The organism is Pontibacter sp. JAM-7 (assembly GCF_048548695.2).
GTDB lineage: Bacteria > Pseudomonadota > Gammaproteobacteria > Pseudomonadales > Balneatricaceae > Neptuniibacter.
The window spans coordinates 1-112650 of the sequence record NZ_JBLYIF020000006.1; the positions used below are offsets into that span (position 1 = coordinate 1).

Below are 112650 nucleotides of genomic sequence, written 5' to 3' on the forward strand. Positions count from 1 at the left end.
CTCTGGCTCTGGCTCTGGCTCTGGCTCTGGCTCTGGCTCTGGCTCTGGCTCTGGCTCTGGCTCTGGCTCTGGCTCTGAGGTTGGAGTGGATCGTTGCTGTTGTAATGTATCAGGCGAGCCAGACTGTTTCGGTAGCTCCCCTAGAATGTCTTCTTCAATCAGCAGGCTCAGGACGTCCTCTTGAGTGACAGAATTATCGTTGTCATTAAAGGCGGTTAGCTGGTGTTGATAGGCAGAAAAAGTGATATAGCAGACACCACAACGTACCATGCCTTCAGCCATCAGCAGCTGGGCAGGGGTAACGTCAAACCGGCTATGGCAACTGGGGCAGAGTGTTGTAACCCCGTGGGGTGAATGAATGTCTGACATGGTAAAGCTAAACCTTAAACAGTCTTACGCCGGCCCGTGATGCGAATCCAGCCCTCTTTTGTAGCGGTGGGCTCAAGCTCAAACCAGGGTGCATAGGCTGCTCGAAGCTCGTTGTCCTGGTGTGCCAGTAGGCCGGACAGGCACAGCAGCCCTTCGGGTTTTACCTGCTCAGCAAGCGTTGCTGCCAGACTGACTAAGGGGCCGGCTAGTATGTTGGCGACCAATGCATCCGCTTGTAATGGTGGCGCATCGTCAGGCAGGAATACCTGAAAACGGGAAGCATCTACTTGGTTGCGCTGCACATTGTCGCGACTGGCCTGCAGTGCCTGAGGGTCAATATCGATGCCAGTTGCCTGCTGCGCGCCTAACAGTAATGCGGCTATACCCAAAATGCCGGAACCGCACCCAAAATCAATTACCGCCTTGCCATCTAATGGCTGGCTGTCCAGCCATTCCAGACAGAGTGCTGTGGTAGGGTGGGTGCCGGTGCCAAATGCCAGTCCGGGATCAAGCATAAGGTTCACTGCATCAGGATCGGGCACATCGCACCAACTGGGGCAGATCCATAGTCGTTGACCAAATTGCATTGGGTGATATTCATCCATCCATGCGCGCACCCAGTCTTTATCTTCCAGAATTTCGGCTTTCACTTTGGCGGCAGGTTGGTTGGGGAGCAGTTGTTGTTGTGCTTTATTGATGTAATCCAGCGTCATTTCTAGATTATGTTCAGCGCTAAACAGCCCCGTGATGGTGGTGGATTGCCATAGCGGTGTTGTGCCCAGTTCTGGTTCAAAAATTGGCTGATCGCCACTGTCTTGAAGTGTTACCGCAGCGCAGCCGGCACTGAGCAGGAGGTCTTCGAATATTTCTGCTTGGTCGGGGTGAATTTCAATTTTAATCTGTAACCAGGACATAGGCTTCCACTACAACAAAAACAAGATAGATATCACAGCTTGGATTACAGCATGTTAAGGCGGCTGAATCTATGCTGATTGAGCAGTATAGGGTTTTGTAACCTGTGTTTGTTGAGTCAGGAAAGCGCAGGTATAACAAACCACAAAAAAGCCGATCAAATGACCGGCTTTTTTGTGAGAGGCAGGCTGGCGTTATAAGCCCAGTTTTTTCTCAAGGTAGTGAATGTTGACACCGCCTTGCTGGAAGCGGCTGTCTTTCACTATCTGCTGTTGCAGGGCAATGTTGGAACGGATGCCATCAATGACCATCTCTTCCAGCGCATTACGCATGCGGGTCAGGGCTGTCTCGCGATCTTCGGCATGAGTAATCAGCTTGGCAATTAGCGAGTCGTAGTGCGGAGGTACGGTGTAGCCGCTATAGATATGCGAGTCCACCCGGATACCGTTACCACCTGGCGCATGGAAATGTTTGATTGTGCCTGGGCTAGGCAGGAAGGTTTTGGAGTCTTCTGCGTTAATCCGGCATTCGAATGCATGTCCCTGTACCTTGATATCTTCCTGTTTGAAAGATAACGGCATGCCGGAGGCAATGCGCAGCTGTTCTTTCACGATATCAACACCGGTAATCATCTCGGTGACAGGGTGCTCTACCTGAACCCGGGTGTTCATTTCGATGAAATAGAAGCCACCGTCTTCGTACAGGAACTCAAAAGTACCTGCACCGCGATAACCAATTTCGATGCAGGCATCGACACAGGCTTTCAATACCTTGGCGCGTGCATCCGGATCCAGCATTGGCGCAGGCGCTTCCTCAACCACTTTCTGGTGACGGCGTTGCATGGAGCAATCACGATCATACAGATGGATGGCATTGCCCTGGCCGTCGGCCAGTACCTGAACTTCTACGTGGCGTGGGTTCTCCAGGTATTTTTCCATGTACACGGTGTCGTCGCCAAATGCTGCGGCGGCTTCAGATTTAGTGACATGGATGGAGTTTAACAGCGAGGCTTCTGAGTGCACTACGCGCATACCACGTCCGCCGCCACCGGCAGCAGCTTTGATGATCACCGGGTAACCGATACGGGCAGCAGTCTTGTAGATGATGTCGTTATCATCAGGCAGTGCGCCATCAGATCCTGGTACCGTAGGAACCCCAGCGGCTTTCATCGCCTCAATGGCCGAAACCTTGTCGCCCATCAGGCGGATAGTGTCAGCTTTAGGACCGATAAATACGAAGCCTGAGCGTTCGACCTGTTCGGCGAAGTCAGCGTTCTCTGCTAGAAAACCGTAACCTGGGTGAATACCCACGGCATCGGTTACTTCCGCGGCGCTAATAATGGATGGAATGTTAAGGTAACTTTTAGGTGAAGGCGCAGGGCCGATGCAAACAGCTTCATCGGCCAGGCGTACATGCATCAGATCGCGGTCTGCCTGAGAATGGATGGCAACAGTTTTAATGCCAAGTTCTTTGCAGGCACGCAGGATGCGCAGCGCAATTTCACCTCGGTTAGCAATGACGACTTTATCAAGCATGGGCAGATAATCCTTGCTATAGCTGGGTGAACTTGCTTAAACGATAGTAACCAGAGGCTGGTCGAACTCTACCGGCTGACCGTCTTCTGCCAGAATGGCTTCAATAACACCGGACTTATCAGCTTCGATCTGATTCATCATCTTCATGGCTTCGATTATGCAGATAACATCACCCGCTTTAATGCTCTGGCCAACTTCAACAAATGATGGTGAGCTAGGAGATGGTGAGCCGTAAAAAGTCCCTACCATGGGTGATTTGACAACGTGTCCCGAAACTTCCGGTGCCGCTGGTGCGGCTTCTGCAGCAGGGGCAGCAGCAGGGGCAGCAGCAGGTACTGCCGCTACGGGTGCTGGTGCTGCAGGGGCTGCGATAACGGATGAACCGCGGCTGATGCGAACCGACTCTTCACCTTCTTTGATTTCGATTTCATTGATATTGGACTCTTCCAAGAGTTCGATCAGTTTTTTAACTTTACGGATATCCATGGATAACAATCTCTCAAAACAGATAGATAAGCTTATTTCAGTCGGCTGATGGCCGCCTGAAGTGCAAATGTGTAACCCTCTGCGCCAAATCCGCAGATCACGCCGATGGCAACATCCGACAGATAAGAATGCTGTCTGAAGTCTTCACGGGCGTGGACATTGGATAAGTGCACTTCGATAAATGGGATATTCACACCCAGTAATGCGTCGCGCAGTGCGATGCTGGTGTGGGTGAGTGCAGCAGGGTTGATAATAATGAACGCCACACCTTCTTCCTGAGCTGCGTGGATCCGTTCCAGCAGGGCTGCCTCGGCATTACTTTGCAAATGCAGCAAATCATGGCCAGATGCTTTAGCCTGAACCGACAGGGCATCACAAATATCGGCCAGTGTCTCGCGGCCGTATATGTCCGGCTCACGCTTACCCAGCAAATTCAGATTTGGCCCGTTCAATAGCAGGATCTTTGCCATGTTTTCTCTCAAAAAATCGGCGTTTTGATTCAACAGTGGCCATAGTTTGCCGCAACTTGGTGTGACTTGTCTATAAGTTAGCAGTTTTTTGCAGTTTAGCCTCAATTTTAACGAAAATAGACTCCATATCAGGAATCTAGCGGATTAAAAAGTGAGCTTTTGGGGCAAAAAAGCGGTAGCCGATGGAAAATGACGCAAAGTGCTACTTGTGACGGAATTTAGCGTCAAAATGATTGACGTTCTCAGCATAATTAGGGATATTGCGATGCAATAAGTCTGATTTTATGTTTCATAATAAATAACGAGGTGCGTCATGGTGAAGCGGGTAGTGTTCAACCAGAAAGGCGGTGTCGGTAAGTCCAGTATCGCAGTGAATCTGGCAGCTATCAGCGCCTCCCGTGGTATCAAAACGTTGGTGGTCGATCTGGACCCTCAATGCAACTCCAGCCACTACCTGTTGGGCGAAGATTATCTGGATGTGAAACCGGATATTCGGGATTACTTCGAGTCTGTGTTGAGCTTTCAAATAAAGCCCTTGGGGCCGGAAAGTTATATTCACCCAACACCGTTTGAAAATCTTTCAGTCATGCCGTCCAGTCCCAACCTGGGTGACTTGCAGTCAAAGCTAGAAGCTAAACACAAAATTTATAAGCTGCGGGATACGCTTGAGTCACTATCAGCGGAGTATCCGGCTATTTATATTGATACCCCGCCGGCCTTTAATTTCTATACGCTCTCAGCTTTGGTGTCGGCTGATCGCTGCTTGATCCCGTTTGATTGTGATGAGTTCGCCAGGCAGGCACTCTACAGTCTACTGGCCAATGTTCATGAAACACGCGAAGATCATAATGATCAGTTGCAGGTAGAGGGGATTGTGGTGAATCAGTTCCAGCCTAGAGCGAGTTTGCCGCAACGGATTGTGGAAGAATTGTTAGCGGATGAACTGCCGGTATTGAATACGCGTATTTCAGCATCGGTGAAAATGCGTGAATCGCATGATGTTACCTGCCCGTTAATTCATCTAGCGCCTAAGCACAAACTGACTGAGCAGTTTGTTGAGCTGTTCCAGGAATTGTCCTGAGGGCGTTGGTCAGCGTTCGGCAGATTCATTCTGCAGCTCCGCCAGGGCGTCTTCGGGCTTGCGTAAGCTCATTACCCAAAGAATCACCAGCGGAACGCTGATTGCTAAAATAATCACTTCAGCCATGTGGCATCCAAGTTGTTACAGGAGTTTTGATTTTAGGTTGAAAACCCCGTTTGGGAAAACAATTTTTTTACCTCTTTATTAAAAACTTCTTTATTTTTTTTCATGCTGAAGTGTACTGCTAGGCAAGCTGGTCTGATTGTTGCTTTTTGAGTAATAAACAACCAATGCTCAGTGCAGGAACTCATGATGCCTTTCTCCGTTCAGTTGTTATCAAATCAAGAACAGGTTGTGCCTTCAGGTCAGGGTTTGGCTGCTGGTAATGATGAATTTCTCCAGCATTTGAAGCTGTTCGCTGCTGACGTTAATCTGCAAAATACGCATAAAATCAATCATTCAGAACAGGTTTTGCTCGCAGCGCAGGCGAATAAGCAGGCGTTGATCAGAGATTTTTTGGATTATTTAATGCGGCATGGCCTGACAGAAACTGCTGAGCACAACACCAGCGATGAGGACTACCTTGTCCAACCCTTTAGGGTTAAGGGTAGCAGTGGTGCAGAGACGAAAATGGATGCTTTATTAGACCAGGCAGCGGTGTTGCGGCAATTGTTTGCCGTTATTGCTGAGCAGCGTGCTGCTGCCAAGGCCGGTCTTGAGGCGCATTGGGAAGAACAGCGAGCGGCTGAGCCGGATCGGTTGGCTCAGCCGCAGCTGGATGATTGGGAGCTGTGGTTACGGCAGCAGCTGCTTATTTTGCCGCAGTAGATGTTGTCGGACGTAAGCTACCGATTTTGATCTGGCCATTGTGTTCGCCAACATACATTTTGGCGGTATTGGTTTTTCCTGTCTTGTCCATATACACGATATAGAGCTGGCCGGTTGGCTTCAGATTCAGTTCGTACTGTTTGCCGTTTTCCTGAAAGGTCGGGTGAGGCAGGTTTTTGCGCACCGGATCAATATAGATGCGACGAATCTGCTGGCCTTTAAAGTTGGAGCGTACTTCGGTTTCCACTTCCTTGCGAACGCTGGTTTCAACGCCATCCCAATGGAACAGGTTATACAACCCGGGGGCATCACGACTGGCAAATGAATTCAAATAGTAAGAGATGAATTCAAAATTGGTTCCAGCAGCATGTGCCTGAAGGCTGAGTACTGTGCCGAGAATGAGAGCGGTAAGTGTAGGTAACTTCATTGTTATTAAACCTGATTTTAATGACTCAGAGACAGCTGATGGCAGTATATATGATTTTATTTTGCCTGACTGCCCTTGCTCTTTGTTCGGTTAAGTTGCTGTCAGTCGTCTTGAAAATAGCTAATACAAACTGGCTTTAATTGTTTCAACGTTGATGTGATTGAGGATGGGGCTTGGTCTGAGTTGCGTGTTGCTTAGATGGTCTGCAAAGGAGGGGGGGGCACAAAAAACCCCGCCAGGGCGGGGTTTGATATGATGAAGTGATGGGCAGCTTACTTATTGGCTGCTTCGTAAGCTTTGGCGCCTGCCATGATTGCAGCTTTGGCCGCTTCAGCGTTATCCCAGCCTTCTACTTTAACCCACTTGCCTTCTTCCAGACCTTTATAGTTCTCAAAGAAATGCTTGATGCGCGCAAGCAACAATGGTGGCAGGTCATCAACGTCCTGCACGTCTTTATAAGCTTTGCTCAGTTTGTCGTGTGGAACAGCAACCAACTTGGCATCTTCGCCGGCTTCATCGGTCATGTTCAGCACGCCAACTGGACGGCAGCGGATAACAGAGCCAGGTACAACGGGGTATGGCGTTACTACCAAAACGTCAACGGCATCGCCATCGTCGGCCAGTGTGTTGTTGATATAACCGTAGTTAGCCGGATAAAACATAGGCGCTGCCATAAAGCGATCTACAAAGATGGCATCTTCCTCTTTCTCGATCTCGTATTTTACCGGATCGCTGTCGGCTGGAATTTCGATGATCACGTAGATGTCATTCGGCAGGTCTTTACCTGCAGGTACTTGTGCGAAGCCCATGATTGCCTTCCTGTTCGAGTTTAAAGGTTATATCTGCTAAATGCCGATTATAGACAGGCTATAACCGGCAGTTGAATACTACTTAGAGGTGAAGCCGTGATCAGCTATTAAGTCGTGCGGCTACACCCGTTGGATCTGTATGGTACTGCAGCAGGGCATTGACTTCTTCGGAAGAGCCTAGTGCTACGGAGACGCGTTGGTGAATTTCCTTGGGTTCCAGATCAAGGATGTTGATGTAACAGGTGCTGGCAATGCCGCCGGCCTGCTCAATCAGCATGCTCATGGGGTTGCCTTCGTACATCAGGCGTAGCTTGCCGGGTTTTTCCGGATCACGCTGGTCCCAGGGGTAAGTGAAGATACCACCACGGGTGAGTACCCGGTGTACTTCCGCGACCATCGAAGCGATCCAGCGCATGTTGTAGTTTTTGCCGCGTGGGCCGTCGGCACCATTAAGTAGATCGGCAACGTAGTCGCGCATACTGTCTTCCCAAAAACGATGGTTAGACATGTTGACGGCGAACTCTTTGGTTTGCGTCGGCACCTGCACATTTTCCCGGGTCAGGATAAAGTCACCGGTATGCGCCAATGTGAAGAAGTTAACGCCTTGTCCGGTGGTCAGTGCCAGTACCGAGGACTGGCCATAGAGGACGTAGCCGGCAGCAACCTGCTTGCGACCTTTTTGCAAGTAGGCTTGTTCATCTGCGCCATTGCTGCCTGCAGGAAGTTCGAGAATGGAGAAAATCGTACCGACCGAAACATTGATATCAATATTGGATGAGCCGTCCAGCGGGTCAAAGATCACCAGGTATTTGCCGTTAGGGTTTCCGGCGACCGGATGATCTTCCTCTTCAGAGGCGAGCCCTGCAACCAATGGGTTATCCAGCAGGAATTTTTTTAGCAGGTCGTTGGCGATAACGTCCATTTTTTTCTGGGTTTCGCCCTGCACATTGGTGTTCTCGGTGGAGCCGAGAACACCGGCCAGTTCACCTTCGCGTAGCTGAATAGCAACCTCTTTGCAGGCGAGCATCAGGGTGTCGATAAGATCGACGAGGTTGTCTTCGGTTTCATGGTGGTTCAGGTACTGGTTGAGGAGTAACATGCGGTGTTTCCGGCTCCGGCTACGGGGGTTTCTATTTGGCTGCGAATTCTACGGGATTCGCCCCGTGATTGCATCGTTTTCAGGGCTAAAAGTGGCGATTTATCCGTATCTTCAGGGAAAGCTGGTATTATGCCTGCGATCCTAATATGTCTACTGCAAAGCGGGCTGTTGGAAAATGAATCGGGGTAAGGAGTTTTGGTTTTGCATATCCATATTTTAGGCATCTGCGGCACTTTTATGGGGTCGCTGGCAATTCTGGCCAAAGCCTTAGGACATCGCGTAACCGGATCAGATCAGAATGTTTATCCGCCCATGAGTACTCAGCTGGAGAGTCAGGGCATTGAGCTGATTCAGGGCTATGATCCGTCTCAACTGGATCCTGCCCCAGACCTGGTTGTGGTGGGTAATGCTATGTCCAGAGGGAATCCCGCTGTGGAATATGTCCTGGATAAAGGGTTACCTTATATTTCAGGGCCGCAGTGGTTGTCAGATCACCTGTTGCAAGATCGTTGGGTGTTGGCGGTGGCCGGCACGCATGGCAAAACCACTACCGCGACGATGTTGGCGTGGATTCTGGAATATGCCGGTATGTCCCCAGGCTTTCTGATTGGTGGCGTGCCGCAGAATTTTTCTGTATCTGCCCGTTTGGGCGAGACTCCTTTCTTTGTCATTGAGGCGGATGAGTACGATACGGCATTCTTTGATAAACGCTCCAAGTTTGTTCATTACCACCCGCGCACATTGGTCCTGAATAATCTGGAATATGATCACGCGGATATCTTTCCTGATCTGGCGGCTATTCAGCGTCAGTTTCACCACTTGATGCGTATTCTGCCTGCGTCTGGTCAGGTGATCGTGCCTACCGGGCAGCCTGCGCTGGAGCAGGTGTTGCAGATGGGTTGCTGGAGCGAACAGGTAACTGTAGATACGCAAGGGCAGACCGCTGACTGGCAGTCAGTTTTGTTGCAAGCAGATGGTAGTCATTTCAGTGTGTATTATCGTGGTGAGTTGCAGGGTGCGGTGAGTTGGCAATGTACCGGTCAACACAATGTCAACAATGCCCTTGCTGCCCTTGCTGCTGCCCATCATGTTGGTGTTACACCTGAGCATGGCATTGCTGCCTTGTCAGCCTTTGCCGGTGTGAAACGGCGCATGGAGTTGCTCGGTGAGATTCGCGGCGTGCAGGTATATGACGACTTTGCTCATCATCCGACCGCAATTGCAACCACTCTGCAAGGGATTCGTCAGCGGGTGGCAGGGGAACAAGTCATTGCTGTGATTGAACCCCGCTCCAATACCATGCGTCTTGGCAGTCATCAGGCGGAACTGGCGGCCTGTGTCGCTGATGCAGATGAAGTGTGTTGGTACCAGCCAGAGGGGTTGGACTGGTCGCTGGAACAGGTGGTCTCGGCCAGCCGGGCCCCGTCACGTTTATTCTCCTCGACCCAGTCCATTATTGAGTATGTTCAGGCAGCTGCCGCAGATCCATGCCATATTGTGATTATGAGCAACGGCGGTTTTGAAGGCATCCACCTGCGGTTGCTGGAAGCGTTGAAACAGGGGTAAGCATGTCACAACAGACAATTACTTTAGCGATTACCGGTGCATCGGGTGCGCAGTATGGCCTGCGTTTACTGGAATGCTTGCTGATGCTGAACTGTCGGGTATATCTGATGATCTCACGGGCAGCTCAGGTGGTGATCAATACCGAGACAGACCTGAAGTTGCCGGGTACACCCGCTGAGCAGGAGCGTTTTTTTTATAACCGCTTTGCCGCTAAAGAGGGGCAATTGCGAGTATTTGGTAGGGAGCAATGGATGGCTCCGGTGGCTTCTGGTTCGGGCGCGCCCAGCAGCATGGTGGTTTGTCCCTGCAGTACAGGTTCGCTCTCAGCCATCGCCTGCGGTGCCAGTAATAATTTGATTGAGCGGGCAGCTGATGTGGCACTTAAGGAGCGTCGGCAGCTGATTCTGGTGCCCCGGGAAGCGCCATATTCAGAAATCCATCTGGAGCATATGCTGAAACTGACCCGAATGGGTGCCGTTGTGATACCCGCCAGTCCCGGTTTTTATCACCGACCACAAACGGTGGCAGATATAATCGACTTTGTAGTAGCACGCATTCTGAATCAACTGCAGTTGCCGCAAGACCTGATGCCGGCATGGGGTGCGGACCTGTCCTAAGCTTTACCTCCCGCGGATGAGGCAGATGAAATTACTCACTGTGGGCGTTAGAATCGCCGCAACTTCGTTTTAAAGAGCTCTCTCAATGGCAAAAATACTTGCACTGGATACCTCCACTGATGCCTGTTCAGTTGCTCTCAGCCTGGATGGTGAAGTTATACACGATTTCCGCATCATCCCGCGCCAGCATACCCAGCAGTTGTTACCCATGGTGGAGTCACTGCTGGCTCAGGCCGAACTGAGTGTGAAACAACTTGATGCTATCGCATTTGGGCGCGGTCCCGGTTCCTTTGCTGGCATCCGGATTGCCACAGGTGTGACCCAAGGGCTGGCTTACGCCGCGAATCTGCCGGTGATTCCGATATCCACCTTACGTGCGCTGGCGCTTAGTGCCTGGCAGCAGGAGCAGGTGCTGCACGTGGTGGCTGCTTTAGATGCACGCATGGATGAGATTTATGTCGCGGCGTATCAGATAGAGCAGGGCTTGCCAGTGGAACTGTTGCCGGAACAGGTCTGTGCCCCCGGTGACTTGGTGTTGCCAGAGATGCAGGCCCCTTTAGCTGTGGGTAGCGGTTGGGCCTATCTGGGTTCTATGTCGGCTCAGGTGCAGGCACTGGTGACCTGTTCTGCCAAGACTTATTACCCTGATGCGGCTGCCATATTGACGTTGGCGCAAGCGGACTGGGCGCAGGGCAATACGGTGACAGCGGAAAATGCTTTGCCGGTTTACCTGCGGGATCAAGTGGCCTGGAAAAAAGTGGATCAACAATAAATGGATTTTTTGCATCTGGTGATTCTGGCTCTGTTGCAGGGCCTCACTGAATTCTTGCCTATCAGTAGCTCAGCGCACCTTATTTTACCCTCCCAGTTATTGGGCTGGGCCGATCAAGGTTTGGCATTTGATGTGGGGGTGCATGTCGGCACTCTGCTGGCGGTCATGGTCTATTTTCGTACCGACCTGGTGCAGTTGCTGGTGGCATGGTGTCGGGGGTTAACTGGTCAGTCCAGTGCTGAGTCTCGCTTGGCATGGTGGATCATTATCGCCACCTTGCCAGCGGTGCTGGCGGGAGTAACGTTTAATCACCTGATTGAAACTGAGCTCAGGTCAATACTGGTGATTGCTGCCACCACGCTTATCTTTGGTGCGCTGCTGGGAGTGGCTGATTGGTGTCGTACCGAGCGTCGGGCAATGGAGCAGCTTACCCTGAAAGATGCTTGCATTATTGGTCTGGCGCAGGCCGTGGCTCTGATTCCCGGGACCTCACGCAGTGGTATCACAATTACCGCGGGGCTGTTGTTGGGGCTAAAACGCCAGGCAGCGGCACGGTTTTCCTTCTTGTTATCGGTGCCGGTGATTTTGGGCGCCGGGCTGTTGAAAACCCTCGATCTTGTCCAGGCACCAGAGCCGCAGTGGAGTGCCGTGTTAATGGGTACGGTGATTGCCGGGCTTAGTGCTTATGCTTGTATTCACCTGTTTCTCAGTTGGTTGGACCGCATCGGTATGCAGCCGTTTGTGATTTACCGGATGGTACTCGGCATGGTGTTGCTGGTGGTCTGGATGGGCATGGCAGCATGATGTCAGAGCGTCTGGCGATCAGAGCTGATGCTGTGTGTGCTGAGCAGGCCAGACAGTTGGCGGATCAGCTGAGTTTGCCTCTAGTCAATGACACGTCAGAATTTGACCTCCTGCTTGAAGTGTTACCGCAAGGGCTGCAGTTACAACCATTGGGCAAAAAAGTCCCAGGGCCGACACGGGTGGATTTTGTATCTGGCAGTGTTGCCCATCGCCGCCAGTTTGGTGGCGGTAAAGGTCAGATGATTGCCAAAGCTGTTGGTATTAAAGGCGGGGTACGGCCTGAAGTGCTGGATGCTACCGCAGGGCTGGGCAAGGATGCATTCGTGTTGGCGACACTTGGTTGTGAGGTCACGTTACTGGAGCGTGCGCCAGTTGTGCATGCGTTGTTGGCTGATGGCTTGTGGCGGGCGAATCAGGCGGATGATATGGCGTTACGAGAGATCACTGCACGTATGCAACTTGTTTCCGCTGACAGCTTGAGCTGGATGCAGGCAGAAGCCAAATGTGGCAAGCGGTTTGCCGTAGTTTATCTGGACCCGATGTTTCCCCATAACGATAAAACCGCGCTGGTTAAAAAAGAGATGCGGACGTTTCGTCCTGTGGTGGGGGATGACCTGGATGCCGATGGATTGTTGGCTGCAGCGTTGCAGATCGCCTCTCATCGCGTGGTGGTTAAAAGGCCTCGCAAGGCACCGTTCCTGGCGCAGCAGACTCCTTCATTTCAGCTGGAGGGTAAATCCAGCCGATATGATATCTATACCCTTAAAAAACTCTAATCGCGCAACCCCACACGGCTCTCCAGAGACTGCATCAGATGCGCGGGTAATAACTGGCTCATATGTTTCGGCAGGTCGCGCGGCAAGGTGCCCAGTCTTATTCCCGGTGGCTGCTCTTCTAGCAAATCAAATCGGAGCAGCAAGTTGATCAGGTGCTCTAGCGCTCGTCTGTCAGCATAAGGGGCTACCGGGTGGCCGGTATTGCGTTGCAGCTGCAATCCCAGTGTCTGGCAGCTTTCTAACAGTGTTTCCCGGTCGATATAGGTTGCAGCGGATACTGATTTCAATACCAGAAGGTATCTGAGGACAACGCCTTCGGCTAATCGCTGCAGTAAAGCCACTAAAGGATGAGCAGTGCACCGCCAATGTTGATGTTTGGCGGCAGCCAGTAGCCCCTGGTCTAGCAGGTGTTGTCGTTGTTTATGCAGCAGGGTGGTCAATTGTTGTTCCGTCCAGGGCAAGTAGTACTCAGCTTTTAGGAGTGGATAGGTAAGGCGCATCAGGCGATTGATGCACAGTGCATGGGGCCGTTCTAGGCGCTGGCATAACAGCAGGTAAAGGGCTGGTAATAACAGGCAGTGTTCTACTGTATTGCGCAGGTACCAGAGTTCTGTGGATTGTTTGTGGTCAATAGTTACGTGCTGTTGGTTGACGCTCAGCTGGCCTCGGGCGTCAGCATTCCGAATTGCTTCGGTGGCATTGAAGAGTGGATGCGGGCTTCCGTTGTCGGGTAAGTGTTGCACCAGTTGGTTAAGTGCAGAGAAGCGGGCGATAACTTGCTGCTTTGTCTGTTGCGGTTGGTCCAGCAATACCAGCGCCAGCAGGGAACCCTCATTGAATTGGGTTAGCTGATTGATGCGGGTGAGCACTTCAGTAGCTAATAGTCCTGCTTTGTGACGGGTAAGCTGTTTGGATTCGGGCGGGGATACTCTTATTGGTGGCGCAAATGCCACCTGAATATTGCCCAGATTACGTTTTAGCAATTTTGCCGATTTTAGGACACCGCGCAGGGTTTCAGGCTGTTTTTTCTCGCCCTGTAATTGTGAAATATATGCAGGTACTTCGGGTATCTGTTCATAGCCAAACCAGACAGGGATCAGCGCCATGCGTTGGTGGGGTCTGCGCAGCTGGTTGCTCAGTAACATACTTAACAGGCCCAGCCTGGCTGGTAGCAGGTGGCCCGTTCGGCTGCGGCCGCCTTCGATAAAAAACTCAAACGGCAGTTGGGATTCGGTTAGCTCATTCAGGTATCCCTGAAACAGGCTGCTGTAGAGGTCATCGCCCTGAAACTGGCGGCGCATAAAAACGGCGCCTGCTTGCTGTAACAGATGACCAATAACGGGAATGTTCAGGTTGTCGCCCGCCGCCACAAACGGCAGTTTGAAACCATTTTTGTGCAGTACCCAGTTAAGTAACAAGTAATCCAGGTGGCTGCGATGGCAGGGTATATAGATCCGCTGTACGTCCTGAGGCAGAGCTAGCAGATGTTCCATGCCAGTAATATCAATCTGTTTCGCTAGCCGCTGCCAGACCCAGTTGAGCAGCGGAGTGAAACAACGCACCGTGCTGGAGTTGGGTCTGGCTGCAATGCCCAGCAATGTAGCCTCGGCTTGTTGTTCCATTTGTTTGGGTGAGCATTGCTGAAGCTTTGCCCGCTGCAATAATTGGATGCGCACAGGCTCAAGTTTCAGTACGGCATGAATGATCCCGGCGTTCGTATTGCTATCGGGGAGAGGGTGATATTTGTTTAGGTTGGCAAAGTGGTCTTGTAAATTTTGGTAACCCCTTTCCAGGTTTGGCGAAACTGTTGTTTGAGTTATTTCTGCTGAAAGCTGAAAAATGACAGGCTGACCCAGTTGAAAACGGTTAATATGACCGGGCTCGGTGTAAATAGGTTTGACGGGTATTAGACGGACGGCAGTGTTTTTCTGCTGTCGGTGATGCGTTAATAGTTGCTCCAGGCTCGATAAACCTGTTTCTGGCGCTAAAATTTTCAGCGCGAGAATTTGTATCGCTGACTCAGGAAATTGCCGCTGCATGCTGCTAAGCAACATGCGTTGTAGGTGAGGTGCAGCATCATCCAGTAACAGGTAGGTGGCAGTAGAGGACGCAGCAGGCTGTTGTAGCAGGGCGGCAGGACGAATAGCAGGCGCCGGTTTGCCGAAGGATATCGCGTTAAGCAGCCTCTGCCGGATACTCATTAGTAGTGTGGTGGCGGTGTGGTGTCATTGACAACGCTGTTTCCGTCCTGAACCAGCGTGCGCAGTTGCTGATTCATAAGTTGTACCATTCGGGTCAGTTTTTCCAGATCCAGCTCTTGTTGGGCGATGACCTGATTTAGCTTGTCCAATGTGTCTTCCTGAAATGCGATTCGGGTTTCCAGTTCGGTAATGCGGTCCGATGTATTCATGTTTTACCTGCAGCAAAGGTTATGCTTGTGCGGTCGCACAAGGTATCTATATTGCTAAGCATAGAACAAAAGACATGGAAATTAAATTCACTGATAACGGATAAGCTATTGAAAAGGAATATGAAATTCGTTATAAATTTTTGTCCGGCTCAGATTGACCAGAGTCGGCTCATAAATGGTATCTGTTTTTGTTAATTAAAATAATGATGAGGGGTGGTCTGTTGATTCGAGGTTTAATTGCAAGTGTGATTGCAACCGCGTTGTTGCCTTTACTTTTAGCGCAATTCGCTGGCGTAGATATTCAGTGGTCTAATATTCCGGCCTTGCTGTTGATCTTTATTATAACCCTCGGGGCAACCGTAATTGCCAGTCTGGGTAACGCTACAGTGAGTGGTGGCGAAGGTGCTTCTGGAGCAGAGGAGTGCAGCGATGATGAAGATGATGGCCGGGAACAGGGAACGGTTAAGTGGTTCAATGTTTCCAAGGGCTTTGGCTTTATCACGCGCGGTAATGGCGATGATGTATTTGTGCATTTTCGTAATATTCGCGGGCGTGGGCATCGTTCCCTGGCTGAAGGTCAGCGGGTGCGGTTCAATGTGCGGGAAAGTGATAAAGGTCTGCAGGCGGAAGATGTTTCCGTGCTGAGAGGCTAATTAAAATACGCTACTAAAAACACACTGGTTGCCTATAGCAGAAGGCGGCAGTGTGTTTTTTTTGTCTTAAATCTTCCGTCCCATAGGGTTATTCAACCCGGTCACCTGGCAGAATCAGATCATATATGTGGGTTTTAGGATATAACACCACGCAACGGCAGGGCCTGACTTAGCCTCTACGCTGACCTGTTGCCGCAGGTATTCGCCTCCTTCTTATGCTTTAGCTTGTCAAAATCGCGCGTTGCTACCGGGTGCAGGGCTCCCTGAATATATGCTCCAAGTTTAGGGGTTGCCGCAGGATAGGGTCGTGCTTGAGGTTATGCCTTTGCTAATTACTGAGTTTGGCGGTTGGCAGGTGCGGTGAATTGTCGGTCATACCGCTGCTGTATTAGTGCGTGTCGCATCAGCGTGCCATCGGTGAACAGGTACTTATCTGTTTTTTGGGCTGATGAGTTTGCGGTGCAATATGAAGCTTCTTTTATAGTCGTGGTATGGGGTTTTCTTTAAATAATAAGCTTTTAGACGATAAAAAGCGTAATCAGGCTCTGATAGGTTACAAATAAGTAACTAAATTGTTGCACTGCAGTTAAGGTTTTCTTATGATCGCGGCAGATGATGGTGCGATCGTTGATTTTTGTGCTCTAAATAGGTGCATTGGCGGTCGTGCGACATTTCATAGTTTGTGATAGTTAAAAATTTAAATATATTAAGTATATGATTTTTAACATGTTCTATCTTGTGGCACGGCATGTGCTTTAAGTAGGGCAATCATCACAATTAACATATCCTAGGGGGGAATAAATGATGATGAAACCAATGACTAAAGCACTGATTGCTGCTGGCCTGATGTCTGCGTCTGTTGTTGCTCAGGCAGGTTTGTCTGCAAATGTTGGCGCTATGAGCGATTACTGGTTCCGTGGTGTGGATCAGACTGAAGGTGCCAGCGTTATGGGTGGTGTTGACTACGCAGCGGACAACGGTATCTACGTTGGCCTGTGGGCAGCTAGCCTGGACGCGCCAGACACTTCCGATGATGGCGAACAGGTTGAGTACGACATCTATGGTGGCTACGGCAACGAAATCGGTGGTTTCTCTTACAGCGTAGGTTACACCGGCTACTTCTACACTGAAGGCGATGTTGATTTCCACGAATTGAACCTGAACTTCGGTTACAGCTTCTTGAGCCTGGAAGTTACGTACGGTACTGAAGATGGCCCATCTGGCTATGACGAAGCGGATTACAGCTTTGTTGCTCTGACCGGTGAGTACGAAGGTGCATACCTGACTTACGGTGACTTCGGTAAAGATTACGAAGGCGATTACGTTGAGCTGGGTTACGGCTTTACTTACGAAGGTCTGGATATGGGCGTAGCTTATATCAATGCTGACGAAGATCTGGGCGACGGTTCTACTGTAACCTTCTCCATCAGCAAAACTTTCGAGTTTTAAGATCGACAACCCCGGTTGACATACTAGACCTTAACCCGCCAGCTTAGCCGGCGGGTTTTTTTAGGTCTGGTAGTTGAGCCATTAAAAATGCCGCGCAGGTTACCCTGGGCGGCATTTTTTTCGTCTGCTTGATTAGACTAGCGCGTCCAGCTTTTGCTTCAGGATGCCCTGAACCTGTCCTGGGTTGGCTTTGCCTTGGGATAGTTTCATGACCTGTCCCATAAAGAACCCGATCATCTTGCCGCGCTTATCAGGTTCGGCAGTAATGTACTGCTCTACCTGTTGACTGCACTGGGCAATGACCTGGTCGACAATCTGCTCGATGGCGCCGCTATCAGTGACCTGTTTAAGGCCTTTGGCTTCGATGATTTCATCAGCCGTGCCGCCTTCTGACCACATGAATTCAAATACTTGTTTGGCAATTTTGCCGGACAGGGTGTTGTCCTTTACTCGTAGTAGTAACCCGCCGAGCTGCTCAGCAGAAACCGGACTGGTGTTGATCTCCAGGTCATGCTGATTAAGGTGCCTGGCCAACTCGCCCATAACCCAGTTGGCGGCCAGTTTGCCGTCATCGCAAACTTTGGCTGCTGCAGCGAAATAAGCGGCTTGGGAAGGTGAAGAGGACAGTACGTCAGCATCGTAATCTGACAGGCTGTACTGCTCGATAAACAGTGCTTTCCACTGGTCAGGCAGCATGGGGAGGGAGTCACGAACTGCATCGATAAAGCTTTCATCGATTACGACGGGTAGCAGGTCCGGGCAGGGGAAGTAACGGTAGTCGTTGGCTTCTTCTTTGCTGCGCATGGAGCGGGCTACCTTGGTGTCGCCATTGTAGAGACGGGTCTCTTGAATAACCTTGCCGCCACTTTCAATCAGGTCGATTTGGCGCTCTACTTCCAGCTCAATGGCTTCCTCCATAAAACGGAAAGAGTTGAGGTTTTTGGTTTCCGTGCGGGTGCCCAGTGTTTCGCTACCGGCGGGCCGCACAGAAACGTTAACGTCAAAGCGCATTGAGCCTTCTGCCATATTGCCATCGCAAATGCCAATGGAGGTGACCACTGAGTGAAGCTTGCGAGCAAAGGCGACGGCTTCTTCGGCGGTACGCATGTCAGGTTCGGTAACGATTTCGATCAGCGGTGTCCCCGCGCGATTCAGGTCGATGCCGCTCATGCCGTGGAAATCTTCATGCAGCGACTTGCCCGCGTCTTCTTCTAGATGCGCGTGATGAATGCGAACCTGGCGCGAGCTGCCGTCGTCCAGTGTGATCTCTACATGGCCGGTGCCTACAATAGGTTCTGCCAATTGGGTGGTCTGGTAGCCCTTGGGCAGGTCTGGGTAGAAGTAGTTTTTGCGCTCAAAAACGGAGCGTTTGCCTATTTCAGCATCTACAGCCAGGCCAAATGCTACGGCCTTGCGCACGGCTTCAATATTCAGTACCGGCAGGGTGCCTGGCAGGGCCAGGTCAACAGCGCATGCCTGGGTGTTGGGTTCTGCGCCAAACGCAGTGCTGGCACCGGAAAAAATTTTAGTTGTGGTGGAGAGCTGAACGTGGATCTCCAGGCCAATCACAGTTTCCCATTGCATGATCTTATTCCTCGCCCGTGCCTTCAGGTGACTGTTGATGCCAGTCTGTGGCGAGCTGGAACTGGTGCGCCACATTCAGTAATTTTTGTTCGGCGAAGTAATCGCCGATAATCTGCAGCCCAATCGGCATGCCGTTGGCTGTGCCGCAGGGAATGGACATGCCGGGCAGGCCTGCCAGGTTTAGCGAGATAGTGAAGATGTCTTCCATATACATAGCAACTGGATCGGACGTTTTTTCACCCAGTTTAAATGCCGGGTGCGGGGTGGTCGGTCCCATGATGACATCGACTTCGTTCAGTGCGCTGACAAAGTCATTCTGAATCAGGCGGCGCACCTGCAGGGCTTTGTTGTAATAAGCGTCGTAATAGCCTGCAGACAGGGCATAGGTGCCAATCATGATGCGGCGCTGTACCTCAGTGCCAAAACCTTCACCCCGGCTGCGTTTGTACAGGTCTTCCAAATCAACTGGGCTGTCGCAGCGGTAGCCGTAGCGGACGCCGTCAAAGCGGGATAGGTTGGAGGAAGCCTCCGCTGGCGCAATGATGTAGTAGGCGGGCACTGACAGGCTGGTGTTGGGCAGGCTGATTTCATGCAGTGTTGCCCCCAGCTTTTCAAACTCTTTCAGCGCGTTCTGAGTCTGCTGTGCCAATTCAGGGTTAAGCTGGTCGGTGAAGAACTCTTTGGGTAAGCCGATTTTCAGGCCCTGTAATGGGTTATTCAGTTCAGCGCAGTAGTCCGGCACTGCACGGTCCACCGAAGTGGAGTCGCGTGGGTCGAGTCCGGCCATGACGTTCATCATCATGGCAGCGTCTTCGGCACTTCGGGTCATCGGGCCGGCCTGGTCCAGAGAAGAGGCAAACGCAATCATGCCGTAGCGGGAGACGCGGCCATAGGTTGGTTTTAGTCCGGTAATGCCGCACAGTGCGGCGGGCTGGCGAATGGAGCCGCCGGTATCCGTGCCGGTGGCGGCGGGGGTCAAGCGGCCTGCTACGGCTGCAGCTGAGCCGCCAGATGAACCGCCGGGGACGTAATCGGTATTCCAGGGGTTGCGGGCCGGACCGTAATAACTGGTTTCATTGGATGAGCCCATGGCGAACTCATCCATATTCGTTTTACCCAAGGTCACGGCGCCAGCGTGGTTGAATCGCTCGACCACAGTGGCGTTGTAGGGTGAAATGAAGCTGTCTAGCATTTTGGAGGCGCAGCTGGTGCGGACACCCTGGGTGCAGAGAATATCTTTATGAGCAATCGGCAGGCCGGTGAAGGCACCGGCAGTACCTGTGGCAATCGCTTGGTCAGCGACTTTAGCTTGGTTAAGCGCCTGATCTTCACATACAGAGATAAAACTGTTGTATCGACTGTCCTGCTGCTGGATGCGCTGTAAGAAAGCCTGGGTCAGCTCGACGCTGCTGTATTCACCCTGATGCAGGCCTTTGGCCAGTTCGGCCAGTGTTTTGTCAAACATGGTAATTCCTCAAATCCTGAACCGGATGGCTTATTCGATAACGCGTGGGACCAAAAACAGGCCCGCTTCTACGGCAGGTGCAATTGATTGCAGCTGCTCACGCTGGTTGGGTTCAGTTACGGTGTCTTCCCGCAGGCGCTGAACAGCATCAAGCGGGTGGGCCATAGGCTCGATGCCGGTGGTGTCGACGGCTTGTAACTGGTCAACCAACTGCAGAATATTGGTCAGATTCTGGGTGTATTCAGGGATATCCTGCTCGGCAATCTGCAGGCGTGCCAGATGGGCAATTTTTTCCACATCGGAACGATCAAGGGACATAATTTTCTCTCGCGGCCGTGGTAATGTCAGGCGTCAGGAAACGCGATTTGGACAAGAGCCGTACCATACCATACTGGCGAGTAAGGCAGAAGGCTGCAAAGGCTGAGATTTCGCTGTCTGGCACTGTATTGTCGCTTGCCGAAACCCGCTGCCGTTGATAGAGTTACGGGATTTCAGGATCCAGTGGCAACAAGGCCAGCAGAATTCTAGGACTCCCAATTATAATGCTCAAAAAAATCCGTGGTCTTTTTTCTAGTGATTTGTCCATTGACTTGGGCACCGCTAACACGCTGATCTATGTCCGTGATAAGGATATCGTGCTAAACGAACCCTCTGTGGTCGCAATTCGCCAGACAGGTAACCAAAAGTCGGTTGCTGCGGTCGGCACAGATGCGAAACGGATGTTGGGACGTACGCCGGGATCGATTACGGCTATCCGTCCTATGAAGGACGGGGTGATCGCCGACTTTCATGTGACCGAAAAGATGCTGCAATATTTTATCAGCAAGGTGCATGATACAAACTTCCTGACCCCCAGCCCTCGGGTGTTGGTGTGTGTGCCTTGCAAATCGACACAGGTCGAGCGTCGTGCGATCAAAGAGTCCGCCATGGGTGCTGGTGCCCGTGAGGTTTACCTGATCGATGAGCCAATGGCTGCTGCGATTGGTGCAGGGCTGCCTGTGGATGAAGCCAGTGGTTCCATGGTGGTAGACATTGGTGGTGGCACCACCGAGATCGCAGTGATCTCCCTGAATGGCATTGTTTATGCGGATTCTGTGCGCCTAGGCGGCGATCGGTTTGATGAATACATCGTGACTTACGTGCGCCGTAATTACGGCAGCTTGATCGGCGATTCAACCGCAGAGCGCATTAAACAGGAAATTGGTACCGCTTATCCGTCGCCTGAGGTACGTGAAATCGATGTACGTGGTCGTAATCTGGCTGAGGGTATTCCACGCAGTTTTACCCTGAACAGTAATGAAATTCTGGAAGCATTGCAGGAACCGTTGTCTGCGATTGTTCAGGCAGTCAAAAGTGCGTTAGAACAATGCCCGCCTGAGTTGGCGTCGGATATCGCCGAACGCGGTATTGTGCTGACAGGTGGTGGTGCGTTACTGCGTAATATTGATCGTTTGATCAGCGAGGAAACCGGCTTGCCGGTGATTGTTGCTGAAGACCCGCTTACTTGTGTAGCGCGTGGTGGTGGTCGTGCACTTGAAATGCTCGATAAACATGGTTTTGAACTGGTTAGCTATGATTGAGCACCTCAGCCGTGCTCAGTTTTTGCTAACTACGCCCGGTCAGCTGCCTTGCCTTCGGCAGGGGGGGTGACCGGTGAAACTTCTTTTCCGGGGCCGGTCGCAAAGCCGGCGCTTCCTCGTCCTCTTCCTGCTGGCGATTATTTTAATCACTGTTAATTTACTCTCGTCTCGAGTGCAGGAAGGTCGCGCATTTATCTCTCTGTTATTGACCCCGCTGCAATGGTTTGTCGATGTGCCCAGCCGTGTTGCGGGAGAGGTGTCAGATCTGGTGGTGGATCGGCGGTTGCTGATCAAGGAAAACGCAATGCTGAAGACTGAGAATCTGCAGCTTGCCCACCAGGTGCAACAGATTGACAGCCTTACGGAAGAAAACAGCCAGCTACGCCGGTTGCTTGAAGGGCGCAAGCGAGTTCGCCATGAAGTGGAGCTGGTTGAGTTAATCGGTGTGAATCCTGATCCTTTTCAGCACCAGGTCATTATTAACCGAGGTACTGAAAATAAGGTCTTTATTGGGCAGCCAGTACTGGATGCTGGTGGTGTGATGGGGCAGGTGACCGAGATGTCACATTACACGAGCCGTGTACTGCTGATCACTGATGCCCGCCATGCTTTGCCGGTGGAGGTTAACCGGAATGGCTTTCGTTCAATTGCGCTGGGTAAGGGGCAAGTGGATGAGCTGGAGCTGGAGCACGTACCGGATACGGCAGATATCCGTGTTGGAGATTTAATCGTTACTTCTGGTCTTGCCGGACGTTTCCCGCGTGGATACCCAGTGGCGCGGGTATCTGACGTGGTGCGTGATCCGGGGCAGCCATTTGCCCGAGTACGCATTAAACCGACGGCCCTGTTGGATAAGAGTCGCCATCTATTGCTGGTGAAAATGCCTCGGCAGTTGCGGCAAATCAATGCCGAGGTGGCAGAGGTAACACCGTGATTAACCAGCAGGCCGCAGCGTCGCCGGGCAGCGGCGGGCTAATTATTCTGGCAACGTTTCTCGTTGGGCTGATGCTCAGCCAGATCCCCCTGCCGCATTTCATCGAGTGGGGCCGCCCGGAATGGGTGGCTCTGATTCTGATTTATTGGGTGATGGCACTGCCGCATCGAATTGGCATGGGTTCGGCGTTTTTGCTCGGCTTGATGCTGGATGTGATCAAAGGCAGTGTACTGGGCCTGAATGCGCTCTCTTTAACCATAATTGCGTTCGTCACGCTGGTACTGCATCAACGGTTGCGTATGTATCCCAGAGTACAGCAATCGATGATGGTTATGGTGCTGATAGGTATCAATCAGCTGATCTTTCATTGGATGCAGGCTTTTACCGGTTATACCGGTGACAGCTTGTATTTTCTGCTTCCCTGTTTAGCCAGTGGCATTATCTGGCCGTGGCTGTTTGTTGTGCTGCGGGGAGTACGGCGCTTTTTCAGGATTCGTTAGTGGCTGAATCAACTTGTTCTACCCGCACTGATCTTATACTCGCATCGGCATCGCCCCGGCGCCGTGAGCTGTTGACACAGATTGGTGTCAAGTTTGCGGTTGCCCCGGTAGACCTTGATGAAACGCCTTTAGCGAATGAAACGGCGCATGATTATGTTGCCCGACTGGCGTTGGCAAAAGCTCAAGCCTGTTATGCCGCATTGGAGCATAAACAGCCGGTGTTAGGGGCGGATACCACAGTGCATTTTCAGGGACAGATTCTTGGTAAACCCGATTCCGAAGAGGATACGGTAACCACGTTGATGCAGTTATCCAGACAGACCCATCAAGTACTGACTGCAGTTGCACTGGTTGATGGAGAACAAAGTCACACTTGTGTGGTCACAACCGAAGTAGAGTTTGAGCCTCTGACGCCTGAGATGTGTCGAGCTTATTGGTTGACTGGCGAACCTTATGACAAAGCCGGTAGTTATGCGATTCAGGGACTGGGCGCGGTGTTTGTCAGACAGATCCGTGGCAGTTATTCTGCAGTAGTAGGTTTGCCGTTGGCGGAGACCGCGGTACTGCTTCGTAAAGCAGATATTCAAATCTGGCAGCAGACAGCATAGGAAAGCAGATGGGAGAGGAGATTCTGATTAACTTCACCCCGATGGAAACACGGGTGGCGTTGATCGAAAATGGCATGCCTCAGGAAGTCTATGTCGAGCGGGTAAACCGACGAGGCATTGTTGGCAACATTTATCAGGGAAAGGTTGTGCGCGTGCTCCCTGGGATGCAGGCCGCGTTTGTTGATATCGGTCTGGAGCGTGCAGCTTTTATTCATGTTGAAGACGTGTTGCCGTCAGGGGCTAGCCATGAAGAAAAAAGCACTGCCTCTATTGCTCATGAACTGAGAGAAGGGCAGTCGCTGCTGGTGCAGGTCACAAAAGACCCTATTGGCACCAAAGGGGCGCGGCTGACGACTCATCTGTCCCTGCCATCCCGTTATCTGGTGTGCATGCCGGGTACCAGTCATATCGGTATCTCTCAGCGTATTGAAGACCCGGATGAGCGCGAACGCTTGAGGGGCCTGATGCAGCAGATTGTTGAACAGGGTTCGGTTGAAAGTGCCGATATGGGTTATATCCTGCGTACGGTAACGGAAGGAGCCAGTGAAACCGAGTTAGAATCTGATATACAGTTTCTGTATCGGTTGTGGGGTTCGATTCAGAAAAAGATCAGCAATGCCACAGCGCCCAGTGTGATATATGAAGATCTGCCCCTGCATATGCGGGCACTGCGTGATATGGCCCATGGTGGTTTAGAACGGATTCGTATCGATTCCCGTGAAACCTTTGTTAAGGCCGAGGAATTTGCCAATGCACTGGTACCTGAAATCACGGATGTACTGGAGTATTACCCAGGTGAGCGCCCTATCTTTGACCTGTTTAATGTCGAAGAGGAGATGCAGAAGGCACTGGGACGTAAGGTGGATCTTAAATCAGGCGGCTATGTGATCTTCGATCAGACGGAGGCGATGACCACCGTTGATGTCAATACCGGTGCTTTTGTCGGTCACCGTAACCTGGAAGAAACCATTTTCAAAACTAACCTGGAAGCGGCGACCGCTATAGGGCGTCAGTTACGGTTAAGGAATTTGGGCGGCATCATCATCATCGATTTCATTGATATGGAAGATGAAGATCATCGTCGTCAGGTGCTACGTACGCTGGAACGGATGCTGGAAAAAGATCATGCCAAGTGCAAGGTAACCGGAGTATCGGAACTTGGTTTGGTCGAAATGACTCGCAAACGCACCAGAGAAAGTCTTGAGCAGGTATTGTGTGACACCTGTAATGAATGCCAAGGGCGTGGCTCGATCAAAACACCGGAAACGGTTTGTTATGAGATTTTCCGTGAAATTTTACGCCAGCATCGCGCTTACGATACCGAAACCTATTTAGTTTTGGCGGCTCAAGGGGTGGTGGATTATTTGCTGGATGATGCATCCAGCCATGTCGCCGAGCTGGAAAGCTTTATTGGTAAAACCATCCGCTTTCAGGCTGAACCGATGTACAGCATTGAAAGTTTTGATGTTGTCTTAAGGTAACCCGCTTCGTGCTGGGATCTATGCGAAGCGTATTATGGGCAGCTTACTGGTTGCTGGTGACCTTAATGGCACTGGCGGCCATGCTGGTGTTGTTGTTGCGCCTTTGTTGGCCTCAGCTGAGCAACCATCAGGAAGAGCTGCTCAGCTGGTTGGGTGCCCGCTTGCAGGCACAGGTGCTAGTGGAAAATCTGCAGGCAGATTGGCAGCAGGGTTTTCCTGTCTTGCATTTACAGGGGCTCAGCTTGCAGGATATTGCTGGTTCACCCGGTGTGCAATTATCGCTGGATCAGGCGTATCTGGCACTGGATCTCGGGGCGAGTGTACGTCAGCTGCGGCCGGTATTTAATCGGTTAGAGCTGGATGGCTTGCATCTGAGCCTGACTCAGGCAGCATCGACAGGCCGGGATAAAATCGTATCTCCTGACCACGTATCAGATTCTGAACTGCCCGCGCGTCTTCTCTCTTTGGTATTGTCGCAGCAAGCGATCAGTCTGCATAACACCCGGTTGCAGTACATTACCCATGCTGGCGAGATGCTTGAGCTCTCACCGTTGCAGCTCAGCCTGCGACACGATGGGCGGTTGCACCAGTTGCAGTTGCAGGCACGTTTAACCAGTAAAGAGGAGCCGACAAACCTCAACTTCTTTGCTGAGGTGTTGGGGAATCCGAAAAAAGCGCCGATCCGGCTGTATTTAGAACTGGATCATCTGAACCAGGCGATCCTGAACCCCTGGTTGTCACTCGCCGGGGTTCAAGTGACCTCGTTGCAGGCCTCTCAAAAACTGTGGGGGCAAGTCAGCGACGGTCAACTTGAGTACTTTATCGGCAGCACTTCTCTGAACCAGCTGCAGTTTGCGCAATACCAGTTAAACCAACTGCAACTAAAAACCGCCTTGGTTAAGCAAGGCTCTGGTTATCAGTTTCAGGTAACAGAGGCTTCCGTGGGGGGAGAGCAGACGCTTGAATTGCCGCTGATCGGCTTGAACCTGGTACGGCAATCGGGGCAGATATTACCCACTCAACTGTTGCTGGATGCCATGCCTTTGGCCGAGCTGCAAACCTGGTTGAGCAGTCATCAGCTGTTGCCGCAGCAGATCGAAGAGATATTTGCCACCATGGCGCCCCGTGGTGATATTCGTAACCTTGTGGTTCAGTGGCATAACCCGGCCGTATGGCAGGAGTTTCAGCTAGAAGCTGATCTTGATCAGGTCAGTATAGATGCATGGCATGATGTCCCTGCACTGGGGGGGGTGTCAGGGCTTATACGTTTGTCCCCAACGGGGGGGGCGATACACCTTAATAGTCAGGATTTTAGCCTCTATTTTCCTCATCTTTACCGTGCGCCCTGGCATTACCAACAAGCAAATGGTGTGATTAATTGGCACTTTCGTGACCAGGATGTGATTGTTGGTTCGCAACTGTTGCACTTGTCTGACAGCCAAGTGACGGCTGCTGGGCGGTTTAGTATTAGTTTGCCTTACAGCAAGGATCAGCAGACCAGCCTGACGTTGATGATAGGCATGGAAAATAGTCAGGGGACGCAGGCGCAACACTATATCCCTCCTGATGTGGTGGGTGACAATTTATACAGTTGGTTAGTCAAAGCACTGCAGGGTGGTCAGGTTAAGCGTGCAGGTCTGGTATTGAATGGTGATACGCGCCGTCGCCTGGACGACTTTCAGTCGCCCAGCGTGCAGATGTTCTTCGATACGCAGGCAGTGGATTTTGCCTACCAGGAAGGCTGGCCGCCGGTGCAAAATACCAATGCGTTTGTCTACTACCGGGAAGGTAATCTGCAAATAGAAGCTGAGGGTGGGCAAATTTATGATACCCAGCTTGAATATGTGAATGCCTACCTGCGAAACAGTCACCCCGAGCTGCTGCTCACCGGTGCTTTATCCGGGTCATTGAAGGATCTTGAGCGCTTGTTGGCAGAAACGCCTTTGCGGCAAACGGTGGGCGAAGGTCTGGCCGGCTGGCAGATGGATGGCGATAGTCAGACCTTGCTACAGCTGGCGATTCCTGTAACCCAGTCCGGAAAGTTGGCGGTCCAGGTCAACAGTGATGTGGTAAAGGGGCGTTTTAACTCTCCCGCACTTGGCTTGAACCTGAGTAACTTAGCCGGCCGCATTAATTTTGATAGCCGTAGTGGTTTGAATAGCCCATCGATTACCGGCCAATTGTTCGGCCAGTCGGTGAAGGGCGATATCAAAACGGCCAGAGGTGGATCGACCCGTATCAACCTGGATGGATCGGCGCCTGTGGCGCAGGTGCGTAAATGGTTGGACCTGGACCTATTAAAGATTGCTGACGGTTCACTCAATTACCAGGCACAACTGGAGCTATGCCCTGATCAGACCTGCCGTCAGTTTAGCCTGCGAAGTGACCTTAAAGGGGTTTCCATTCAGGCACCTGATGGCCTCGGCAAAGCAGCGTCTACAGTGGTGCCATTTGATCTACTGGCCGATGTTGGCGGTGATAGTGATGTACCACGTATGTTGCGCTTTAATTTGGGAGATAGCTTAAGTGGTGTAGCGCAAACCCAGTTTGGCACCATTCGTAAAGCGCGTTTCACCTTAGGTGATGCCTCACCAAAATTGCCTGATTTTGACGGTATATGGGTAGATGGTCACCTGCCCTCAGTCGACTTTTCGCAACTTAAACAGTTCTTACAAAGCAGCGGTCTACTGGCCGCGTCGGGTGAACAGCCTAAAGGGGCGGTGTTGCAGGAGGTCAATGTCAGTACCGGCCTGTTTACCCTTGGCGGCCTGGAGTTGCAAGATTTGACAGCGACAGTGGTACCGGATAACCAGGGTTGGTTAATACAGGGAGAATCTGTGCGGCTCAAAGGGCAGTTGTTATTGCCTACGGAGACTGATCAGCCAATGACGCTGAAGTTGGCGCATCTGTATTTGCAAACCAGTAAACCATCTGCAGAGCAGTCCCCTTCTGCACCAGAAGCTGGGCCTAAGCCTGAAGATATTCCACAGATGAATGTTGAAATTGCGGACCTTAGGGTCAACCAGAAATCCTTGGGTAGTTGGTCGATGCTGCTGCGCCCGGAACAGAACCAGCTGAATGTGGAACAGATTCGGGCAGACATGCACGGTACGAAAATTCAGGGTGAGTTGGACTGGCAGGATAATGGACGAGCACTCACTGAACTGTCGTTGAATATTAAAACGGACAACTTTGGCCAGGCACTAGCTACCTGGGGTTATGCCAAGGCGGTAGAGACTGAAAAGTTGAACGGTTTTGCGCAACTTAGCTGGCCGGGTGCACCTTGGGATTTTGAGTTGGCGGGTTTGGCTGGGCAGGTTGATTTTAAAGCACGCAATGGGCGGTTGTTGGACGTCGGTAACAGTGGCAACCTGTTGCGGGTGTTTGGCATTCTTAATCTGCAGTCTCTGAGTCGTCGTTTGCGGTTGGATTTCACCGATCTGTTTAAAAGTGGGGTTGCTTTTGACCTGATGGATGCCAGTTATGAGATTCATCAAGGTGTGGCTAAAACGCGCTCACCGTTTCTTTTAACCGGACCCTCCGCCAATATGGCATTAACCGGCAGTTTAGATTTGGTCAACGAAACGGTAGATAAAGATATCGAAGTGGCGTTGCCGGTGACCGGTAATATTCCACTGGTCAGTGTCCTGTTGGGCGCGCCTCAGGTGGCGGGGGCGGTGTTCTTGCTGGATAAACTGCTGGGTGACCCGTTGGAGAAATTCACCACCGTCAAATATCACATTGCAGGTAGCTGGAGTAACCCAGAGGCGCAGTTTGGCCCTTTGCCGGATAACAGCAAATCTCAATCAACGCCAGGTATCGTTTTGCCTGAGTCCGGAGAATGACTGATGCGTGTCGCAGCGTTGCAGATGGTCTCTACTGCTGATCTTGAGAAGAACTTGCAGCAGGCGGCTGGGTTGGTGCAACAGGCTGCTGAGCAGGGAGCTACGTTGCTGCTGCTGCCGGAAAATTTTGCCCTGTTAGAGTCTGCTGGCTTGCTGGAATTGGCACACACAGACAGCCGACAACAACAGATTCACGCCACGCTAGCAGACTGGTCGCGTTGTTATGGCATTACTGTGGTGGCGGGTAGCCTGCCGGTGGCAAGACGTCCGGATGGCAGTTTTGTGCAGAACAGGGTTAGGGCGCGCTGTCTGGTGTTTGATCCTCAGGGTAATCTACAGGCCAGTTATGACAAGATTCATCTGTTTGATGTTGATGTTGCCGATGCACAGGGTAGCTACCGAGAATCTGATCTGATTGAACCGGGTGAAACGTTGCAAGTGGTTAAGCTTGACAGGTTTTCTCTCGGATTGAGTATCTGTTACGACCTGCGTTTTCCTGAGCTGTATCAGCGCTTACGTGAACAGGGTGCGGACCTGCTAATGATGCCGGCTGCGTTTACTTATGCCACGGGAGAGGCGCACTGGGAGTGCCTGATTCGTGCACGAGCCATTGAAACCCAGAGTTATATGCTGGCGGCCAATCAGGGTGGTTGCCATAGTAAAACCCGCCGTACCTGGGGTCATTCTATGATTGTTGATCCTTGGGGACGGATTTTGGCAGAGCAAATCGAGGACGGGCCAGGAGTTGTTGTTGCCGATCTTGATCCTGCCTTGGTACGGCAATGCCGGACGCAAATGCCGTTGCTGGATCATCGCAATCAAGCAGGTTGCTGAAATGTCTGCGACCTTAGGCGGGGTAATATCTACACATTAAAATGATACCTTCAGTGTGAAGGTTACCTCATTATCGTCATGAGTCTCTAACTCAGTTCGAACATCCCCTTGGCGATATTTTGTTTCCAGTTTTATGCCATCTTTTTGCAGGTAAATAATTGAATCGCGGCCCAGCTGGGTGCGGGTATAGCTTTTTAGCGACTGCTCCAGACGTTTACGACCACGTAGACTTTTTTGCATGGCATCTAACGGTTCGGTATCTGCTGTTGAGCCAGGGTCGCTGTAGAGTGAAGGCAGGTTATATGGGTTATCTTGCGCGAAAAGGGGCGCTGTAAGCAGGCTCATTAAAGCCAGCAATAATAATTTGTATAGCCAGCCAGCTAGACTGGATTGAAAGCGGTAATTGCTGCATATGTCCATATCCATAGACCTCCGGCGCTTGTATGTACTGCTTTACAGAGGTGTTTATTTGCCGGTGTATATTCAAAGCCTAGAACAGGATCGGGTTGGTGTAAGTGAAAAAAAATCTCGCTGCTGTGTAATTCACGATAGTTATTTCACTCTGGGTGTTAAATCCAGCCCAGCAGCTGCCACCACAGGTAATCAAGCGGCAGCAGAATCAACAGTGTCAGTGCTGCCAGAATCAGACAGAGCCGGGCGGCATGTTTCATTGGCAAGCCGGCCAGTGGCATTGCCATCATGATGGGTATCGACTGGTAGGTGAATACAACTGTCGAGAAGCCGAAAACCTGAGTCATAAGCACTGCCTCAAGGCTGAATCCGGTCATTGTGCTGATTTGCTCAGCCAGAGGTGTCAGTGTGGCAGGTACCCCCGCCAGTGTGGCCATGACACCGATGGCGGTTGCGCCGATGGAGAGGGAAACGAAATTTATCAGGTCACTACCCGGACTCAGAGGTAACCAGTTAAGCACTTTCTCGCCCGCTATCTGGCTGATACCGCTGTGATTAATTAAGCCGGCAATACCGAGTAAGCCAGCCACCACGAGAATGGAGCTGATATTCACTTTCTCGTTAAAGCTTTTGGCAGATACCATGCCGATACCGGGCAGCAATAACAAGGTGGCAGCGGCGAGACCGATCCAGGCCGCAGAGATATGATGTAGTGAATCGGTCATCCAGAACGCCAGCGTGGTCAGCATAATGACCATCAAGCGTATTTCACAGCGACTGAAGTGGCCGTTACCCGCTGGTTGATTGTTGCGTTTCGGAGTATCGGGGTAAAGGCGGACAATGATGCCAATCAATAACAGAGCCTTCAGAAAACCCAGCACCGGGAAGTGCAGTAACAGGTATTCAGCAAATTGTGGTGTCCAGCCATGAATGGTTTCGGCTGAACCGATCATGATCATATTGGGAATATTGGCAGGTAATATGGCAAAGGTCGGTAGGTGGCAACCAAACGCGGCGGCTAACAGAACGCCGGTTTGGCCGTTATTGCCTTTTTCAAACCCGCAGCTCTGGGCAATGAGCAGTGCCAGAGGTACGAACAGCATCACACGTCCTACGGAAGAGGGCATCACCAATCCCAATAGCACACCCATAAAAACAATACCGCTGATCAGGCTCAGATAGCTGCGGCTGAGGCGGGGTACGAAACGGTTAGAGATACGCTGGGCCAGCCCGGTTTCAGTGATGGCGATACCGAGCACCATGCCGGAAAAAATCAGCCAGCAGGCGGTTGACGTCAGGCCTGAAAACACGACAGCGGCGGGGGCGACGGCTATTAACATAGCTAAAACCAGAACCACGAGTGCACTGACAAACTCAGGCAGCGCACCGGTGGCAAACAGCACCATGCCGCCCATGATTAAAAGAGCGGCACGCAGTTGTACCTCGGTTAATATCTCAACCGCAGGGCTGAGCAGCAGGCTGACCGAGAGCAAGGGTATGAGGACCAGTGCCGTAATCTGTGAAGGTGCAAGGTGAAGTCGCATAGCCAAACCCCCAAGTGTGTATGGACTAATTTTGACAAACATTGCTATTGTTTAAAGTCGATAAAGTGACAATTTGTATCGAATAGAAGACATATGATTGATCAGGTACTGACGCCTCGTAAACGTTTTCGCTCCCGGTTGGGTATGCGGATTGATCCGGCGATGCCTATTCTGGGACTGCGTGATGTGATTTTGACTGACTTTGAATTCGATTTTCATAGTCATCCTCGTGGTCAGCTTGCTTACGCCGCTTCCGGGGTGATTAAGGTGTTTACTGATTCGGGTAGTTGGGTGGTACCACCGTCACAGGCGGTGTGGATACCTGGAGGTATTAGGCATTCGGTAAATCCTGAAGTGACGTCTGAAATTCGCCACTTATTTATTGATCCGAGTTGCCTGGCGCGGTTTCCCAAGGAGTGCAGTGTAGTTGAGGTATCCCCGTTACTGCGTGAGCTGATCAGCCGGGTGTCTGATTTTGGTGAGCAGTATGATGCAGAGAGTCCTGCCAGCCGAATTTGTGCCGTGATTTTGGATGAATTACAGGCTCTTAAACCTTCACTGCTGCACCTGCCCGCTGCCACTGACCGCCGCGTGCGAAGAATTATGCAGGGTATGATTGCTCAGCCCAGTGCTGAAAATGGGCTGACATTTTGGGCAGCTAAGGTGGGCGCCAGCGAACGTACGTTAAGTCGGCTGTTCATCAAAGAAACAGGTATGACATTTCAGCAATGGCGTAAGCAATTATTGTTGCACGAGGCAATTAATCGATTGGGAAAAGGTGAACCCGTGACACATGTGGCGTTAGAGTTGGGTTATCGTAGCTCGAGTGCTTTTGTTGCGATGTTTCGTAAAGCGCTTGGCATATCCCCGGGGCAGTATTTTCGCATACAGTCCCAAGGCTAACTCTTAAACAAATCGCTTTGCCGTTGTGGGCATAGGTCGGGTGCAGTAGTGACATAGGCAGGTTGATGGGTGTTTGACGGGTTATCGACCTGCATGGTTTGCGCGTTGTCGCAGTGATTTTTCCTTGTCCCGGCTGTTTTGCGGCAAAAGTATTCCGAGATTGATATGTTATGTGTTCGATTACTGGCAGTATAATCTTTTACACGCAGCTGATTTTTCCAACCTGGAATGTTGTCAATGAAAACAGATCATCTTGAGATGGAAGATGACAGCGAAGTTTATAAAACCTTGCTGGAGTCAACCAAGGCGATACCCTGGAAAATTGAATGGGAAACGCTAACGTTTAGTTATATTGGACCGCAAATTGAGTCATTGCTGGGTTGGGAACGTAATAGCTGGAAGAGTATTGATGACTGGATTGAGCGGATGCACCCGGATGATCGAGAGGCGGTTGTAAATTTTTGTATTGCCCAGTCTCGTGATGGCCAGGATCATGAGGCGGATTACCGTGCTCTGACTCAGGACGGCAGCTATGTCTGGTTGCGGGACGTGGTGCATGTCGTGCGCGACGAGCAGGGTGATACCATCGCTCTGATTGGGTTTATGTTCGATATCACCGAGCGAAAATCAACAGAGCAGCGGTTATTACAGTTGCAGCAGGAGTTGGAAGACCTGTCGTATAGCGATGCTCTGACCGGTATCGCAAACCGGCGTATGTTTAACTCCATTCTTGATATGGAGTGGGGCCATGCCTTGCGCTGCAGGCAGCCACTGTCACTGATCATGTTGGATATTGATTGTTTTAAGCAGTACAACGATCACTATGGGCACCTCAAAGGTGATGAATGTCTGAAACAGGTGGCTGAAATCCTGAAGTCGGTTGTCCGTCGCAGTAATGACTTTATTGCTCGGTTTGGTGGTGAGGAGTTTGCCCTTATCTTGCGCGATACAGATGCTGAAACCGCGGGTGCCATGGCTGAACGCTGCCGTGAACAGGTTCTGTTACAACATATCCCTCATGCCGCCTCTGACATTAGTGAGGTACTGACGATCAGTCTTGGTGTCAGTTCCACAGTGCCAAGCCCCGGTGATGATATGACAGGCTTTATCGAAACCGTTGATAAGCTGCTGTATCAGGCCAAAGAGCAGGGGCGTAACCGGGTGGAAATACAGTACGGTTCATAGCTATCGGGCGCTACGCTCAGCTCACAGTGTGCTGGCGCAGTAAGGTGCTTTGTTCTTGGTTATTTCAGCGCATGCGGTTCTGAGTTGCTTCTGTCCAGTTAGTGTATCGCTAAAAAATACTGGTAGGTTTTGTTGAGGTGGTCTGGCAGTGTCAGGTCGACGGGAGCTTGCTCTGGGTCAGGTCTGAGGGTCATTGCTACTGCGGTGAGTTGGTGGTGATCACCTCCCAGCTTACTGTAGTCCTGTTCGGTTAATGGATCTGCCAACCGTTTTAGGAAATACCTTCCCTGATGCGCATATATTTTGTCAGCTACAATCGGGTGACCAAGGTGAGCCAACTGCGCTCTGATTTGGTGGCGACGGCCAGTCACCAGTGTGCATTCAATCAGGGCATGGTATTGCTGCTGTGCCAAGCAGGTGAAATAACTTTGGCATAATTTGCCAGTTGATTGATCACTGCCGACAAACATCTGACAGCGGATCGGGTTGTCTGGACGTTCAGCCAGTGTCGTGACGCACTGCTGATGCTGCCAAGCTGGTCTGCCATAGACGCGGGCGTGGTAGCGTTTATGCAATAGCAACTCATTCAATTTAGGTTTCCATTTGCGATCTGCAGTGCGGTTTTTTGCCAGCAGGATCAAACCGTCTGTTTCGGTATCAAGGCGATGCAGTAGTTGTGCCTGGTGCCATTCAGTTTCGCGGCGTACCAGCGAGATCAGGGTGTGATATAAATTTCGGGTTGTGCGGCTTACCGGCAGCAGTGGCGGTTTGTAGACCACCATTAGCTCATGGTTCTGCCAGATGATGTGCCAGTCAGTCTGCACCGGTGCTTCATGGTGGTCAGGCAGGTGCAAAGAGAGGGTCTGGCCTGGGTGCAAGGTAGTATTTGCACTAAGTACTATATTATTCAGAAACAGTTGTTGTTGGTCCAGCCAGACAGGTAGTTGTTGCGCATGATTGGCGGGCAGGCGTTGTTGTAAAAAATTGAGGAGATCAGTACCTGCTGCGGATTTGAAAACGGGAAAACGCAGCGTTGTCCCGTTGTTTTGCAAGTCTACTTGGTGCTCAGGCACCCGCAACTTCACGCAGGTACTTGAATAGCTTGCGGGCTGAGGCCGGCGGTTTGTTCTGTGCCTGTTCTTTTTGTGCGTTGCGGATCAGCTGACGCAGGTGCTGAACATCTGCTTCAGGGTTTCCATCAATATAGCTCTGCAGCGCATCGTTGCCTTCATTTATCAGTCGATCACGCCAGCGTTCTAGTTTATGAAACAGTTGGGTATGGGCTTGTTTGCCTGCTTCAAAAACCCCCATCTGCTGTTCTATCTGTTCAGCATCTTCGGCCCGCAGTAGCTTGCCGATAAACTGCATATGCCGCTTCATGGCACCATTGGATTTAATACGGCGCGCTTCTTCGATCGCTTGCAGCAGCCGGTCATCCAGTGACAGTTTCGCCAGTTGCTCAGCATTTAACTCCACCAGCCGGGTGCCCAATGCTTGCAGTTCATGCATCTGCTGTTTGAGTTTGGTTTTGCTAACCAGTTCCTGGTCGTTATCAGGCTGGGTTTTATCGAATGGATCATGCTCGGTCATAGTGATTCTCAGGCAAAAAACAGGGTGGCAAGACCCAGAAAGGCAAAAAAGCCGACGACATCGGTAATAGTTGTCAGTAGCACACTGCCGGCCAGTGCCGGATCAATACCCATAGTTTTGAGGGTAATGGGCAGCAAAGTGCCTGCAACGGCGCCAGCAATCAAGTTAATGATAATCGCCAGGGCGATGACGATACCGATATTGATATCGTTAAACCAGATAGTGGCGACCACGGCGATAACCGCCGCCCAGAGCACACCGTTCAGCATGCTTACGATAATTTCACGGTTTAGCAACCACCTGGCGTTGCTTTTATCAACATGGCCAAGGGCTTGACCACGAATGACCAGGGTTAGAGTTTGTGATCCGGCAATACCCCCCATTGAAGCAACAATGGGCATCAGAACAGCCAGTGCCACGACTTTTTCGATGGTGTCTTCAAACAGACCAATCACGGCTGAGGCGATAAACGCAGTCAGCAGGTTTATGCCCAGCCAGACAGCGCGTCGGCGGGTAGTTTTCATGACCGGCGCAAAGGTGTCATGGTCTTCATCTAGACCGGCCATGCTCATTAGCGAGTGATCAGCATCTTCACGAATCACATCGACTACGTCATCGATAGTGATACGCCCGACCAGTTTGCCACGTTCATTGACGACAGGTGCAGAGATCAGGTCCTGCTCTTCGAACATCTTGGCTACTTCATGATCCGGCATGAAGGCATCAATGGGGTCCGCATCGGTATCCATGATTTCGCGGATCGTGATGGTGGTATCGGAGACCAGTAGCTTGGTTAAAGGCAGCAGGCCGATATAAGAGTCTTTTCGACTGACCACAATCAGGCTGTCAGTCATCTCCGGGATCTCTTTATGGCGTCGGATATAACGTAACGCCGTTTCTACGGTGATATCAGGCCGGATGGTGGTGGTGTCGGTGTTCATCAGACCACCGGCGGTGTCCTCAGGATAGGACAGCAGTTTTTCGACCCGGCGCCGGTTCTGCTTATCCATAATGCGCAGGGTTTCGCGCATTACACGGTTGGGCAGTTGCTGCAGGACATCGACCATGTCGTCCGAATCCAGCGATTCGGTCAGTGCTAATACTTCTTCGTTATTCAGGCGGCTCAGTATATCGGCCTGAATATCATCCCCCAGATACTGCAGCACTTTGGGCTCGAGCTCGGCAGAGATCAAATTCCACAGAACATGACGCTCCTTGGGCGGAGATTTTTCCAGCAAGCGCGCCACTTCAGTGGGTCGCAGGGTATGGTTCAGGGTATAACGCACCTGCTGCAACGCACCAGTAGACAGTGCTGCACTGAGTTTATGCAGGGGATCTTGAGGTTCAATCTGAGCCATGCGTTTGCCCGTTTGCAGTCGAGGTTCGATTTTCACAAGAAAATCTGAATATTAGGCTCATTATAGCGAAAGGCAGGGGGGGGAAGCACCCATTGTTAATGGCTGTAGAGGGTTTGAATTTATTCGTCTTCTTCAAATCGGTTGTTAATCAGGGTTTCGATGGCTGCCATTGCGTTAGCTTCGTCTTCGCCTTCGATGCGGACCGTCAACCAGGACCCCTTGGCAGCGGCCAGCATCATGACCGAGATGATACTTTTGCCATCGACTTCGCGACCGTCCTTGATCAGCCAGACAGTCGAGGCAAAACGACTGCTCACGCTGATCAGTTTTGCGGCGGCTCTGGCATGAAGACCAAGTTTGTTGATGATTTCTATTTGTTTTTCAAGCATCTGGATTAGCTCAGCTCGCGATGACGTACATGCACATTATCCATAAGCCCAGCAAAATGAGAAGCCAGACATTCACTGATATAGACTGATCGATGTTGTCCGCCGGTACAGCCGATGGCCACAGTCACGTAACTGCGATTATTGGCAGTAAATAGTGGCAGCCAGCGCGCCAGGAATTGTTGGATATCCTGCACCATGACTTGCACATCCGGCTCGGCGGACAAAAAGTCGACCACAGGCTGTTCCTGGCCAGTATATTGACGCAATTCTGGAATCCAATGCGGGTTTGGTAGGGCGCGGACGTCGTACACAAAATCAGCATCCAGGGGAACGCCGTGCTTGAAGCCGAAGGACTCAAATAGCAGCGACAGGGTTTGTTCTTTGCGCTGGGCCACCCGCATTTTGACGGTGTCTCGGAGTTCATAGAGGCTGAGGCGGGTGGTGTCGATCCGGATGTCTGCCATATTGGCGATGGGCTCAAGTAACTGGCTTTCCTGGATAATTGCCTGTTGCAGACTGGTGTTTTCGTTTGTCAGCGGGTGTTTGCGCCGCGTAGAACTGTATCGCTTAATCAGAGTGGCTTCAGCAGAGTCAAGGTAGATGACTTCGCATTCTGCCCAGCCTTGCTGTTTTAATTGATTCAGGATATCGGGAAAGCGCGACAGGTTGCTCACTAAGTTGCGTGCGTCGATGCTGACAGCAATGCGTTCCGGGTGGCAGGTTTCGCTGCTCATCTGACTGACCAGGTCTGGTAATAGCAGTGCCGGCAGGTTGTCGATACAATAAAAACCGATATCTTCAAGGGCCTGCAGGGCGGTACTCTTGCCCGAGCCTGAACGACCACTGAGGATAACCAGTTTCATGATTACCCGCTCCGCTGCTGGATGATTTGGTAGATTTTTTCTGGCCCAGAAGCGGTTCTGAGTGCTTCCAGAACATCAGGGTTGGCCATTAGTTCAGCGATGCTGGCCAGAGTCTTCAGGTGCACATCAGCACCATCTTCCGGCACTACCAGGAAAAACAGCAGGTCTACAGGTTTATGGTCAATGGCATCAAAGTCGATGGCTTCTTTGAGGCGGACCACTAAACCTACTGCTGCAGAGCATTCAGCCAAACGGCAGTGGGGAATACCTACGCCAGAACCGATACCGGTACTGCCCAGGCGTTCGCGCCCATGCAGGCCGTTAAACAATGCTGTGGCATCGAGTTCTGGGTGCGCATCCGCCAGCAGTTCGCTGGCGGTTTCTATAATGCGCTTTTTGCTGCCGCTCTCGAGGTCGCAATGGATGCTCGAGGGGGTCAGAAGTTCACTTAGTGGCATAGTAGGTGTGGTTTATTTGTGTTTTTTCAGTTTTTCTTTGTGCTTGATGATCTGACGGTCCAGCTTGTCAGAAAGGCCATCAATCGCCGCATACATATCTTCCGACTCATGGGTCGCGAACACTTGACCGCCAGCAACATGCATATCGGCCTCCGCCTTTTGACGCTGTTTTTCAACACTGAGCGTGACCTGCACGTTGGTGATATTGTCAAAGTGACGTTCAATTTTTTCGAACTTGGAGAGAACGTAGGTGTTTAATGCTTCAGTTACTTCGACGTGATGACCTGTAATGTTGATCTGCATAGGTTGTCTCCTTGGCAGTAGCGGGTAGTTACCCAATTACGTCTTCCATTAAACCAGACGCTTACGCTCATTAGAAGGTGGTATGCCGAGTGCCTCACGGTACTTGGCAATGGTGCGTCTGGCTACTTTAAAACCTTGTTCATCGAGGAATTGTGCAATTTTGTTGTCACTCAGCGGCTTAGTTGCATTCTCGGCGGCTACCAGTTTCTTAATCAGGGCGCGGATGGCGGTAGATGAAGCGGCGCCGCCGGTAGCTGTACTGACATGGCTGGAGAAGAAGTATTTCAGTTCAAAAATACCGCGAGGGGTATGCATATATTTTTGCGTAGTGACGCGGGAAATCGTCGATTCATGCATTTCTACCGCTTCGGCAATATCATGCAACACCATTGGTTTCATGCCTTCTTCACCATGATCCAGAAAACCCGCCTGTCGCTTCACAATCTCATTGGACACCTTGAGCAGAGTTTCGTTTCTGCTCTGTAGGCTTTTGATAAACCAGCGTGCTTCCTGCAGGTGATTTTTAAGATAGGTGTTATCTGAGCTGTTGTCTGCGCGTTTAACTAAACTCGCATAGTCAGAATTGATGCGCAAGCGTGGTGAAACTTCCGGGTTGAGTGTTACGGTCCAGATGCCGCGTTGTTTGGTCACCAGGACATCTGGAATCACGTACTCTGCCGTGTTGTTACTGATCATGGCGCCGGGCTTAGGGTTCAGCTGCTGAATCAGCTGCACAACCTGCTGAAGCTGAGGCTCTTTCAGGCGGGTTTTTCGCATCAACTGACGGTAGTCGTGGCTGCCCAGGAGTTTGATATATTGCTGCACCACTTTAATGGCTTCATTACGCCAGGGCGTTTCGGGTGACAACTGACGTAGCTGGATGGCAAGGCATTCACTCAGATCTCGTGCAGCAACTCCGGGTGGATCAAATTGTTGCACCCGGTGCAGTACTGCTTCCAGTTCATCCAGTTCAACGGGCTCTTCTTGGTCCGTTAGCTGGCTTAGCAGGTGCTCAAAAATCTCATCCAGCGAGATGGTCAGGTAGCCATCGGGGTTAATGCCATCAATGATGTTGTCGGCAATCAGACGATCCAGATCTGACATGGGTGTTAGGTTGAGTTGCCAGTGCAGATGATCCTGCAGGGTTTCTTCAGCGCTATCGTTAGCCTCGAAGCTCTCGCCGTCATCACCTCTGCTTACAGGAGAGGAGGGCATGGAGGACTGGAAGGTGTCCTCCCAACTGCTATCGGTACTTAATTCAACCGGAATTTCATCATTCCAGTTATCTTCCGCAACCGTTTCTGCTTGATCATGCTCGAACTTGTTTTCTTCTGTTTCTGGTTCCTTGCGTTCGGAATTCTCAGCATCATTGGCCGCATTCTCTGGTTGACCGCCGTCTTCTTCGGTCATGTCCAGCATCGGGTTGCTCTCCAGGGCTTCCTGGATCTCTTGCTGCAAGTCGAGCGTCGACAACTGCAGAAGGCGTATAGCCTGCTGCAGCTGAGGCGTCATGGTGAGCTGTTGCCCAAGTTTAAGATGAAGCGCTTGTTTCATAGACCGCTTAACGGAACTCCTGACACTGGTACTGCAACAGTATTGAGGTTGCTTTTATGGTAATTGTTATTAAAGCCTGAACTGTTCACCTAGATAAGCGTTTCGGACGGCCGCATTGGTCATGATCGCTTCCGGCGCGCCCTGCGCTAAAATAGTGCCTTGGCTAACAATATAGGCACTTTCGCAAATATCCAAGGTTTCGCGGACATTGTGGTCCGTGATTAGAACGCCAATCCCTCTGGCTTGTAAGTGGCGAATGGTCTGTTTGATGTCGTTGACGGAAATGGGGTCAACGCCGGCAAAAGGCTCATCAAGCAAGACGAAACGAGGCTCTGTGGCCAGTGCGCGGGCTATTTCGACTCGACGCCTCTCTCCTCCTGAAAGGCTCATTCCCAGAGTATCGCGAATATGGGTAATATGGAACTCTTCCAGTAATTCGTCCATTTTCTGCAAAGCTTGTTGTTTACTGAGGGATTTTTGCCCCTCCAGGATCGCCAGAAGGTTATCCTTAACACTCAGTTTGCGGAAGATGGATGCTTCCTGTGGCAGGTAGCCAATGCCCTTACGGGCGCGGCCATGCATCGGTAGCCCGGTGATATCTTCGTGATCAATGATCACTTTGCCGCGATCGGCTTGTACCAGTCCGACAATCATGTAAAAACAGGTGGTTTTGCCAGCTCCATTGGGTCCAAGCAGGCCAACGATTTCACCGCTGTTGATCTGTAACGATACATCGTGCACCACTTCGCGCCCTTTGTAGCGCTTGGCCAGATTTTCTGCTGTCAGGGTAGTCATGGTTTATCCGGCGATACTTTAGGCTGAATCACCATTTTCACCCGGCCAGAATCCTGCTGCTTGTTGGTACCGCCAAACGCATTCACGATGGAACGGTCGATATCGTATTCGATACGTTGCCCGGTGAAAGTATCAGAACCCTGGATGACTTTGGCCTGATCAGTGATAGTGAGCTGCTGTTTGTTGACCTGATACACCATATGCAGCCCCCAGGCATCGGTAAAGGGATCTGTGGGAGTGTTCTTCTGACGGAAGTGTGCCAGCTTACCTTTGGCAATCACTTTGTCCACACCACTGTCCGATCGATACAGTTCAACCTGGTCGCCCTCAATCAGGATAGATCCCTGAGTGATGATGACATTGCCGGTATAGGTGGTGATGCCGGTCTTATCATTGATGCGGGCTTTATCGGCAGCGATGTGTATGGGTTGATTCTGGTCATCTGGTAGTGCCAGCGCTGAACCGCTGGCCAGAAAAAACAGTGTGGCTAACACTAGCCCCAGGCTATTGCGCATGATTGATGGTTCCTTTTACCCGAGAGTGCAATTCAATAATGCCGTTATCAAGGTCAGCATGCATTCCGACACCTTCAGTGGTGCTGTCGGGATGGGTGATGACGACGCGGCTGTTAGAGTCTGCCTGTTTCAGTGCAGGGAAAATAGTTAATTGTTCAGTATTGAGCCGGGTGCCCTGCGTAGGGCCCGGATTATCTAGAACTACTACATCGCCTGCAAGTTCAATCCGTTTATTGTCATCAGGCACCATTCCACTTTCAGCAGTGACTCTAACAATATTGCCATCCTGGCGATAAAAGTGACTTATTGGTGCGGAGAGTTGGCTCGCCTGTTGCTCGGGGTAATGTTCTATCCGCTGGCTGTCTGACGTGCGAAGTAGCTGGCCATCAGCTTGCCACTGCAGCAGGTGTACCTGATTGATGAAGTAGTCCATCTGGCGGTTAAGGCCCAGGCTATCTGCTGAAAAGTCTTGTGGGTTGTCACTGTCGGTACCCCAATAGAACAGCAGTGCCAGCAATAACGCGGCAGTCATGCTGATGGCTGTGCGTGGGGCTAGCATCGCTTAAAGGTACGCATTCGCCAGGGTGTCGAGCTTGCCCTGAGCCGTAAGGATTAAATCGCAGAACTCTCTGGCGGCACCATTGCCACCCGCCCGGGTACTGCACCAATCAGCATGTTGTTGTACTAATGGGTGTCCATTTGGCACTGTGGCGCCTACCGCGCAGGTGCGAATGGCGCTGAGATCAGGCCAGTCGTCGCCAATGTAGGCGGTGCTATCTGAGGTGTGGCCAGTTTCTTGCCACAGTTCGGTGAGTGCGACCAGTTTATCTTCTCGGCTTTGTCGTAAATGGGTAATGCCAAGGGACTTGACGCGGTGTTCAACCTGGGGCGAGCGGCGCCCGGTGATAATCGCGGTTTCGATTCCAGTCTGCATCAGCAGCTTGATACCCAGTCCATCCAGAATATTGAACTGTTTCACTTCTTGGCCATCCGGCAGCATCAGTAACTGGCCGTTGGTCAGAATGCCATCTACATCAAACACGACCAGTCGAATCTGCTGCAACTTGCCAAGCAATTCAGGGGTTGGTGTTGTGTTCATCAGATCACTCCCGCTTTCAGCAAGTCATGCATGTTCAGTGCGCCAATAGGTCGGTTGTCGTGGTCGGTAACAATCAAGGCATTAATTTTTCGGCTATCCATGATCTGCAGGCACTCAGCAGCCAGGATATCAGGCTTAATGGTGGTGCAGTGGGTTGTCATTACCTTGTCGATTGGCGTGTTTTGCAGGTCTACGTTTTGATCAAGTGCTCGGCGTAAATCACCATCAGTAAAAATACCCTGCAGGACCCCTTGCTCAGAGACCACAGCGGTCATGCCCAGGCGCTTGCGGGTGACTTCTAGTAATGCTTCTTTCAGTGTTGTGCCGCTGCTGACAATCGGTACGTCAGTGCCAGCATGCATGACAGTTTCTGCTTTAAGTAACAGACGCCGACCCAAACTGCCGCCGGGGTGTGAAAAGGCGAAGTCTTCGGCACTGAACCCACGAGCTTCCAGCAGTGCGATCGCCAGTGCGTCGCCCATGACCAGCTGCGCGGTGGTACTGGATGTGGGTGCCAGATTGAGTGGGCATGCTTCCTGTTCGACACCGATATACAGGTGTGAGGCTGAGGCTTGAGCCAGCGTGGAGTTGCTATTGGCTGTGATGCTGATCAATGGCGCATTCATGCGTTTGATCAAGGGCAGGATGGTCACGACTTCTGCAGTTTCGCCGGAGTTGGAAAGTGCCAGCACAACATCTTGTTCAGTAAACATGCCCAGATCACCATGGCTGGCTTCGCCCGGGTGAACAAAAAAGGAGGGTGTGCCGGTACTGGCCAACGTGGCGGCAATTTTATTGCCGATATGCCCGGATTTTCCCATGCCGGTGACGATGACACGCCCTTGACAGTGCAGCATTAGGTCACAGGCCCGCAGGAAGTTATCGTCCAGATGACGTTCAATGTCGCGTACAGCTTCGGTCTCTAGGCGGACGGTACGTCTGGCCGATGCAAGAAAATCAGGTTGATTCATAAGGTTTGGCTAACTCTTCTCAGACAACAGTCATAGTGTATAGCAGCACCAGATATACTGCATAGGCTGCAGTTAACAGGCTGCCTTCGAGGCGGCTGATTGATGGTGGCTTTTGCCACAGAGCAAAGGCTAGCAGCAACAGGGTCAGGCCAAACATGACCATCGCATCTCGGTAAAACACTGCGGGTTCTAAGATGGTGGGGGACAACAGCCCCGGTACTGCCATGACAGCGACAAGGTTAAAAATATTCGATCCGACAACATTACCAATAGCGATATCATGGTGTTTTTTCAAGGCGCTGGCGACTGATGCGGCTAGCTCTGGCAGGCTGGTGCCGATCGCGACAATGGTTAGGCCGACGACCAATTCGCTAACGCCCATAGCAAAGGCAATTTCACTGGCGCCCCAGACAAGCAGTCTGGAACTGCCTGCCAGTACCACCAGACCCAGTATTAGCCAGAAAAAGGCCGGGCCGGTTGCCAGGTCAGGGAGCGCTTCGTCGTCTGATGCGATGGCATCAGTGCCGGCATTCTTTTGAAAGCGTGAAAACAGATATAGGCTGCCCGCCAGAGCCAACAGCAGAATAATGCTGTCCATGGGGCCCAGGTGCAGATTGAACAGTAATACGCAGGCCAGCAGAGTGATGGCCAGCAATAGTGGGATCTCTTTTTTCAGAATGCCAGATTTCACTGGCAGCGGGGCGATTAGCGCAGTAATACCAAGTACCAGGGCGATGTTGGCAATGTTGGAGCCGAGCGCATTACCCACTGCCAAAGAGCCAGAATCGTTCAGCGAGGCCATGACTGAAACCAGTATTTCCGGTGCAGATGTACCAAAGGAAACAATTGTCAGGCCGATCAATAATGGCGACATGCCAAGGTTGCGAGCAGTGGCTGCGGCGCCGGCGACAAAACGGTCTGCGCTCCAGACCAGTAAAGTCAGGCCAGCAAGTACGGCGAGTACGGGATAAAGCATAGGGTCCATCTCAGGCTATTCACGAGGCGGCTATTAAACCAAAATGTACCGTGGCTTTAAATCGTTCTTCGCGGCCATTTTGCTCTGGCCGCGGGCTATATTTCTGTTTTTACTATGTAATGGTATAGTCTCAGCCCTTGTCGGAGCCTCGGTGGATTGACTGTGCGCAGGCTCTTGCTGGTGATTTCAAGTGTATGGAACTCTATGAAACCTTTTGAAGATGTCATTATCGATATCCAGGGCTTGTCTTTCTCCCGGGCCGGACGTCCGATTTTTCGTAATATCGATCTGCAGATACCCCGGGGCAAGATCACCGCGATCATGGGACCCTCTGGAACCGGGAAGACGACGCTGCTAAAGCTTATCGGTGGCCAGCTCAAGCCGGATAGCGGCGATATTGTTATGGATGGCGCGCATATTCCCCGTTTAGGTCGCCGGGAGTTGTTTGAAATTCGTGAACGCATGGGCATGCTGTTTCAAAGTGGGGCTCTGTTTACGGATATGTCGGTATATGAAAACGTGGCGTTTCCGATCCGGGTGCATACTGATCTGCCAGAGCAGATGATTCGTGATGTGGTATTGATGAAGCTCAATGCGGTCGGTCTGCGTGGCGCTAAAGATTTGATGCCCAGTGAACTGTCAGGCGGTATGGCGCGTAGGGTAGCATTGGCGCGTGCGATCGCTCTGGATCCGGACCTGGTCATGTATGACGAACCTTTTACCGGCCAAGACCCCATCGCTATGGGTGTTCTGGTTAACCTTATCCGCCGGCTCAATGAAGCACTGGGGCATACCAGTATTATCGTGTCGCATGATATTCAGGAAACGCTGGGTATTGCTGATTACATTTACCTGATTGCGGATACTGAAGTCGTTGCTCAGGGTACGCCACAGGAACTGAGGGATGTTGATTCAGCGAAGGTTAAACAGTTTATGCAAGGCTTACCGGATGGACCGGTACCGTTCCACTTTCCCGCAGAGGATTATGTGGGCGAGTTGATGCAGGAGGCGCGTTGATGGATCAATTGGCTCAGATAGGCCGAGGCACGCTGGATAAGCTGGCTTCTGTCGGCCGCTCCGGTATTGTTTTAGTGCATGCGCTTGTTGCAAAGCCTCAGCCTAGGATGATGTTTCCTTTGTTGTTGCAGCAGATCTACTTCGTTGGTGTGTTGTCACTGGTTATCATTGTAGTCTCGGGCTTATTTATTGGCATGGTGTTAGGCCTACAGGGTTACACTATTCTGGTCGACTATGGTTCCGAGCAGGCGGTAGGTCAGATGGTTGCGCTGAGTTTGGTGCGTGAGTTAGCGCCGGTAGTGACTGCTTTGTTGTTTGCCGGTCGAGCGGGTTCTGCATTGACGGCTGAAATTGGTTTAATGAAGGCCACAGAGCAGCTGTCCAGTCTGGAAATGATCGGGGTTGATCCATTGCGGCGGATCATCGCACCACGTTTTTGGGCTGGTTTTTTCTGCATGCCAGTACTGGCAGCAATTTTCTCAGTGGTTGGTATTTATGGCGGTGCGCTGGTGGGTATCGAATGGCTGGGCATATATGAAGGCTCGTTCTGGGCCAATATGCAGCACTCAGTGGACTTCAGTAATGATGTCCTGAACGGTCTGATTAAAGCGGTGGTGTTTGGCTTTGTTGTGACGTGGATTGCTGTGTTTCAGGGATACGACTGTGTTCCAACTTCTGAAGGGATCAGCCAGGCAACAACTCGTACTGTGGTGTTTTCATCACTGGCGGTGCTGGCGTTGGATTTTGTACTTACAGCTTTGATGTTCGGAGAACTTTAATATGCGGATCACAGAGATCAGCGTGGGTGCCTTTCTATTGGCAGGGATTATCGCATTGGTGGTTTTGGCGCTGAATGTCAGTGGGCTGAATGTGTCCAACGCCGAAGGCACTTACACGGTTTATGCTCGGTTTGAAAATATTGGCGGTTTGACCGCGCGGTCTAAAGTCACCATGTCTGGTGTGCAGATTGGCCGGGTGACCAATATAGAACTGGATGAGCAGATGCTGATGGCGCGGGTAGAGATGCAGATCTTTAATAGTGTGGATTATTTAACCAAAGATACTTCCGCCATGATTCTGACAGCCGGTCTGCTGGGGGAAAAATACATCGGTGTTTCCGTTGGTGCTGAGGATGAGGTGCTGAAGGAAGGCGATTATATCAGTGATACCCAGTCAGCGTTGGTATTGGAAGATCTGGTGGGTAAATTCTTGTTAAACAAGGCGAGTGAGTAAAGATCATGAAAGGTTTTGCAACTGCAATTAAGCATTCGTGTGTGACTCTGGCCCTGATGTTGTTGTGTATTGGGCAGGTAAATGCAAGCTGGCAGGAGGCCAGTGCGGTGGTGGACGATAAGTCCAGCCAGATGATTGAACTGTTGAATGATGAGTCCCTGAAGGCCCCTGAGCGTGAGCCGGATTTGATTGCAGCCATCGATAGTGTTTTGGCACCGGTAGTGGACTTTGATTATATCTCCCGTGTCGTGATGGGGAAATATTTCCGTCGTGCGACGCCCGAACAGCACAAGCACTTCTCTGGTGTGTTCAAAACGACTTTGCTGAAAACTTACGCCAGGGCGATGGTGGGGTTCAGTATTACCGGCTATGAAATTCAACAGCCTCGTGTTGATAGTCCTGAACCCGGCAAGCAGGTTGTGACTGTGGATATTATCGGGGATACCGGTACCCGCTACGGTGTGGTGTATTACATGGTTAAAGAAGAAACTAGCTGGCGGCTGGTGAACGTGCTGGTGGATGGCGTAAACCTCAGGCTGACGTTCAAAAATCAGTTTGCTGATATTATTCAACGCAGTAATGGTGATGTTGGTCAGGCGATCACTAACTGGGAAAATATGGTTGACCCGGGCAAAGGTGGCGCCTGATATGGCTGAGGTGCAGCTGCAGGAGAAGAACTGTCTTGCCTTGCAAGGACCCTTGCGGTTCAGTGATATTGTGCCACTGCAGCAGCAAGCTGAGCGCTTGCTTTCAGGTTTGCAGGGTGAGGTCAGGGTTGATTTTTCTGAGGTGACCACGGTTGATAGCTCAGCGTTGTCGTTTTGGCTTTGTTGTCAGCGTAAAAGCCGTGAGCTTGGGGTTGCGATTCAGGCGGTTGCAGTGCCGGATGAACTATTGTCAATTGCCAGACTGGTCGGTTTGGATCATGAGTTGAACTAGTGATCGTAATCCCTGAAGCAGGATCATAAGGCGGTGCTTGGCATCGCCTTTTTTATTGTCTTCCGGTATGATTGAGCGCCTGATTTTATTGACAGTGCGGAGAACATTGCATGCAAGCGGAAGAGGTCAAGCAGATCCTGGAAGCACAGTTAGAAAACTGCGTAGTGACCACAGCTGGCGAAGGTTGCGATTTTCAGGTGACAGTGGTGGGCGATCTATTTGAGGGCCTACGCCCGGTGAAGTCGCAGCAGCTTGTTTATGCCTGTCTTAAAGAGCATATTGCCAATGGCACGATTCACGCTCTGACCATCAAAACGTATACGCCTGCCCAGTGGCAGACGGTCCAGAACTAATACCCAGTCCGGATAACCCGATGGATAAACTAATTATTACCGGTGGTGAGCAACTCTCTGGTGAGGTGCGCATCTCTGGTGCCAAGAACTCGGCCTTGCCAATTCTGGCAGCGACACTGTTGGCAGATAAACCCGTTACCGTGTGCAACCTGCCTCACCTGCATGACATTACTACCATGCTGGAGTTGTTGCGACGCATGGGTGTCGAACTGGTTATTGACGAAAAGCTCAGTGTTGAAGTGGATGCCACCACAATTAAGTCCTTGTGTGCGCCCTATGAGCTGGTCAAAACCATGCGTGCATCTATCCTGGTGCTAGGGCCTATGCTGGCTCACTTTGGTGAAGCGGAAGTCTCTCTGCCAGGTGGCTGTGCTATTGGTTCGCGTCCGGTGGATCTGCATATTCAGGGTCTGCGGGCCATGGGTGCAGACATCACTGTTGAAGGTGGTTATATTCGTGCACGCAGCAATGGTCGCCTCAAGGGTGCCCGAGTGTTTTTCGATACGGTGACAGTTACCGGCACCGAAAATATTCTCATGGCGGCGACGTTGGCTGACGGTCAAACCATTATTGAAAATGCTGCCCGGGAACCTGAGATCACTGATTTGGCGCAGTGCCTGATCGCCATGGGTGCTGATATTACCGGGCATGGTACCGATACTATTATTGTGAACGGTGTTGAGTCACTGCATGGTTGCACCTACTCAGTGGTTGCCGACCGTATTGAAACTGGCACCTACCTGACGGCAGTGGCGGCGACTCGTGGCAATATCCGGATAAAAAATACCTCGCCGCTGATTCTGGATGCAGTATTACAGAAGTTGGAAGAGGCGGGCGCTTGTATCAGTACCGGTGAAGACTGGATTGATCTCGATATGAAGGGCAATCGTCCTAAAGCGGTGAATATTACGACTGCACCTTATCCGGCTTTCCCGACAGATATGCAGGCGCAATTTTCTGCTATGAATGCGGTCTCTGAAGGGGTCAGTATTCTGAAAGAAACCATATTTGAAAACCGCTTTATGCACATGCAGGAAATGATGCGCATGGGGGCGAAAATTACCATTGATGGTAATACCGCTGTGGTCGAAGGGGTTGAGCGTTTGCAGGGGGCGCCAGTGATGGCAACCGACCTGCGTGCCTCTGCCAGTCTGGTTATTGCAGGGCTGGTTGCCAATGGTGATACGGTGATTGATCGCATCTACCACATCGACCGTGGTTATGAATGTATTGAGGAAAAACTGCAGCTCCTCGGTGCACGTATCAAACGTGTTCCGGGCTGAGGGCTAGGAAGACCATGAAGCAACAACTGACCATTGCGCTATCCAAGGGACGTATCTTGGATGAAACCCTGCCTTTGCTGGAAGAAGCAGGCATTGTGCCGGCAGAAGATATTCATAAAAGCCGTAAACTGATCTTTGCTACCAATCATGACAACATCAAACTGGTTGTCATCCGGGCGACCGATGTGCCTACGTACGTGGAGTACGGTGGTGCGGATATGGGTGTTGCGGGTAAAGATGTGCTGATGGAGCATGGTGCTGCAGGGTTATATGAACCTTTGGACCTGAATATCTCGCGGTGCCGGTTGATGGTGGCAGGTCCCAAGAACGCTGAACCTGTTCAGGGCCGCATGAAGGTGGCCAGCAAGTTTGTTAATGTCACTCGAGACTACTTCGCTAAGCAGGGTACTCAAGTTGATATCATCAAACTCTATGGTGCTATGGAGCTTGCGCCCATTCTAGGCTTGGCTGACCGCATTGTTGATATTGTTGATACCGGCAATACCTTGCGGGCCAATGGTCTTGAACCGATGGAAGAGATTGCCGATATCAGCTCCAGGCTGGTGGTGGGGCAACCTTCCATGAAAATGAAATATCGCCAGATTCAGCCGATTCTGGACAAGCTGACCGCGGCAGTTGAACGTCGTCGGATGGAGGCTAACGCATGAGCCAACTAGCGCTAACGAAACTCGATTCTACTCAGCCTGACTTTAATCAGCAGCTGGATCGTTTACTGGCGTGGGAATCGGTGTCTGATGGCAAGGTAAACCAGGTTGTCAACGAGATCTTGCATCGTGTGCGTACTGAAGGTGATGCCGCTGTGCTGGAATACACCGAGCGCTTTGATAACTGTCCCGCTGCCAGTATGGCAGAGCTGGAAATGTCAAAAGAACGCCTGCATCAGTCTCTCGATAACTTGCCGACAGAGCAGCGTCAAGCGCTGGAAGTGGCTGCTGACCGGGTACGTAGTTACCATGAACGCCAGAAAGGTGAGTCATGGAGTTACACCGAAGCCGATGGCACCATGTTGGGCCAGCAAGTTACTCCAGTGGATAAAGTAGGTTTATATGTGCCCGGCGGTAAGGCGGCATATCCATCTTCAGTGCTGATGAATGCGCTCCCGGCCAAAGTGGCGGGTGTTGCAGAGATCATCATGGTTGTGCCAACCCCCGGTGGTGAGGTCAATGAGCTGGTATTGGCGGCGGCAGCGTTATCAGGTGTGGATCGGGTATTCTGTGTCGGTGGTGCGCAGGCTGTGGCTGCTTTGGCTTATGGTACTGAGACAGTGCCTAAAGTCGACAAGATCGTTGGCCCGGGCAATATCTTCGTTGCCACGGCCAAACGTGCTGTGTTCGGAGCGGTGGGCATTGACATGATTGCCGGTCCTTCCGAAATTCTGGTGGTGTGTGATGGGCAAACCGATCCTGATTGGGTCGCCATGGATCTGTTCTCCCAAGCGGAGCATGATGAGGATGCCCAGCCGATTTTGGTTAGCCCGGACGCTGAATTTATTGCAGCGGTGGAAGCCAGCATCAATAAACTGTTACCAACAATGGAACGCAAAGCGATTATCGAGCCGTCGATGGTTAATCGTGCCGCGTTGATCAAGGTTAAGGATATGGATGAGGCGTGTGAGGTCTCTAATCGTATAGCACCGGAGCACCTTGAGCTGTCTGTTGCTGATCCTGAAAGCTTGCTGCCAAAAATTCGCCATGCGGGTGCCATTTTTATGGGGCGCTACACCGCAGAGGCTCTGGGTGATTACTGTGCAGGTCCCAATCACGTGCTGCCAACATCCGGTACTGCGAGATTCTCTTCGCCCTTGGGTGTGTATGATTTCCAGAAGCGCTCTTCGCTGATTATGTTCTCTCATGACGGCGCTTCTGAGATGGGTAAAGTGGCGTCAGTATTGGCGCGGGGTGAAAGCTTGACTGCCCATGCGCGTTCTGCCGAGTACCGCATCAAGGATTAACGGATTAATCAGGGGGGCTTTAGCCTCCCTTCTTTTTGTCAGTATGTTGGACGTAGGGCTGTTTTATCTTCACTTATGTCAAAATATTGTGGGCAGGGTGAAGGTTAGCGTGCATATCAATCAAGACTATCTATTTTGGCGTAAAGACTTGTTTTTCAAGTTGATATTTGGCTTGAACAGCTTGTTGGTGTTTTGGTTTCTTGCGAACAGCATTGTCGGCAATAAATCTCCAGCGACCTCACTTTTGTTGCTGTGCAGCCTGCTGTTTTTAATCCCGAGTCTGAAAAAAATACCTCAAATATGGTCTAGCCAGAAATGGTGGATCATCAGTCTGTTTGCGTTTGGGCTTTTTCATCTATTGCACTTGTGGGCTCATGCCGTCCCATTGGGTGACGATTATGATAAACCGGCTAAGGCTGTGGCTGCCGTTTTTATCTTCCTGTACCTGCTGCGGTATGGCTTCAGTCATCAGGTTGTCGGTATTGCTATAGCGATTGCGGCGTTGGCTGCTGGTGGCTATGCCATTTATGAAAAGTTCATTCTTGAGCTGCCTAGGGCAGGCACCATGACAAACCCTATCCGGTATGGGTATCTGGTAATCACAGTAAGCCTGATCTGTTTTTTTTATATCGGAATATATAAAAACCGTTGGTTTCGATTGTTGTTTTTGATGGCGGGTTGCGTGGGGGCCGTGGGTGCATATGCAACGGGCACCAGAGGCATTGCGCTTATTCTTTTAGCAGTAATACTGTTCCTGATTTGGCAAGTTCTTCGCAGAGGCTACATATCAAGACTGAAGTTAGTCATGTTGATCACAGTGTTCATTTCAGTTTTGGTCTTGATTGCGGCAAATGCTAATATTTTTGACCGCGCAGTTAAAAGAACACAAATGGAAGTACAAAGAACTCTGGATGGAAATTTGAATACAGGGGTGGGACATCGGCTCCAAATGTGGCATACCGCACTTTATCTGGGTGTTAGTGAACCTCTAACTGGGGCAGGCACAGACTATGTCCAGATCAGGCAAAAAGCGTCGGCGTTTATCGAGCAGCATGGATATGACCCCGGTGTATTAGTTAGATATGGTCATTTCCATAACCAGTACCTTGATGCGTTTGCCAAACAGGGTATTCCTGGGGTCATAGTCTGGTGCCTGCTGTTAGCTGGGGCTTTGATCGGTATGAGAACTCGTTATCGGTACGCTGTACTGATAATCGTTGCAACCTTGGCTGTGGGTGGATTAACAGAAGCAGTGCTGAGAAGCAGTAGGTTGTTTTATCTGATGGTGATTGGTATCAGTATTTTCAGGTGCCTTGACTATTTTGAGTGGGAGAAAGGCGCTGGTCAGTTTTCACTGCACAACAACCATTGCATTGGTAAAGCTTAAGTTTTATTACGGTCCTTCTCGAATAGTTGAGAGGTCTTGCTTTGTTCGGCTTGAGGCGAGCAGAGCTCCAATTTTACGCGGAATCGCTAGTCCATATCATCTGTCTGTTAATTCTGGAACGTTTTCTGTAAATATTTTGTAGATAGTTGATACAAAATATCTAATACTGCGCGCTAACTTATCCGCTGTCTCGGTTATTGGTATGGGTTTGAAAAAAGAGTTGCTGAAGTTGTTCGGTAGGGGTAACAAACGCAAGTCTAGTAAAGGGCAAGAGGTCTTCGCAGGTGAAATAAAGGCCGTTCGATCGGGTGTTGCGGCTTATAAAGTCGATCATCAGCCGGCCCAGCAGCACTCTCCGTTGCTCCGGCGGAACACTCATCGTCTCGAGAAAGGTCTGTGTTTTCCAAATGCGAAAAAAACTTTCGCAGAAAAGTATATTGGTGAAACAGTCCAGGCATATCAAGCGGCAGTATCTTCCGGTTGTCATGATGAGGCAGAGCTTGAGTGGTCTAATGCTGTCTTGAGTCGCTATTTTGATACCGTTGAGAAAAGTGACGATAAAGTTGCTCTGGCTTATCAGGCGTTTCGACAGATTGTTGTTGCACATATATCAGGCTCAGATAAAACTCCGTTCTCATTTCGTGAGATAACACACGACAGTGGTTTCGATGCTGATCGTTTCCTTCAATTATGTGAAAACAGAGTCTCTTGCCGCTGGTTTGAAGATCGAAAGGTTATGCGGCATCAGGTTGAGCATGCCGTCAGCTGTGCGACGCAGGCAGCATCTGCCTGCAACAGGCAGCCGTATCGTTATTTGTTAATAGAAAATCCTTGTATCAAACAGCAGATCGTAAACCTGCCCTTTGGTACTGCGGGGTTTGGTAATGAGCTGCCACATTTGATTATGGTGTTGGGAGACCTTTCTAATTTTGCACTAGCGCGTGACCGGCATCTGATTTATATAGATTCAGCATTGGCAACATCTCAACTTATGCTGGGCTTTACTGCGCAAGGGTTGGCCAGTGTGCCGATTAATTGGCCTGATGTGGAGGCCAATCACCAGTCTGCCCGGGATTTGCTTGATTTAGAAAGTTTCCATGTGCCTATTATGTTAGTCGGTTTTGGCTACCCTGACCCGGATGCCTTAATTCCTTTTTCACAAAAAAAATCACCCCAAAGTTTGTTAAAGGTTTATGAGTAAAAAGCGTCCAGTTTATATAGAGTTGATTGGCATTGGTTTACCTAACCGTGGTGCTGAGCTATTGGCTCGTGCTGTGATGCAGTCATGCAATAAGCAGTTTGGTAATTGTATATTTGCTACGGCCCAGAAGCTCCCGGAGCCGGAACTTAAAAAGTTGGGTATTAAGCGGTGCTTAAAGAATGGTGCCGGCCGCTTACAGAGCCTGCTCAGCACACTAAAAACAAACAGACTGACGAAAAGTCAGCGGCGGCCTTCTATTTATCGCGCTTTTTCTTGGTTGCCACGCGAACAAAGAGATCGCCTGGATATTGTTCTGGAGCAAGATGTTGATCTGGTGATCGATGCTTCAGGGTTTGCCTATGGAGATTATTGGGGCAGTGCTAAGGCGCAGCGGCGCTTGGAAGACCGCAGAGCCGGTTGGCAAGCACAGAATAAGCCTCTGGTTTTCCTGCCTCAGTCCTTTGGGCCATTTGACACTGATGGCTTTAAAACCAGTTTAAAACCTAGTCTCGACTGTGCGGCTTGTGTTTGTGTCCGGGATCGACAATCAGCTCAGTATTTAGTGCCCTTTATTAAGAAAGCCAGACTTTACCCTGATATTACTTTCCTTTTGGATTGTGGTACTTCATTGCCTGCCACTAAGCCATATTCTTTATTTATCCCCAATAATAAAGTCTTGGAGGCGGGTGCAGTTGATCATGCAGAATATATCTCCGTAGCGAGGGAGTTCATCAGGTTATCCAGGCAGTTAAATGTCGAACCGATTATGCTGAATCATGAGGGTGTGAAAGATCTGGCAATATGCCAACAGCTCTCTGACCTTGATCAGGTGCGGGTGCTTAATCCTGCGGACGCTTTGTTGATTAAGGCTTACATCGCTGGGGCTGAGTTTGTGTTTTCATCCCGGTATCATGGTGTGGTATCGAGCCTGGCAACTGAAACCCCTGTGGTGGTATTTGGTTGGAGTCATAAATATCGAGAGTTGCTGCAGGACTTTGGCTTGGAGCATTGGTTGATTGATGATATTCATCAGGCTTCTAAAGTGTTGGGAGAATTCTGTGCCCCTCCTGCACTGGCAGAAATACGTGGCAAAATTAATGGCCACTTGCCATGGGTGCGCCAGCAACTGAATGAGATGTGGCGCTGGATATTTTCTAGTGTCCACCTGCCCAGACTGTAGTGTGTGAACTGTTTTTGTGTTCTCAGTGTTGAGTAGCCTTCGTTTGGGTACAGGCGCTTCAGTCACCACAGTTAGAAATCTAACATTAAGAATTTAACAGGCAGCTTTGGTCTATGGTAGATATCTGTATTTGCGTTTGCACATGTCAGCGTGGTGAATTGCTCAAAACCTGCCTTGCAAGTCTCGCAGCAGTGAGTGTGCAAGGTTTTCAACTGTCTGTTCTTATCGTCGACAATGATGCTGACCGTTCTGCGGAGTCTCTGGTCAACGGCTTTAATGAATCATTTCCTTTTCCATTACGTTATGTCTGTGAAGCAAAACGCGGCATTCCCTGTGCTCGAAACCGTGCAGTGGAGGACGTTCTTCAGCAGGGCAGCGACTATCTGGTGTTTATTGATGATGATGAATGGGTAGAGCCTGACTGGCTGCTTAAGCTGTTTCAGCTGTGTCAGGAAAATAGCGGTGAGGTGGTTGTGTCAGGTGGTGTAATGTCAGAACTTCCTACGGAAACGCCGCCGGAGATCAGGGCGCTATTTAACAAGCGTCTAAACAGCCATGCGCGTGGCAAACGGCTTGAATCATGTGCGACCAATAATGTTTTGGTACCAATGGCGGCCATCAAACAACACTCCCTTAGGTTTGATGAATCCCGGCCATTGGCAGGTGGCACTGACGTCATTTTCTTTAAAGAAGCGACTGCCAAAGGCGTGCGTATTTTAAAGTGTCCAGACGCATTGGTGCATGAGATTATTCCTGTTAGCAGAACCCGCCTAGGCTGGTTGTCCAAGCGTAAGTACCGGGCAGGTATCACTGAAGCATGGCGTAAGAAAAAAAATGGTCGCGCTGTATTTGGTATCTTTGTTTCGGCGCTGTTTCAGATCGTTGTTTTATGTTGCAAGGCGGGGGTATCTGCGTTGTTTGGACGCAAAGTCGCCAGAAATCAGAGTTGGTTAAAAGCTTGTCGGGCTTTGGGCGTGGCGGCTGGTGTATTTGGCGTTGAAGTAGATAGTTATCGCCAGATCGATGGCTGAAAGCCTCCAGCGCCAACTGATTGATTATTGTGCAGGCCTTTGTAACGGACGTTCACCAATTGAGATCGTTAGTGTTTCGCTCTTCCCGTCACGCAGAATATCGATAGCGATGGTTTCACCCGGTCGATAACGAGCCACCTCGATCATTGAGCGGCGGCCATTCATAATTGGTTTTTTATCGATGCTGAGCATGATATCACCCGGTTGTAATCCGCCTTTATGAGCCGGACTATCGCGAAAAACTCCCGCAATAATAAGCCCCTGCATCTCCTTCAGGCCGAATGATTCAGCCAGCCGGGGAGTCATTTCCTGTACTTCGATACCGAGCCAGCCACGAATAACCCGGCCGTTATTGATCAGGTCCTTCATTACTTGTTCAGTCAGGCTGGATGGGATAGCAAAGCCGATGCCCTGAGAGCCGCCTGATTTAGAAAATATTGCGGTATTGATACCGATCAGATTGCCTTGGGCATCAATGAGCGCGCCGCCGGAATTTCCGGGGTTGATGGCTGCATCGGTCTGGATGAAGTTTTCGTAGGTATTGATGCCTAGACTATTGCGCTCGGTTGCACTGATAATACCCATTGTTACGGTCTGGCCCACTCCAAAGGGGTTGCCGATCGCCAGAACGACATCGCCAACCCGGATGTTGTCAGAATTATTCAGGCTTATTACCGGAAGCTCTTTGAGTTCAATTTTCAGCAACGCTAAATCGGTTTCCGGATCGGTACCGATGACTTCGGCAATCGCTTCACGGCCATCCTTCAGGGCGACGACAATGCTGTCAGCACCTGCAATGACATGGTTGTTGGTGGCGATATATCCCTGATCACTGAGAATTACCCCTGATCCCAGGCTGGACTGAATGCGTTCGCGTTGTGGGATGCTGTCGTCATCAAAAAAACGCCGAAAAAACGGATCGTTAAATAATGGGTGAACGCTCTGTTTGATGACCGTACGGGTATAGATATTAACCACTGCTGGTGAGGCCAGCTCCACGGCATCCGCATAGCTAAAGGGACCGCTTGCTGACGCTGTAGGGTGGGAGCCAGAAGTGCGGTGTAATGTCAGGCCAGTGCTGCCTCCATTCGTGAGGGCAGGGAAGTACTGAAGCAGCAGCAAGGCAACCAGTATTCCTGATAAAACCGGCCAGAATAGAAAATTAAATTTACGCATGGTGTTTGGTTGCAACTGCTGAAAGATTCATAGGATTATACGTTGTGAATAAATATTGTGAATGGCTTAGCGCAGATGGCAACAAAACTTAACGAAATCATTCAGCACCTCGAGCAGCTATTGCAGCCGGACATGTATGCAGATTATTGCCCTAATGGTTTGCAAGTGGAAGGGTGCAGTGATGTGCGTAAAATTGTGACTGGCGTGACTGCGTCCCAGGCGCTAATTGATGCAGCCATTGCTGCTGATGCTGATATGCTTCTGGTGCACCACGGTTTTTTCTGGAAAGGAGAGAGCAGCTGCATTACGGGGATTAAAAGGCGCCGTATACGTGCTTTGCTGCAACACGATATCAGTTTGGTCGCCTACCATTTGCCTTTGGATGCTCATTCTGAGCTGGGCAATAACGTGCAATTGGCGCAACGGCTTGGGGTCAAGGTGACTGGCCCGTTGGAACCCGGCAGTGCGCGAAGCATCGGATTGGTGGGGGAGCTGACAAACCCTGTCGAGCCAGAAGTGTTTTGCCGGACCGTGGCGGCTGTTTTGCACCGTTCCCCGCAATTAATTACGGGCGGTGGCCACTTGATTAAAACAGTTGGCTGGTGCACAGGTGCAGCACAAGGGTACATTGATAAAGCCATTGCTTTGGGGTTGGATGCGTTTTTGTCTGGTGAAATTTCAGAACCAACGGTGCATAGTGCGCGTGAAAACGGTATTCACTATATTGCAGCCGGTCACCATGCCACAGAGCGTTATGGCGTTCAGGCACTGGGTGAAGCACTGGCGCAAACGTTTGAAGTGGAGCATCAGTTTATAGAAATAGAAAACCCGGTTTAAGCCGGGTTTTTGTGTGCTTCAGGAGGCAGCCTTACTTGGCTCTGGCGTTTCCTCTTCAGGCAGTTTTTTATCATCTACCCCGTAATTTTCAGACAGCGTGCCGGCATCACCCGGTGCTTTAGGGGCGTAATCGCGGGGCGGTTCTGCATTGCCACTCTGGTCGGAATCTTCCTGGGCTAGCTGGGGCTTGATAGAAGATTCGAGGGAGCGGACAATCTCTTCAGACTGACACAGTTGCTGTGCCCCACCAGCCAGGTGTTGGTATACATCTTTATAACTGTCAGTGAGATTGTTAAACAAGTTTGCAGTTTTGCTGAAGTGCTGCGCTACATCTTCACGGTAATTTTCCAGCGCCTGCCGGGCCTCTTCCAATTCTTCTTCTAACTCGGCCTGGCGGTTATCCTGCGGGCTGTTGCGGCCCAACATGTAACCAATAACAGCGCCCACGATTAGGGCAACCAGACTCATCAACCAAAGATTTTCCACATGTGCTCCTTTCATCACCTGTGCGGGTTTTCGTTAGTCATTATAAATGACTCTGAGCTTCTGGACAGGTGCATTGTGCGAAAACTACAAACAGTGGGCTATAACCGTTTAGTCGTGTCTATGGGCGTGTGCTTGTTGGGCTTCGTGCTGTAGTCGTTCCAGGTAGTCAAGCTGCTCCAGCATGATGTTTGTCGCCAAAGCCGTATTGCGGCTATGCACTGCATCTAATAAACGGCGGTGTTGGTTCAGGATGACAGCTCGCTCGCGGAAATGATATGCCAGCATATTCGCCACAGGTTGCAGTGCTTCGATCAAACAATACATGACAAAACCCAACATCCGGTTGTGGCTAGCATCGACTAGGGTGCGGTGGAACTGCACATCGGCGGCACAAAACGCCTCAGCACTGATCTGTGAATCGCTCTGCTTACCGAGTGCGTTTTCCAGCCGCTGGAGGTCTTTATCTGTGCGATTCTGACAAGCCAGGCGACAGCAGAGCGTTTCCATCTCTTTGCGGGTCTCACTGATCTCTTCTAAAGAGATATTGTTCATGCTGACAAACATTGTTGTTGCTGTGACCAGGCTATCGCTTAGCTCTGCAGCACCTAGCTCATTAACAAAGGTGCCACCCGCAGGGCCACGTTTTGAACGAACCAGTTTTTTTGCTGCGAGCCGTTTCATGGCTTCGCGAATGGTGGCCCGTGAAACACTGAAGCGTTTTGACATCTCCTCTTCGGTGGGCAAGCGGTCATTTGCCCTGAGGCTGCCTTCCATAATGGCGTCTTCAAGCTGATCTGCGATCTGCTTAGAGAGACTGGTGCGTTGAACGGGTTCAAGCTCAATGGTCATAGGGGCCACAACAATGATTCGAGTTTTGCCTATTATAAACACTGTTGATGATATTTTCACAATAATATATATTTGTATGACAAATAGATAATAACCTGAGAAGGTGGGTAAAATGTTCAAAGCGTTGGTACTGGAACAAGACAGTGACAAAAAGACATTGGCAGAAATTAAAAATCTGTCCGAAACGGACCTGCCGGCAGGTGATGTGCTGATTAAGGTTGCGTATTCCTCATTGAATTATAAGGATGGCCTGGCAGTTACCGGGTTAGGCAAGATTATTCGTCAGTTCCCGATGGTACCGGGGATTGATTTTGTGGGTACCGTAGAAAAGAGCTCTGACAGTCGATACCAGCCTGGCATGTCAGTGGTACTGACCGGTTGGGGTGTGGGTGAGCAGTACTGGGGTGGTTTTTCACAGTATGCCCGTGTTAACGGTGACTGGCTGGTGCCCTTACCTGAAGATATGACAGCGTTGCGCACTATGGAGATTGGCACCGCCGGGCTTACGGCGATGTTGTGCGTACTTGCTCTTGAAGAGGGTGGCCTGACCCCGGAGTCTGGTCCAATCATCGTGAGTGGAGCTGCAGGTGGGGTTGGTAGTATCGCTGTGGTGCTGTTGTCTAAGCTTGGCTATGAGGTCGCTGCTATTACGGGTCGTCCAGAAACTGGAGACTACCTGAAACAGCTCGGGGCTAGCCAAATTCTGACACGTGCCGAAATGGCGGAGCCTGCCCGTCCACTGGAAAAACAACGTTGGGCCGGTGGTATCGATACGGTGGGTGATACGATTCTTGCCCGTATCCTAGCCGAAACCGACTACAGTGGTACCGTTGCTGCCTGCGGCCTGGCAGCCAGCTTTAAGCTGCCGTCAACTGTGATGCCGTTTATTCTGCGTAATGTGCGTTTGCAGGGTGTTGATTCCGTTAGTTGCCCATATGAGCGCCGTCGTTTAGCCTGGCAGCGGTTGCAGGATCTGCTACCTGCCGAGCTGTCCGGTAATGTGACCAACATTATTGGACTGGATCAGGTGCCGGATTATGCCCAGCGGATTGTGCAGGGCCAGGTGCGTGGGCGTGTCGTGGTGGATATGCAACGCTAATTAGCCAAATAGACCGTCCTGTCTGGGCTGGATCAGTATCGGCAGATACCGAATCAGGAAAAACAGCCAGCCCAGGCTCCATAATATCGCTGTCAGACTGAGTCCTGTTGTATACGTCAGCGGCAGACTTGGTAGGCTGATGCGCAGCAGTGCAGCAATCGCCATCAGGCTGAACGCGGTGGTTATGACTCTGCAACTTGCCAGAGATCGTCCGGTATGGCCCAGTGATACTCGTGCCATCATCCCCAGAGTCAGGCAACCAATACCCCCCGCAGCGAAGGCGTGTATTGCACTGCTGCTACCGACTACGTCAAGCAAGCTAAGGCCATACAATACAAAGCCTAATGCGATAAAGCCGTAACCAAGGTGCAGTATCCACAGCAGTGGCTGGGACAATAGTTGGCGGTTAAACCAGCCTGCCACTCTGACGCTGTTCATAAAACCCAGTACCAGCGTGACTACTGCCGCAAGTTTTGTCAGCGGACTCAGGGCCAATAACAACCCTAGAACTGTCAGGGGTAGAAGACTTTTTTCCAGCCAGGTAAACCGTTTACAGGTAATGCCGGAAATGGCCCGTTCGGTGAAGAAAGGGATCACTCTGCCACCCATTAATGTCATGATCAGCACTACCAGAAACAGCGCCAACAGTAAGCCCGACTGACGGGTATGGCTGGTAACGCCCATAATATCGAGATGAACCAGTAAATTGGCGAACCAAAAAGCACTGAGTAGAACCAGGAACATCAGGTTACGGTAGTTACGCGCTTGCCATATAGGTACGGCCAAGCTGATGATCAGCAGGGGGAGAAAACTCAGGTCAATCACCGCCAGTAAGATATCAGGCACGCCAGGTAACCAGGGCAGGATTCTTGCTGCCAGCCAGAGCAACGCCAGTAATGCTAAAGGCAAACCCTGGAGTGTGTTTTGTGACGTCCAGTTACGCACGGCGGTCAATAAAAAACCGGCAATGATTGCCAGCGCAAAACCAAATAACATCTCATGACCATGCCAGGTGACTCCGTCTGGGTAATAGTCTGGCTGGAGATGCTGCCAGTACACTGCCAGCCACAGAGGGATAAGCAAACAAGCTAACACTGCGCCGGCCAGAAAGAAGGGCCGGAATCCTAAGTAAAACAGAGCAAAGCGCCCCGGAATTTGACGTTCTTGCAGTGGAATCATATCGACTTTCCTGTGCATGCAATAAAGATGCAATTAAAATACATGTTATGGTTTATTTTAACCATGATCTCGATCATTTTTCCTGATCAGGTTGCAAATTAATGCTAATTGCAGACTTCATGCGAGCAAACGCTTAATATGTCCGCATAGCCCGTTTGGGTTAAATTACGTTTTTTGCAGGAGTCAGGCGGGTCTATGCCGCTTAATACAACCCTTAACAGAATTCAGCAAAATCTGAGCAGTCTGGGTGACCTTCCGGTGTTTAGTAACACCCTGGCTCGGATCAAGCAGATCAGCAACTCTGAAGAAAGTGATGCCATGGCGCTGGCGATGGCAGTCATGAAAGACCCCAATTTGACGGCGCGTTTACTCACACTGGCCAACTCTTCCACTTATCATCGTGGCTCCGGGCCCATCAAAGTGGTTTCCCGGGCAGTGGTGCTACTTGGCTTCAATCAGATTAAGAATCTGACAATGACGTTGAAGTTAATAGAGCAGTTTCAGAATACCCATCCCGATCTTGATGTGCCTCAGTTACTGGTTCGTGCGGTGTTGTCCGCTAATCTGGCGCGTGAACTGGCGGTGCAGAGCCGTCGTCGGGTGGATGCGGAAGAAGCCTATATCAGTGCACTGTTGTTGAATATTGGTGAAATTATTGTCGCCTGCACTCTGCCGGATACGTACCGTAACATGCTGGCTCAAAAAGCGATGGGGGCCCGTTCATGGGCCGAGGTGCAGCAAGACGTACTAGGCAGTAGTTTTAGTCACCTGGGCCAGGAATTGGCGGCCAGTTGGGGTTATTCGGGCGAGGTGATGACCCAGTTACGTAATGACAATTTTGATCCGCGTAAGAGTAGTGCCAGTGCCACAGCTGCGGTATCCAGTGTCAGCGGGGAGTTGTTGCAACACTTGTTTGATCCGGAGGAGACGGATCGAAGCTTTACTGATCTGGTTGATAAAATGGCAGAGATTACTCAACTGCCAACTGATCATGTATCTGATGTGGTTTTAGATAGTTTCAAAAAGGTGACCAAGGTCTGCCGGGATATGGGATTGAGCCAGAAGCTCCTGGTACCTGACTATGCAGAGACTGGCGAAGATGAACGCGATGACCTGATTCGACAGGTATCGTTTTTGGTACATAGCGAAGCGGAATCGGAATCTTCGAATCAGCAAGTAAGTTATCAGCTGCATAATGTCATGCAGGAAAATGACCGCCAGAAAAAAGTACTTGAGTATTTACGCAGCTTCGCTCAATTGCTGGCAACAGGCGACCAACTGCATGCAGTGTTTAAGTTGTTTGTTGATGCTGTGGATGCCTGCACCGGATTTGACCGGGTCATCATTGGTTTGATGGATGCACAGGGTAAATCAATTTCAGTGAAATTGTTGGCGGGTAGACAGACTGAGCCGCTGCAGGATTACTTCCAGCGTCAGCGTACCGGAGGCCCGGATGATCTCTTCTTTAAGGTGATTCAGTTGCAGAATACTTTTTTAGTTGAGGATGCGATCGATTCAGGTTGGCAGCAACGGCTGCCGCCAAGTTTCAGAGCGCAGGTGAACTGCAAAGGTTTTGTCCTGGAACCGTTGACCCGGGGTAAGCGGGCAGTGGGTATGCTGTATGCCGATTACCTGTCTGATCGCGACGCGATTAATGCTGAAGACTTTGAAGGGTTTATGCAGATGGCAGGGCAGGTCCGGCTGGCATTGAACCACGCCGGCCGAACTGGATAAGCGTACGTTACTCTTCTGTCATGCCGCGAAAGAAAGACTTAGTGCCTTCCCAGGCGTTTTTGCTGGCTTCAACACCGGAATCAACCAGATCACCACCAAAATCAACTGCGGTTTCGGCACCATGTTGCGTAGAGCAGAGCGCGCGTTTACCCGCGCAGCGTGATTTACAGCCGAGCTGGGCGGCTTCGTTTTGTTCATGTTTTAAGTTGCATTCATTGATACACATATTTTGCTCAAGTGGACAGTCCGCCATCGCTATGTGTGATGAAGCAGTTAATATGGCCATCAGGAGCAGGGTAAATAAACGTTTCACGGTACATTCCCTTATGTTTTTTATTGTGAGTCCCTAAGTTAGATGCGGGTTCCCTGGCTGCCAGAAGACTTCCGTTCCACCATCTTGTCGGGCCAGTACACGGCACAGTACAAACAGCAGATCTGATAGACGATTAAGGTAAACCGCGGCCTCAGGGTTACAGCTTTGAGTATTATCTGCAAGTAATGCCAGCATGCGCCGCTCTGCGCGGCGGCAGATGCAACGTGCCATATGACAATGCGCTGCTGCAGGGCTACCGCCGGGTAAAATAAACTCCCGTAGCGGCGGCAGTGTGGCATTCATTGTATCGATCTTTTGCTCCAGAGCAGCGACCTGTTGCGGCGTGGTAGTGACATAGTTCGGGTCAGCCATGGCAAGCTCGCCACCCAGGTCAAATAGTTGGTGCTGCAGGGCAGTCAGTAAGCCAATTTCCGGGTGCTGTTTCGGTAAGAGTGCCAATACGATACCCAGCGCGGCATTCAATTCGTCAACGGTGCCCAGGACTTCAATTCGGCCAGCGGTTTTGTCTACCCGCTGGCCGTTGCCCAGTCCAGTTTTGCCCTGGTCGCCGCTGCGAGTATAAATACGTGTTAAGCGTTCCGTCATTAAGATCTCTCGTGTGCTTGGTTAGCCAGAGGTTTGGTCTAGTTGGGTGACCGCTGAGTATAACGCCTGGTTGATGGGGAGTGACATCTGCAATGCTGCAGCCCGCTGCAACAGGTAGCCGGTGATATAGTCGATCTCGCTTTGCCGACCTTGACGAATATCCTGTAGCATAGATGAGTAGTTGTCTCCGGTTTGTCTGGCGATCTGCTCAGCAACCGGCAGTAAGCCGCTGCTGAACAGCTGAAGACCTTCACCTGCTAGCAGCTGGTCGACTTCGTGGCATACTTGGGCCAGTTCTGTATGTAACGCAGGGGTGCTGACCAGTTGTCCATTTTGGCAGCCATGCACGGCGGTCAGAGGATTAATGGCACAATTAATCGCCAGCTTGCGCCAAAGTGCCTGATCGATATACAGGTCCCAAGAAATGTCCAGGCCCGGTGTTGCTGGCAGTTTGGGCTGAGGCTGGCCTGCAGGGTTTAACAGCCCGAGTTGGGTATTGCCGGTGCCGGCGAGCACAACATGAAATGGCTTTCTTAGCCAGGCACCATTCGTGGTGGTGGCCGCAATGATCGGATGTTCAGGTAGCAGCGTCTGAATGGCTTGTTGGCTACCCATGCCGTTTTGTATCAGAATGATCTGGGCGGTTGCGCTTAGCTGGCCGTGTAGCCGCTTGATTGCTGGCAGCGCGTCATAGGCTTTTGTCGCAACGAGTAAATGGCCAATGGTGGGGCAGTCTGCTGCTAGCCGACCGGCTACCGGGTAGTGTGCAGTACCCTGTTTAGACTCGATAGTAATGCCACCGTTGTGTTCTAATTGGGCCAGCCGTTCAGGGCTGCGCACTATCAGACTGACACGACTACCACCCTTGAGCAATGCCGCGGCCCATTGGCAGCCAATGGCACCGGCACCCAAAATATACCAATGTGAATTCATTCTGCCTCCTCAGCGCCTATATTGTGACGTGAAATAGGGGGGCGGGTCAGCTAAAATCGGCAAAAAACACCCGGGAGATTAAAGTAATGCCTTCATTTGATATCGTTTCTGAACTGGATATGCATGAAGTATCCAACGCTGTAGACCAGGCTAACCGTGAGATTCAGAATCGTTATGACTTCAAGGGGATTGATGCCCGCTTTGAACATAGTGAAGGCAGTGTGGTTATCCATGCCGAAGTCGATTTTCAGCTCCAGCAAATGTTGGAAGTGCTGCGTAATAAGCTAACCAGCCGCAAAATTGATATCCGCTGTCTGGATATTAAAGACGCTGAGAAAGCCAACATGCGTGCGCGTCAGGAAGTGCTAATGAAGCAGGGACTGGACCAGCCACTGTGTAAAAAGATCACTAAACTGATCAAGGATGCCAAGATTAAAGTCCAGACTCAGGTGCAGGGTGAGCAGGTGCGCGTCACGGGTAAAAAACGTGATGACCTGCAGCAGGTGATGGCGATGTTACGTGAAGCGGACCTGGAACTGCCACTGCAATTCAACAACTTTCGCGATTAAGTACATCTGCCCGCCACTGATTAGGGATTCAATCTATGCCACAGCCTCAGGTTAGCTGGCGCGAAGCACTTGAGGCGATTGCTCATCCGCGGGTGGTGTGCATGTTGTTTCTCGGCTTTTCTGCCGGGATACCCATCTTGCTGATCTTTTCTTCATTGTCTTTATGGTTGCTGGAAGCGGGCGTTGAGCGCGCCTCGATTACCTTTTTTAGCTGGGCAGCACTCGGATATTCATTCAAATTTGTCTGGGCACCACTAGTCGATCAGTTACCTTTGCCTTTTCTTACGCGTTGGCTGGGACGTCGCCGGGGCTGGCTGCTATTGGCGCAGTTGGCCATTATCAGTTCCATTATGACCATGGCCAGCACTGATCCACATCAGGGTGAATTACTGTGGATGGCACTTGCTGCGGTGGGGCTAGGTTTTTCTTCCGCGACTCAGGATATCGTGATTGATGCTTATCGAATCGAAGCAGCATCAACGCGGCTGCAGAGTTTGATGTCGTCTGCGTACATTGCCGGTTACCGTGTTGCCATGGTGGTGGCGGGTGCCGGAGCACTGTATCTGGCCGCTGGTTTTGGTAGTGAATTAGGCGCTTATGACTACGCCGCCTGGCAAAAAACCTATTTCATTATGGCTGCAGTGATGCTGGCAGGGGTAATTACCACGTTGCTGATTGCCGAACCGGAAACCAGTCAAAACAGGGCCTACAGCCACTCGGCAATAACGTATGCCCGGTTTGTGCTGGTGTTTATGGTCGGAGCAGCTACTTTTGCAGCCAGCTTTTACCTGAGTGCGGATGGCATCAATCAGCTGAAACGAGTGGTTAATGATCCGTTGCTGGGATTTCTGATCGAATTTATACGCCTGGTACTGGCTGTGGTATTAAGCCTGCTGGTGGCAAAAGCATGCGTCATGGTTGGGATGGTGCAACCGGCGATGATTGAAGAAACCTACCGCGTGCCGGTGGCCGATTTCTTTCGTCGGTATGGGGTTAAAACTGCAATATTGTTGTTGTTACTGGTGGGTACTTACCGGATATCCGATATCATTTTGGGCGTGATCTCCAATGTGTTTTATGCGGATATTGGTTTTAGTAAAGAGCAGATAGCCCTGGCAGTGAAAACCTTTGGCGTGGTGATGGCGATCGTCGGTGGTTTTTTGGGTGGTGTACTGTCGATGCGCTATGGCGTGCTGCGGATCCTGTTTTTGGGAGCTTTGTTAGCAGCAGTCACTAACCTGCTGTTTTTGTGGCTGGCGGCAGTGCCAGAACTATGGCTGATGTATCTGGTGGTGGCGGCTGATAATTTGTGTGCTGGCCTGGCTGGTGCCGCATTTGTTGCATTTCTCTCAGGGCTGACTAACGTCTCATTCTCGGCGATGCAATATGCAATCTTTAGCTCTGTCATGACACTATTGCCTAAATTGCTCGCCGGTTATTCCGGTAGCATTGTCGATAGTGTGGGTTATGGTCAGTTCTTTGTCATAACGACACTGTTGGGTTTGCCTGTGCTGTTGTTGGTTATGATAGCAGGCCGCAGATTAATAAATAAATAGTAATAATAATTATTCGCATTTAAGTTAAGCGAGAGATACGTTATGCTGTTCCTGTATCTGATAATCGAGGGACAGCAAGATGACCTATCAAATTGATGCCTGGCTGGAGCGCCGGGAGCCTTACTTGAGAATTGTTGATCGACAATCGGGTGTGGTGGTTATGGAATGGCGGGATCAGCGTTTGCAAGGGTTGCTGGAGCAGGGGGATATCACCCGACAGGAGTTAGAAGGCGATCATGTTAACCAGCAGACGTTGGTGCGAGACCTGTTTCTATATGACTGTATAACCTGATACTGAGGGTTGGTTGGGGCTGAAAGCAAAAAAGCCACGACAGAGTCGTGGCTTTTCAGAAAACGGTGCAGCGATTAGATACGCAGGCCGCCGTCGACTTCGAAGCAACGACCAGAGACGTAGTCGTTTTCCAGAATGAACGCTACGGTAGAAGCGATCTCTTCTGGTTTACCCAGACGCTTAGCAGGGATACCAGCAGCGATTTTTTCCAGTGCTTCTGGTTTCATGCTCATTACCATCTCGGTACCAATATAACCCGGTGCGATGGATGCAGCACGAATGCCGTAGCGGGACAGCTCTTTAGACCAGGTTACAGCCATGGCTTCAACAGCTGCCTTGGTGGCGGTGTAGTTGGTCTGACCCATGTTGCCGGAGCGAGAGATGGAAGAGATGTTGATGATGCAGCCTGGGGTGCCCAGATCGATCATCTTAGCAACCGCTTCGCGGGCACACAGGAAAGTGCCGGTCAGATTGACGTCCATTACCAGATTCCACTGATCCATGGTCATTTTCTTAGCAACTTTACCGGTTTCACGGTCGACCTTCATAAAGAGGCCGTCACGGGTAATCCCAGCGTTGTTAACTAGACCGTGAACAGCACCGAAGTCAGCAACAATATCGTCGAACAGTTTTTCTACGTCTTCTTCTTTAGCAACGTTACAGATATAACCGCGGGCATCTACGCCTTTTTCGGCACACATCCCTACTGTTGCATCGAGATCTTCCTGGCTCAAGTCAGCCAGTGCAAGTTTTGCGCCTCGAGCAGCCAGATCCAATGCCATAGCGCGACCTAGGCCACGACCACCGCCAGTTACAACAATTACTTTATCTTTAAGTTCCATTGAGGATTACCCTAACTTCAATTGTCTTTTGTGCATTGCGCCATTGTGCAGACGTTCAAGTTATCTTGCTTTCGCAAAAATGTCCATAACTTGATCAATCTGTTGAAAAATCAGGATTTGCGGAAAAATAGAAAGTCGTAAAAAGGCTTTTCTTGTGCACTTGCTAAGCCTATGAAATATCACTTGTTTTCGTAGGTTTTGTCGCGGTGCGGTACTTTGGTAGGTGGAATGGTCTTGTGCCCAAAGTCAACCTTGGTTAGTCCGAAAAGAGGGCTAAAAGAGGCATATTGTCTTACACTGTGGCGGCAAAAAATATTGCGCTTAAAGCTATGGTGTGGATTGAATTTATACGGTTTGCGCCAATCTAGATGTTAGTTGCTATCAGTTTTCGTTCAGTGATGTTCGCCGGGCGACGTTTTGGGGTCTTGCATGCGCTTTCTTTTTCTCCTGTTTATTATCCTGCCTATTCTCGAGATTACTCTGCTGATTCAGGTTGGGCAGATGATTGGTACCTGGAATACCGTGGGGCTGGTTTTACTGTCGGCTTTTATTGGCGTAAATATGCTGCGTTATCAGAGTCTCGCGACGCTGGCCCGCGCGCAGCAGCGAGCGCAGGCGGGTGAAATCCCGGGACAGGAAATGGTAGAGGGTATTGCGCTGGCTGTTGGTGGTGCCCTGTTGGTTACGCCAGGCTTTGTCACCGATGTTATCGGCTTTAGTTGTTTGCTGCCATACAGTCGCAAATGGATGGCGGCCCAGCTGATGAAACGATTCACCGTGGTGGCTTCCTCCCATGGTTATCAGCAACAGGAGTTTGATGAGCACTATACCCACCAAGCGAGGCGACCAGATGGTCGTCGCCCATCCGTCAGCGGTGATGTGATTGACGGCGAATATGAACGTAAAGATTAAGCCGGAATGTCTTCCACTTAACCTGATACCAGGAAAAAAATTATCCTCAGCTATTGAAAACGAATCAACTGCCCCAACCTTGCAATCCAATGGATAATTTAGCCATGGATGCCTTGGCTGGAGATATCCGCCGCAAACAAAAAAATGTGTTTTTGATCAGACGATCAGGAGAAAAAAACAGATGAAAATTCGTCCGCTTCACGACCGTGTTGTTATCCGTCGTAACGAGGAAGAAGCTACTACTGCCAGCGGCATTGTGCTGCCGGGTTCTGCTCAGGAAAAGCCGAATCAGGGAAAAGTTGTTGCGATTGGTGAAGGCCGTCTGCTGAATAACGGTGAAGTGAAACCTATGTCTGTAAACGTAGGCGATACCGTTCTGTTTGGTGGGTATGCCAACACCATCAAAGTTGATGGCGAAGAGTTGCTGATTCTAAGCGAAAGTGAAATCTACGCTGTAATGGAAGGCTAAGGTCAGGGACCTCCCCTTCAATTGTGAAACGAATTTTTGAAACAGGATTATAACAATGGCTAAAGATGTACGTTTTGGTAATGACGCTCGTCAGAGAATGCTGGCAGGTGTAAACATCCTGGCTGATGCGGTTAAAACCACGCTGGGCCCTAAAGGCCGCAATGTTGTGCTGGAAAAATCTTTCGGTGCACCGACCGTAACCAAAGACGGTGTTTCCGTCGCGAAAGAGATTGAACTGGAAGACCGTTTCGAAAATATGGGCGCGCAGATGGTGAAAGAAGTTGCGTCTAAAGCCAACGACACAGCAGGTGACGGTACCACTACTGCAACTGTACTGGCTCAGGCAATCGTTAATGAAGGCCTGAAGTCTGTGGCGGCAGGTATGAACCCAATGGATCTGAAACGCGGCATTGATAAAGCTGCGGCGGCGGTTGTGACTAAGATCCAGGAACTGGCGGTGCCATGTACTGATTTCAAAGCGATCGCTCAGGTAGGCACAATCTCTGCTAACTCTGATACCCAGGTCGGCGAAATTATCGCGACTGCGATGGAGCGAGTGGGTAAAGAGGGTGTTATCACCGTCGAAGAAGGCTCTGGCCTGGAAAACGAACTGGCTGTTGTTGAAGGTATGCAGTTCGATCGTGGTTACCTGTCACCTTATTTCATCAACAATCAGGAAAGCATGACTGCTGAAGTTGAGCAGCCATTTATCCTGTTGGTCGACAAGAAAATCTCCAACATCCGTGAACTGTTGCCGATTCTGGAGCAGGTTGCTAAATCGTCTCGTCCGCTGCTGATTATTGCCGAAGACGTTGAAGGTGAAGCCCTGGCTACTTTGGTTGTTAACAATATGCGTGGCATTGTTAAAGTGGCTGCTGTTAAAGCGCCAGGCTTTGGTGACCGCCGTAAGGCAATGTTGGAAGATATCGCGGTACTGACTGGTGGTACTGTGATCTCTGAAGAAGTTGGTCTGAGCCTGGAAGAAGCAGGACTGGAGCAGCTGGGTCAGGCAAAACGTGTAACTATCACTAAAGATAACACCACGCTGGTTGACGGCATTGGTGCTACAGAAGCAATTGAAGGTCGTGTCAGTCAGATTCGTGCCCAGATTGCAGAAACATCTTCTGATTACGACCGTGAAAAACTGCAGGAACGTGTGGCTAAACTGGCTGGCGGTGTTGCCGTAATCAAGGTCGGCGCTGCTACTGAAGTGGAAATGAAAGAGAAAAAAGCTCGCGTAGAAGATGCTTTGCACGCAACCCGTGCGGCTGTTGAAGAAGGTGTAGTACCCGGTGGTGGTGTTGCGCTGATTCGTGCGCTGGCTAATGTTGGTGATCTGAAAGGTGATAACCATGACCAGACTGTTGGTGTCGAGCTGGCGTTTCGTGCCATGGAAGCACCACTGCGTCAGATCGTAGGCAATGCTGGCGAAGAAGGTTCTGTTATCGTATCTAAGGTGCGTGATGGCAAAGGTAACTTCGGCTTTAACGCAGGTACTGGTGAATACGGTGACATGATGGAAATGGGTATCCTGGATCCCGCTAAGGTAACCCGTTCTGCGTTGCAGGCTGCAGCATCTGTTGCTGGCCTGATGATTACTACCGAAGCAATGGTAGCGGATAAGCCAGCAGACAATTCGGGTCCTGCTATGCCTGATATGGGCGGCATGGGCGGCATGGGCGGCATGGGCGGCATGATGTAATTCAGCCCCCGGCTACTAAAAAACCCCGCGGATGCGGGGTTTTTTGTGTTATGGCTCCCACGTATTACGCTTTTGTCTAACCCGTAAAACTGTTAGTGTTTGGCTGATTTTTTGTAACTCTGGAATCTGTTATGAGTCGACAGGATGATGATCTGAATGTGCCGGACCTTGGGCCGGCAGGAATGGATCGTAATGACATAGGTGCGCGAAAGGGCTCTGGCCATGAACGTGGCCACAAGTCGGTTAATAGTACGCGCAGCGGGGCAGGTTGGTTTACCTCTCTGGTGTTGATTATTCTGGTTAGTGCCGTCACTGGATTGGGGTATGTCGGATTTGGTTTGTACCAGCAGCAGGAGCAGCGGGCCCAGACGTTTGCTCAGGCACAGCAGCAGATTACTGAGTTACGTGAACTGCTGAAAATGGCGGAGCAGGGCGCAGAAGAGTCGGGCCAAACGCTGTTGGGCCGGTTGCAAAAACTTGAAATGACCCATGCTGACAAGAACAAACATTTTGACTCTGAAATTGCCAAACTTTGGGCTATCGCTTATCAGAAAAATGCGCCAAAACTGGAGCAGCACAATAAAACCATTAATGCCCAGAAGAGCCAGTTGGATAAACAAGCGGACCAGATTGCCAAACAGGATAAAACCATTCAGGCACTGCAGGGTCAGGTGGCGGGTTATAGCGAACAGCTGCAGTCGTTGGATGCGCTGAAAAAGCAGCAAGCTGCGTTACAAAAACAAGTAACTGAAAAAGAAGCAAGTATCAGTAAATTGGTGGCACGCATGGAAACTCAACTAGCGGCAACCAGTGAACTGCTGCAGGAACAGCTGGATCAGTTAAAGGCCAGTCAGCAACAACTTGCCAGTAAACCAGAAACGGTCGATAAGGGCATGCTGGCGGATCTTGAGCGCCGCTTGCGCTTGAATGAGCAGTCTGTGCGCGCATTTGACTCTACTCGGCAACAGCTTAATCAGGAGCTGCTGCAGGTCAAGCAGAAGCTTAATACCCTGCAGTTAGTCATCGAGTCTCGCTAAGCCATTGCTGCGGCTGGGTATTCGGCTTAAGACTGGGTTCTGCACTGCTTTTAAGACGTTCCGCATTTGCGTAAGCCTGAGGCAGAGGGCAGAATATGCCTTTGTACCAGTAGCGGAGCCGGACCTGCGTAATGAATTTAAGGGCTTTTTTTGCACTACGCCTGCCGGATGCGGTTGTGCGCTGGCTGTCGGATCAAGCAGATACCCTTTGTCAGTTTGATCAAGGCGGCGAAGTCAGCTGGGTGGATACTGACCGTTATCACCTGACCTTATGCTTTCTTGGCGATATCTCACTTGATCAGGTTGCACGCCTGGAATCCTGTGCACGGCAGCACCTGTCGCATGTCAGCTCTTTTCAGGTACACATAAACAGCACGGCATATTATCGGGTCAACCAGAGGTTGGCACTGGTTGCTGCGATCCCTGAATTGAGTGAGGCCCTGCAGAACTTACACCTCGGCATGGTGCAAGTTGTTGAAGCGGCGGATATCTCTTATAAAGAGATCGGTTTTAAGCCACACATTACACTGGGCCGTCTGTCCGGTGACAATCAGTTTCAACCACCCGACAAGTTTCCGGCTATCGACATGTACAGCCTGGCCGATGCGGTGGTGCTGATGCAGAGTCGGCCTGTCGAAGGGGGATCTATTTATACCCCCTTGTTTGAAGTGCCGTTGCAAACCATGATTTGAGCCTGTTAGGTAACCAACACCGATGCAAACCCCTGAACTCCTGTCCCCTGCCGGGACTTTGAAAAATATGAAGTATGCTTTTGCTTACGGCGCGGATGCTGTGTATGCGGGGCAGCCACGTTATAGCCTGCGGGTACGCAATAATGACTTCAATATGGATAACTTGGGCGAAGGGATTGCCACAGCGCACCAGTTGGGGAAGAAGTTTTATCTGGCCAGCAATATTTTGCCGCATAACAGTAAGTTGACTAGCTATATTGATGACCTCAGGCCGGTGATTGAAATGGGTCCTGATGCGTTGATCATGTCTGACCCCGGTCTAATCTGGATGGTGAAAGAGCACTTCCCTGATATCCCAATTCACTTGTCAGTCCAAGCGAATACCATGAACTGGGCTGCAGTGAAATTCTGGCACCAAATGGGTATTGAGCGGGTTATCTTGTCGCGAGAACTGTCGTTGGATGAGGTTGAAGAGATCCGTCAGCGTTGCCCGGAGATGGAGCTTGAAGTGTTTGTTCATGGTGCCCTCTGTATCGCATATTCCGGCCGCTGTCTGCTCTCGGGGTATATCAATAAGCGTGACCCGAATCAGGGGACCTGCACTAATACCTGTCGCTGGAAATACGATGCCCATGAAGCAACGCAAAATGAATCCGGAGATGTGGTTGCGGTAGAGCAGTTTGACCCGGCAGCAACAGGTGAAACACAACCCGCTCTGGGCCAGGGCAAACCCACTGATCAGATCTTCCTGTTGCAGGAGGAAACGCGCCCGGGTGAGTATATGCCGGCGTTTGAAGATGAGCATGGCACTTACATCATGAATTCCAAAGACCTGCGGGCCATTCAGCATGTACACCGGCTGGCAGAGATGGGAGTCAGCTCGCTGAAAATCGAAGGGCGCACTAAGTCGCATTATTATGTTGCCCGCACCGCTCAGGCATACCGCAAGGCGATTGATGATGCGGTAGCTGGCAAACCGTTTGATATGCACTTGATGGATGAGTTAGAAAATCTGGCCAGTCGTGGTTATACCGAAGGTTTTTACCGCCGCCATGTGCACGACGAATATCAAAACTATCAAACTGGAAATTCGGTCGGTGTGCATCAGCAGTTTGTCGGTGAGGTGCTTGGCTATGATCGCCAAGCCGGATTACTGGAGGTGGATGTCAAAAACCGCTTCATGCAGGGTGACACTCTGGAGTTGATGACTCCGGCGGGCAATCACAAATTCCGGCTGGATACTTTATTGGATAAAAAGGGCAAGCAAACCGAGGTCGCGCCAGGCTCGGGCCATCGGGTGCGTATACCCATGGCATTTGAGCAACCGCCAGAATTTGCATTACTGATGCGTGATCTGCCAAATGCGCCGCCTAAACAGGGATGATGTCAGGCCTCTATTGTGATCTTTGTTTCCAAATATAATTTTCGTAAGGCGCTACGGCCGTTTTCTCTGAGTGTCAGTTTAGTCGCTTGCAGCACGGGTTTATTTAGTGCTTACCGTGACGGCTTTTATGACACTGTGACGGCCGTTTTGGTGTTGCTGTCTGGTGTGCTGTTGCAAGCCGGGGTTAACCTGATTAACGACTATGCCGATGGGCATGGGCTGGCTGATGAGTTCCAGCGTCGTATCCGGCGTAATTTTTTTTGTGGCCTGATAGCCTTTGCCGCTACCGTTCCCATGGCGTTATATCTGATCATGCATTCCGGGCCCGGCCTAATGTGGTTGATATTTTTCGGTGTTGTTGGGGCGATTGGCTACACCATGGAGCCGATTAATTATAAGCGTCGTGGCCTGGGCGTGCCGCTGGTATTCTGGCTGATGGGTATGCTGATGGTGGCAGGGGCTTATTATGCGCAAGCGGGCCAGTTTGCCGCTCATGTCTGGTTACAGGCGGTTCCCATTAGTGTGCTTGTCGCTATGTTGCTGCTGAGTAATGAGTTACGCGATTACGAGTCAGACAAAAAAGAGGGTATGTTGACCCTCAGTGTGCGGCTTGGCTACCAACCGGCGATGTGGTTATTCCGGGCCGGCTTGCTGTTGAGTTATCTATTGGCATTTGTGTGGGTACCAACCGCCATTCTGCCAGCTGGCTGGTTGGTGATTTTTGCTTTTCCATTAGCAGCGGCACCTTGGTTGTTGAGCGCGAAGCAGGACCCAGTGGCTCGGAAGTTGATTACCGTGATGACGGGTCGGTTACTGGCTGGATTTGGTTTTTTCTATTGTGCCGCGTTTTTGATCAATCCACCGCTGTGACCGGACGGATCTAATACCAAGGCGGAACACGCCAATTTAGGGTTTTGGTGTATAATGCCGCCCTGTTTAGCTTCCCGCAGAGGAAGTCATCATTCATTTCCACCCTGACTTCAGGATGGATCGATCTTAGATAGATAAGAGCTTAAGTGGGAGCCTCAACATGAGCGTAATCCGTGAAGACGACTTCGTCAGCAGTATTGCTGACGCCTTGCAGTTTATCTCCTATTACCACCCTCTAGACTTTATTCAGGGTGTACACGAGGCTTACCAGAAAGAGCAGAATCCGGCCGCTAAAGATGCGATGGCCCAGATTTTGATTAACTCGCGGATGTGTGCCGAAGGGCATCGTCCACTCTGTCAGGATACGGGTATTGTCACGGTATTTTTGAAAGTGGGTATGAATGTGACCTGGGATGCGAAACAAAGCGTTACTGATATGGTCAATGAAGGGGTGCGTCGTGCCTATACTCACCCTGATAACGTGTTGCGTGCCTCAATTCTGGCTGACCCTGCGGGTAAGCGCCAAAACACTAAGGATAATACCCCTGCGGTTATTCACTATGAAATCGTTGAAGGCGATGAAGTAGAAGTACATGTGGCGGCCAAGGGCGGCGGTTCTGAGAACAAGTCCAAGATGGTGATGCTGAACCCGTCTGATAGTATTGTGGATTGGATTGTTAAAACGGTACCCACCATGGGTGCGGGCTGGTGTCCGCCGGGCATGTTGGGTCTGGGGATCGGCGGTACCGCTGAAAAAGCGGCTGTCTTGGCAAAAGAATCCCTGATGGATCCGATTGATATCCATGAACTACGTGAACGTGGTCCGCAGAATCGGGTTGAAGAGCTGCGTATCGAGATTATGGATGCGGTTAATGATCTGGGTATCGGTGCTCAGGGCCTGGGTGGTCTGACCACCGTGCTGGATGTGAAAATCAAGGATTACCCCACTCATGCCGCTTCGTTGCCGGTGTGTATGATTCCTAACTGTGCGGCAACCCGGCATACTCATTTCAAATTGAATGGCAATGGCCCGGCTGTGTTGACCCCGCCAAGCCTGTCTGACTGGCCAGAAGTGACGTTTGAGGTAGGCGCTAATACCCGTCGCGTTAACCTGGATGAGATTACTCCGGAAGCGGTTAAAGACTGGAAAGTGGGTGAAACTGTATTGCTTAATGGCAAGATGCTGACTGGCCGTGATGCAGCGCATAAAAAAATGGTTGAGATGCTGAATAACGGTGAAAAGCTGCCGGTAGATCTGAAAGGTCGCTTTATTTATTACGTAGGTCCGGTTGACCCGGTTCGTGAGGAAGTTGTAGGCCCGGCGGGTCCGACGACCTCTACACGTATGGATAAGTTTACCCGACAGGTGCTGGAAAGCACGGGTTTGCTGGGTATGATCGGTAAGTCTGAGCGTGGCCCGGTTGCCATTGAAGCGATTAAGGATAATGGTGCGGTGTATTTGATGGCTGTTGGTGGTGCTGCTTATCTGGTATCAAAAGCGATTACCAATGCAGAGGTACTGGCATTCCCTGAACTGGGTATGGAAGCGATCTATGAATTTGAAGTGCAAGATATGCCGGTGACAGTAGCAGTAGATGTAAACGGTGAGTCTGTTCACAATACGGGTCCGGCAAAATGGAAAGAGATTATTGCTAAACAAGCATAAGCTCTGGAAATATTGAGAATTTAATAAAACGCAGCCTTTGGGCTGCGTTTTTTTTGATACGCGTCAAGTAATGCTTGGTTAGTTCATTGCCACAGATAAAAGCTTGCTAATATGCCAATCAAGCCTATGGTAAACAGGGGCTGCAGGGTGAAATTCCCACAAGCTCAGTGTGTTAGGCACCAGTTAAATTTTCTATATTAAGGGCGAGAAATATGAATGCTAAAACTGCAAAGATGTTTGCTTTGATCCTGCCATTGGCAGTTGGCAATGCGGCACTGGCTGATGAAGCAGCGATGCAGGCAGCGGGCGCCGAAGTGTTTCAGAAGTGCGCCGCGTGTCACTCTGTTGATACCAGTAAAAATGCCTTTGGCCCTAGTTTGGTGGGTGTGGTTGGTCGTGAAGCGGGTAGTTTGCCACGCTTTGCCTACTCTGATGCACTGAAAGCGTCCAAAATTATTTGGACCGAAGACAATCTGCGGAAGTGGATTTCAGGCAACGACAAGTTTGTTCCTGGTACTCGTATGCGGCATGTTGAAATTACTGACACTGCAGAGCAGGATTACTTACTGGCTTATCTGAAAAGCCTCAAGTAAAAGTAGGTACAAAACAACGCGGCTTAGGCCGCGTTATTTATTTAGGGACAGGGACACTCGCTGCCTCATAAGGCAGGTAGAAAATGTTGCGGATAGCGAGTAACTACCTCAGGAAGCGTTTAATACTTTGCGTTGCTCTTCCATATAACGCGGCATGGGCCCCGCGTCTTCATAGATCTCTTCACCATCTTCAATGCGGATCACCTTATTGCCCGGTACATAGGGCATCTTGGCTTCCAACTCTTGCAGAGCTTCATGAATCAACGAAGCCACGACTTCTTCTTTTGGCAGCCGGTACATTCGAGCCAGTGCTTCCAGCTTCACCGAATCGGCTTGATACAATGAGAGTGTTTCATCTACCCGGCCGCTGACATGGCGTGCCCGGTTCTCCCATCCTTCAAGAAGTTTTGATAAATTTTGGTTTGGCATATGTGTTTCCCCCTTACAAGCTCACACATTCAGTTTAGAAGCTGTTTTCTGCATTGCAAAAAAAATGATCGCTTATTTAAGGTTAGCGGTCGCTGAATGGATCACTTAAGGTGTTTTTAATTCGTGGCCAGTGAAGGCGGTTTAAATCTGATGCAGTAACCGGCACAATCGGTACCTGATTCAGTAGGAGAAAGATTGATGGCAAATATCAAGCTAATGATAGGCACCGTTTATGGTAATGCAGAGGAGGTTGCAGTTGCCTGTGCTGAAAATTTAAACGCGGCTGGACATCAGGTTGCATTGCTGCGCCGACCTGAGCTTTCCGATCTGCTTGCTGCGGATACCGACGTGCTGCTGTTTTGTTCATCAACCACGGGTCAGGGTGAGTTACCCGATGAAATGTTGCATCTGTATCTGCAGATGAAGGATGCCTGCCCACCCCTGCCACAACTGCGTTATGGCTTGATAGGTCTGGGTGATAGTGGTTATGAGGAATTTGCCGGTGGACCCAAAATGCTTAATGAGCTGTTGTTTGAATTGCAGCTTAAATGTGTAGGGATTCCACTATATATTGATGCTTGTGACACCATGGATCCGGTTGCTGCTGCATTGACTTGGTTAGATGCGTGGCAACAACAGCTTTAGCTGGTTTCTGTATTGGGAACCAGGATTTGTCTGAATGTCAGATTGATGCGTGGTTTTGGGCAAGCGCGGGTTTTCGGTAGGCTATGTTGCCAACATGTTTGTATGCCTGAACCCATCCATAACAGAGAACCGTGGGACAGGTTGATGCCCACCGAGCGTTCATTTTTTGTTCGCATTTTGCGGCGCAGCAAAAAACGTCGTTCAGTTCCCAATGAAATACTGGCGATTTGCGGGTTTTGTCCCAGCTCAGGTTCATCATCACTGTGCCAGCCCATACTGTCATTGCCATCGCGATAAAGGTTGAGCAATACAGAATTAAATCGGTAGCCGGTGTCGGCCAGTAACCGTTCTGCCAGCAGGGCAACGGTGGGGTGCCAGGGGTGTGTGATCAGGCGTTCACCTGAGTAACTGTAACTTACCTCTTTGTCACCCATAAAGTATTGTAATCGAGGTGTTTTTTGTGGTTTTCCAAACAGCCTGACCCGCCCCTGCTGCCACTCGATCTCTGTTAATAATTGATGCAGAAAATGATCAGCTGTTTCGCCGTCTAGATAGTGCTGGTTAAACCATAATTCTCCCGGCGCCAGCTGAATTTTTTCAGCGTGTTTCATAATAGGTCGCGGGTGGCTTGGGCCAGAGCGGGGTGCAGGTCAATCTGGTTCGAGGGGTGAAGTACAGTGTTGCAGGTGATGACATCGGCCTGTTTACTCAGTTGCGTATAAGCCCTGTCGGCAAATAAACCGTGCACTGCAATACAAGTTGCGCGGGGTAACCCCTGTGCGCCAAGCTGCTGCAACGTGGTCAACATGGTTCCGCCGCTGGAGACAATATCGTCCACCAGAATCGGGGTGTGTTGCGAGAAACGCGCAGTATCAAGGGTGGATATTTCCACGTCATAATCACCATGCCGGGTTTTCTGTAGGATTTGATAGGGCGCCCCCGCCAGTTTTGCTACCCGAGACACCCACTGTTCACTTTCGCTGTCAGGACCGATCAGCAGGGGCTGTTTGATTTGTTGTTGAATCCAGTGGGCAATGGCCGGAGCCGCCTCAACCACCCGGGTTTGTAATGTATAGATCTCATTCAAGCTATGGTAGCGGTGCAGGTGCGGATCAACGGTCACCAGCCAATCCAGCGCTTGTGACAGTATCTGGGCAAAGTATCTGGAGGTAATCACTTCCCCGTCGAGAAACGCTTTATCCTGTCGCATGTAGGGCAGGTAAGGAGTGATCAGGCCAATGCGGGTTGCGCCCTGTTCTCGAGCGGCTGCAGCCAGAAACAGCACTTCAAGTAGTTTACTGTTGGGCTGATTCAGATGGCAGCAGATTATTACGCGTCGGTCCCGGCAATCGGTCAGCAGCCGCAGATAATGTTCTCCGTCTGGAAAATTGCGGCGTTCCAGCTGGCCGATTTCAGCTTCCAGCTCTGCCGCCAGCGCAGCGGCCAAAGGGTCTGCCGATAAGGCGTAGATCAGGGCAGGTATCTGTTCAGTTTTCATAACGCTCCAGTTCAATCATTTCAGGATGATCCTCCAGAAACTCCACGGCATAGTTTAACTCCCCCGGGCTTTCGGCATGAAGTGTAAGCAGGGGCTGGTGCTTGCTGAGCCGGTCACCGACTTTACAGTGCAGGTCGACGCCAGAGGCGGGTGAGGCGGGTGCGCCAGCCAGTTTTGCCACCTTGGCCAGCAAGCGGTTATCAAATTGCAGAACCTTGCCACCACCGTTTACCAGATATTCGTAACGGTAAGGTGCGACCGGGGGTGTTTTCAACCCGCCCTGAGCCTGGCAAATCGCCTGGAATTTCTGCCAGGCTTGTCCTGAGCGAAGAATCTCGCTGGCGTGCTGTTCGCCCTCACCGGGTTGGGCGATCTGAGCCATCTCTAGCATGGCACCAGCAACGGCGGCGGCACGTTGAAACAGATCATTGGGCATTGCCGGGTCATTTTGTAATACCTGTAAAATATCCCTGGCCTCCAATGCCGGGCCTATCCCGCGCCCTACTGGCTGGCTGCCATCAGTTAACAACACGGATAGCTCTAGGCCAAGGGTCTCAGCAACGGCTTGGAAACTATCGGCCAGCTGCCTTGCTGCCTGATCACTGCGTACCTTGGCCGTGGGTCCGACCGGGATGTCGATCAGGACATGAGTGGCACCGGCGGCTATTTTTTTGGAGAGTACCGAAGCGATCAATTGTCCTTCGCTGTCTATATCCAGTGCACGTTCCACTTGAATCAACAAATCATCTGAAGGGGATAGCCTGACGGAACCGCCCCACGCAAGACAGCCACCTTCTTTCTTTACCACCCTGCGCATATCCTTGAGGGACAGACTGACAACAGTCAGGGTTTCCATGGTATCGGCGGTGCCAGCGGGCGAAGTGATAGCCCGGGATGAGGTTTTGGGCATGGTCAGACCGGCGGCACACAGAATCGGTACGACGATGGGAGTGGTGCGGTTGCCAGGCAGCCCGCCAACACAATGCTTATCTACCACCATCGGCTGATTCCAGTCGATGCTGTTACCCGAATCGACCATCGCTCGGGTCAGGGCTATAACCTCGTTAATATCCATATTGTCGCCGCTACAGGCGGTGATAAACGCTGCCAGATGCACATCGGCGTAACGCCCCGCAACAATGTCGGCAATGATTTCGTGCAGTTGTTCGGGGGTGAATGATTTGCCGTATACTTTGCCGCGGATGTAGCTGATGGACTGAACTGGCCGGGGATGAGATAGCCAGACTTCCGTCTGTGCTTTCAGTTTGAGGTGGTGCCAGGCTGATTCTGAAAAACCGACGCAGCCCGGTTGCAGCAGATCTCCAGTCACAATGTTGACGGTGGCAATCAGGTGGTGGTGCTGACTGCGCACCAGAACCCGTGACAGGGCAGTGAACCCTTCTGAGTGACAGACTGGGCTGTCTGCACGCAAATAAATGGTGTGTTCCTGGTGAGTGTCCAGGCCAAGCCGACAGGCATGGAGTGCAGTTGTTCGCTCGGGCACAAAACTCATGGCATCCCCTTGTTCTGCAGAGTGAAAAGCCAGGCAGTTGCAACGCCAGGGTGTTAGCAGTTTGCTAGAGTAAGATTAGTCAACAGATTGAGGAATAAGTTGTGTTAACTCAAGAGCAATGTGAAGCCTGTCGTACCGGTGCACCAAAAGTGACTGCGCAGGAAGCAACGGAGCTGCTGCTGCAGCTGCCGCAATGGCAGATATGCACCCAAGAGGGCGTCTCGCGACTGGAGCGGACTTATACCTTCCGCAACTTTGCTGAAGCCCTGGCGTTCACTAATCAGGTAGGGGGGCTGGCTGAGGCAGAACAGCACCATCCGGATATACTCACGGCTTGGGGTCGGGTGGAAGTGGTGTGGTATACCCATAAGATTGGGGGATTGCATCGTAACGATTTTATCTGCGCTGCGCGCTGTGATCTGCTTTATAAGCCAGGCTGAATGCGTTTTGGTGGTGCCTGTTTGAGTGCATTCAGTCATTTGCCAGTGTTCGGCTTGCTGCTAGAATAGCCAGCCTTATTGGTATAATGCATTGGGAATTTGGCAATGGAACGTAGATTCAGACTGGTACTGGCATGCCCTGACCGGGTGGGCATTGTGGCGATGGTGAGTAATTTTATCTCCAGTCATGGCGGTTCTATTGCCGATGCTAATCAGCACAGTGATGGTTCCACCGGATGGTTTTTTATGCGGGTTGAGATCAGCGCCTGCACTTTGCCCTTTTCGCTGGATGAACTGCGTGTCGCCTTTACACCGATTGCTAAGTCATTTCAGATGGAATGGGAGATTAGTGATTCGGGTAAACCGAAAAAAGTGGTGTTGATGGCCAGTCGAGAATCGCATTGTCTGGCTGACTTGCTGTATCGTTACCATGAGCAAGAGTTGGATTGTGAAATCCCTTGTGTCATTTCCAATCATGATGATCTACGCAGCATGGTGGAATGGCATAAAATACCTTTCCTACATGTGCCGGTTGATCGTGACAACAAACAACTTCACTTTGAACGGGTGAGTCAGCTGATTCGGGAGTACCAGGCTGACGTGGTGGTGCTGGCGCGCTATATGCAAATTTTGCCGCAAGATATTTGCGACAGTTATGCGCACCGGATTATTAATATTCACCACAGTTTCCTACCATCTTTCGCCGGTGCTCGGCCTTATCACCAGGCTCACGAGCGTGGTGTAAAGCTGATTGGTGCCACCTGTCATTATGTGACAGCTGATCTGGATGCAGGTCCGATTATTGACCAGGATGTGATTCGTATCAGTCACCGAGATCGCCCAGAAGATATGGTTCGCCTGGGACGTGATGTGGAAAAAGCGGTTTTAGCGCGAGGTTTGCGTTGGCATCTGGAAGACCGGATCTTGGTGCAGGGAAATAAAACCGTCGTATTTAATTGATCCCCGACGTGGAACCTTCTACATTGGCGAAAAGAAGTGGAAACAGCGGCTAAAGATCAATAACCGGCCACCGCTCACTGTATTAGCATAACCAACAATAATCAGGTAACCATGTGGTTGCCGTTTGCCCGTGCATGTGATGGAGGAAAGGGGATGTTAAGATCAGTCAAAGCTCAGGACTATATGACAAGAGATCTGGTGACATTTAAGCCAGATACTGATCTATTTCAGGCAATCAACATGTTGCTGGAATACCGTATTAGCGGTGCACCAGTGGTGGATGAGAATGGTTGCCTGGTAGGACTGATTTCGGAAGGTGACTGTCTCAAGGCGATATTGACGCTGACCTATCATGAAGAAGAGATGGGTGGTGTGGTCGGTACTTACATGACGCGTGATGTACAAACGATTCCTCATGACGCAGATATCATTCGGGTAGCGAATGAATTTATTCAGAATAGTCGCCGTCGTTTTCCAGTTGTAAAAGAAGGCCGTTTGATTGGCCAGATCAGCCGCCGCGATGTGCTGCGTGCTGTTGAGAAGTTCGCTCAAAATAGTTAACCCAACCCCTGCGTCTGGACCATTTGAGTAGTCTGTTCGTGGCAAGGAATACACGTTGTAATGAGTTTCCAGTTCCCGGAGTCCCCGCTGCTGCTGTACCCATCCCTGATTGATGCTTTGGGGGTGGACGGGGCGCTGCTGTTAACGCTATATCATCAGCACAGTCAGCAGCAGGGAAATAGCAGCTGGCAGCTGGATAATGCAGCCTGGTTGGCGTTAGCGCGCTACTGGGAAGAGGACCAGGTTGCACAGCTAACCTCCATGCTGGTTGAGGCGGGTTATATCGATGCCCGTTTTAGCCCGGAAGGGGCTGTAAAGGTGCGGTTTTTGGATTTCAGCGAAGATACGCAGTTAGATTATTCTGAAGCAGCGTCGGCTGAAGTGGTGAGTCGTTTGCCTGTCCTGGAAACGAGCCCGCCGCGACCCAAACCCTTAGCTGAGACGGTGCCTCAGGCCGGTGTGGGGCCTGCGCCAACCTTTGGAGGTAGTATCGGTTGGGCCAGAAATAATCGTCAGGGCGATGAACTACATGCCTTATTCCAACAGCATGAAACTCGCAACCAGCAACTGCACACCATGCATATGGGCTGGCAGCCCTCCGAAAATTTTTTTGCTCTGTTGCCCCGGCACAATATAGCCAATGACTTTGCGCGTGGCTGTGTCGATGAGTTTGTTCTTTACTGGCTGGATAAAGATCGTAAAGAAACCAATTGGGATCAGAAATTTCTTGGTTGGGTAAAGCGAGAGTGGGTGCATAAACAGACTGAAGCCGGCCGTCAGCAACGTATTCAACAAGAGCGTAAATCAGGGGAGTTCCATGAAAACGCCCGCAAAGATACTCGGGAAAACCGAAAACGGGTTACCCAAGCCATCATGGACATCAGAGACACCGACTGGTAAGTCAGAAAAATCTGCCAGTGCTACCCTGAGTGTTGAAATTAAATCTCTGGTGAACATGATCTTCGCCCGGTTTATGGCCATTTATGGTCATAAATTCAAAAGCTGCTTTGAAACGCAGGACGAGATCCGTATCGCTAAACGTGAGTGGGCGATGAGCCTGCAAGGCTATTCCGAAGCTGAATTGGTTGCTGCCGTTGATCAGTGCAAGCTGCAATATGCCTGGATGCCGACCATTGCTGAGTTTGTTGGCGTGTTGCGTGATTTGACAGGCGATTGTGGTTTGCCTCCAGTGTTGCAGGCCTACCAGGAAGCTGGGCGTTTTGCTGATGCTCCATCCAGTCACCGTTGGTCCCATCCCGCCGTCTACCATGCTGGCAAATTAACAGGTTGGTTTCGATTACGTACTGAACCTGATATTCGGATTATGCCGGATTTTCGCTATCAATATGACAGGATCTGTCAGCGGGTCAGGGCGGGTGAAAGTCTGGATATCCCTCGCGTGGAAGGATTGCCTGATCAGCAAGACCAGTCATTGTTTAGCTTTATTCAAACTTGGGGTGAGCAGCATGGTATTGCGCCGGAAATCGCTAGCAAATGGCTGTTTTACCTGACCAAACCCAAGGGTAGTCAGGTGCGTGCACGCTACCGCCAACAGGCTCAGAAGCAGGCTGATCAGCAGGGTATCACGCTGCCAGACGATTTCCGCTAGGACGGGCTGTACAATCTGTCGTTAATGGGTGGTGAACGTCTGCCCAAACATCTCACCGATTGCCTTACTCAGCATTTCGCTGCGCTGATTGCTGCGGAACTGCAACAGAATCAGACCGCGCAGTGCGGGTATAAACATCAGATCCGATAAAATGCGCGAAAAGCCGGCTTGGCCTGCTTTGCCTGCTGCTAGTTTCTCCAGGAAGGGGTGTAGGAGTTCTGGGTGTTGCAATGCGTCGGTACAACGAGTTGCGATGGCGGCAATCACTTCTGCTTCAAGGGCATAATCGGAATTCAAAATTTGCAGTAACAATGCGTTTTTGCGGGCCTGATCACGACCATTAGAGAGGCCGCGTATCAGTGCAGCAATGTGGTTACCGCTGGCGTTGCCGCGTTGCAGGGTCTGTTCCGTTCGCAGACAGAGCGCTTCGAACAGTTCATGCGTGGGTTCGATATGCTCCAGACAGGTACAGAGTACCTCGAAGGGGGCATCTGGCAGTGAAGGAATAGCGTTGCTGATGAGTTGACTGTTGTTGTCTTGCTGATGCCGAATAACCAGATCGGCAATTCCCTGGAAACCCAGTGCTTGCCAGTTTTCAAATCGGTCACGGCCGCTGAAGTAATCTTGCGCGCCAGCGTAGTAGTTGGAAGCAGGCTCCACGGTGGCGAGGGTTGAACAGGCGTGAAATACCGCCATCTTTTCTTGATCCGGGGTAAAAGAGAAGGGGTTGTCCTTCAGTGCATCCGGAGTATCTTTGTCGCCACCACTATTCAGCAGGTTAGAGGCGTTTTGTAACAGGCGATTGAGTAGATCATCGCGCACTGCCTGCATCAGGTAGCCTTGTTCATCCAGTGGTAGTTTAAGGAACCATACGACCCCTTGGGTTTTGTCCTTAGGATTCCACAGCATTAGGGCAAGCCAGGCATGGTGCAGGTAAGGTAGTGGATAAGGGATCTGCTGCTGCTCAATTTTGGCAAATTGCTCGACAGTTAATTTGCTGATACGACGTCCCATATCGAAAAAACGTAGTTGGGCACCGCTATTGCGCAGTAATTCGGTGAGTGAAGTTATCTCTGTCATGGATCGATCCCGCTTTACAAGGCTCGCGATTTTAACAGGTCCAGTAAACGAACTGTAGCGCTGTAGTGGCTGGCTAATATGTCCTTTATCCCGATGGGCTGGATAATGAGACATCACTTAATAAAAGAGGATGTGCGCAGAAAATAGATGGCAGTTTTGAATGCTCTGGCCTGACGTAGGTGCTTGTTCAAGAGCAAGAGAGTCTTTTAGGTATTTTCGGCCACCGTGATCTGCTGCTGAAGGGTTTGGGCAGTGCCAGAACCGGGTCAGTGAACCCGGTTGAGTGCCTGGTCCAGTTGCTTGATAAGTCTTAACAGATCCTGAGTATCCGCAGCCAACTGTTTTACGGCCTCTTCGGCATAGGGTGCGATATGACAGTTGCTTGGCAAGCAGTGATTTTGCTGAATGATCCAATCCAGCCGGGGTAACATAATCCATTGTAGCCACTGATCAAAACTCAAAGTATCGATGGCAAAAGGCTGACGACTTGCCAGTGCTTCATTACTGGGAGGCGTAGCCGCCCAGAGATCGAGGTGTTTCATTTCGGCTTCAATTTTAATCAGCAAGTGTTTAACCGGGTGCATAGGGGGTTAACTTCTCCGTGCGGCTTTAAGTGTGTCCGCGATAAGGAATGCCAGTTCTAGGGCTTGTTCACCATTCAGACGGGGATCGCAGTGGGTGTGATAGCGATCGGCCAAATTGTGTTCAGTGATCTGGTAGGCGCCACCAATGCATTCTGTGACATTTTGGCCCGTCATTTCAAAGTGCACGCCACCGGCATGAGTTCCCTCTGCCTGATGTACAGCAAAGAAACCTTTCATCTCCTGCAGGATGGCATCCACGCTGCGGGTTTTATAGCCGTTGTGGGCTTTTATGGTGTTGCCATGCATAGGGTCGCAGCTCCAAACGACGGCGTGACCTGAGTTGGTCACAGCGCGCACCAGAGCTGGTAGCTTTTCTGTCACCTGTTGACTGCCCATGCGACTGATGAGAGTGATGCGACCGGGTATGTTGTCCGGATTAAGCTTTTCCAGCAGGCGGTTCAGTTCAGCCGGGTCCGAGGTTGGGCCGAGCTTAATACCCAATGGGTTTTTGACGCCGCGTAGGAATTCAACATGTGCATGGTCCGGATGTCGGGTGCGATCACCGATCCACAGCATATGCGCTGAACAGTCATACCAGTGCCCGCTGAGGCTGTCCTGTCGTGTCAGTGCCTGCTCATAACCGAGTAACAACGCCTCATGGGAGGTATATAGGCTTGTCTCATGCAGTTGTGGGGTATTGTTTGGATTAATGCCGCAAGCTGCCATGAAGCGCAAAGCCTGGTCGATTTGATCTGCCAGCTGTTGATACTTTTCACCCTGCGGACTGGCGGCAACAAAACCCTGGTTCCAGGTATGTACTTGCTGCAGGTCAGCAAACCCGCCCTGAGCAAATGCGCGTAATAGATTAAGGGTTGCAGTGGCTTGATGGTAAGCCGCTAACAGTCGCGCCGGATCAGCTTTTCTGGCATCACTGGTGAAGTTGATATCGTTGACGATATCGCCCCGGTAGCTGGGCAGGGTGAGGTCGCCCTGTGTCTCTTCTGCACTGGAGCGCGGCTTGGCATATTGTCCGGCCATGCGCCCGACCTTGATGACCGGACAACTGCCAGCAAAGGTTAAAACAATAGCCATCTGCATCAGCAGCTTGAATGTGTCACGGATTTTATTTGCATTGAATTCGCTGAAGCTCTCGGCGCAGTCACCTCCCTGAAGCAGAAAGCCATGCCCCTGGGCAACGTTACCGAGTTGCTGAGTCAGCGCGTCAATCTCACCGGCAAATACCAATGGCGGCAGGTCAGCTAGGGTCTTTTCCGCCGCTGCTAGACTGGCCGGGTCTTGATAATCGGGTTGTTGCTGAACAGGAAAAGCGCGCCAACTAGAAGGTTGCCACTTGGGTGCAGACATGGTCTCTCCTTACAACTGCATGGCTGGTTTGAGTATATATTTTTAGACCCTGTGGGGCAGGGCCAGGGCCAGCGTCAGGCGGACTTGATACCGGTCAGGGTACGGAATGAGATCTCCTTGGCGGTATTCAGGAAGTCCACCATAAAATCTGCGTTTTGCTGATCTTCACGGATGGCAGCATGCAGTGTGCACCAAATCCCCTTTTCGCCGAGAGGTTTAGAGGCGATGTAGTCACGTTGCAGGTATTCATGCAAAGCCCAGTTAGGCAAAGCGGCAACGCCGCGTCCGCTGGCGACTAGCTGCAGCATCATTAGGGTTAGTTCGGCCGTGCGTGTTGCGGCAGGCTCTACGCCGGCGGGATCGAGAAAATTACGAAATATATCCAGCCTTTGTTGGTCGACTGGGTAGGTGATCAATGTTTCCTTGGCCAGATCTTCGGCGTGGACGAAACGGCGTGCCATCAGGCGATGCTGTTTACTGATCGCCAGTCGTGACTCATAGGTGAAAAGGGGTAGGTAGATAATGCCGTTGCGTGGTTCTGGATCGGAAGTGATCACCAAATCCAGGTCACCTCTTGCCAAGGCAGGCAGCGGCTGAAAGCTGAAGCCGCTGGATAGATCCAGTTCGACTTCTGGCCAGTGCTGGCGGAAATGGTCAATAGTTGGCATCAGCCAGTCAAAGCAGCTGTGACACTCGATACATATATTCAGGCGCCCTGCAGCGCCACCGGCGAGCCGCGCAATATCCCGCTCGGCATTACGAATCATAGGCAGAATTTCATCTGCCAGGCTGAGTAACCGCTGGCCAGCACTGGTGAAGCAAATAGGCTTCGTCTTACGGATAAACAGTGAGCAGTCGAGACGATCCTCAAGATCTTTAATCTGGTGGGACAGAGCGGACTGCGTAAGGTGAATTCTCTCTGCTGCTTCCACCAAACTACCTGCATCACGCAGGGCGGAGAGCGTTTTCAAGTGACGCAACTCTATCATTCAGTTATCTCCGATTACATCAGCTTACGCAGTATAGTATGGCAGAGGAAAAACAGATCGGTTCCCAGGATCTGTTTTGACCGTCTGTGGCAGTATATATGCAGCAGGTTATGCAGTGGCGGGTAAAACTCAGCGCTTGACCAGCAAAAACTCCAATAGAGCTTTTTGGGCATGTAACCTGTTTTCAGCCTCATCAAAGACCACTGAGCGCGGATCTTCCAGCATATCCTCACTGACTTCTTCACCACGGTGGGCTGGCAAGCAATGCATGAACAGGGCGTCGGCTGCTGCCAGATCCATAAGCTCAGGTGAGACCTGGAAACCGTCGAACTGCTCCATGCGCTCCTCTTGCTCATCTTCCTGGCCCATTGAGGCCCAGACATCAGTTACCACTAAATGGCTACCGGCAACTGCCTCTTCTGGCGTGTCACAGATTGTGACCCTGTTTTGGTTCTCAGTCACCAGTTTATTGGCGGGGTCAAAACCAGACGGGCAGGCGATACGCAGCTGAAAATCAAATTGTCGTGCGGCGTTAATGTAGGAGTGGCACATGTTGTTGCCATCGCCAATCCAGCTGACGGTTTTGCCAGCGATATCGCCACGCACCTCAAAGAAGGTCTGCATATCCGCCAGTAGCTGGCAGGGATGATACACATCCGTTAACGCATTGATCACCGGGACGCTGGAGTTCGCGGCAAACTCTTCAACCAGGGTATGGCTGAAGGTACGAATCATCACTACATCGACCATGCTGGAGATCACACGAGCGCTGTCACTAATTGGTTCGCCCCGGCCCAGTTGAGTGTCCCGCGGAGAGAGGAACATGGCATGGCCACCAAATTGCGCCATGCCTGCCTCAAAAGAGACGCGGGTACGGGTCGATGACTTTTCAAAGATCATCGCCATGACCTGGTTTTTCAGGGGCTCATAAACCTCACCCCGGTTACGCATTGCCTTGAGTTCTGTGGCGCGATGAATTATGGAACGCAACTCATCAGGCGTCATATCCAGCAAGGTGAGGAAGTGTCGGGTGCTCATTACAGGGCTATTCTCTTTTTTGATGAGGCTACTGAGTCACCGGTTCGTCCGCAGCATAAACCTTAATAAGGCGGGACACGGTATTGACCAGTAGATCTGCTTCGCTGTCCGTCATGGTCAGTGGAGGTAGCATTCGGATAACCTTACCGCCGCCGGTGACATTCAGCAATATTCCTTTTACTTTTGCCAGAACTGCGAGTTCGGCTCCCGCTTCATTCAGCTCGATTGCCAGGAGCAAACCCTTGCCCCGAATATCGCTGATATAAGGCGCGTCTTTGAGTTCCTGCCGGAAACCAGCAAGTATTCGTTCGCTCAGGCTAGCTGCGCGGTCACACAGTTTCTCTTCGATAATGGTATCCACTACGGCTAACGCGGCCGCACAGGCCAGTGGGTTGCCACCATAGGTGGAACCGTGTGAGCCAGGCACCAGAATGCCAGCTGCCTTACCTTGTGCCAAACAAGCGCCGATCGGCATGCCGTTACCCAGTCCTTTGGCGGTGGTTACGACATCAGGCAGGATATTATTGTGTTGGTAAGCGAAGTATTTGCCGCTGCGGCCATTACCGCTTTGAACTTCATCGAGTATCAGCAGTAAATTGCGTTCATTACAGATGTCGCGTAGCTGATTAAGGTAATCGTCGGCAGGAATGCGAATGCCTGATTCACCCTGAATGGGTTCCACCATAACGGCTACGATATTGGGGTTGTTTTCCGCAATGTTGCGAACCGCCTCAACATCATCGAAAGGCGCGCGCACGAAACCGCTGACCAGTGGTTCAAAACCGGCCTGTGCGCCACGATTACCAGTCGCGCTCAGCGTTGCCATGGTACGGCCATGAAATGCGTTATCCATCACAATGATGGATGGGTTCTCGATATTCAGTACCTGATGACCGTATCGACGTGCCAGTTTGATGGCGGCTTCATTGGCTTCAGCGCCTGAATTGCAAAAGAAAACACTCTCCATGCCAGACACTTGAGTCAGGCGCTTGGCAAGTTCCTGTTGGCGGGGAATGGTATACAGATTAGAGGTGTGGATCAGTTTGCTGGCTTGGTCGCAGATAGCATGGGTTACTGCTGGGTGGGAGTGACCCAGGCCACAGACGGCAATGCCACTCAGCGCATCCAGATATTTGTTGCCATCGGTATCAAACAGCCAGCTGCCTTCCCCGTGCTCGAACGCGACGGAGAGCCGGTTATAGGTATTCATTAAGGAATCTTGAGGCATGTTTTTCCCCTACAACGCAAAAAGGCAGCCAAGGCTGCCAAACAAAGAAGCCATCATATTCAGCTTGAAGCCCGTTGGCAAGCGCCAAAAGGGGCTGGGAGTAGGCCTTTTTGTTGTGCGGGTGCGGCAAGTTGGGTTTGGACTCATGCAGGGGGATGTGGTGAAATATCAGAGTAAAATAGTCGGAATTTATGGTATATTGATGCTTTGCGGAACAGAGTGCATTGCTTGAAAGTCGACTCCTGACTTAGGCGCTGTATCATGTCCGTTTGAACAATAGATTTCCGGAACCAGTGGTCGCTTGGTGGCCATAGTAAGCAGCAGGTGTAGCAATGAGCGTAATAGATACCATTAAAGAGCAGATTGAAAGCAACGACATTCTGCTTTACATGAAAGGCACTCCACGTTTTCCTCAGTGTGGTTTTTCTTCTCGAGCATCGGAGGCTTTGATGTCCTGTGGCGAGCGCTTTGCGTTTGTTAACATTCTGGAAAATCCGGACATTCGGGCAGAGCTGCCAAACTATGCTAATTGGCCAACCTTTCCTCAGCTGTGGATCAAAGGTGAACTGATTGGCGGTTGTGACATCATATGTGAGATGTCAGCATCCGGTGAGTTGCTGACATTGGTGAAAGAAGCTGCGCCTGAATCTGACGCAGAATAAGATAAAATTTTCGCCTGGGGCATTGAATTGTCAGCTGGCGGTCTTATCTATTAATTTTTATCGCAAATTAAGTATAAGAACGGAGACTCTTAACCATGGGTGTACTAGTAGGCAAGCAAGCTCCTGATTTCACTGCAGCAGCAGTGCTGGGTGATGGTCAGATCGTAGATAGCTTTAGCCTGAAAGAAACCATTAAAGGTAAATATGGCCTGGTATTTTTCTACCCGCTGGACTTTACCTTCGTTTGTCCATCCGAACTGATCGCTCTGGATCACCGTATGGATGCCTTTACCGAGCGTGGTGTTGAAGTGATTGGTGTTTCTATCGATTCCCAGTTTACGCACAATGCATGGCGTAACACACCGGTTAATCAGGGTGGTATTGGTCCTGTTAAATACACGCTGGTTGCCGACGTGAAGCACGAAATTTGCCAGGCATATGATGTTGAACATGATGCGGGTGTCGCTTTCCGTGGTGCTTTCCTGATCGATAATAACGGTGTGGTTCGCTCTCAGATTGTCAATGATCTGCCGTTGGGTCGTAACATGGATGAGCTGATTCGTCTGGTTGACGCACTGCAGTTCCACGAAGAACACGGCGAAGTTTGCCCGGCTGGCTGGAACAAAGGTGACAAGGGCATGACTGCTTCTTCTGAAGGTGTTGCCGCTTACCTGTCTGACGAAGCTGATAAGCTTTAATATCCTTACGGGATATAAAAAAACCCGCCATCAGGCGGGTTTTTTGTTAGTCCTGCCAGCCACCCAGTGCTTTCCATTTATTCACGATTTGGCAGTACAGCTCAGCGGTCTTCAGAGTATCGTAAAGTGCGGAGTGAGCCTGTTTGCCATCAAACTCAATTGCTGCTGCTTCACAGGCTTTAGCTAGCACGGTTTGGCCAAAGGCTAAGCCAGCCAGTGTGGCTGTATCAAAGGTCGAAAATGGATGGAAGGGATTGCGCTTGATATCCGCACGCGCGGTGGCCGCATTGATAAAACTCTGGTCAAATGCTGCATTGTGGCCAACCAACACTGCGCGTTTGCAGTCATGGTGTTTGATTGCGCGCCGCACGGGTTTAAATATCTCTTCTAAGGCTTCTCTTTCGGGCACGGCTTCCCGTTCAGGGTCAAATGGGTCAATGCCGGTAAAGTCCAGAGCCGCTTTTTCTAGATTGGCGCCCTCAAAAGGATCAACCTGTGCGGAAAAGCTCTGATCTATGACCAGATCGCCCTTATCATCCATGGTAAGCAGTACTGCCGCTACTTCTAGCAGGGCGTCTGTCCGCGGGTTGAAACCGGCGGTTTCTACATCCACGACCACCGGAAGAAATCCCCGGAAGCGCTGAGCCATTGGATGTGGGTTGCAAGATTGATCTGACAAAAGAAACCCTTACTGTTGAGGCGTAATCGAGTAGGGCATTTTACCCTAGGGCGGCGGCGTCTCCAACCGTATCATTTTTGGGGGTATCTTCGGCGGCTTTTCAATGCTGTATTATTAAAGAACTAGGCCTGTGAGCCGAAACAGAAGCTATATGCCACAGTGGTGGATGGGATGATGTTGGGTGTAAAACAGCAATGGTTATTTGTCATATTGGGCAGCATATTCAGTTATGCCGCCCAGGCTGTGACTTTTTCCAGTCAGCTGGACAATACTCGCTGGCAGTTGGAAGCGTCAAAATTTAGCTGCCGATTAAGTCAGGAAATACCAACATTCGGGCGGGCCGTCTTTGAGCATGAGGCTGGAGAGGCAGTTCGTTTTCAGCTGCAACCGATAGAAAAAGTACATTTTACCCAAGGAGCCGAGTTGTTTGCCGAAGCTGCTCCCTGGCAGCCGGGGCTCTCGCCATGGCGCATTGGCAGCGTTAAGCAGGATGGTCAGGGTAAGCTGGATGTGCGATCTGAGTATGCTCAGAATATGCTGGCGGCGCTGTCTAAAGGGATGATGCCTACCTTTACCTCCGCAGGTTGGTATGGCACAGATGAATCCCTGCGTGTGGCGGTGTCTGCGGTCAATTTTCAGACAGCTTACTCAGACTACGTTAACTGTACCTCTGATCTGTTACCGGTAAATTTTCGTCAGGTGGCAAGAACTGCAATTCTTTTCCCGGCTGCGCAAACGCAGTTGTCTGATGCCTCTCGTGAACGATTACGCTTAATTGCTCTCTATGTGCAAAACGATAACAGTGTGAAATCACTCTATATCGATGGCCACTCAGACAATCTGGGTCGGCGCTTGTTGAACCGAGATCTATCCAAACAGCGCGCTGAAGCTGTAACAGACTATCTGGTTAGCTTGGGTATTAGTTCTGACATTATCACCACCCGCTACCATGGTGAACGTTACCCGGTGGTGAAAAATAACAGCGCCGAAAACCGTACCAGAAACCGTCGAGTCACCATCCGGCTGGAACGGGAATAAGCCTGTTTAGAGTTTAGGCTTAACCCTCTCTGTTTTCTGATCCGTCTCTGCTATACTTTCGCCCCTCATTTTTCTCTGCGGACGGAGTGCTGTTGTTGCAGTTTCTGTCACAGGTGTCTTTTGCAAGTTGGAGCTTGAGATGTCCGATATCAAAAAGGTCGTTCTGGCCTATTCCGGTGGACTGGATACTTCGGTAATCGTCCGCTGGCTGCAAGATGAATATAACGCTGAAGTGGTGACCTTTACGGCTGACCTTGGTCAGGGTGAAGAGGTTGAACCGGCGCGGGCCAAAGCCGAAGCGCTGGGTGTTAAAGAGATCTATATCGAAGATCTTCGGGAAGAGTTTGTGCGTGACTATGTCTTCCCAATGTTCCGTGCCAACACGATTTATGAAGGCGAATACCTGCTGGGTACTTCTATCGCCCGTCCGCTGATTGCTAAACGCCTAATTGAAATAGCCAATGAAACGGGTGCGGATGCTATCTCTCATGGTGCGACCGGTAAGGGTAATGACCAGGTGCGCTTTGAACTGGGTGCATACGCGCTCAAACCGGGTGTGCATGTGATAGCACCTTGGCGTGAATGGGATCTGACCTCCCGTGAAACGCTGATGCAGTATTGCGAAGATCGCGATATCCCTGTGGATTTTTCTTCCAAGAAGAAAAAATCTCCTTATTCTATGGATGCCAATTTGCTGCATATCTCTTATGAGGGCGGCATTCTGGAAGACCCATGGGCTGAGGCGGAAGAAGATATGTGGCGTTGGTCTGTGGCACCTGAGCAGGCACCGGATGAGCCAACTTACCTCGAGCTGACCTATAGCAATGGTGATATTGTTGCCATTAATGGTGAGAAGATGTCACCGGCGACTGTTTTGGAATACCTGAACAAGGTCGGTGGTGCCAATGGTGTTGGCCGTCTGGATATTGTGGAAAACCGTTTTGTTGGTATGAAATCTCGTGGCTGTTATGAGACTCCAGGGGGCACCATCATGTTGAAAGCCCATCGTGCTATTGAATCACTGACACTCGATCGTGAAACCGCACACCTGAAAGATGAACTGATGCCGCGTTACGCCAAGGTTATTTATAACGGCTTCTGGTGGTCGGATGAGCGTAAAATGTTGCAGCAGATGATCGATTATTCCCAGCGCTATGTGAATGGTGATGTTCGGGTCAAGCTCTACAAAGGCGCTGTTTCTGTGGTGGGTCGTCGTTCAGAAGAAAGTTTGTTTGATGAAAATATCGCGACGTTTGAAGACGATGCCGGTTCATACGACCAGAAAGATGCAGCCGGATTTATCAAACTGAATGCGCTGCGTATGCGTATTGCTGCCAATAAGGGTCGGGATCTGCTGAAAGACTGATTCAGGCTGCTGTTGAATTAAAAAAACCCCGTTACCTTTGGTGCGGGGTTTTTTCTGTTTCAAACACCGCAGCCTTTGCTAATGAGTTGATTCCTATGCTACTTTTGGTCGGTCTCTGTTAGTGTTCAAGTCATGGAAAACCGCAATACAGGCAAATCTGTCCTGATCGTAGATCGCAGTCATGAAGACCTTGGTACTCTGCGGAGTTGTCTGAGTCGGTTGGGCTTTGCCTCTATTATGCCCGCATCATCGGTGAATATGGCGTTGAGCCTGATGCGGGAGATGCAATTTGACTTAGTGTTTTCTGTATATGAGATGGGCGATGGGCAGAAAAATGGCCTGCAATTGCTGCAGGAAGCCAATCATGAAAAAATCCTCAGTGTCACCAGCTGCTTTTTCCTGATAGTGGATCAGGAAACCTCAGAAGTTTTGCACGGCTCGTTGGAAAATTCCCCCGACCATTTTATCGCTAAGCCTTACGATTTTCCCCGCTTACAGACCGCCATCGAAAAATTGATGCGCATGAAAAAGGTTTTAGCCTCGGTCGAGGGACTGATAGACAGCGGCAAGCTTGAGTCTGTGCCGCAGGCATGTGATCAGGTGATGGGGCAGTATCCCGGCCTGCACCAGTATTTGCTGCGTATTAAAGCGATTGCGCTATTGGGGCAGGGGGAGTATGAACAGGCCCTATTACTGTTTGAGTCCATGACCAAGAGCAGAGAGCTGCCATGGGCGGAAGTGGGTAAAGGCATGGCGTGCTATCACCTGGGGCGCTTTAAGCAGGCTGCAGGTTATTTCCACCGGTTAATTGATCAGGGCCAGGTATCGCTTGAGGCCTACTTATGGTTGGCTCGTTGTTATCGCGACAGTTGCGAGCTGGAACGGGCAGTGATGCTGCTGCGTAAGGCGGTAATGCTGCAACCCTGTATGCCATTACTGCAGGCCGAGCTGGCAGATCTGGCATTTCAGGCCGGCCAATATCCTTTATCGGTCACTGCCTATCAGGAGGCTATTCAGTACGCTAAGCATTCGGTTTTTCAGACTCCTGAATGGTACTTTGGCTGTGCACGAGCATTGGGCTTATGTAATGGTCAGGGGCAGGCTGAGCGAGACATGGTAGAGCTGCTTGAACGTGTCGGGATGGAGTTTGAGACACTTGAAGTAAAGTTTATTGCAAAACTGATGGCATCGGTATTTTACCGGGAGTCCGGTAATGAGCAGCGCCAGTTACAAATTTTGCAGGATGCCTGGCGTTTGTACCAGTCGTTACCGCAGTCAGAACAGTGTGAGCGGATGGAGTTGATGGCTGACGCGGTACAGGATACTGAATTGGCAGCCGGGTTTCAGGAGCGGCGACGGGAAGTCAATAAATGGATGTTGGAACTGCCCTGGGGCAGACATAACCTGAAGGGCATGGCTGCATTCAAAAAGGGTGATGTGAAGCTGGCGTATGAGTGTTTCAGTGCTGCTCAGCAGACTTTGCCGACTCATATGAGTATTGCTTTAAACCGTGTACAGGCATCTTTGGAACTGGTTAAACAGGATCCGCACAATGCGCTGCCATTATTACTTGCCTGCGCGGACATCATGCGCGGAATCAATTTCGCGGCACTAACCCGGTCCCAGCAATCCCGTTATACGCGATTTTCTGAACGATGCGCTCAACTTTTGCCAGAATTAAGCGCTAACACTTAAAAGTTGTCGTCTTCTTCAATCAGGAAGGAGCTGGCGTCGGCCGGGGTGTCGGCGGGTTGATCTGGATTTTGCAGGTTACGCACAAGCTTGCGGCCCAACAGTTTTTTCTGGGCAGGTTCGGGAAGGTCGGTGAACATAATCATGTTTTTTGTGATCAGAACATCGATAAGGTCTTCCAGAATTCGAGCGATGGCAGCATCCGAATTTTCCAGGAAGTCACCGTTATTTATGGCGTCATTGCCGATGGCCAGAAAGCGCAGCACTTCTTCATCTTGCAGAGCAACAGGCTCTGAGTTCGACTGCTGAGCTTCTGACAGGCTAATGATATGGCCTGCAGCGTTACGGATGGCGTATAACATATTGGTTTGTTAGAGTAATTCAGTTTAGTTTATGTGTATATCGTCAGTATCCTGTCACGGTCGCACCAGGTCAAGCGCGACTACGTTTATTCGGTAAGGTAATTTAATGGATGTAAACCACGATCCGCTGCTTGGTTGTCTGGTACACCTGACAGAGCAGAATCACCGGCCGCTGTCTGCCGAAGTGTTGTGTGATGGTCTGCCACTGGAAGATGGCAAGCTGACCCCGAAGTTATTTATTCGCGCCGCTAAAAATGCCGGTTTTTCTGCCGCTGTGCGTCAGCGTTCCTTGCGTAAAATCTCTCCCTTGGTGCTACCTGCGGTGTTGCTGCTGGACAATGCCGATGCTTGTGTGTTGCTCAGTATCGATATAGGCCAGGATGAGGCGGTGCTGTATCAGCCGGAGAGTGGTGGCAGTCATACCTGCAGCATCGCTGAGTTGGAAGCGCGTTATCTGGGGTATGCAATTTTTGTTCGCCTCGAGTACCAGTTCCAAAAACAGATGACCCGCTTGCTGGAAGGGCATAAGGGTCACTGGTTCTGGGGCAGTATTAAATACTCTTCAGCAATCTATCGAGATGTGCTGCTCGCCTCATTCCTGATTAATCTGTTTGTGTTAGCTAATCCGCTGTTTGTGATGAACGTGTATGACCGGGTGGTGCCGAATGATGCTCTGGAAACGCTCTGGGTGCTGGCAGCCGGTGTCTTTATTATTTACTTGTTTGATTTTCTTTTGAAAATGCTGCGGGCTTACTTTATTGAAGTAGCTGCCAAAAAAGGGGACGTAATGATGTCCTCGATTATCTTTGAAAAAGTGATGTCGCTGCGCTTTGAAGCCCTGCCGGCATCCGTCGGCTCATTTGCCAGCAACTTGCGTGAATTTGATAGTCTGAGAAATTTTCTCTATTCCACGTCCAATACCATTCTGATTGACCTGCCGTTTGCGTTCCTGTTTTTACTGGTGATTGCTTATATTGGTGGTCCGCTGGTGGTTGTTCCGGTGGTGGCGATTCCGTTGATTATTATCTATGCCTTGATTGCCAAAGGTCGTTTAAAGCAGGCAGTAGAAAAAACCTTTGCTTCTACTGCGCAGAAAAATTCGACGCTGGTCGAAAGCTTAACGGCGATGGAGACTGTGAAGACGCAACGGGTCGCCTCTTCCATGCAATTAAAATGGGAGCAAGCCAGCGGCTATATCGCCAAATGGGGTCTGCGTTCTCGGGTGCTGTCAGCCTCTGTGGTCAATTTTGCCGGTTTTATGCAGCAACTGACGTCTGTGGGTATCGTAGTTGGCGGTGTCTACCTGATCAGTGAACGTGAAATGACGATGGGGGCATTGATTGCCTGCGTTATTTTATCGGGTCGGGCGCTGGCCCCGATGTCTCAGGTCGCCAACTTGGTTATCGGTCTACACCAGGCGTCAACGGCGTTGAAATCACTGAATGCGATTATGGCGCTGCCAGTCGAGCGTGAAGAGGGGCAGGAGTTTGTTAACCGCGAACATCTGGCGGGCAAGGTTGAATTTCGTGATGTCAGCTTTGCCTACCCAGAAGCCGAGCAGAAAGCGCTGGAACATGTTTCATTTAAGGTCCAGCCTGGTGAGCGCGTGGCGCTGATTGGCCGGATTGGCTCTGGTAAAACCACCATCGAAAAATTGCTCATGGGACTGTACCAGGCTAAAGACGGCTCCATTCGGCTAGATGGGGTGGATGTTAAACAGATTGATCCGGTCGACCTGCGTCGAAATGTCGGTTATGTGCCGCAGGATGTGATGTTATTTGCCGGTACGCTGCGGGAAAATATTGTCAAAGGTTCGCCTTATGTACTGGACTCGGTGTTGCTTAAGGCTGCTGAGCTATCGGGTGTCAGTGAGTTTGTGAATACCCACCCTCAGGGGTATGACATGCAGGTGGGCGAGCGAGGGGCGCGTTTGTCGGGTGGCCAGCGTCAGGCGGTTGCTATTGCCAGGGCGTTAATTCATGAACCGAAGATCTTGATACTGGACGAGCCAACCGCGTCGATGGATAACACCTCAGAAGAGCAGGTTAAAAAATCTTTACTTAGTCTGCCAGCTGAAACCACCATGCTGGTGGTTACCCATAAGATGTCACTGTTGCCGTTGGTCGGGCGCATTATTGTGTTGGATCAGGGACGGGTTGTGGCAGATGGGCCAAAAGACAGTGTGCTGGAAGCATTGAAGTCCGGCCGCTTGCAGATCCGGCGCTAGGAGCAAATTATGAAACCGAACAGCGACGATCTGAAATTCATGTCCAGTGTCAGCGAAGCGATGCTGGAGCAAACACCCCGTGGGGCAAAGTGGCTGATCTGGATCTGTGCAGCATTTATTGTAATAGCCATCGTCTGGGCTAACTTGGCTCAGTTGGATGAAATTACCCGAGGGGATGGTGAAATCATACCGTCCAGTCAACTGCAGCAGGTAGAAACCCTTGAGGGCGGTGCAGTCTCTGAAATTTTGGTACGCGAAGGGGACGTGGTGCAAAAAGGTCAGATATTGCTACGCATCGATGATGTGCGATTTGCCAGTAGTTTCAAGGAAAACCAGGTTCGTAAATATGAATTGATTGCAAAGTCGGTGCGGCTACGCTCAGAGTCTTTCGGTGGAGAATTTAAAACCCCTAGCGGTTACCCCGATGAGTTTCTGGATATGTTGGGACAGGAAGAGTCGCTGTATGTGAGCCGCGCTCAGGAACAGCGAGCTGCGGTCGCTGGTCTGGAACAAAAGATTACCCAGCGCAATCAGGAGCTAAAAGGTGCTCGTGCGCAGGAGTCGCAATTGACGCGCAGTACTCAGTTACTGCAGCAGGAGATGAATATCACCCGTCCGCTGGTGGATGAGGGTGTGGTTTCCGAAGTTGAATACCTCAGGCTGCGGCGGCAGTTGAATGACTTAAAGGGCGAGTTAAACCGGGTAAGATTGGATATCCCCCGTATTCAGTCCACTTTGTCTGAAACGCGGGAAAAGCGTGATGAAATTGAGCTGCAGTTTCGGAATGAGGCACGCCGGGAGTTGAACGAAGTGAATGCCGAAATCTCGCGGATCAATGAAATGCTAACGGGTATGAGTGACCGTATCAGCAGGGCCGAAGTACGGGCACCGGTGACAGGTACAGTGAAGCAGTTGTTTGTGAATACCATTGATGGTGTTGTGCAGCCGGGGGATGAACTGCTGAACATTATTCCCTGGGAAGATAAGTTATTGGTTGAGGCGCGCATCAAGCCCTCTGATATCGCCAATATTCAGCCTGGACAAACCGCACGAATTAAAGTCAGTGCCTATGATTTCTCAATTTATGGCGGTGTTGATGCAAAAGTGGTCTTTGTCAGCCCGAGTACTATTCTTGACGAGCAGGATGAGAGTTATTATCTGGCGCGTCTGGAAACTAAGAACTCCTATATCGGCAATGATAAAACCTCGCTGCCGTTGATTGCGGGCATGACGGTAAGTGTTGATATCCTGACGGGTAAAAAATCCGTTATGGATTACTTGTTAAAACCGATTCTGAAAGCTAAAGATAAAGCTTTGACTGAACGATAACAGATCTATCTGTTTAGATTTATGTTGTAATGACCGGTGAAAAAAGCCGTTTATTGCGTCTCTTTTTAAGGATGAAACACACACATGCAGGTATTTCTGTTTGGCCATCGGGTCAAGGTTTTGGCCCGCTGGAGCGCGTCACTGGCCGTTCAGAATCCAGAGATTATAGCGCTGAACACACTGCAGTCTGCTGTCATAGCTGATCCCGCCGTGGTGTTTGTGCATATTAGTTCCATCTCGGCAGATGAATACCAGCAACTGGTAGCGATTCTCCACAAAACGCCAGCATTGAAATTGGTTGCCGGCGATGATGTGCCTGATGATGACCGTGGCATGCAATGTTTGCAGGATGGTTTCAGTGGCTATACCAACACTTTTGTTACGCCGGTAATTCAGCAACAGATCATCAGTACGGTAAGCAGAGATGAAATCTGGGCCGGCCCGGAAGTGTTACAGAAACTTGTACAGAAACTGTTACACCGCCCAGCTGTTTTAAATTCGTATACCCCGGCACCTGATGAACGGCTAAAAGATCTTAGTGAACGGGAGCAGGATGTATTGTCGGAATTATCTAAAGGTATGAGTAACAAAGAAATTGCCAGAACATTAGATATTACCGAGCGTACTGTTAAAGCACACTTGAGTTCGATCTTCAGTAAAACGGGGATGTCAGACCGTGTTTCATTAGTTTTACTGTTAAGTGGAAAATTGTAATAAAATTGAGCTAAACTTCGGAAGTGGCCTTGAACAACAATACAAGGGAAGGAATATGAAAAAAAATCTAGTGTTGGCTGCCATTCTGGCAACAATGTCAGCATCCTCCATAGCGGCAACACTTGAGGACGTTGTAATTCAGGGATTGAATACCAACCCGGAAGTCCAAAGTGCACTGAGTTCGCGCAATGCTGTTTATCAGGAAGTCGTGCAAGCGCGTGCCGGATACCTGCCTACTTTAGATTTTGCTGGTGGCGTTGGTTGGGAAAAAACTAACAATACAACTACCCGTGCCAATGGTTTTGATAACGTCGAGCTACACCGGAAGGAAGCCAGTCTTAGTCTGCGTCAGATGCTGTTTGATGGTTTTGCCACCAAACAGGAAGTAGAACGTCAGACCGCTCGTGCTGATTCTGCTGATCAGCGTGTAGTCGAAACTGCTGAGCGTTATGCGCTTGAAGCCAGTCGTGCTTATCTAGAAGTCATGCGCCGCCAAGAGCTGCTGCAGCAGGCCAAAGAGACCTTATTTAGTCATGTCCGTATCTACGACCAGATTAAACGTCGGTCGGAGTCAGGCCTGGGCGCGCTGGCATCAATTCAGCAGGCTGAAGGTCGTTTAGCACTGGCTGAAGTAAATGTTTTGGCGGCTGAGAATAATCTTGTTGATGCGCAGGCAACTTACCAGCGTATTACAGGTCAGCTGCCAGAAGGCGAATTTATGATGCCTAAACTGGACGTTAGCTTGCCTGAAACCAGAGAAGGTGCGGTTAAGTATGCGTTGGAAAACCATCCAACGCTGGGTGTGGCAGAAGCAGATACTATGGCGGCAGTCGCTCAGTATGAGGCTTCTCGTGCCCGCTGGGCTCCGCGTTTGCACCTCGAAGTAGACCGTACCTGGAATAATGATATTGATGGTGTTGATGGCATCAACGAAGACTTTGTTGCCATGTTGCGCCTGCGCTACAACATGTACAACGGTGGCGCTGACCGTGCTCGTGTTCGTCAAACCCAGCACCAGATCGAAGCAGCAAAATCGATATCTGCAGATACCCACCGTCAGGTAGTACAGAGTGTTGAGTTGTCCTGGAATGCACAGGAGATTCTGGCGCGCCAGATCCCTTATCTGCAGCAGCACGTTGTGGCCAGTGAGCAGACCCGTAATTCCTACCAGAAACAATTCAATATCGGCCAGCGCTCTTTGCTTGATTTGCTGGATACCGAGAATGAAGTATTTTCTGCGAAAAACGACCTGACCAATGCACTGTACGATCACATGATCGCCCAGTATCGTTTGCTGAATGGTATGGGGCAGTTGCTGGATACTATGCAGCTAGTCTTGCCTGAACCTAACCTGGGTAATGTAAAACCAGAGCAGGAACAGGGTTAAGCGGGTTGCATTACCGGTAGGGGGTTCTATAGAATCCCTGCCAACCTGTTGTTATAAAAAAGGGTTGCCTTAGGCAGCCCTTTTTTCTTTACTCCTGCTGGCGCACCGCCGATGAAAACACACAAAATCACTCAGGCTCCAGTACCCATGCGTAGTGTGGGGCCGATTAACATCTGCGGCCCAGTGCTGCAGGAAAAGCTCAGTGTTCCTCTGGCTACTTACGAGACACCGTTATGGCACTCTGTTGGCCGGGGTGCCCGGGTATCATGTTTGACTGAGGGTATCAAAACCACGGTAGTGGATGAGCGTATGACACGTTCGATTTTGCTGGAGGCAGCTGACGCCCCTGCCGCTGTGGCTGCGTTGCATAGCCTGGTGACCCGTCTGGACGATATGAATCAAGTGGTTGCTCAGAGCAGTCGTTTTGCACGGCTAATTGATATGCATAGCCAGATAGTGGCCAACCTGATGTATTTGCGGTTGGAGTTCACCACGGGTGATGCTTCAGGCCACAACATGGTCACTAATGCGGCGGATAAACTGATTCCATGGATACTTACCGAGTACCCGCAGTTAACATATTGTTCTATTTCCGGTAACTATTGCTCTGATAAAAAAGCCACAGCGGTTAATGGCATTCTGGGCCGGGGTAAATATGTTATCAGTGAAATCACGATTTCCCGTGAACTATGTGAGAGGCGCCTGAAAACCACGCCGGAAAAAGTGGTTGACCTCAATATTAAAAAGAACCTGATTGGTACGATGATCGCTGGTGGTTTGCGCAGTGCGAATGCACACTATGCCAATATGCTGTTAGCTTTCTATCTTGCTACCGGCCAGGATGCCGCCAATATTATTGAAGGTTCACAGGGCGTGGTACATGCCGAAGTTCGTGAAGGTGACCTATATTTCTCCTGTACACTGCCTAACCTGATAGTTGGTTCGGTTGGTAACGGTAAAGGCTTGGGCTTTGTGGAAGAAAATCTCAGCGCGCTGGGGTGTAAAGAGAGTCGTGAGCCGGGAGAAAATGCCCGCCGTCTTGCAGCAATCTGTGCTGCAACTGTGCTGTGTGGTGAGCTATCGCTACTGGCAGCTCAGACCAACCCTGGTGAGCTGATGGAAGCACATCTGAAACTGGAGCGGTGATGTCTGATCCGACCAATAATCGAAAAGTCGAGCATATCCGTATTATTGGTGATGATCCGGATACCGATCGCCAGGCTGCCTATTTTGATCAGATTCAGCTGCAGCATCGGGCATTGCCAGAATTGGCGCTGTCAGCTATTGATACCCGCACTGAATTTTTAGGTCGCCCCCTGAGTTTTCCTTTGTTGATCTCATCCATGACGGGCGGTGATCATGATTTGGTGGCCCGGATTAATCGTAATTTGGCAGAAGCAGCGCAGCGTTGCGGGGTTGCCTTAGCGGTTGGGTCGCAACGGGTGATGTTCACTCATCCCGCCGCTCGTAACAGCTTTGAATTACGTAAATTTGCTCCGGATATCCCGCTGCTGGCCAATATGGGCGCCGTACAGTTGAACTATGGCATGGGCATCGTAGAAGCTCAGGCAGCCGTGGACTGTCTGCAGGCTGATGGTTTGTATCTGCATTTGAATCCGCTACAGGAAGCTGTGCAGCCGGAAGGAGATACGGATTTCTCCGGGCTGGCAGACAAAATTGCGGCTATTGCCGGACAATTGTCAGTGCCCGTGCTACTGAAAGAAGTCGGCTGTGGCCTCACTGCACCGGATATTGAACTGGGATTAAAGGCCGGCGTCCGTCACTTTGACGTGGCCGGTGCCGGCGGTACTTCCTGGAGCCGTATAGAACATCACCGGGCGGGCAGTGGTGATGATCTGGGACTCAAATTTCAGGATTGGGGAGTGCCAACTCCTGTGGCCCTGCAGCAATCTGCAGTGTTTCTTGATCGTGCCACCATAGTCGCAAGTGGCGGGTTAAGAGATGGGATCGACATGGTGAAATCTGTTATACTCGGCGCCTCTTTGTGTGGCATGGCGGCCCCATTCCTGCAACCGGCGATGAAATCCGCCGATGCAGTGGTGGTAGAGATTGAAAAATTACATCAACAATTCACCACCGCTATGTTCCTGTTGGGTGTTCCGGATATCAAAACTTTGTTCAATAACCGGACGCTTGTGTTAGATAAGTACTGAGGATTGAGATCCAAGAATGTCTGTCGGTATTGACGAAATCAGTTTCTATACACCCAATTATTACTTGGATTTAAGGACGCTCGCTGAGGTCCAACAGACAGAATCCGAGAAGTATTATCAGGGGATCGGCCAGGAAAAAATGTCCATGCCCGCGCCTGATGAAGATATTGTTACCATGGCTGCCAATGCCGCTCAGCCTTTGGTTGAGCGGGTCGGTAGTGGAGCAATCTCCACCCTGCTATTTGCAACTGAGACCGGTATAGATCAGTCCAAAGCCGCAGGAATTTATGTCCACCGGCTGCTCGGCTTAAATGCTAACTGTCGTGTCGTGGAACTCAAACAGGCTTGCTACAGTGCTACGGCAGCGATTCAGATGGCCTGTGCTCTGGTAACCCGCCAGCCTGATAAGCAGGTTATGGTAATTGCTTCTGATGTGGCCCGTTATGATCTCGATACTGCGGGTGAAGCCACTCAGGGTGCGGGTGCCGTTGCCATGTTGATCAGCGCCAACCCCCGGTTGATTGAAATTGCCCCGGAAGTGGGTAATCACACGGAAGATGTGATGGATTTCTGGCGGCCAAATTACCGTAATACCGCGCTGGTAGATGGTAAGTATTCCACCAAGGTGTATCTCAAATCGCTGAAAAAAGCCTGGGAAAATTTTGTCGAAGCCAGTTCTTTAGCGTTTTCCGATTTTTCTCATTTCTGCTATCACCTTCCGTTTAGTCGTATGGCAGAAAAAGCCCATAAACACCTGGCGAAACTGAACAAGTGTGGCTTGAACCCTGATCAGTTGGAGCAGCAGATCGAAGATACCCTGTATTACAATCGTCTGATCGGCAACAGTTATACCGCGTCCATGTATATCGGGCTCAGTTCGTTACTTGAGAACTGTAAGCAGAATCTGGCGGGTAAGAGAATCGGTTTTTTCAGTTATGGCTCTGGATGTGTCGCCGAATTCTTTGCTGGCACTGTGGTTGTCGGTTATGAACACTGTCTACATACACTGGTGCACAAGAATATGCTGGAGACCCGGCAATCCGTCAGCTATGACGAATACCTGTCTCTGTACCGTTATCCCGACCCACGGGATGGCGAGCATCATGATATCCCCCAAGGTACCACCGGACGTTTTCGCTTGGCTGCCATCAGCGGACATAAGCGGGAATACGTCATCTGCTAATGAAAGCGCAGGCCCCCGGCAAGCTGATTCTGAGTGGTGAGCACTCAGTCGTTTACGGAGCACCTGCGCTGGCAATGGCTGTTCAAGAACGGGTCGAGGTGAGTTTTACCCCAGCGCCTTGTTCTGAACAACTGACCTTCCTAAGTCCTGTGTTTGCTGAAACCAGTATCGCCTTATCCAGCCTGTCTGGTTGGCGTATGCAACTGGATCAGGCATATCAGCAATTCCTCGATGGCCAGCTGAGTATGAGTGAGGTGCTGGGCCAGCCGATCGAACTGTTGTTCTACATTTTGTCGCTTTATCCGCCAACCGGCGGATGTTTTACGCTTAACAGCAGTATTCCAACCGGCGCGGGTCTCGGCTCATCGGCAGCGGTGATTGCCGCCATGTTGCAATGTACCCCAGCCCGGTTATTGGAGCGATGTGCATTTATGCAGCAGGTTCGATTTTGTGAACGGTTGCAGCATGGCAGGGGCAGTTTGCTGGATGCCGCTACGGTAACCTTTGGTGGTGCTGTTAAAGTGCAGAATGACAGAGTGTCCGCCGTATCACTGCCGCTTGGCTCGGGTTGGTGCCGCATGGACACTGGACGTCCGGACTGCTCTACCGGAGACGTAGTAGAACAGGTCAGGCTGCGCTATGCAGAGAGTCATATATGGAACGAGTTTGCTGATCTGACGGATCAGATTGAACAGAATTGGCTCCGTGTCGACAAAGTGATCGGTTTGATCCGTGACAACCATCGCCTGTTACAACAGATCGGTGTGGTACCTGACCGGGTGGCGGCACTTATCCAACAGATTGAAAATCTTGGTGGTGCAGCTAAAGTCAGTGGCGCCGGTGCCCACCGGGGTGATCAGGCAGGCCAGGTACTGGTTTTTTTGCCTGAAGATGTATCAATAAACACTTGTGAAGCGGTCACAGGTATCAGGCCAGTGGTATTGCAGCAGTCCGCTCGGGGGGCTTGGTGTGCAGACGATTAAGTTGAGTGTGCCAGGCAGTATTATGCTGCTGGGTGAACATGCCATTTTGTTTGGCGAGCAGGCGGTTGCTTGCGCGGTAGATAAATATATTCATATTACCCTCACCCCCCGGTCTGACCGGTTGGTGCAGGTGGATTCTGCGCTGGGGCAACACCAGACCTGTTTGGAGCAACTTGCGCCGCATGCGTCGCTAAGCTTTGTCATGGCGGCGATCCGCCAGGTACAGTCTGAGCTCCCTGCTGGTTTTACGCTGAAAATCGAGTCCGAGTTTTCTCATACTGTAGGTCTGGGTTCATCCGCAGCGGTTACTGCCGGCACGGTGGCTGCTCTGCATGCCTATGCAGGCTTGTCATTGGAGCCCGTTGAGTTATTTGATCGAGCCCTCGCTGCGGTTCATGAGGTGCAACAGGGCAGGGGCTCCGGCACCGATCTGGTGGCCAGTATTTACGGTGGCCTGGTGGCCTATCGCTTTGCGCCTCGTGAAATTGTGCCCCTGGCGGCAGCACCGCAATTGGGGCTGTATTACGCCGGATATAAAACCCCGACACCAGAGGTTCTGCGCGCGGTGGAACATCAGTCAGCGCAATGCCCGGTGCTGTATAAACAGCTGTATCGCTTGATGGGCGAAACAAGTCAGCAGAGTATTGCTGCTATCCAGTCAGCGCAGTGGGCAGTGGTCGGGCGCACCATGAATCTATATCAGGGACTGTTGGATGCTCTTGGGGTCAATGATGCAACCCTGAGCGATATGATCTATCGCTTACGAGGTTTTCCTGAGGTTCTGGGGGTGAAGATATCCGGTTCTGGTTTGGGAGACTGTGTAGTGACGCTGGGCGCTGCCCCTGAGTTAACTGGTTATGAGCAGATTCCGATTGCCGTGTCCCGGCAGGGAGTGAGCATTGAGTTTATCTAAAGCCACGGTAGTCGCGCAGGTGCTGCCAAACTCTCCGCAACCGGGTAAGCAGGCAGACGCCTTTGCGCCCAGTAATATCGCTTTGTGCAAATACTGGGGTAAACGCGATCGCGAACTCAACCTGCCGGTCAATGCATCGTTATCAATTTCATTGGGAAGCCTGGGCAGCCAGACCAGGATCACTCCGGCGGATGGTCACGACCAGGTCTGGCTCAATGGCCAGCGACTGGAACTCGATACGAATTTTAGTCGCAAAGTGTTGGAGTTTATCGGTCTGTTTCGGCGCGACCTGCAACAGTCGGTGATGGTAGAAACGGTAAATAATATCCCGACCGCTGCCGGGCTGGCATCTTCAGCGTCAGGTTTTGCAGCGCTTATGTTGGCGCTGAATGAGTTTTATCAGCTGCAGCTGAATCCAGAGCAGTTATCAGCTTTTGCACGGATGGGCAGTGGCAGCGCCAGCCGCTCAATGTTTGACGGTTTTGTTGAATGGCACAAAGGGCAGCAACCCGATGGGATGGACAGTTTTGCTGAACCGCTGCCACAGAGTTGGCCTGGTTTCTGTATCGGATTACTGAAAGTCTGTACGGCAGAAAAAACAGTGGATTCCCGTGCGGGTATGCAGCGTACGCTGGAGACTGCACCGCTGTACCAGTCCTGGCCGCAACAGGCCGAACAGGACCTGAAAACCCTAAAACAGGCGATTTATCAGCGCAATTTCACCCGCTTGGGAGAAACCGCAGAACAAAATGCATTGTCCATGCATGCCACTATGATCGCCGCTTGGCCACCACTCTTGTATTGGCAACCCGAGTCTGTGGCCGCGATGCAGCGTGTTTGGCAGCTGCGGGCCGCGGGCACTGAAATTTACCTCACCATGGATGCAGGCCCAAACCTGAAACTGTTGTTTCAAAGCAGCGATATTGAATTGGTCCGTCAGGCGTTTCCGGAGTTACAGGCTCCGGACATCGTGACTCCGTTTGACTGATGCCGCCGCGCTTCAAACCGGATTTCTACTGACCCGGCAGCAGCGTGATAGCCAGCAAGGCATCTGTTTTACCTATTGGTTGCAGACCTCGGCTGGAGCTCAGTCCCTGACGCTCACGCATCAATCGAATGTTTTTTTTGTCCATGCATCCGCTGCAAATCAGATTAAGCAATTATTACAGCCTTTGTCAGGCTGGCACCTGGCTGATGTGGAGCTACATGACTTACAGCAACAGCCGGTCATGGCGCTGTATTGCAATGCACTGTCACTAAGCCGCAACGTTATCAGCCGACTAGAGGACGCTGGTATTGCTGTCATGGAAGAGGATATCCGGCCGGTAGATCGTTACCTGATGGAGCGATTTATTCAGGGCGGTGTTCATTGGCGGCACGATGAAAATGGCGGCTTAAAGCTGGCTCCCTGTGAGGTTGTGCCTGTGTTTCGGGTGCTATCAATCGACCTTGAAACGACCTTAAACGCTGACCGGATATTGTCAGCGGCGCTTTATGCTGAAGATCTGCAACGGGTTTGGGTTGTGGGAGCAGGCCACTCTGATACGACGGTGATTTATGTCAGAGATGAATCCAGCCTGATCAGGGCCTTACTGCAACAGATCAACCGCTATGACCCGGATTTGCTCATTGGCTGGAATGTCATCCAGTTTGATTGTCGTGTGTTGTTGCGTCGGGCACGGCAGCTCGGCATTCCCCTGGCACTGGGGCGAGACGGCTCTGCCATGCAGATGAGTCCTGAGGGGGAAGGCAATAGCTGGGTGCGAATCGCTGGCCGCGTGGTATTGGATGGTATCGATACCTTACGTGGCGCTACCTGGCAGTTTGAGAGCTTTGCTCTGGACTTTGTCGCCAACACGCTGTTGCAGCGAGGCAAGTTAATTGACCATCCCGCCGACCGTGGTGAAGAAATTCAACGCTTGTATCGGGAAGATAAACCGGCGCTGGCACGCTACAACCTGGAAGACTGCCGGTTAGTGCTGGATATCTTCGCCAAGGCTGAACTGCTTGATTATCTGGTGGAGCGGGCGCGACTGACCGGACTGGCGTTGGATCGTGTTGGGGGGTCAGCCACTGCATTTGATAACCAGTATCTGCCGCGTCTGCATCGCGCCGGTTATGTTGCGCCCCCTTATGCGTCCGGCATGTCGGGACTGGGTGCCCCCGGTGGCTATGTCATGGACTCAGTTCCGGGTTTGTATCGGCAGGTGTTGGTGCTGGACTTCAAAAGCCTGTATCCCAGTATTATCCGTACCTTCTGTATCGACCCATTAAGCCTGGCCGAAGGCCTTAAAACCGGGGCTGTAGCTGATGATCTGCTGCCGGGTTTTAACCATGCCATTTTCTCCCGTAGCAAACATATTCTGCCAGCACTGATCTCGGGCCTTTGGCAGGCACGGGACCGGGCCAAACAAAAACAGAACCAACCTCTGTCGCAGGCGATAAAAATCATTATGAACGCCTTTTATGGAGTATTGGGTTCGAATCTTTGTCGCTTCTACGATGAGCGTTTATCCAGCTCAATTACGCTGCGCGGGCATGAGATTTTGTTGAAAACCCGCGAGTGTATTGAGCAAGAGTTTGGCGTTAAGGTGATCTACGGTGATACCGACTCAGTGTTTGTTTGGTTAGGGGATGATTATCCGCAGGCCGATGCAACTGCCAAAGGGGAAGCCATGGCCGCGTATTTGAATCGCTGGTGGCGTGATAACCTGAAGCAGCGTTTTGGTCTGGAAAGCTGTCTTGAAATTGAGTACGAAACCCATTATCGGCGCTTTATGATGCCGACTATCCGACATTCGGAAAAGGGCAGCAAAAAACGTTATGCGGGTTTGAAAATCAGCCGAGAGGGCGAAGAAACACTGATTTTCCGTGGTCTGGAAAATGTACGCAGTGACTGGACTCCGCTGGCGCGCCAGTTTCAGGAACAGCTGTACCAGAAAATTTTTCATGATGAACCCTGGTTACCGCTGATTCAGCATACGGTGTCTCAGGTGATGGCGGGTCAAATGGATGAGGCGTTGGTGTATCGCAAGCGTCTACGCCAGTCGTTGTCAGATTATCGTAAAAACCGTCCACCACAGGTCCAGGCGGCGCTTAAGGCA

117 protein-coding genes (1 of these 117 only partly in view) are annotated in these 112650 nt (G+C 50.9%); 68 read left to right on the forward strand and 49 right to left on the reverse strand.

Annotated features, from left to right (window positions below; genetic code table 11):
• The 5 genes from ACFVYJ_RS09135 to aroQ form a co-directional block, all read right to left on the reverse strand.
• Positions 1-369: MJ0042-type zinc finger domain-containing protein (locus tag ACFVYJ_RS09135; protein ID WP_419415344.1), on the reverse strand; the 369-nt coding region annotated here is incomplete at its 3' end.
• 14 nt (positions 370-383) lie between these two features.
• Positions 384-1283, reverse strand: coding sequence for a 50S ribosomal protein L11 methyltransferase (gene prmA, locus ACFVYJ_RS09140; RefSeq protein ID WP_419415343.1), 900 nt, complete (start codon positions 1281-1283; stop codon positions 384-386).
• A gap of 192 nt (positions 1284-1475) precedes the next feature.
• On the reverse strand, positions 1476-2816 hold the full coding sequence (gene accC / locus ACFVYJ_RS09145; RefSeq protein WP_419415342.1) for an acetyl-CoA carboxylase biotin carboxylase subunit: 1341 nt from the start codon (positions 2814-2816) through the stop codon (positions 1476-1478).
• Between the two features lie 36 nt (positions 2817-2852).
• Complete coding sequence (gene accB, locus ACFVYJ_RS09150) at positions 2853-3302, reverse strand: acetyl-CoA carboxylase biotin carboxyl carrier protein (protein ID WP_419415341.1); 450 nt, start codon at positions 3300-3302, stop codon at positions 2853-2855.
• 32 nt (positions 3303-3334) lie between these two features.
• Positions 3335-3772, reverse strand: coding sequence for a type II 3-dehydroquinate dehydratase (gene aroQ, locus ACFVYJ_RS09155; RefSeq protein ID WP_419415340.1), 438 nt, complete (start codon positions 3770-3772; stop codon positions 3335-3337).
• A 313-nt stretch (positions 3773-4085) separates the two neighbouring features.
• On the opposite strand from aroQ, the gene ACFVYJ_RS09160 reads away from it, so the two are divergent.
• Both ACFVYJ_RS09160 and ACFVYJ_RS09165 read left to right on the forward strand, forming a co-directional pair.
• A complete protein-coding gene (locus ACFVYJ_RS09160) occupies positions 4086-4853 on the forward strand; it encodes a ParA family protein (protein ID WP_463255186.1) in 768 nt (255 codons plus the stop codon).
• Between the two features lie 312 nt (positions 4854-5165).
• Entirely contained in the window at positions 5166-5681 is a 516-nt protein-coding gene (locus tag ACFVYJ_RS09165; RefSeq protein ID WP_419415339.1) for a hypothetical protein, read from the forward strand.
• Here ACFVYJ_RS09165 and ACFVYJ_RS09170 read toward each other — a convergent pair.
• The 3 genes from ACFVYJ_RS09170 to ACFVYJ_RS09180 all read right to left on the reverse strand — a co-directional run bounded on the left by ACFVYJ_RS09170 (position 5665) and on the right by ACFVYJ_RS09180 (position 8016).
• The gene (locus ACFVYJ_RS09170; RefSeq protein WP_419415338.1) at positions 5665-6108 is read right to left on the reverse strand and encodes a hypothetical protein; all 444 of its coding nucleotides are present in this window, start codon (positions 6106-6108) and stop codon (positions 5665-5667) included. The two genes, ACFVYJ_RS09165 and ACFVYJ_RS09170, sit on opposite strands and share 17 nt — an antisense overlap.
• A gap of 272 nt (positions 6109-6380) precedes the next feature.
• A complete protein-coding gene (ppa, locus tag ACFVYJ_RS09175; RefSeq protein ID WP_419415337.1) occupies positions 6381-6917 on the reverse strand; it encodes an inorganic diphosphatase in 537 nt (178 codons plus the stop codon).
• Between the two features lie 100 nt (positions 6918-7017).
• The gene (locus ACFVYJ_RS09180) at positions 7018-8016 is read right to left on the reverse strand and encodes a class 1 fructose-bisphosphatase (RefSeq protein ID WP_419415336.1); all 999 of its coding nucleotides are present in this window, start codon (positions 8014-8016) and stop codon (positions 7018-7020) included.
• A 201-nt stretch (positions 8017-8217) separates the two neighbouring features.
• On the opposite strand from ACFVYJ_RS09180, the gene mpl reads away from it, so the two are divergent.
• From mpl to ACFVYJ_RS09205, 5 genes are all read left to right on the forward strand, one after another.
• Positions 8218-9582: a UDP-N-acetylmuramate:L-alanyl-gamma-D-glutamyl-meso-diaminopimelate ligase gene (mpl, locus tag ACFVYJ_RS09185; protein WP_419415335.1), complete on the forward strand. Its 1365-nt coding sequence runs from the start codon at positions 8218-8220 to the stop codon at positions 9580-9582.
• Positions 9583-9584: 2 nt separating this feature from the next.
• Positions 9585-10199, forward strand: a complete 615-nt coding sequence (locus tag ACFVYJ_RS09190) for a flavin prenyltransferase UbiX (protein ID WP_419415334.1) — start codon at positions 9585-9587, stop codon at positions 10197-10199.
• A gap of 85 nt (positions 10200-10284) precedes the next feature.
• Positions 10285-10971 (forward strand): tRNA (adenosine(37)-N6)-threonylcarbamoyltransferase complex dimerization subunit type 1 TsaB, encoded by a 687-nt coding sequence (tsaB, locus tag ACFVYJ_RS09195; protein WP_419415333.1) that lies wholly within the window; start codon positions 10285-10287, stop codon positions 10969-10971.
• The gene (locus tag ACFVYJ_RS09200; RefSeq protein ID WP_419415332.1) at positions 10972-11775 is read left to right on the forward strand and encodes an undecaprenyl-diphosphate phosphatase; all 804 of its coding nucleotides are present in this window, start codon (positions 10972-10974) and stop codon (positions 11773-11775) included.
• On the forward strand, positions 11772-12551 hold the full coding sequence (locus ACFVYJ_RS09205; protein ID WP_419415331.1) for a class I SAM-dependent methyltransferase: 780 nt from the start codon (positions 11772-11774) through the stop codon (positions 12549-12551). The genes ACFVYJ_RS09200 and ACFVYJ_RS09205 overlap by 4 nt, the downstream gene beginning before the upstream one ends.
• Here the strand turns inward: ACFVYJ_RS09205 and ACFVYJ_RS09210 are convergent.
• Together ACFVYJ_RS09210 and ACFVYJ_RS09215 are read right to left on the reverse strand one after the other, a co-directional pair.
• On the reverse strand, positions 12548-14752 hold the full coding sequence (locus ACFVYJ_RS09210) for a 1-acyl-sn-glycerol-3-phosphate acyltransferase (RefSeq protein ID WP_419415330.1): 2205 nt from the start codon (positions 14750-14752) through the stop codon (positions 12548-12550). The two genes, ACFVYJ_RS09205 and ACFVYJ_RS09210, sit on opposite strands and share 4 nt — an antisense overlap.
• Positions 14752-14961: a SlyX family protein gene (locus ACFVYJ_RS09215; RefSeq protein WP_419415329.1), complete on the reverse strand. Its 210-nt coding sequence runs from the start codon at positions 14959-14961 to the stop codon at positions 14752-14754. Before ACFVYJ_RS09215 ends, ACFVYJ_RS09210 begins: the two co-directional genes overlap by 1 nt.
• Before the next feature lie 221 nt (positions 14962-15182).
• On the opposite strand from ACFVYJ_RS09215, the gene ACFVYJ_RS09220 reads away from it, so the two are divergent.
• A complete protein-coding gene (locus tag ACFVYJ_RS09220; RefSeq protein ID WP_463255195.1) occupies positions 15183-15614 on the forward strand; it encodes a cold-shock protein in 432 nt (143 codons plus the stop codon).
• 801 nt (positions 15615-16415) lie between these two features.
• Positions 16416-17063: a TorF family putative porin gene (locus ACFVYJ_RS09225; protein WP_419415328.1), complete on the forward strand. Its 648-nt coding sequence runs from the start codon at positions 16416-16418 to the stop codon at positions 17061-17063.
• 132 nt (positions 17064-17195) lie between these two features.
• Here the strand turns inward: ACFVYJ_RS09225 and gatB are convergent, their stop codons facing one another.
• From gatB to gatC, 3 genes are read right to left on the reverse strand one after another with little or no spacing between them, the layout of a single operon-like run.
• Positions 17196-18647: an Asp-tRNA(Asn)/Glu-tRNA(Gln) amidotransferase subunit GatB gene (gene gatB, locus ACFVYJ_RS09230; protein ID WP_419415327.1), complete on the reverse strand. Its 1452-nt coding sequence runs from the start codon at positions 18645-18647 to the stop codon at positions 17196-17198.
• Positions 18648-18651: 4 nt separating this feature from the next.
• Positions 18652-20112 (reverse strand): Asp-tRNA(Asn)/Glu-tRNA(Gln) amidotransferase subunit GatA, encoded by a 1461-nt coding sequence (gene gatA, locus ACFVYJ_RS09235; protein ID WP_419415326.1) that lies wholly within the window; start codon positions 20110-20112, stop codon positions 18652-18654.
• 30 nt (positions 20113-20142) lie between these two features.
• On the reverse strand, positions 20143-20430 hold the full coding sequence (gene gatC / locus ACFVYJ_RS09240; protein WP_419415325.1) for an Asp-tRNA(Asn)/Glu-tRNA(Gln) amidotransferase subunit GatC: 288 nt from the start codon (positions 20428-20430) through the stop codon (positions 20143-20145).
• Between the two features lie 224 nt (positions 20431-20654).
• Here gatC and ACFVYJ_RS09245 point away from each other — a divergent pair, with 224 nt between their 5' ends.
• The 7 genes from ACFVYJ_RS09245 to ACFVYJ_RS09275 all read left to right on the forward strand — a co-directional run bounded on the left by ACFVYJ_RS09245 (position 20655) and on the right by ACFVYJ_RS09275 (position 29894).
• A complete protein-coding gene (locus ACFVYJ_RS09245; protein ID WP_419415324.1) occupies positions 20655-21692 on the forward strand; it encodes a rod shape-determining protein in 1038 nt (345 codons plus the stop codon).
• 73 nt (positions 21693-21765) lie between these two features.
• Positions 21766-22626: a rod shape-determining protein MreC gene (mreC, locus tag ACFVYJ_RS09250; RefSeq protein WP_419415323.1), complete on the forward strand. Its 861-nt coding sequence runs from the start codon at positions 21766-21768 to the stop codon at positions 22624-22626.
• Positions 22623-23126, forward strand: a complete 504-nt coding sequence (gene mreD, locus ACFVYJ_RS09255) for a rod shape-determining protein MreD (RefSeq protein WP_419415322.1) — start codon at positions 22623-22625, stop codon at positions 23124-23126. The genes mreC and mreD overlap by 4 nt, the downstream gene beginning before the upstream one ends.
• Complete coding sequence (locus ACFVYJ_RS09260; RefSeq protein WP_419415321.1) at positions 23126-23734, forward strand: Maf family protein; 609 nt, start codon at positions 23126-23128, stop codon at positions 23732-23734. Before mreD ends, ACFVYJ_RS09260 begins: the two co-directional genes overlap by 1 nt.
• Before the next feature lie 8 nt (positions 23735-23742).
• Positions 23743-25215, forward strand: a complete 1473-nt coding sequence (rng, locus tag ACFVYJ_RS09265; RefSeq protein WP_419415320.1) for a ribonuclease G — start codon at positions 23743-23745, stop codon at positions 25213-25215.
• 20 nt (positions 25216-25235) lie between these two features.
• Entirely contained in the window at positions 25236-29060 is a 3825-nt protein-coding gene (locus ACFVYJ_RS09270; RefSeq protein ID WP_419415319.1) for a YhdP family protein, read from the forward strand.
• A gap of 3 nt (positions 29061-29063) precedes the next feature.
• Entirely contained in the window at positions 29064-29894 is an 831-nt protein-coding gene (locus tag ACFVYJ_RS09275) for a carbon-nitrogen hydrolase family protein (protein WP_419415318.1), read from the forward strand.
• Between the two features lie 36 nt (positions 29895-29930).
• Here ACFVYJ_RS09275 and ACFVYJ_RS09280 read toward each other — a convergent pair whose 3' ends face one another.
• Together ACFVYJ_RS09280 and ACFVYJ_RS09285 are read right to left on the reverse strand one after the other, a co-directional pair.
• Positions 29931-30320, reverse strand: coding sequence for a hypothetical protein (locus ACFVYJ_RS09280; RefSeq protein ID WP_419415317.1), 390 nt, complete (start codon positions 30318-30320; stop codon positions 29931-29933).
• A gap of 143 nt (positions 30321-30463) precedes the next feature.
• Positions 30464-31849: an SLC13 family permease gene (locus ACFVYJ_RS09285; protein WP_419415316.1), complete on the reverse strand. Its 1386-nt coding sequence runs from the start codon at positions 31847-31849 to the stop codon at positions 30464-30466.
• Positions 31850-31942: 93 nt separating this feature from the next.
• Between ACFVYJ_RS09285 and ACFVYJ_RS09290 the strand changes: the two genes are divergently transcribed.
• Positions 31943-32752 carry an AraC family transcriptional regulator gene (locus ACFVYJ_RS09290; RefSeq protein WP_419415315.1) on the forward strand — a complete coding sequence of 270 codons (810 nt, stop codon included), beginning with the start codon at positions 31943-31945 and terminating at the stop codon, positions 32750-32752.
• 237 nt (positions 32753-32989) lie between these two features.
• Positions 32990-33937 carry a sensor domain-containing diguanylate cyclase gene (locus ACFVYJ_RS09295; protein WP_419415314.1) on the forward strand — a complete coding sequence of 316 codons (948 nt, stop codon included), beginning with the start codon at positions 32990-32992 and terminating at the stop codon, positions 33935-33937.
• A gap of 98 nt (positions 33938-34035) precedes the next feature.
• Here ACFVYJ_RS09295 and ACFVYJ_RS09300 read toward each other — a convergent pair whose 3' ends face one another.
• From ACFVYJ_RS09300 to ACFVYJ_RS09365, 14 genes are all read right to left on the reverse strand, one after another.
• Positions 34036-35022: an RluA family pseudouridine synthase gene (locus tag ACFVYJ_RS09300; RefSeq protein WP_419415313.1), complete on the reverse strand. Its 987-nt coding sequence runs from the start codon at positions 35020-35022 to the stop codon at positions 34036-34038.
• Complete coding sequence (yjgA, locus tag ACFVYJ_RS09305) at positions 35003-35527, reverse strand: ribosome biogenesis factor YjgA (protein ID WP_419415312.1); 525 nt, start codon at positions 35525-35527, stop codon at positions 35003-35005. Before yjgA ends, ACFVYJ_RS09300 begins: the two co-directional genes overlap by 20 nt.
• 8 nt (positions 35528-35535) lie before the next feature.
• On the reverse strand, positions 35536-36921 hold the full coding sequence (gene mgtE / locus ACFVYJ_RS09310) for a magnesium transporter (RefSeq protein WP_419415311.1): 1386 nt from the start codon (positions 36919-36921) through the stop codon (positions 35536-35538).
• Positions 36922-37004: 83 nt separating this feature from the next.
• The gene (locus ACFVYJ_RS09315) at positions 37005-37274 is read right to left on the reverse strand and encodes an HPr family phosphocarrier protein (protein WP_419415310.1); all 270 of its coding nucleotides are present in this window, start codon (positions 37272-37274) and stop codon (positions 37005-37007) included.
• Positions 37275-37279: 5 nt separating this feature from the next.
• Positions 37280-38137, reverse strand: coding sequence for an RNase adapter RapZ (gene rapZ / locus ACFVYJ_RS09320; RefSeq protein ID WP_419415309.1), 858 nt, complete (start codon positions 38135-38137; stop codon positions 37280-37282).
• A 2-nt stretch (positions 38138-38139) separates the two neighbouring features.
• Entirely contained in the window at positions 38140-38595 is a 456-nt protein-coding gene (locus ACFVYJ_RS09325; protein WP_419415308.1) for a PTS sugar transporter subunit IIA, read from the reverse strand.
• Positions 38596-38607: 12 nt separating this feature from the next.
• Positions 38608-38898, reverse strand: coding sequence for a ribosome hibernation-promoting factor, HPF/YfiA family (hpf, locus tag ACFVYJ_RS09330; RefSeq protein WP_419415307.1), 291 nt, complete (start codon positions 38896-38898; stop codon positions 38608-38610).
• 48 nt (positions 38899-38946) lie between these two features.
• Positions 38947-40452, reverse strand: a complete 1506-nt coding sequence (locus ACFVYJ_RS09335) for an RNA polymerase factor sigma-54 (RefSeq protein WP_419415306.1) — start codon at positions 40450-40452, stop codon at positions 38947-38949.
• Between the two features lie 69 nt (positions 40453-40521).
• Positions 40522-41247 (reverse strand): LPS export ABC transporter ATP-binding protein, encoded by a 726-nt coding sequence (lptB, locus tag ACFVYJ_RS09340; RefSeq protein ID WP_419415305.1) that lies wholly within the window; start codon positions 41245-41247, stop codon positions 40522-40524.
• Entirely contained in the window at positions 41244-41762 is a 519-nt protein-coding gene (lptA, locus tag ACFVYJ_RS09345) for a lipopolysaccharide transport periplasmic protein LptA (protein WP_419415304.1), read from the reverse strand. Before lptA ends, lptB begins: the two co-directional genes overlap by 4 nt.
• Complete coding sequence (gene lptC, locus ACFVYJ_RS09350; RefSeq protein WP_419415303.1) at positions 41752-42321, reverse strand: LPS export ABC transporter periplasmic protein LptC; 570 nt, start codon at positions 42319-42321, stop codon at positions 41752-41754. The genes lptA and lptC overlap by 11 nt, the downstream gene beginning before the upstream one ends.
• A gap of 3 nt (positions 42322-42324) precedes the next feature.
• Positions 42325-42861 carry a KdsC family phosphatase gene (locus tag ACFVYJ_RS09355; protein WP_419415302.1) on the reverse strand — a complete coding sequence of 179 codons (537 nt, stop codon included), beginning with the start codon at positions 42859-42861 and terminating at the stop codon, positions 42325-42327.
• On the reverse strand, positions 42861-43832 hold the full coding sequence (locus ACFVYJ_RS09360; RefSeq protein WP_419415301.1) for a KpsF/GutQ family sugar-phosphate isomerase: 972 nt from the start codon (positions 43830-43832) through the stop codon (positions 42861-42863). The genes ACFVYJ_RS09355 and ACFVYJ_RS09360 overlap by 1 nt, the downstream gene beginning before the upstream one ends.
• A gap of 19 nt (positions 43833-43851) precedes the next feature.
• On the reverse strand, positions 43852-44817 hold the full coding sequence (locus ACFVYJ_RS09365; protein WP_419415300.1) for a calcium/sodium antiporter: 966 nt from the start codon (positions 44815-44817) through the stop codon (positions 43852-43854).
• Between the two features lie 195 nt (positions 44818-45012).
• Between ACFVYJ_RS09365 and ACFVYJ_RS09370 the strand changes: the two genes are divergently transcribed.
• From ACFVYJ_RS09370 to ACFVYJ_RS09430, 13 genes are all read left to right on the forward strand, one after another.
• Entirely contained in the window at positions 45013-45825 is an 813-nt protein-coding gene (locus ACFVYJ_RS09370) for an ATP-binding cassette domain-containing protein (RefSeq protein ID WP_419415299.1), read from the forward strand.
• Positions 45825-46604, forward strand: a complete 780-nt coding sequence (gene mlaE / locus ACFVYJ_RS09375; RefSeq protein WP_419415298.1) for a lipid asymmetry maintenance ABC transporter permease subunit MlaE — start codon at positions 45825-45827, stop codon at positions 46602-46604. The genes ACFVYJ_RS09370 and mlaE overlap by 1 nt, the downstream gene beginning before the upstream one ends.
• A gap of 1 nt (position 46605) precedes the next feature.
• The gene (gene mlaD, locus ACFVYJ_RS09380) at positions 46606-47058 is read left to right on the forward strand and encodes an outer membrane lipid asymmetry maintenance protein MlaD (RefSeq protein ID WP_419415297.1); all 453 of its coding nucleotides are present in this window, start codon (positions 46606-46608) and stop codon (positions 47056-47058) included.
• Positions 47059-47063: 5 nt separating this feature from the next.
• Positions 47064-47705, forward strand: coding sequence for an MlaC/ttg2D family ABC transporter substrate-binding protein (locus ACFVYJ_RS09385; protein WP_419415296.1), 642 nt, complete (start codon positions 47064-47066; stop codon positions 47703-47705).
• Position 47706: 1 nt separating this feature from the next.
• On the forward strand, positions 47707-47997 hold the full coding sequence (locus ACFVYJ_RS09390; RefSeq protein ID WP_419415295.1) for an STAS domain-containing protein: 291 nt from the start codon (positions 47707-47709) through the stop codon (positions 47995-47997).
• A gap of 110 nt (positions 47998-48107) precedes the next feature.
• Positions 48108-48350, forward strand: coding sequence for a BolA family protein (locus ACFVYJ_RS09395; protein ID WP_419415294.1), 243 nt, complete (start codon positions 48108-48110; stop codon positions 48348-48350).
• Positions 48351-48370: 20 nt separating this feature from the next.
• A complete protein-coding gene (murA, locus tag ACFVYJ_RS09400) occupies positions 48371-49633 on the forward strand; it encodes a UDP-N-acetylglucosamine 1-carboxyvinyltransferase (protein ID WP_419415293.1) in 1263 nt (420 codons plus the stop codon).
• Positions 49634-49647: 14 nt separating this feature from the next.
• Entirely contained in the window at positions 49648-50301 is a 654-nt protein-coding gene (gene hisG / locus ACFVYJ_RS09405) for an ATP phosphoribosyltransferase (protein WP_419415292.1), read from the forward strand.
• On the forward strand, positions 50298-51605 hold the full coding sequence (gene hisD, locus ACFVYJ_RS09410) for a histidinol dehydrogenase (protein WP_419415291.1): 1308 nt from the start codon (positions 50298-50300) through the stop codon (positions 51603-51605). The genes hisG and hisD overlap by 4 nt, the downstream gene beginning before the upstream one ends.
• 109 nt (positions 51606-51714) lie before the next feature.
• Complete coding sequence (locus ACFVYJ_RS09415) at positions 51715-52992, forward strand: O-antigen ligase family protein (protein WP_419415290.1); 1278 nt, start codon at positions 51715-51717, stop codon at positions 52990-52992.
• A gap of 202 nt (positions 52993-53194) precedes the next feature.
• Positions 53195-54193 (forward strand): nitroreductase family protein, encoded by a 999-nt coding sequence (locus tag ACFVYJ_RS09420; protein ID WP_419415289.1) that lies wholly within the window; start codon positions 53195-53197, stop codon positions 54191-54193.
• Entirely contained in the window at positions 54186-55373 is a 1188-nt protein-coding gene (locus ACFVYJ_RS09425; protein ID WP_419415288.1) for a polysaccharide pyruvyl transferase family protein, read from the forward strand. The genes ACFVYJ_RS09420 and ACFVYJ_RS09425 overlap by 8 nt, the downstream gene beginning before the upstream one ends.
• Positions 55374-55486: 113 nt before the next feature.
• Positions 55487-56404, forward strand: coding sequence for a glycosyltransferase family 2 protein (locus ACFVYJ_RS09430; RefSeq protein WP_419415287.1), 918 nt, complete (start codon positions 55487-55489; stop codon positions 56402-56404).
• A 24-nt stretch (positions 56405-56428) separates the two neighbouring features.
• Here ACFVYJ_RS09430 and ACFVYJ_RS09435 read toward each other — a convergent pair whose 3' ends face one another.
• Positions 56429-57580: a Do family serine endopeptidase gene (locus tag ACFVYJ_RS09435; protein WP_419415286.1), complete on the reverse strand. Its 1152-nt coding sequence runs from the start codon at positions 57578-57580 to the stop codon at positions 56429-56431.
• Between the two features lie 75 nt (positions 57581-57655).
• On the opposite strand from ACFVYJ_RS09435, the gene ACFVYJ_RS09440 reads away from it, so the two are divergent.
• Positions 57656-58417: a Nif3-like dinuclear metal center hexameric protein gene (locus tag ACFVYJ_RS09440; protein ID WP_419415285.1), complete on the forward strand. Its 762-nt coding sequence runs from the start codon at positions 57656-57658 to the stop codon at positions 58415-58417.
• Between the two features lie 18 nt (positions 58418-58435).
• Here ACFVYJ_RS09440 and ACFVYJ_RS09445 read toward each other — a convergent pair whose 3' ends face one another.
• Both ACFVYJ_RS09445 and ACFVYJ_RS09450 read right to left on the reverse strand, forming a co-directional pair.
• Complete coding sequence (locus tag ACFVYJ_RS09445) at positions 58436-58903, reverse strand: Z-ring associated ZapG family protein (protein ID WP_463255209.1); 468 nt, start codon at positions 58901-58903, stop codon at positions 58436-58438.
• Positions 58904-59011: 108 nt separating this feature from the next.
• Positions 59012-59752, reverse strand: coding sequence for a FadR/GntR family transcriptional regulator (locus ACFVYJ_RS09450; RefSeq protein WP_419415283.1), 741 nt, complete (start codon positions 59750-59752; stop codon positions 59012-59014).
• A gap of 112 nt (positions 59753-59864) precedes the next feature.
• On the opposite strand from ACFVYJ_RS09450, the gene acuI reads away from it, so the two are divergent.
• Positions 59865-60851, forward strand: a complete 987-nt coding sequence (acuI, locus tag ACFVYJ_RS09455) for an acrylyl-CoA reductase (NADPH) (RefSeq protein ID WP_419415282.1) — start codon at positions 59865-59867, stop codon at positions 60849-60851.
• Here acuI and ACFVYJ_RS09460 read toward each other — a convergent pair whose 3' ends face one another.
• Positions 60852-62030: an NnrS family protein gene (locus ACFVYJ_RS09460; RefSeq protein WP_419415281.1), complete on the reverse strand. Its 1179-nt coding sequence runs from the start codon at positions 62028-62030 to the stop codon at positions 60852-60854. It lies immediately after the preceding gene.
• A gap of 195 nt (positions 62031-62225) precedes the next feature.
• On the opposite strand from ACFVYJ_RS09460, the gene ACFVYJ_RS09465 reads away from it, so the two are divergent.
• Complete coding sequence (locus ACFVYJ_RS09465; protein ID WP_419415280.1) at positions 62226-63764, forward strand: HDOD domain-containing protein; 1539 nt, start codon at positions 62226-62228, stop codon at positions 63762-63764.
• A 7-nt stretch (positions 63765-63771) separates the two neighbouring features.
• On the opposite strand, the gene ACFVYJ_RS09470 is transcribed toward ACFVYJ_RS09465, so the two are convergent.
• The 3 genes from ACFVYJ_RS09470 to ACFVYJ_RS09480 are packed head-to-tail and all read right to left on the reverse strand — an operon-like array spanning position 63772 to position 65616.
• Positions 63772-64077, reverse strand: a complete 306-nt coding sequence (locus tag ACFVYJ_RS09470; RefSeq protein WP_419415279.1) for a hypothetical protein — start codon at positions 64075-64077, stop codon at positions 63772-63774.
• Between the two features lie 33 nt (positions 64078-64110).
• Complete coding sequence (locus ACFVYJ_RS09475; protein ID WP_419415278.1) at positions 64111-64683, reverse strand: cob(I)yrinic acid a,c-diamide adenosyltransferase; 573 nt, start codon at positions 64681-64683, stop codon at positions 64111-64113.
• A 21-nt stretch (positions 64684-64704) separates the two neighbouring features.
• A complete protein-coding gene (locus tag ACFVYJ_RS09480) occupies positions 64705-65616 on the reverse strand; it encodes a ketopantoate reductase family protein (RefSeq protein ID WP_419415277.1) in 912 nt (303 codons plus the stop codon).
• A gap of 86 nt (positions 65617-65702) precedes the next feature.
• Between ACFVYJ_RS09480 and ACFVYJ_RS09485 the strand changes: the two genes are divergently transcribed.
• From ACFVYJ_RS09485 to ACFVYJ_RS09495, 3 genes are all read left to right on the forward strand, one after another.
• Positions 65703-66185 carry a YajQ family cyclic di-GMP-binding protein gene (locus ACFVYJ_RS09485; protein ID WP_419415276.1) on the forward strand — a complete coding sequence of 161 codons (483 nt, stop codon included), beginning with the start codon at positions 65703-65705 and terminating at the stop codon, positions 66183-66185.
• A 35-nt stretch (positions 66186-66220) separates the two neighbouring features.
• Complete coding sequence (locus ACFVYJ_RS09490) at positions 66221-67741, forward strand: AmpG family muropeptide MFS transporter (protein WP_419415275.1); 1521 nt, start codon at positions 66221-66223, stop codon at positions 67739-67741.
• Between the two features lie 79 nt (positions 67742-67820).
• Positions 67821-68033, forward strand: coding sequence for a hypothetical protein (locus ACFVYJ_RS09495; protein ID WP_419415274.1), 213 nt, complete (start codon positions 67821-67823; stop codon positions 68031-68033).
• A 74-nt stretch (positions 68034-68107) separates the two neighbouring features.
• On the opposite strand, the gene ACFVYJ_RS09500 is transcribed toward ACFVYJ_RS09495, so the two are convergent.
• Positions 68108-68875: an SDR family oxidoreductase gene (locus tag ACFVYJ_RS09500; protein WP_419415273.1), complete on the reverse strand. Its 768-nt coding sequence runs from the start codon at positions 68873-68875 to the stop codon at positions 68108-68110.
• Positions 68876-69304: 429 nt separating this feature from the next.
• On the opposite strand from ACFVYJ_RS09500, the gene ACFVYJ_RS09505 reads away from it, so the two are divergent.
• The 9 genes from ACFVYJ_RS09505 to ACFVYJ_RS09545 all read left to right on the forward strand — a co-directional run bounded on the left by ACFVYJ_RS09505 (position 69305) and on the right by ACFVYJ_RS09545 (position 78200).
• Entirely contained in the window at positions 69305-69787 is a 483-nt protein-coding gene (locus ACFVYJ_RS09505) for an FxsA family protein (protein WP_419415272.1), read from the forward strand.
• A gap of 181 nt (positions 69788-69968) precedes the next feature.
• Complete coding sequence (locus ACFVYJ_RS09510; RefSeq protein WP_419415271.1) at positions 69969-70256, forward strand: co-chaperone GroES; 288 nt, start codon at positions 69969-69971, stop codon at positions 70254-70256.
• Positions 70257-70311: 55 nt separating this feature from the next.
• Positions 70312-71958, forward strand: a complete 1647-nt coding sequence (gene groL, locus ACFVYJ_RS09515) for a chaperonin GroEL (RefSeq protein ID WP_419415270.1) — start codon at positions 70312-70314, stop codon at positions 71956-71958.
• A gap of 131 nt (positions 71959-72089) precedes the next feature.
• A complete protein-coding gene (locus tag ACFVYJ_RS09520) occupies positions 72090-72995 on the forward strand; it encodes a hypothetical protein (RefSeq protein WP_419415269.1) in 906 nt (301 codons plus the stop codon).
• Positions 72996-73126: 131 nt separating this feature from the next.
• Entirely contained in the window at positions 73127-73687 is a 561-nt protein-coding gene (thpR, locus tag ACFVYJ_RS09525) for an RNA 2',3'-cyclic phosphodiesterase (protein ID WP_419415268.1), read from the forward strand.
• Between the two features lie 22 nt (positions 73688-73709).
• A complete protein-coding gene (gene trhP / locus ACFVYJ_RS09530) occupies positions 73710-75071 on the forward strand; it encodes a prephenate-dependent tRNA uridine(34) hydroxylase TrhP (RefSeq protein WP_419415267.1) in 1362 nt (453 codons plus the stop codon).
• A gap of 15 nt (positions 75072-75086) precedes the next feature.
• Complete coding sequence (locus ACFVYJ_RS09535; RefSeq protein WP_419415266.1) at positions 75087-75941, forward strand: prenyltransferase; 855 nt, start codon at positions 75087-75089, stop codon at positions 75939-75941.
• A 160-nt stretch (positions 75942-76101) separates the two neighbouring features.
• On the forward strand, positions 76102-77607 hold the full coding sequence (locus ACFVYJ_RS09540; protein ID WP_419415265.1) for a fumarate hydratase: 1506 nt from the start codon (positions 76102-76104) through the stop codon (positions 77605-77607).
• Positions 77608-77819: 212 nt separating this feature from the next.
• Entirely contained in the window at positions 77820-78200 is a 381-nt protein-coding gene (locus tag ACFVYJ_RS09545) for a c-type cytochrome (protein WP_419415264.1), read from the forward strand.
• Positions 78201-78308: 108 nt separating this feature from the next.
• On the opposite strand, the gene ACFVYJ_RS09550 is transcribed toward ACFVYJ_RS09545, so the two are convergent.
• Positions 78309-78629, reverse strand: a complete 321-nt coding sequence (locus ACFVYJ_RS09550) for a hypothetical protein (RefSeq protein ID WP_419415263.1) — start codon at positions 78627-78629, stop codon at positions 78309-78311.
• Positions 78630-78827: 198 nt separating this feature from the next.
• Between ACFVYJ_RS09550 and ACFVYJ_RS09555 the strand changes: the two genes are divergently transcribed.
• Positions 78828-79274, forward strand: coding sequence for a flavodoxin domain-containing protein (locus ACFVYJ_RS09555; protein ID WP_419415262.1), 447 nt, complete (start codon positions 78828-78830; stop codon positions 79272-79274).
• On the opposite strand, the gene ACFVYJ_RS09560 is transcribed toward ACFVYJ_RS09555, so the two are convergent.
• The 3 genes from ACFVYJ_RS09560 to ACFVYJ_RS09570 are packed head-to-tail and all read right to left on the reverse strand — an operon-like array spanning position 79271 to position 82285.
• Positions 79271-79885: an alpha-ketoglutarate-dependent dioxygenase AlkB family protein gene (locus ACFVYJ_RS09560; RefSeq protein ID WP_419415261.1), complete on the reverse strand. Its 615-nt coding sequence runs from the start codon at positions 79883-79885 to the stop codon at positions 79271-79273. The genes ACFVYJ_RS09555 and ACFVYJ_RS09560 overlap by 4 nt on opposite strands.
• Positions 79882-80772 (reverse strand): ribose-phosphate pyrophosphokinase, encoded by an 891-nt coding sequence (locus ACFVYJ_RS09565; protein WP_419415260.1) that lies wholly within the window; start codon positions 80770-80772, stop codon positions 79882-79884. The genes ACFVYJ_RS09560 and ACFVYJ_RS09565 overlap by 4 nt, the downstream gene beginning before the upstream one ends.
• Positions 80762-82285 carry a thymidine phosphorylase family protein gene (locus tag ACFVYJ_RS09570; RefSeq protein WP_419415259.1) on the reverse strand — a complete coding sequence of 508 codons (1524 nt, stop codon included), beginning with the start codon at positions 82283-82285 and terminating at the stop codon, positions 80762-80764. Before ACFVYJ_RS09570 ends, ACFVYJ_RS09565 begins: the two co-directional genes overlap by 11 nt.
• 101 nt (positions 82286-82386) lie before the next feature.
• On the opposite strand from ACFVYJ_RS09570, the gene ACFVYJ_RS09575 reads away from it, so the two are divergent.
• The 5 genes from ACFVYJ_RS09575 to ACFVYJ_RS09595 all read left to right on the forward strand — a co-directional run bounded on the left by ACFVYJ_RS09575 (position 82387) and on the right by ACFVYJ_RS09595 (position 85855).
• Complete coding sequence (locus tag ACFVYJ_RS09575; RefSeq protein WP_419415258.1) at positions 82387-82725, forward strand: 4a-hydroxytetrahydrobiopterin dehydratase; 339 nt, start codon at positions 82387-82389, stop codon at positions 82723-82725.
• A gap of 105 nt (positions 82726-82830) precedes the next feature.
• Positions 82831-83685, forward strand: coding sequence for a formyltetrahydrofolate deformylase (gene purU, locus ACFVYJ_RS09580; RefSeq protein ID WP_419415257.1), 855 nt, complete (start codon positions 82831-82833; stop codon positions 83683-83685).
• Positions 83686-83838: 153 nt separating this feature from the next.
• The gene (locus tag ACFVYJ_RS09585; RefSeq protein ID WP_419415256.1) at positions 83839-84246 is read left to right on the forward strand and encodes a CBS domain-containing protein; all 408 of its coding nucleotides are present in this window, start codon (positions 83839-83841) and stop codon (positions 84244-84246) included.
• Positions 84247-84306: 60 nt separating this feature from the next.
• Positions 84307-85146 carry a DnaT-like ssDNA-binding domain-containing protein gene (locus ACFVYJ_RS09590; protein ID WP_419415255.1) on the forward strand — a complete coding sequence of 280 codons (840 nt, stop codon included), beginning with the start codon at positions 84307-84309 and terminating at the stop codon, positions 85144-85146.
• Positions 85064-85855, forward strand: coding sequence for a replication protein P (locus tag ACFVYJ_RS09595; RefSeq protein ID WP_419415254.1), 792 nt, complete (start codon positions 85064-85066; stop codon positions 85853-85855). Before ACFVYJ_RS09590 ends, ACFVYJ_RS09595 begins: the two co-directional genes overlap by 83 nt.
• Positions 85856-85876: 21 nt before the next feature.
• Here the strand turns inward: ACFVYJ_RS09595 and ACFVYJ_RS09600 are convergent, their stop codons facing one another.
• The 6 genes from ACFVYJ_RS09600 to ACFVYJ_RS09625 all read right to left on the reverse strand — a co-directional run bounded on the left by ACFVYJ_RS09600 (position 85877) and on the right by ACFVYJ_RS09625 (position 92139).
• Positions 85877-86935 (reverse strand): DUF3549 family protein, encoded by a 1059-nt coding sequence (locus ACFVYJ_RS09600; protein ID WP_419415253.1) that lies wholly within the window; start codon positions 86933-86935, stop codon positions 85877-85879.
• Positions 86936-87201: 266 nt separating this feature from the next.
• Positions 87202-87519: a YqcC family protein gene (locus tag ACFVYJ_RS09605; RefSeq protein ID WP_419415252.1), complete on the reverse strand. Its 318-nt coding sequence runs from the start codon at positions 87517-87519 to the stop codon at positions 87202-87204.
• A 6-nt stretch (positions 87520-87525) separates the two neighbouring features.
• Positions 87526-88884 carry a class II 3-deoxy-7-phosphoheptulonate synthase gene (locus tag ACFVYJ_RS09610; RefSeq protein WP_419415251.1) on the reverse strand — a complete coding sequence of 453 codons (1359 nt, stop codon included), beginning with the start codon at positions 88882-88884 and terminating at the stop codon, positions 87526-87528.
• Between the two features lie 74 nt (positions 88885-88958).
• Positions 88959-89873: a LysR family transcriptional regulator gene (locus ACFVYJ_RS09615; RefSeq protein ID WP_419415250.1), complete on the reverse strand. Its 915-nt coding sequence runs from the start codon at positions 89871-89873 to the stop codon at positions 88959-88961.
• Between the two features lie 129 nt (positions 89874-90002).
• Positions 90003-90911 (reverse strand): ornithine carbamoyltransferase, encoded by a 909-nt coding sequence (gene argF / locus ACFVYJ_RS09620; RefSeq protein WP_419415249.1) that lies wholly within the window; start codon positions 90909-90911, stop codon positions 90003-90005.
• Between the two features lie 28 nt (positions 90912-90939).
• A complete protein-coding gene (locus ACFVYJ_RS09625; protein WP_419415248.1) occupies positions 90940-92139 on the reverse strand; it encodes an aspartate aminotransferase family protein in 1200 nt (399 codons plus the stop codon).
• Between the two features lie 332 nt (positions 92140-92471).
• On the opposite strand from ACFVYJ_RS09625, the gene grxD reads away from it, so the two are divergent.
• Both grxD and ACFVYJ_RS09635 read left to right on the forward strand, forming a co-directional pair.
• Entirely contained in the window at positions 92472-92801 is a 330-nt protein-coding gene (gene grxD, locus ACFVYJ_RS09630) for a Grx4 family monothiol glutaredoxin (RefSeq protein WP_419415247.1), read from the forward strand.
• Between the two features lie 95 nt (positions 92802-92896).
• Complete coding sequence (locus tag ACFVYJ_RS09635) at positions 92897-93499, forward strand: peroxiredoxin (RefSeq protein ID WP_419415246.1); 603 nt, start codon at positions 92897-92899, stop codon at positions 93497-93499.
• A gap of 46 nt (positions 93500-93545) precedes the next feature.
• Here ACFVYJ_RS09635 and rnt read toward each other — a convergent pair whose 3' ends face one another.
• Positions 93546-94148: a ribonuclease T gene (rnt, locus tag ACFVYJ_RS09640; RefSeq protein ID WP_419415245.1), complete on the reverse strand. Its 603-nt coding sequence runs from the start codon at positions 94146-94148 to the stop codon at positions 93546-93548.
• Between the two features lie 201 nt (positions 94149-94349).
• Between rnt and ACFVYJ_RS09645 the strand changes: the two genes are divergently transcribed.
• From ACFVYJ_RS09645 to ACFVYJ_RS09655, 3 genes are all read left to right on the forward strand, one after another.
• Positions 94350-95216: a flagellar protein MotY gene (locus tag ACFVYJ_RS09645; protein ID WP_419415244.1), complete on the forward strand. Its 867-nt coding sequence runs from the start codon at positions 94350-94352 to the stop codon at positions 95214-95216.
• 139 nt (positions 95217-95355) lie between these two features.
• Positions 95356-96582, forward strand: coding sequence for an argininosuccinate synthase (locus ACFVYJ_RS09650; RefSeq protein ID WP_419415243.1), 1227 nt, complete (start codon positions 95356-95358; stop codon positions 96580-96582).
• A 132-nt stretch (positions 96583-96714) separates the two neighbouring features.
• Positions 96715-98277 (forward strand): tetratricopeptide repeat protein, encoded by a 1563-nt coding sequence (locus ACFVYJ_RS09655; RefSeq protein ID WP_419415242.1) that lies wholly within the window; start codon positions 96715-96717, stop codon positions 98275-98277.
• Here the strand turns inward: ACFVYJ_RS09655 and ACFVYJ_RS09660 are convergent.
• Complete coding sequence (locus ACFVYJ_RS09660) at positions 98274-98636, reverse strand: hypothetical protein (RefSeq protein ID WP_419415241.1); 363 nt, start codon at positions 98634-98636, stop codon at positions 98274-98276. The two genes, ACFVYJ_RS09655 and ACFVYJ_RS09660, sit on opposite strands and share 4 nt — an antisense overlap.
• Positions 98637-98742: 106 nt before the next feature.
• Between ACFVYJ_RS09660 and ACFVYJ_RS09665 the strand changes: the two genes are divergently transcribed.
• From ACFVYJ_RS09665 to ACFVYJ_RS09715, 11 genes are all read left to right on the forward strand, one after another.
• Complete coding sequence (locus ACFVYJ_RS09665; RefSeq protein WP_419415240.1) at positions 98743-100863, forward strand: type I secretion system permease/ATPase; 2121 nt, start codon at positions 98743-98745, stop codon at positions 100861-100863.
• A 9-nt stretch (positions 100864-100872) separates the two neighbouring features.
• Positions 100873-102192, forward strand: coding sequence for an HlyD family type I secretion periplasmic adaptor subunit (locus ACFVYJ_RS09670; protein ID WP_419415239.1), 1320 nt, complete (start codon positions 100873-100875; stop codon positions 102190-102192).
• A gap of 84 nt (positions 102193-102276) precedes the next feature.
• Positions 102277-102906, forward strand: coding sequence for a response regulator transcription factor (locus ACFVYJ_RS09675; protein ID WP_419415238.1), 630 nt, complete (start codon positions 102277-102279; stop codon positions 102904-102906).
• A 55-nt stretch (positions 102907-102961) separates the two neighbouring features.
• Entirely contained in the window at positions 102962-104293 is a 1332-nt protein-coding gene (locus ACFVYJ_RS09680) for a TolC family outer membrane protein (protein ID WP_419415237.1), read from the forward strand.
• A gap of 111 nt (positions 104294-104404) precedes the next feature.
• The gene (locus tag ACFVYJ_RS09685) at positions 104405-105439 is read left to right on the forward strand and encodes a 3-hydroxy-3-methylglutaryl-CoA reductase (RefSeq protein ID WP_419415236.1); all 1035 of its coding nucleotides are present in this window, start codon (positions 104405-104407) and stop codon (positions 105437-105439) included.
• Positions 105439-106467: a type 2 isopentenyl-diphosphate Delta-isomerase gene (gene fni, locus ACFVYJ_RS09690; protein ID WP_419415235.1), complete on the forward strand. Its 1029-nt coding sequence runs from the start codon at positions 105439-105441 to the stop codon at positions 106465-106467. The genes ACFVYJ_RS09685 and fni overlap by 1 nt, the downstream gene beginning before the upstream one ends.
• 16 nt (positions 106468-106483) lie before the next feature.
• Positions 106484-107650 (forward strand): hydroxymethylglutaryl-CoA synthase, encoded by a 1167-nt coding sequence (locus tag ACFVYJ_RS09695; protein WP_419415234.1) that lies wholly within the window; start codon positions 106484-106486, stop codon positions 107648-107650.
• Positions 107650-108633 carry a mevalonate kinase family protein gene (locus ACFVYJ_RS09700; RefSeq protein ID WP_419415233.1) on the forward strand — a complete coding sequence of 328 codons (984 nt, stop codon included), beginning with the start codon at positions 107650-107652 and terminating at the stop codon, positions 108631-108633. The genes ACFVYJ_RS09695 and ACFVYJ_RS09700 overlap by 1 nt, the downstream gene beginning before the upstream one ends.
• Positions 108620-109546 (forward strand): mevalonate kinase family protein, encoded by a 927-nt coding sequence (locus ACFVYJ_RS09705; RefSeq protein WP_419415232.1) that lies wholly within the window; start codon positions 108620-108622, stop codon positions 109544-109546. The genes ACFVYJ_RS09700 and ACFVYJ_RS09705 overlap by 14 nt, the downstream gene beginning before the upstream one ends.
• Entirely contained in the window at positions 109533-110534 is a 1002-nt protein-coding gene (gene mvaD, locus ACFVYJ_RS09710) for a diphosphomevalonate decarboxylase (RefSeq protein ID WP_419415231.1), read from the forward strand. The genes ACFVYJ_RS09705 and mvaD overlap by 14 nt, the downstream gene beginning before the upstream one ends.
• Positions 110527-112650, forward strand: partial view of a DNA polymerase II gene (locus tag ACFVYJ_RS09715; RefSeq protein WP_419415230.1) — the 5' portion only. Its footprint extends 225 nt past the window's final position; 2124 of the gene's 2349 nt are visible here — the first part of the coding sequence; the start codon lies at positions 110527-110529; its stop codon lies beyond the right edge, outside the window. The genes mvaD and ACFVYJ_RS09715 overlap by 8 nt, the downstream gene beginning before the upstream one ends.

Bases quoted from the DNA above. Each gene is read 5' to 3' on its own strand.
- ACFVYJ_RS09210 (WP_419415330.1), bottom strand. From the start codon at position 14,752: ATGAGTATCCGGCAGAGGCTGCTTAACGCGATATCCTTCGGCAAACCG.
- ACFVYJ_RS09430 (WP_419415287.1), top strand. From the start codon at position 55,487: ATGGTAGATATCTGTATTTGCGTTTGCACATGTCAGCGTGGTGAATTG.
- ACFVYJ_RS09675 (WP_419415238.1), top strand. From the start codon at position 102,277: ATGCAGGTATTTCTGTTTGGCCATCGGGTCAAGGTTTTGGCCCGCTGG.
- ACFVYJ_RS09650 (WP_419415243.1), top strand. From the start codon at position 95,356: ATGTCCGATATCAAAAAGGTCGTTCTGGCCTATTCCGGTGGACTGGAT.
- ACFVYJ_RS09590 (WP_419415255.1), top strand. From the start codon at position 84,307: ATGAGTTTCCAGTTCCCGGAGTCCCCGCTGCTGCTGTACCCATCCCTG.
- ACFVYJ_RS09325 (WP_419415308.1), bottom strand. From the start codon at position 38,595: ATGCCACTAAGTGAACTTCTGACCCCCTCGAGCATCCATTGCGACCTC.
- ACFVYJ_RS09585 (WP_419415256.1), top strand. From the start codon at position 83,839: ATGTTAAGATCAGTCAAAGCTCAGGACTATATGACAAGAGATCTGGTG.
- ACFVYJ_RS09660 (WP_419415241.1), bottom strand. From the start codon at position 98,636: ATGTTATACGCCATCCGTAACGCTGCAGGCCATATCATTAGCCTGTCA.
- yjgA (WP_419415312.1), bottom strand. From the start codon at position 35,527: ATGACCGAGCATGATCCATTCGATAAAACCCAGCCTGATAACGACCAG.
- gatA (WP_419415326.1), bottom strand. From the start codon at position 20,112: ATGTTTGACAAAACACTGGCCGAACTGGCCAAAGGCCTGCATCAGGGT.
- ACFVYJ_RS09600 (WP_419415253.1), bottom strand. From the start codon at position 86,935: ATGACAGAGATAACTTCACTCACCGAATTACTGCGCAATAGCGGTGCC.
- hisD (WP_419415291.1), top strand. From the start codon at position 50,298: ATGAGCCAACTAGCGCTAACGAAACTCGATTCTACTCAGCCTGACTTT.
- ACFVYJ_RS09545 (WP_419415264.1), top strand. From the start codon at position 77,820: ATGAATGCTAAAACTGCAAAGATGTTTGCTTTGATCCTGCCATTGGCA.
- ACFVYJ_RS09570 (WP_419415259.1), bottom strand. From the start codon at position 82,285: ATGAGTTTTGTGCCCGAGCGAACAACTGCACTCCATGCCTGTCGGCTT.
- lptB (WP_419415305.1), bottom strand. From the start codon at position 41,247: ATGACTACCCTGACAGCAGAAAATCTGGCCAAGCGCTACAAAGGGCGC.
- ACFVYJ_RS09645 (WP_419415244.1), top strand. From the start codon at position 94,350: ATGATGTTGGGTGTAAAACAGCAATGGTTATTTGTCATATTGGGCAGC.
- ACFVYJ_RS09490 (WP_419415275.1), top strand. From the start codon at position 66,221: ATGCCACAGCCTCAGGTTAGCTGGCGCGAAGCACTTGAGGCGATTGCT.
- ACFVYJ_RS09510 (WP_419415271.1), top strand. From the start codon at position 69,969: ATGAAAATTCGTCCGCTTCACGACCGTGTTGTTATCCGTCGTAACGAG.
- ACFVYJ_RS09655 (WP_419415242.1), top strand. From the start codon at position 96,715: ATGGAAAACCGCAATACAGGCAAATCTGTCCTGATCGTAGATCGCAGT.
- ACFVYJ_RS09335 (WP_419415306.1), bottom strand. From the start codon at position 40,452: ATGAAACAAGCGCTTCATCTTAAACTTGGGCAACAGCTCACCATGACG.
- prmA (WP_419415343.1), bottom strand. From the start codon at position 1,283: ATGTCCTGGTTACAGATTAAAATTGAAATTCACCCCGACCAAGCAGAA.
- ACFVYJ_RS09315 (WP_419415310.1), bottom strand. From the start codon at position 37,274: ATGCTTGAAAAACAAATAGAAATCATCAACAAACTTGGTCTTCATGCC.
- argF (WP_419415249.1), bottom strand. From the start codon at position 90,911: ATGAGCACCCGACACTTCCTCACCTTGCTGGATATGACGCCTGATGAG.
- thpR (WP_419415268.1), top strand. From the start codon at position 73,127: ATGAATTTAAGGGCTTTTTTTGCACTACGCCTGCCGGATGCGGTTGTG.
- ACFVYJ_RS09595 (WP_419415254.1), top strand. From the start codon at position 85,064: ATGAAAACGCCCGCAAAGATACTCGGGAAAACCGAAAACGGGTTACCC.
- purU (WP_419415257.1), top strand. From the start codon at position 82,831: ATGGAACGTAGATTCAGACTGGTACTGGCATGCCCTGACCGGGTGGGC.
- ppa (WP_419415337.1), bottom strand. From the start codon at position 6,917: ATGGGCTTCGCACAAGTACCTGCAGGTAAAGACCTGCCGAATGACATC.
- ACFVYJ_RS09295 (WP_419415314.1), top strand. From the start codon at position 32,990: ATGAAAACAGATCATCTTGAGATGGAAGATGACAGCGAAGTTTATAAA.
- ACFVYJ_RS09610 (WP_419415251.1), bottom strand. From the start codon at position 88,884: ATGTCTGCACCCAAGTGGCAACCTTCTAGTTGGCGCGCTTTTCCTGTT.
- ACFVYJ_RS09215 (WP_419415329.1), bottom strand. From the start codon at position 14,961: ATGAATACATCGGACCGCATTACCGAACTGGAAACCCGAATCGCATTT.
- lptA (WP_419415304.1), bottom strand. From the start codon at position 41,762: ATGCGCAATAGCCTGGGGCTAGTGTTAGCCACACTGTTTTTTCTGGCC.
- ACFVYJ_RS09460 (WP_419415281.1), bottom strand. From the start codon at position 62,030: ATGATTCCACTGCAAGAACGTCAAATTCCGGGGCGCTTTGCTCTGTTT.
- ACFVYJ_RS09365 (WP_419415300.1), bottom strand. From the start codon at position 44,817: ATGGACCCTATGCTTTATCCCGTACTCGCCGTACTTGCTGGCCTGACT.
- ACFVYJ_RS09485 (WP_419415276.1), top strand. From the start codon at position 65,703: ATGCCTTCATTTGATATCGTTTCTGAACTGGATATGCATGAAGTATCC.
- ACFVYJ_RS09360 (WP_419415301.1), bottom strand. From the start codon at position 43,832: ATGAATCAACCTGATTTTCTTGCATCGGCCAGACGTACCGTCCGCCTA.
- ACFVYJ_RS09270 (WP_419415319.1), top strand. From the start codon at position 25,236: ATGCGAAGCGTATTATGGGCAGCTTACTGGTTGCTGGTGACCTTAATG.
- ACFVYJ_RS09285 (WP_419415316.1), bottom strand. From the start codon at position 31,849: ATGCGACTTCACCTTGCACCTTCACAGATTACGGCACTGGTCCTCATA.
- ACFVYJ_RS09480 (WP_419415277.1), bottom strand. From the start codon at position 65,616: ATGAATTCACATTGGTATATTTTGGGTGCCGGTGCCATTGGCTGCCAA.
- ACFVYJ_RS09420 (WP_419415289.1), top strand. From the start codon at position 53,195: ATGGGTTTGAAAAAAGAGTTGCTGAAGTTGTTCGGTAGGGGTAACAAA.
- ACFVYJ_RS09355 (WP_419415302.1), bottom strand. From the start codon at position 42,861: ATGAACACAACACCAACCCCTGAATTGCTTGGCAAGTTGCAGCAGATT.
- grxD (WP_419415247.1), top strand. From the start codon at position 92,472: ATGAGCGTAATAGATACCATTAAAGAGCAGATTGAAAGCAACGACATT.
- ACFVYJ_RS09615 (WP_419415250.1), bottom strand. From the start codon at position 89,873: ATGATAGAGTTGCGTCACTTGAAAACGCTCTCCGCCCTGCGTGATGCA.
- rnt (WP_419415245.1), bottom strand. From the start codon at position 94,148: ATGGCTCAGCGCTTCCGGGGATTTCTTCCGGTGGTCGTGGATGTAGAA.
- ACFVYJ_RS09465 (WP_419415280.1), top strand. From the start codon at position 62,226: ATGCCGCTTAATACAACCCTTAACAGAATTCAGCAAAATCTGAGCAGT.
- mlaE (WP_419415298.1), top strand. From the start codon at position 45,825: ATGGATCAATTGGCTCAGATAGGCCGAGGCACGCTGGATAAGCTGGCT.
- ACFVYJ_RS09440 (WP_419415285.1), top strand. From the start codon at position 57,656: ATGGCAACAAAACTTAACGAAATCATTCAGCACCTCGAGCAGCTATTG.
- tsaB (WP_419415333.1), top strand. From the start codon at position 10,285: ATGGCAAAAATACTTGCACTGGATACCTCCACTGATGCCTGTTCAGTT.
- ACFVYJ_RS09625 (WP_419415248.1), bottom strand. From the start codon at position 92,139: ATGCCTCAAGATTCCTTAATGAATACCTATAACCGGCTCTCCGTCGCG.
- rapZ (WP_419415309.1), bottom strand. From the start codon at position 38,137: ATGAAACTGGTTATCCTCAGTGGTCGTTCAGGCTCGGGCAAGAGTACC.
- ACFVYJ_RS09670 (WP_419415239.1), top strand. From the start codon at position 100,873: ATGAAACCGAACAGCGACGATCTGAAATTCATGTCCAGTGTCAGCGAA.
- ACFVYJ_RS09605 (WP_419415252.1), bottom strand. From the start codon at position 87,519: ATGCACCCGGTTAAACACTTGCTGATTAAAATTGAAGCCGAAATGAAA.
- ACFVYJ_RS09550 (WP_419415263.1), bottom strand. From the start codon at position 78,629: ATGCCAAACCAAAATTTATCAAAACTTCTTGAAGGATGGGAGAACCGG.
- accC (WP_419415342.1), bottom strand. From the start codon at position 2,816: ATGCTTGATAAAGTCGTCATTGCTAACCGAGGTGAAATTGCGCTGCGC.
- ACFVYJ_RS09190 (WP_419415334.1), top strand. From the start codon at position 9,585: ATGTCACAACAGACAATTACTTTAGCGATTACCGGTGCATCGGGTGCG.
- ACFVYJ_RS09390 (WP_419415295.1), top strand. From the start codon at position 47,707: ATGGCTGAGGTGCAGCTGCAGGAGAAGAACTGTCTTGCCTTGCAAGGA.
- ACFVYJ_RS09180 (WP_419415336.1), bottom strand. From the start codon at position 8,016: ATGTTACTCCTCAACCAGTACCTGAACCACCATGAAACCGAAGACAAC.
- ACFVYJ_RS09165 (WP_419415339.1), top strand. From the start codon at position 5,166: ATGCCTTTCTCCGTTCAGTTGTTATCAAATCAAGAACAGGTTGTGCCT.
- ACFVYJ_RS09275 (WP_419415318.1), top strand. From the start codon at position 29,064: ATGCGTGTCGCAGCGTTGCAGATGGTCTCTACTGCTGATCTTGAGAAG.
- ACFVYJ_RS09540 (WP_419415265.1), top strand. From the start codon at position 76,102: ATGAGCGTAATCCGTGAAGACGACTTCGTCAGCAGTATTGCTGACGCC.
- ACFVYJ_RS09560 (WP_419415261.1), bottom strand. From the start codon at position 79,885: ATGAAACACGCTGAAAAAATTCAGCTGGCGCCGGGAGAATTATGGTTT.
- ACFVYJ_RS09245 (WP_419415324.1), top strand. From the start codon at position 20,655: ATGCTCAAAAAAATCCGTGGTCTTTTTTCTAGTGATTTGTCCATTGAC.
- ACFVYJ_RS09205 (WP_419415331.1), top strand. From the start codon at position 11,772: ATGATGTCAGAGCGTCTGGCGATCAGAGCTGATGCTGTGTGTGCTGAG.
- trhP (WP_419415267.1), top strand. From the start codon at position 73,710: ATGCAAACCCCTGAACTCCTGTCCCCTGCCGGGACTTTGAAAAATATG.
- ACFVYJ_RS09425 (WP_419415288.1), top strand. From the start codon at position 54,186: ATGAGTAAAAAGCGTCCAGTTTATATAGAGTTGATTGGCATTGGTTTA.
- ACFVYJ_RS09160 (WP_463255186.1), top strand. From the start codon at position 4,086: ATGGTGAAGCGGGTAGTGTTCAACCAGAAAGGCGGTGTCGGTAAGTCC.
- ACFVYJ_RS09290 (WP_419415315.1), top strand. From the start codon at position 31,943: ATGATTGATCAGGTACTGACGCCTCGTAAACGTTTTCGCTCCCGGTTG.
- ACFVYJ_RS09500 (WP_419415273.1), bottom strand. From the start codon at position 68,875: ATGGAACTTAAAGATAAAGTAATTGTTGTAACTGGCGGTGGTCGTGGC.
- ACFVYJ_RS09200 (WP_419415332.1), top strand. From the start codon at position 10,972: ATGGATTTTTTGCATCTGGTGATTCTGGCTCTGTTGCAGGGCCTCACT.
- ACFVYJ_RS09475 (WP_419415278.1), bottom strand. From the start codon at position 64,683: ATGACGGAACGCTTAACACGTATTTATACTCGCAGCGGCGACCAGGGC.
- ACFVYJ_RS09555 (WP_419415262.1), top strand. From the start codon at position 78,828: ATGGCAAATATCAAGCTAATGATAGGCACCGTTTATGGTAATGCAGAG.
- ACFVYJ_RS09435 (WP_419415286.1), bottom strand. From the start codon at position 57,580: ATGCGTAAATTTAATTTTCTATTCTGGCCGGTTTTATCAGGAATACTG.
- gatC (WP_419415325.1), bottom strand. From the start codon at position 20,430: ATGTCCCTTGATCGTTCCGATGTGGAAAAAATTGCCCATCTGGCACGC.
- ACFVYJ_RS09685 (WP_419415236.1), top strand. From the start codon at position 104,405: ATGAAAACACACAAAATCACTCAGGCTCCAGTACCCATGCGTAGTGTG.
- ACFVYJ_RS09700 (WP_419415233.1), top strand. From the start codon at position 107,650: ATGAAAGCGCAGGCCCCCGGCAAGCTGATTCTGAGTGGTGAGCACTCA.
- ACFVYJ_RS09565 (WP_419415260.1), bottom strand. From the start codon at position 80,772: ATGAAAACTGAACAGATACCTGCCCTGATCTACGCCTTATCGGCAGAC.
- mlaD (WP_419415297.1), top strand. From the start codon at position 46,606: ATGCGGATCACAGAGATCAGCGTGGGTGCCTTTCTATTGGCAGGGATT.
- ACFVYJ_RS09395 (WP_419415294.1), top strand. From the start codon at position 48,108: ATGCAAGCGGAAGAGGTCAAGCAGATCCTGGAAGCACAGTTAGAAAAC.
- ACFVYJ_RS09280 (WP_419415317.1), bottom strand. From the start codon at position 30,320: ATGGATATGGACATATGCAGCAATTACCGCTTTCAATCCAGTCTAGCT.
- groL (WP_419415270.1), top strand. From the start codon at position 70,312: ATGGCTAAAGATGTACGTTTTGGTAATGACGCTCGTCAGAGAATGCTG.
- ACFVYJ_RS09225 (WP_419415328.1), top strand. From the start codon at position 16,416: ATGATGATGAAACCAATGACTAAAGCACTGATTGCTGCTGGCCTGATG.
- ACFVYJ_RS09170 (WP_419415338.1), bottom strand. From the start codon at position 6,108: ATGAAGTTACCTACACTTACCGCTCTCATTCTCGGCACAGTACTCAGC.
- acuI (WP_419415282.1), top strand. From the start codon at position 59,865: ATGTTCAAAGCGTTGGTACTGGAACAAGACAGTGACAAAAAGACATTG.
- accB (WP_419415341.1), bottom strand. From the start codon at position 3,302: ATGGATATCCGTAAAGTTAAAAAACTGATCGAACTCTTGGAAGAGTCC.
- ACFVYJ_RS09665 (WP_419415240.1), top strand. From the start codon at position 98,743: ATGGATGTAAACCACGATCCGCTGCTTGGTTGTCTGGTACACCTGACA.
- ACFVYJ_RS09450 (WP_419415283.1), bottom strand. From the start codon at position 59,752: ATGACCATTGAGCTTGAACCCGTTCAACGCACCAGTCTCTCTAAGCAG.
- fni (WP_419415235.1), top strand. From the start codon at position 105,439: ATGTCTGATCCGACCAATAATCGAAAAGTCGAGCATATCCGTATTATT.
- ACFVYJ_RS09635 (WP_419415246.1), top strand. From the start codon at position 92,897: ATGGGTGTACTAGTAGGCAAGCAAGCTCCTGATTTCACTGCAGCAGCA.
- ACFVYJ_RS09495 (WP_419415274.1), top strand. From the start codon at position 67,821: ATGACCTATCAAATTGATGCCTGGCTGGAGCGCCGGGAGCCTTACTTG.
- ACFVYJ_RS09505 (WP_419415272.1), top strand. From the start codon at position 69,305: ATGCGCTTTCTTTTTCTCCTGTTTATTATCCTGCCTATTCTCGAGATT.
- ACFVYJ_RS09695 (WP_419415234.1), top strand. From the start codon at position 106,484: ATGTCTGTCGGTATTGACGAAATCAGTTTCTATACACCCAATTATTAC.
- hpf (WP_419415307.1), bottom strand. From the start codon at position 38,898: ATGCAGATCAACATTACAGGTCATCACGTCGAAGTAACTGAAGCATTA.
- lptC (WP_419415303.1), bottom strand. From the start codon at position 42,321: ATGCTAGCCCCACGCACAGCCATCAGCATGACTGCCGCGTTATTGCTG.
- murA (WP_419415293.1), top strand. From the start codon at position 48,371: ATGGATAAACTAATTATTACCGGTGGTGAGCAACTCTCTGGTGAGGTG.
- ACFVYJ_RS09520 (WP_419415269.1), top strand. From the start codon at position 72,090: ATGAGTCGACAGGATGATGATCTGAATGTGCCGGACCTTGGGCCGGCA.
- aroQ (WP_419415340.1), bottom strand. From the start codon at position 3,772: ATGGCAAAGATCCTGCTATTGAACGGGCCAAATCTGAATTTGCTGGGT.
- rng (WP_419415320.1), top strand. From the start codon at position 23,743: ATGGGAGAGGAGATTCTGATTAACTTCACCCCGATGGAAACACGGGTG.
- gatB (WP_419415327.1), bottom strand. From the start codon at position 18,647: ATGCAATGGGAAACTGTGATTGGCCTGGAGATCCACGTTCAGCTCTCC.
- hisG (WP_419415292.1), top strand. From the start codon at position 49,648: ATGAAGCAACAACTGACCATTGCGCTATCCAAGGGACGTATCTTGGAT.
- ACFVYJ_RS09385 (WP_419415296.1), top strand. From the start codon at position 47,064: ATGAAAGGTTTTGCAACTGCAATTAAGCATTCGTGTGTGACTCTGGCC.
- ACFVYJ_RS09680 (WP_419415237.1), top strand. From the start codon at position 102,962: ATGAAAAAAAATCTAGTGTTGGCTGCCATTCTGGCAACAATGTCAGCA.
- ACFVYJ_RS09370 (WP_419415299.1), top strand. From the start codon at position 45,013: ATGAAACCTTTTGAAGATGTCATTATCGATATCCAGGGCTTGTCTTTC.